82 protein-coding genes and 2 pseudogenes (2 of these 84 running past the window's edge) are annotated in these 115,343 nt (G+C 73.3%); 55 read left to right on the top strand and 29 right to left on the bottom strand.

The features are described 5' to 3' along the window. Nucleotides 1–573, top strand: partial view of an HdeD family acid-resistance protein gene (locus ACIQUT_RS21515; protein ID WP_403564704.1) — the 3' portion only. It extends 39 nt beyond the left edge of the window; 573 of the gene's 612 nt are visible here — the last part of the coding sequence; its start codon lies off the left edge, out of view; it ends in the stop codon at nt 571–573. A gap of 16 nt (nt 574–589) precedes the next feature. On the opposite strand, the gene ACIQUT_RS21510 is transcribed toward ACIQUT_RS21515, so the two are convergent. Further along, on the bottom strand, nt 590–3,175 hold the full coding sequence (locus ACIQUT_RS21510) for a SpoIIE family protein phosphatase (RefSeq protein ID WP_403564702.1): 2,586 nt from the start codon (nt 3,173–3,175) through the stop codon (nt 590–592). 166 nt (nt 3,176–3,341) lie between these two features. Between ACIQUT_RS21510 and ACIQUT_RS21505 the strand changes: the two genes are divergently transcribed. The 8 genes from ACIQUT_RS21505 (at nt 3,342) to ACIQUT_RS21470 (ending at nt 17,455) form a co-directional block, all read left to right on the top strand. Next, nucleotides 3,342–8,954: a HAMP domain-containing protein gene (locus tag ACIQUT_RS21505; protein WP_403564700.1), complete on the top strand. Its 5,613-nt coding sequence runs from the start codon at nt 3,342–3,344 to the stop codon at nt 8,952–8,954. Nucleotides 8,955–9,228: 274 nt separating this feature from the next. After that, a complete protein-coding gene (locus tag ACIQUT_RS21500) occupies nt 9,229–9,909 on the top strand; it encodes a two-component system response regulator (RefSeq protein WP_179175515.1) in 681 nt (226 codons plus the stop codon). Between the two features lie 224 nt (nt 9,910–10,133). Beyond that, a complete protein-coding gene (locus tag ACIQUT_RS21495) occupies nt 10,134–12,986 on the top strand; it encodes a DNA translocase FtsK (RefSeq protein WP_403564698.1) in 2,853 nt (950 codons plus the stop codon). Nucleotides 12,987–13,208: 222 nt separating this feature from the next. Then, entirely contained in the window at nt 13,209–14,117 is a 909-nt protein-coding gene (locus ACIQUT_RS21490; RefSeq protein ID WP_403564716.1) for a RodZ domain-containing protein, read from the top strand. Between the two features lie 114 nt (nt 14,118–14,231). Further along, nucleotides 14,232–15,725: a 30S ribosomal protein S12 methylthiotransferase RimO gene (rimO, locus tag ACIQUT_RS21485; protein ID WP_403564696.1), complete on the top strand. Its 1,494-nt coding sequence runs from the start codon at nt 14,232–14,234 to the stop codon at nt 15,723–15,725. After that, nucleotides 15,722–16,378, top strand: coding sequence for a CDP-diacylglycerol--glycerol-3-phosphate 3-phosphatidyltransferase (gene pgsA, locus ACIQUT_RS21480; RefSeq protein ID WP_403564694.1), 657 nt, complete (start codon nt 15,722–15,724; stop codon nt 16,376–16,378). The genes rimO and pgsA overlap by 4 nt, the downstream gene beginning before the upstream one ends. Before the next feature lie 38 nt (nt 16,379–16,416). Continuing rightward, nucleotides 16,417–16,965: a CinA family protein gene (locus ACIQUT_RS21475; protein ID WP_403564714.1), complete on the top strand. Its 549-nt coding sequence runs from the start codon at nt 16,417–16,419 to the stop codon at nt 16,963–16,965. A gap of 109 nt (nt 16,966–17,074) precedes the next feature. Beyond that, a complete protein-coding gene (locus tag ACIQUT_RS21470; protein ID WP_179175511.1) occupies nt 17,075–17,455 on the top strand; it encodes a helix-turn-helix domain-containing protein in 381 nt (126 codons plus the stop codon). 341 nt (nt 17,456–17,796) lie between these two features. Here ACIQUT_RS21470 and ACIQUT_RS21465 read toward each other — a convergent pair whose 3' ends face one another. From ACIQUT_RS21465 to ACIQUT_RS21450, 4 genes are all read right to left on the bottom strand, one after another. After that, nucleotides 17,797–18,579 carry an SDR family NAD(P)-dependent oxidoreductase gene (locus ACIQUT_RS21465; protein ID WP_403564692.1) on the bottom strand — a complete coding sequence of 261 codons (783 nt, stop codon included), beginning with the start codon at nt 18,577–18,579 and terminating at the stop codon, nt 17,797–17,799. A 36-nt stretch (nt 18,580–18,615) separates the two neighbouring features. Next, nucleotides 18,616–19,428 (bottom strand): Fpg/Nei family DNA glycosylase, encoded by an 813-nt coding sequence (locus ACIQUT_RS21460; protein WP_403564690.1) that lies wholly within the window; start codon nt 19,426–19,428, stop codon nt 18,616–18,618. A gap of 430 nt (nt 19,429–19,858) precedes the next feature. Then, a complete protein-coding gene (locus ACIQUT_RS21455) occupies nt 19,859–20,542 on the bottom strand; it encodes a hypothetical protein (RefSeq protein ID WP_403564688.1) in 684 nt (227 codons plus the stop codon). Between the two features lie 236 nt (nt 20,543–20,778). Beyond that, entirely contained in the window at nt 20,779–25,368 is a 4,590-nt protein-coding gene (locus ACIQUT_RS21450; RefSeq protein ID WP_403564686.1) for an ATP-dependent helicase, read from the bottom strand. A 123-nt stretch (nt 25,369–25,491) separates the two neighbouring features. Between ACIQUT_RS21450 and ACIQUT_RS21445 the strand changes: the two genes are divergently transcribed. The 5 genes from ACIQUT_RS21445 to ACIQUT_RS21425 all read left to right on the top strand — a co-directional run bounded on the left by ACIQUT_RS21445 (nt 25,492) and on the right by ACIQUT_RS21425 (nt 29,182). Then, on the top strand, nt 25,492–26,328 hold the full coding sequence (locus ACIQUT_RS21445) for an AraC family transcriptional regulator (RefSeq protein WP_403564684.1): 837 nt from the start codon (nt 25,492–25,494) through the stop codon (nt 26,326–26,328). A 231-nt stretch (nt 26,329–26,559) separates the two neighbouring features. Beyond that, complete coding sequence (locus ACIQUT_RS21440; RefSeq protein WP_403564712.1) at nt 26,560–27,261, top strand: AzlC family ABC transporter permease; 702 nt, start codon at nt 26,560–26,562, stop codon at nt 27,259–27,261. Next, entirely contained in the window at nt 27,258–27,566 is a 309-nt protein-coding gene (locus ACIQUT_RS21435; RefSeq protein WP_179176984.1) for an AzlD domain-containing protein, read from the top strand. The genes ACIQUT_RS21440 and ACIQUT_RS21435 overlap by 4 nt, the downstream gene beginning before the upstream one ends. Nucleotides 27,567–27,610: 44 nt before the next feature. Then, entirely contained in the window at nt 27,611–27,805 is a 195-nt protein-coding gene (locus tag ACIQUT_RS21430; RefSeq protein WP_403564682.1) for a DUF3046 domain-containing protein, read from the top strand. Between the two features lie 282 nt (nt 27,806–28,087). Beyond that, nucleotides 28,088–29,182, top strand: coding sequence for an AI-2E family transporter (locus tag ACIQUT_RS21425; RefSeq protein WP_403564710.1), 1,095 nt, complete (start codon nt 28,088–28,090; stop codon nt 29,180–29,182). Here the strand turns inward: ACIQUT_RS21425 and ACIQUT_RS21420 are convergent. Next, nucleotides 29,130–29,900: a Clp protease N-terminal domain-containing protein gene (locus ACIQUT_RS21420; RefSeq protein WP_403564680.1), complete on the bottom strand. Its 771-nt coding sequence runs from the start codon at nt 29,898–29,900 to the stop codon at nt 29,130–29,132. The genes ACIQUT_RS21425 and ACIQUT_RS21420 overlap by 53 nt on opposite strands. A gap of 438 nt (nt 29,901–30,338) precedes the next feature. Here ACIQUT_RS21420 and ACIQUT_RS21415 point away from each other — a divergent pair, with 438 nt between their 5' ends. The 4 genes and pseudogenes from ACIQUT_RS21415 (at nt 30,339) to ACIQUT_RS21400 (ending at nt 35,779) form a co-directional block, all read left to right on the top strand. Further along, a complete protein-coding gene (locus ACIQUT_RS21415; protein ID WP_403564678.1) occupies nt 30,339–31,088 on the top strand; it encodes a hypothetical protein in 750 nt (249 codons plus the stop codon). 251 nt (nt 31,089–31,339) lie between these two features. Next, nucleotides 31,340–32,458, top strand: a complete 1,119-nt coding sequence (recA, locus tag ACIQUT_RS21410; protein WP_403564676.1) for a recombinase RecA — start codon at nt 31,340–31,342, stop codon at nt 32,456–32,458. Beyond that, nucleotides 32,361–33,029 (top strand): annotated as a pseudogene (gene recX / locus ACIQUT_RS21405) (recombination regulator RecX); the annotation flags it as partial. The gene recA and the pseudogene recX, both read left to right, overlap by 98 nt. A 155-nt stretch (nt 33,030–33,184) precedes the next feature. Next, nucleotides 33,185–35,779, top strand: a complete 2,595-nt coding sequence (locus ACIQUT_RS21400; RefSeq protein ID WP_403564674.1) for an FtsX-like permease family protein — start codon at nt 33,185–33,187, stop codon at nt 35,777–35,779. A gap of 287 nt (nt 35,780–36,066) precedes the next feature. On the opposite strand, the gene ACIQUT_RS21395 is transcribed toward ACIQUT_RS21400, so the two are convergent. From ACIQUT_RS21395 to ACIQUT_RS21360, 8 genes are all read right to left on the bottom strand, one after another. Then, the gene (locus ACIQUT_RS21395) at nt 36,067–36,498 is read right to left on the bottom strand and encodes a rhodanese-like domain-containing protein (protein WP_403564671.1); all 432 of its coding nucleotides are present in this window, start codon (nt 36,496–36,498) and stop codon (nt 36,067–36,069) included. Further along, nucleotides 36,495–37,028 carry a cysteine dioxygenase gene (locus ACIQUT_RS21390; protein WP_403564669.1) on the bottom strand — a complete coding sequence of 178 codons (534 nt, stop codon included), beginning with the start codon at nt 37,026–37,028 and terminating at the stop codon, nt 36,495–36,497. Before ACIQUT_RS21390 ends, ACIQUT_RS21395 begins: the two co-directional genes overlap by 4 nt. A gap of 64 nt (nt 37,029–37,092) precedes the next feature. Beyond that, complete coding sequence (locus ACIQUT_RS21385) at nt 37,093–37,140, bottom strand: hypothetical protein (protein WP_360629470.1); 48 nt, start codon at nt 37,138–37,140, stop codon at nt 37,093–37,095. 71 nt (nt 37,141–37,211) lie between these two features. Continuing rightward, on the bottom strand, nt 37,212–38,786 hold the full coding sequence (locus ACIQUT_RS21380; RefSeq protein ID WP_403564667.1) for an FAD-dependent monooxygenase: 1,575 nt from the start codon (nt 38,784–38,786) through the stop codon (nt 37,212–37,214). Nucleotides 38,787–38,938: 152 nt separating this feature from the next. Beyond that, a complete protein-coding gene (locus ACIQUT_RS21375) occupies nt 38,939–39,832 on the bottom strand; it encodes an amino acid ABC transporter permease (protein ID WP_403564665.1) in 894 nt (297 codons plus the stop codon). Next, complete coding sequence (locus ACIQUT_RS21370; protein WP_403564663.1) at nt 39,829–40,503, bottom strand: amino acid ABC transporter permease; 675 nt, start codon at nt 40,501–40,503, stop codon at nt 39,829–39,831. Before ACIQUT_RS21370 ends, ACIQUT_RS21375 begins: the two co-directional genes overlap by 4 nt. Before the next feature lie 83 nt (nt 40,504–40,586). After that, the gene (locus ACIQUT_RS21365; RefSeq protein ID WP_403564661.1) at nt 40,587–41,432 is read right to left on the bottom strand and encodes a glutamate ABC transporter substrate-binding protein; all 846 of its coding nucleotides are present in this window, start codon (nt 41,430–41,432) and stop codon (nt 40,587–40,589) included. 95 nt (nt 41,433–41,527) lie between these two features. Further along, nucleotides 41,528–42,313, bottom strand: a complete 786-nt coding sequence (locus ACIQUT_RS21360; RefSeq protein WP_403564659.1) for an amino acid ABC transporter ATP-binding protein — start codon at nt 42,311–42,313, stop codon at nt 41,528–41,530. A 291-nt stretch (nt 42,314–42,604) separates the two neighbouring features. On the opposite strand from ACIQUT_RS21360, the gene ACIQUT_RS21355 reads away from it, so the two are divergent. After that, nucleotides 42,605–43,321 carry a response regulator transcription factor gene (locus tag ACIQUT_RS21355; RefSeq protein ID WP_403564657.1) on the top strand — a complete coding sequence of 239 codons (717 nt, stop codon included), beginning with the start codon at nt 42,605–42,607 and terminating at the stop codon, nt 43,319–43,321. A 12-nt stretch (nt 43,322–43,333) separates the two neighbouring features. Beyond that, a complete protein-coding gene (locus ACIQUT_RS21350) occupies nt 43,334–44,776 on the top strand; it encodes an ATP-binding protein (protein WP_403564655.1) in 1,443 nt (480 codons plus the stop codon). Between the two features lie 33 nt (nt 44,777–44,809). On the opposite strand, the gene ACIQUT_RS21345 is transcribed toward ACIQUT_RS21350, so the two are convergent. Both ACIQUT_RS21345 and ACIQUT_RS21340 read right to left on the bottom strand, forming a co-directional pair. Next, nucleotides 44,810–47,080 carry an endo-beta-N-acetylglucosaminidase gene (locus tag ACIQUT_RS21345; protein ID WP_403564653.1) on the bottom strand — a complete coding sequence of 757 codons (2,271 nt, stop codon included), beginning with the start codon at nt 47,078–47,080 and terminating at the stop codon, nt 44,810–44,812. Between the two features lie 94 nt (nt 47,081–47,174). Beyond that, nucleotides 47,175–48,452 carry a glycosyl hydrolase gene (locus ACIQUT_RS21340; RefSeq protein WP_403564651.1) on the bottom strand — a complete coding sequence of 426 codons (1,278 nt, stop codon included), beginning with the start codon at nt 48,450–48,452 and terminating at the stop codon, nt 47,175–47,177. 279 nt (nt 48,453–48,731) lie between these two features. Here ACIQUT_RS21340 and ACIQUT_RS21335 point away from each other — a divergent pair, with 279 nt between their 5' ends. Both ACIQUT_RS21335 and ACIQUT_RS21330 read left to right on the top strand, forming a co-directional pair. Further along, entirely contained in the window at nt 48,732–49,763 is a 1,032-nt protein-coding gene (locus ACIQUT_RS21335) for a LacI family DNA-binding transcriptional regulator (RefSeq protein WP_403564649.1), read from the top strand. 122 nt (nt 49,764–49,885) lie between these two features. Further along, nucleotides 49,886–50,833: an ROK family protein gene (locus ACIQUT_RS21330; protein ID WP_403564708.1), complete on the top strand. Its 948-nt coding sequence runs from the start codon at nt 49,886–49,888 to the stop codon at nt 50,831–50,833. A 90-nt stretch (nt 50,834–50,923) separates the two neighbouring features. Here the strand turns inward: ACIQUT_RS21330 and ACIQUT_RS21325 are convergent, their stop codons facing one another. After that, nucleotides 50,924–51,919: a TAXI family TRAP transporter solute-binding subunit gene (locus ACIQUT_RS21325; protein ID WP_403564647.1), complete on the bottom strand. Its 996-nt coding sequence runs from the start codon at nt 51,917–51,919 to the stop codon at nt 50,924–50,926. A gap of 185 nt (nt 51,920–52,104) precedes the next feature. Between ACIQUT_RS21325 and miaB the strand changes: the two genes are divergently transcribed. Together miaB and ACIQUT_RS21315 are read left to right on the top strand one after the other, a co-directional pair. Then, complete coding sequence (gene miaB / locus ACIQUT_RS21320) at nt 52,105–53,625, top strand: tRNA (N6-isopentenyl adenosine(37)-C2)-methylthiotransferase MiaB (protein ID WP_403564645.1); 1,521 nt, start codon at nt 52,105–52,107, stop codon at nt 53,623–53,625. A 177-nt stretch (nt 53,626–53,802) separates the two neighbouring features. Beyond that, nucleotides 53,803–54,546, top strand: a complete 744-nt coding sequence (locus ACIQUT_RS21315; RefSeq protein ID WP_403564643.1) for a hypothetical protein — start codon at nt 53,803–53,805, stop codon at nt 54,544–54,546. Nucleotides 54,547–54,620: 74 nt separating this feature from the next. On the opposite strand, the gene ACIQUT_RS21310 is transcribed toward ACIQUT_RS21315, so the two are convergent. Further along, on the bottom strand, nt 54,621–54,866 hold the full coding sequence (locus ACIQUT_RS21310; RefSeq protein WP_403564641.1) for an antitoxin: 246 nt from the start codon (nt 54,864–54,866) through the stop codon (nt 54,621–54,623). 328 nt (nt 54,867–55,194) lie between these two features. Here ACIQUT_RS21310 and miaA point away from each other — a divergent pair, with 328 nt between their 5' ends. The 6 genes from miaA to hflX all read left to right on the top strand — a co-directional run bounded on the left by miaA (nt 55,195) and on the right by hflX (nt 63,427). Then, nucleotides 55,195–56,133 (top strand): tRNA (adenosine(37)-N6)-dimethylallyltransferase MiaA, encoded by a 939-nt coding sequence (gene miaA / locus ACIQUT_RS21305; protein ID WP_403564639.1) that lies wholly within the window; start codon nt 55,195–55,197, stop codon nt 56,131–56,133. A 125-nt stretch (nt 56,134–56,258) separates the two neighbouring features. Then, on the top strand, nt 56,259–56,795 hold the full coding sequence (locus ACIQUT_RS21300; RefSeq protein ID WP_403564637.1) for a hypothetical protein: 537 nt from the start codon (nt 56,259–56,261) through the stop codon (nt 56,793–56,795). A 122-nt stretch (nt 56,796–56,917) separates the two neighbouring features. Then, nucleotides 56,918–57,793 (top strand): diaminopimelate epimerase, encoded by an 876-nt coding sequence (gene dapF, locus ACIQUT_RS21295; protein WP_403564635.1) that lies wholly within the window; start codon nt 56,918–56,920, stop codon nt 57,791–57,793. Nucleotides 57,794–57,933: 140 nt separating this feature from the next. Next, the gene (locus ACIQUT_RS21290) at nt 57,934–60,009 is read left to right on the top strand and encodes a RelA/SpoT family protein (RefSeq protein WP_403564633.1); all 2,076 of its coding nucleotides are present in this window, start codon (nt 57,934–57,936) and stop codon (nt 60,007–60,009) included. A 258-nt stretch (nt 60,010–60,267) separates the two neighbouring features. Further along, on the top strand, nt 60,268–61,713 hold the full coding sequence (locus tag ACIQUT_RS21285; protein ID WP_403564630.1) for a M1 family metallopeptidase: 1,446 nt from the start codon (nt 60,268–60,270) through the stop codon (nt 61,711–61,713). 205 nt (nt 61,714–61,918) lie between these two features. Further along, nucleotides 61,919–63,427: a GTPase HflX gene (gene hflX / locus ACIQUT_RS21280; RefSeq protein WP_403564628.1), complete on the top strand. Its 1,509-nt coding sequence runs from the start codon at nt 61,919–61,921 to the stop codon at nt 63,425–63,427. A 185-nt stretch (nt 63,428–63,612) separates the two neighbouring features. Here the strand turns inward: hflX and ACIQUT_RS21275 are convergent, their stop codons facing one another. Beyond that, complete coding sequence (locus tag ACIQUT_RS21275; protein WP_403564627.1) at nt 63,613–64,788, bottom strand: trypsin-like serine peptidase; 1,176 nt, start codon at nt 64,786–64,788, stop codon at nt 63,613–63,615. Between the two features lie 353 nt (nt 64,789–65,141). On the opposite strand from ACIQUT_RS21275, the gene ACIQUT_RS21270 reads away from it, so the two are divergent. The 4 genes from ACIQUT_RS21270 to ACIQUT_RS21255 all read left to right on the top strand — a co-directional run bounded on the left by ACIQUT_RS21270 (nt 65,142) and on the right by ACIQUT_RS21255 (nt 72,351). Continuing rightward, the gene (locus tag ACIQUT_RS21270) at nt 65,142–66,539 is read left to right on the top strand and encodes a diaminobutyrate--2-oxoglutarate transaminase family protein (RefSeq protein WP_403564625.1); all 1,398 of its coding nucleotides are present in this window, start codon (nt 65,142–65,144) and stop codon (nt 66,537–66,539) included. Nucleotides 66,540–67,613: 1,074 nt separating this feature from the next. Beyond that, nucleotides 67,614–69,437 carry an IucA/IucC family protein gene (locus ACIQUT_RS21265; RefSeq protein WP_403564624.1) on the top strand — a complete coding sequence of 608 codons (1,824 nt, stop codon included), beginning with the start codon at nt 67,614–67,616 and terminating at the stop codon, nt 69,435–69,437. A 5-nt stretch (nt 69,438–69,442) separates the two neighbouring features. Next, nucleotides 69,443–70,120: a GNAT family N-acetyltransferase gene (locus ACIQUT_RS21260; protein ID WP_403564622.1), complete on the top strand. Its 678-nt coding sequence runs from the start codon at nt 69,443–69,445 to the stop codon at nt 70,118–70,120. Between the two features lie 260 nt (nt 70,121–70,380). Next, nucleotides 70,381–72,351 (top strand): ATP-dependent DNA helicase, encoded by a 1,971-nt coding sequence (locus ACIQUT_RS21255; protein WP_403564621.1) that lies wholly within the window; start codon nt 70,381–70,383, stop codon nt 72,349–72,351. 205 nt (nt 72,352–72,556) lie between these two features. On the opposite strand, the gene lexA is transcribed toward ACIQUT_RS21255, so the two are convergent. After that, nucleotides 72,557–73,348: a transcriptional repressor LexA gene (gene lexA, locus ACIQUT_RS21250; RefSeq protein ID WP_403564620.1), complete on the bottom strand. Its 792-nt coding sequence runs from the start codon at nt 73,346–73,348 to the stop codon at nt 72,557–72,559. Between the two features lie 487 nt (nt 73,349–73,835). Between lexA and nrdR the strand changes: the two genes are divergently transcribed. Further along, the gene (gene nrdR / locus ACIQUT_RS21245) at nt 73,836–74,348 is read left to right on the top strand and encodes a transcriptional regulator NrdR (protein ID WP_403564618.1); all 513 of its coding nucleotides are present in this window, start codon (nt 73,836–73,838) and stop codon (nt 74,346–74,348) included. A gap of 194 nt (nt 74,349–74,542) precedes the next feature. Beyond that, a complete protein-coding gene (locus tag ACIQUT_RS21240; protein WP_403564616.1) occupies nt 74,543–77,428 on the top strand; it encodes a vitamin B12-dependent ribonucleotide reductase in 2,886 nt (961 codons plus the stop codon). 155 nt (nt 77,429–77,583) lie between these two features. On the opposite strand, the gene ACIQUT_RS21235 is transcribed toward ACIQUT_RS21240, so the two are convergent. Next, nucleotides 77,584–78,543: a DUF1152 domain-containing protein gene (locus ACIQUT_RS21235; protein WP_403564615.1), complete on the bottom strand. Its 960-nt coding sequence runs from the start codon at nt 78,541–78,543 to the stop codon at nt 77,584–77,586. Nucleotides 78,544–78,619: 76 nt separating this feature from the next. Between ACIQUT_RS21235 and ACIQUT_RS21230 the strand changes: the two genes are divergently transcribed. From ACIQUT_RS21230 to ACIQUT_RS21200, 7 genes are all read left to right on the top strand, one after another. After that, nucleotides 78,620–79,459, top strand: coding sequence for an arylamine N-acetyltransferase (locus ACIQUT_RS21230; protein WP_403564614.1), 840 nt, complete (start codon nt 78,620–78,622; stop codon nt 79,457–79,459). 32 nt (nt 79,460–79,491) lie between these two features. Then, nucleotides 79,492–80,097, top strand: coding sequence for a YdbC family protein (locus tag ACIQUT_RS21225; RefSeq protein ID WP_403564612.1), 606 nt, complete (start codon nt 79,492–79,494; stop codon nt 80,095–80,097). 73 nt (nt 80,098–80,170) lie between these two features. Then, on the top strand, nt 80,171–80,830 hold the full coding sequence (locus tag ACIQUT_RS21220; protein ID WP_403564611.1) for a histidine phosphatase family protein: 660 nt from the start codon (nt 80,171–80,173) through the stop codon (nt 80,828–80,830). An 11-nt stretch (nt 80,831–80,841) separates the two neighbouring features. Further along, nucleotides 80,842–81,759, top strand: coding sequence for an ADP-ribosylglycohydrolase family protein (locus ACIQUT_RS21215; protein ID WP_403564609.1), 918 nt, complete (start codon nt 80,842–80,844; stop codon nt 81,757–81,759). 267 nt (nt 81,760–82,026) lie between these two features. Beyond that, nucleotides 82,027–83,895 carry a DUF4153 domain-containing protein gene (locus ACIQUT_RS21210; RefSeq protein ID WP_403564607.1) on the top strand — a complete coding sequence of 623 codons (1,869 nt, stop codon included), beginning with the start codon at nt 82,027–82,029 and terminating at the stop codon, nt 83,893–83,895. Nucleotides 83,896–84,324: 429 nt separating this feature from the next. Continuing rightward, entirely contained in the window at nt 84,325–85,035 is a 711-nt protein-coding gene (locus ACIQUT_RS21205) for a ribonuclease HII (protein ID WP_403564606.1), read from the top strand. Between the two features lie 59 nt (nt 85,036–85,094). Continuing rightward, on the top strand, nt 85,095–85,712 hold the full coding sequence (locus ACIQUT_RS21200; RefSeq protein ID WP_403564604.1) for a hypothetical protein: 618 nt from the start codon (nt 85,095–85,097) through the stop codon (nt 85,710–85,712). A 188-nt stretch (nt 85,713–85,900) separates the two neighbouring features. On the opposite strand, the gene ACIQUT_RS21195 is transcribed toward ACIQUT_RS21200, so the two are convergent. Then, on the bottom strand, nt 85,901–86,530 hold the full coding sequence (locus ACIQUT_RS21195; protein ID WP_403564603.1) for a hypothetical protein: 630 nt from the start codon (nt 86,528–86,530) through the stop codon (nt 85,901–85,903). Nucleotides 86,531–86,741: 211 nt separating this feature from the next. Next, entirely contained in the window at nt 86,742–88,901 is a 2,160-nt protein-coding gene (locus ACIQUT_RS21190; RefSeq protein WP_403564601.1) for a RecQ family ATP-dependent DNA helicase, read from the bottom strand. Between the two features lie 123 nt (nt 88,902–89,024). Here ACIQUT_RS21190 and ACIQUT_RS21185 point away from each other — a divergent pair, with 123 nt between their 5' ends. From ACIQUT_RS21185 to ACIQUT_RS21155, 7 genes and pseudogenes are all read left to right on the top strand, one after another. Further along, the gene (locus tag ACIQUT_RS21185) at nt 89,025–90,287 is read left to right on the top strand and encodes a DUF4192 domain-containing protein (protein WP_403564599.1); all 1,263 of its coding nucleotides are present in this window, start codon (nt 89,025–89,027) and stop codon (nt 90,285–90,287) included. 235 nt (nt 90,288–90,522) lie between these two features. Further along, nucleotides 90,523–92,490: a glycogen debranching N-terminal domain-containing protein gene (locus ACIQUT_RS21180; protein WP_403564597.1), complete on the top strand. Its 1,968-nt coding sequence runs from the start codon at nt 90,523–90,525 to the stop codon at nt 92,488–92,490. 69 nt (nt 92,491–92,559) lie between these two features. Further along, on the top strand, nt 92,560–93,306 hold the full coding sequence (locus ACIQUT_RS21175; protein ID WP_403564595.1) for an NUDIX domain-containing protein: 747 nt from the start codon (nt 92,560–92,562) through the stop codon (nt 93,304–93,306). A 155-nt stretch (nt 93,307–93,461) separates the two neighbouring features. Further along, nucleotides 93,462–95,300, top strand: a complete 1,839-nt coding sequence (locus ACIQUT_RS21170; RefSeq protein WP_403564593.1) for an ATP-binding cassette domain-containing protein — start codon at nt 93,462–93,464, stop codon at nt 95,298–95,300. 137 nt (nt 95,301–95,437) lie between these two features. After that, entirely contained in the window at nt 95,438–96,379 is a 942-nt protein-coding gene (locus ACIQUT_RS21165) for a FadR/GntR family transcriptional regulator (RefSeq protein ID WP_403564592.1), read from the top strand. Between the two features lie 463 nt (nt 96,380–96,842). Then, a complete protein-coding gene (locus ACIQUT_RS21160; protein WP_403564590.1) occupies nt 96,843–98,420 on the top strand; it encodes an RNA polymerase sigma factor in 1,578 nt (525 codons plus the stop codon). Between the two features lie 177 nt (nt 98,421–98,597). Continuing rightward, nucleotides 98,598–99,404, top strand: a pseudogene (locus ACIQUT_RS21155) (S1 family peptidase); the annotation flags it as partial. Nucleotides 99,405–99,761: 357 nt separating this feature from the next. Here ACIQUT_RS21155 and ACIQUT_RS21150 read toward each other — a convergent pair. Continuing rightward, the gene (locus tag ACIQUT_RS21150; protein ID WP_114054552.1) at nt 99,762–99,995 is read right to left on the bottom strand and encodes a hypothetical protein; all 234 of its coding nucleotides are present in this window, start codon (nt 99,993–99,995) and stop codon (nt 99,762–99,764) included. A 459-nt stretch (nt 99,996–100,454) separates the two neighbouring features. Between ACIQUT_RS21150 and ACIQUT_RS21145 the strand changes: the two genes are divergently transcribed. The 3 genes from ACIQUT_RS21145 to ACIQUT_RS21135 all read left to right on the top strand — a co-directional run bounded on the left by ACIQUT_RS21145 (nt 100,455) and on the right by ACIQUT_RS21135 (nt 104,902). Continuing rightward, nucleotides 100,455–102,575, top strand: coding sequence for a type IIA DNA topoisomerase subunit B (locus ACIQUT_RS21145; protein WP_403564589.1), 2,121 nt, complete (start codon nt 100,455–100,457; stop codon nt 102,573–102,575). A gap of 231 nt (nt 102,576–102,806) precedes the next feature. Then, on the top strand, nt 102,807–103,313 hold the full coding sequence (locus ACIQUT_RS21140) for a DUF485 domain-containing protein (protein WP_403564587.1): 507 nt from the start codon (nt 102,807–102,809) through the stop codon (nt 103,311–103,313). Further along, a complete protein-coding gene (locus tag ACIQUT_RS21135; RefSeq protein WP_403564586.1) occupies nt 103,310–104,902 on the top strand; it encodes a cation acetate symporter in 1,593 nt (530 codons plus the stop codon). Before ACIQUT_RS21140 ends, ACIQUT_RS21135 begins: the two co-directional genes overlap by 4 nt. Nucleotides 104,903–104,934: 32 nt before the next feature. Here the strand turns inward: ACIQUT_RS21135 and ACIQUT_RS21130 are convergent, their stop codons facing one another. The 3 genes from ACIQUT_RS21130 to ACIQUT_RS21120 all read right to left on the bottom strand — a co-directional run bounded on the left by ACIQUT_RS21130 (nt 104,935) and on the right by ACIQUT_RS21120 (nt 108,643). Then, nucleotides 104,935–105,633, bottom strand: a complete 699-nt coding sequence (locus ACIQUT_RS21130) for a response regulator (protein ID WP_403564584.1) — start codon at nt 105,631–105,633, stop codon at nt 104,935–104,937. Further along, entirely contained in the window at nt 105,630–107,246 is a 1,617-nt protein-coding gene (locus tag ACIQUT_RS21125; RefSeq protein WP_403564583.1) for an ATP-binding protein, read from the bottom strand. Before ACIQUT_RS21125 ends, ACIQUT_RS21130 begins: the two co-directional genes overlap by 4 nt. A 116-nt stretch (nt 107,247–107,362) precedes the next feature. Continuing rightward, nucleotides 107,363–108,643, bottom strand: a complete 1,281-nt coding sequence (locus ACIQUT_RS21120) for a citrate synthase (protein ID WP_403564582.1) — start codon at nt 108,641–108,643, stop codon at nt 107,363–107,365. A 70-nt stretch (nt 108,644–108,713) separates the two neighbouring features. Between ACIQUT_RS21120 and ACIQUT_RS21115 the strand changes: the two genes are divergently transcribed. Then, on the top strand, nt 108,714–109,883 hold the full coding sequence (locus ACIQUT_RS21115; RefSeq protein WP_403564580.1) for a citrate synthase: 1,170 nt from the start codon (nt 108,714–108,716) through the stop codon (nt 109,881–109,883). Beyond that, the gene (locus ACIQUT_RS21110; RefSeq protein WP_403564579.1) at nt 109,880–111,187 is read left to right on the top strand and encodes a CobW family GTP-binding protein; all 1,308 of its coding nucleotides are present in this window, start codon (nt 109,880–109,882) and stop codon (nt 111,185–111,187) included. The genes ACIQUT_RS21115 and ACIQUT_RS21110 overlap by 4 nt, the downstream gene beginning before the upstream one ends. Before the next feature lie 43 nt (nt 111,188–111,230). Here the strand turns inward: ACIQUT_RS21110 and ACIQUT_RS21105 are convergent, their stop codons facing one another. Both ACIQUT_RS21105 and ACIQUT_RS21100 read right to left on the bottom strand, forming a co-directional pair. Then, a complete protein-coding gene (locus ACIQUT_RS21105) occupies nt 111,231–113,360 on the bottom strand; it encodes a restriction endonuclease (RefSeq protein ID WP_403564577.1) in 2,130 nt (709 codons plus the stop codon). Nucleotides 113,361–113,460: 100 nt separating this feature from the next. Further along, a protein-coding gene (locus ACIQUT_RS21100; RefSeq protein WP_403564575.1) for a DNA topoisomerase (ATP-hydrolyzing) subunit A crosses the window boundary here: on the bottom strand, nt 113,461–115,343 show its 3' portion. 574 nt of this gene lie beyond the right edge of the window; only the last 1,883 of its 2,457 coding nucleotides appear in the window; its start codon lies beyond the right edge, outside the window — the gene reads right to left on this strand; the stop codon is at nt 113,461–113,463.

The raw sequence follows: 115,343 nt of genomic DNA, 5'->3' as shown, positions 1-115,343 counted from the left end.
CGCGACCCCGAAGACGTTCTCCGACAACTCGGCGGCTCGTGGCACTGGGCGCTCGGCTTGGCGCTCGCGACACTGATTCCGGGCATCCTGATCCTCGTCTGGCCCGATGAGACGCTGCACATCCTGGCCGTCATCATCGGTCTGCAGCTCCTCGTGGCAGGCGGCTTCCGTTTCGTCAGCGCCTTCTCGCACAGCAGCGACGGGGGCAGCAGACTGGCGAGCGTACTGGTGGCCCTCCTGTCGTTCCTGGCGGGCGTCCTGGTCCTGCGGCACCCGATGCAGACGATCGGTGCGCTGTCCCTGATCGTCGGAGTGTTCTGGCTGCTGACCGGAGTGCTGACGGCATACACCGCCATCGCCGACCGCTCGCTCCTGCACCGGGGCCTGCTCTTCGGCCTGGGCGCCCTCGGCGCCGTCGCCGGAATCGTCGTGCTGTGCTTCCCGGTGGAATCCGCGGTCGCCCTGACGAGGCTGCTGGGGCTGTGGCTCGTCCTGCTCGGCGTGTTCGAACTCGTGATGGCCTTCGCACTGCGGTCCTCCACCCGTCGAGCCCTGTCCACGGGCCCGCGGTGAGGAGACCACGCTCCGGCTAGTCTCCCGTGCGCTGCTCCGGGACGCGGAAGGCCAGGATGGCCATGTCGTCCGACGCCGGCTCGGCCGCGAAACGCTCCACGGCGCGCAGGACCCGGGCCGCGACCGCGCCGGCGGTCAGACCCGTGCAGCCCGTCAGGACCTCCGTCAGGCCGTCGTCGCCGAGCATGCGGCTGCCCTCGCGGCGCTCGGTCACCCCGTCGGTGACGCACAGCAGGACATCGCCCGGATCGAGGGTGAGCGTCTGCTCGTACAGGTCCAGGTCGTCCAGGACGCCCAGCAGCGGCTGAGGGTCCGCGGCGGGCACGACCCGGCCGTCCGGGCGCAGGCGCAGCGGAAGCGGGTGGCCGGCGCAGACGACCTTCATCAGGGCGCCGCCGTCCTGCCGGGGGTGGAGCTCGCCGTACAGGAGGGTGAGGAAGCGGCTGCGGGCGCCCTCGTCGAGGATGGCCGCGTTGAGGCGCTCCAGCACCGCGGGGCCGCCGAGGCCCTCGCGGGCCAGGAGCCGCAAGGCGTGCCGGGCCAGGCCGGTGACGGCGGCGGCCTCGGGGCCGGTGCCGCACACATCGCCGATCGCGAAGCCGTACGCGCCGTCGCGGATCGGGAAGACGTCGTAGAAGTCGCCGCCCACCTCGTTGCCCTCGCCCGCGGCCCGGTAGATCACCTCGACCTCCATGCCGGGGATCGCGGGGGAACCGGGCGGGAGCAGGCTGCGCTGCAGGGAACGGCTGATCGCGGTGCGCTCGGAGTACAGGCGCGCGTTGTCCAGGGCGAGGGCGGCGCGGCGGGAGAGGTCCTCGGCCAGTTCGAGGATCTCCTGGCGGAAGTGCTCCTCGGAAGGCCTGCCGAGGGTCAGCATGCCGATCACCCGGTTGCGGGCCAGCAGGGGCAGGACCACGGTCTCGCCGCCGACGGCGGAGGACGCCTCCTGCCAGGTGCGGGCGCCGGCCTCGCGGACCGGCTCGGGCGGGCTCACCCGGGAAAGGAGGGCCTTGAGGCCGTCGATGCGGTCCTCGTCCTCATGCAGCACGTACGAGAGGTACGGGTCGGAGGACTGGTCGGCGATCGTGTACACGGCGCACCAGGTGGCCAGCGTCGGCACGGTCATCTGGGCCATGAGCGCCAGGGTCTGGTCCCGGTCGAGGGTGCCGGCGAGCAGGTCGGAGGCCTCCACGAGGAAGGAGAGGGAGCCGCGGCGCAGCCGCTCCAGCTCGCCGAGGCGGGCCGACTCGACGGCCAGGGCGATCCGGTCCGCGGCGAACTGCAGGCGCAGCGCCTCCGCGTTCGAGTAGCGGCCCGGGATCTCGGCGGCCACACCGAGGGAGCCGGTGAGGCGGCCCTCGACCTTGAGGGGGACCGTGACCACCGAGCGCATGCCGGTGGCGTCCAGCAGGGGGACGGCGCCGGGGACGGCGGTCAGGTCGTCGTGGACGGCGGGCATGCGGGCCGAGCCGTAGCGGTTGGTGCCGGCCTCGACGGGGACGCGGGCGAACCGCTGGCGGGTGGAGGCCAGTCCGGTGGTGGCGCGGACCTCCAGCTCCGTCTCGTCGTCGGTGGCGAGCAGCAGGAAGGCGGCATCGGCGTCGAGCATGTCGCGGGCGCGTTCGACGGTCCGCTGGAGGAGGCTGTCGAGGTCGTCGGGGGCGGGGGAGCCGATGAACACCTCGAAGGGGTCCACGGGGCGGGCCTCGGTCAGCGGGAAGCCGTCGGCGGCCGGTGTCCGGACGGGGGTCTGCAGGAGGGCGCGCTCGTCGTCGTGGACCAGGAGGCAGACGATGGACGGCTCGCCGTGCGCATCGCGGACCCGCAGGTGGGAGGCGTACACGGGGATGACGCGGCCGTCGGAGCCGCGGATGCCGTAGCTGCCCTCCCAGCGGGACAGGCGCAGGGCCTCGGCGATCCCGGTGCCGGTGCCGGGGGTTTGCGGCCAGGCGGCGAGCTCGGCGAGCGGGCGCCCGAGGGCCTTGCCGGCGGGGTGGCCGAAGATGTGCTCGGCGTCCTCGTTCCAGGCGGAGACGCAGTCCGCGGCGTCGATCTGGACGACGGCGACCCGGACGCGGCTGTCGGCGAGGGGCAGCAGGCGGTCGGGGACGACGGGCCCGGCGGAGCGGGTGCCGACCGGGCGGTCCGGCAGGTCGAGGCGGAACCACACGTGCTTGTGCGTGGCCGTGTACTCGACGCCCCAGCGGGTGGCGAGGGCGGCGCAGAGCATGAGGCCGCGGCCGTTCTCGCGGTCGGGGTCGGCGTACGGGCGCTCGCCCGGGTATCCCAGCGGGAGTTCGCGCTCGGGGTAGCGGTCGGCGACCTCGACGCGTGCGCCGTCCTCGGTGCGCAGGCAGAGGACCTCGGCCCGGGTGCCGGCGTGGACCACGGCGTTCGTGACGAGTTCGCTGGTGAGCACCACGGCGTCGTCGACGATGTCGGCGAAGCCCCAGCCCTGCAGGGTGTCGCGGACGAACGCCCGGGCGGCGGCGACCGAGCGCCCTTGGGGGTCGAAGCTGGCAGCCGCCCGAGCCGTGATCACAAGTCTCCTTCGACGCGGTGGTACATCGGATGCCAGGTTACTTACCTTCGCGCCCGTCATGGTGCCGTCGTCGGGGATTCCACCCGCGGAGTGCGGGCGGTGTGCGATGGTGCCGAAGTGTTATGGCCTGGTTCAGCCGGGGTGAAACACTGGGCAGGATCGGGTAGCCGGGCGGGTGACGCGCCGGTGCCGGTGGAACAGGGTCGACCCTTTCGGGAGGGACACGGTGGAGTCTGGCGCAGCGGTGCGGCGTACGGGTACGCGGGCCTGGGGGTCCCCCCGGACGGAGTCTGGGGGAGGGCGTCCGCGCCGGGGCGGAACGACGGAGGTCGATACCGCCGCGCTGAACCGGCTGCTCACGGCCCTGGTGTCGATGCGGGACGGGAACTTCCGCAAGCGGTTGACGGTGTCGGGCGACGGGGTGATGGCGGAGATCGCCGCCGTCTACAACGAGGTCGCCGACCGCAACCTGCACCTGACGGGGGAGCTGTCCCGGGTCCGGCGGACGGTGGGCCGCGAGGGGAAGCTGAGCGAACGGCTGGAAACGGGTGCCTGTGAAGGCTCCTGGGCGGCCGCGATCGACGCCTCGAACCAGCTGGTGGACGATCTCGCCCGGCCGGTGTCCGAGGTGGGCCGGGTGCTGTCCGCGGTCGCCGAGGGCGACCTGGACCAGCGCATGGACCTGCGGACGCTGTCGGCCGACGGGACGGGGCATCCGCTGCGCGGGGAGTTCCTGAAGGTCGGGCGCACCGTCAACAACCTGGTCGACCAGCTGTCCGCGTTCACGGACGAAGTGACGCGCGTGGCGCTGGAGGTGGGCACCGAGGGGAAGCTCGGCGGTCAGGCCCAGGTGCGCGGAATGTCGGGTTCGTGGAAGGATCTGACCGACTCCGTCAACACCATGGCGTACCGGCTCACCGCTCAGGTGCGTGACATCGCGCTGGTGACCACGGCGGTGGCGAAGGGCGATCTGTCGCGCAAGGTCACGGTGCACGTGGCCGGCGAGATGCTCCAGCTGAAGAACACCGTCAACACGATGGTGGACCAGCTGTCGTCGTTCTCCTCGGAGGTGACGAGGGTCGCCCGCGAGGTGGGTACCGAGGGCGAGCTCGGCGGCCAGGCGAAGGTGCCCGGGGTCGCGGGCGTGTGGAAGGACCTGACCGACTCCGTCAACACGATGGCGGGCAACCTGACGGCCCAGGTGCGGGGAATCGCGCAGGTCACGACGGCCGTCGCGAACGGCGACCTGTCGCAGAAGGTGCGGGTCAGCGCGCGCGGCGAGGTGGCGCAGCTGGCCGAAACGATCAATCAGATGACCGAGACCCTGCGGACGTTCGCGGACGAGGTCACGCGGGTGGCCAGCGAGGTCGGCGCCAAGGGCCTGCTGGGCGGTCAGGCGCAGGTGCCGGGGGCGGCGGGGACGTGGAAGGACCTCACCGACTCGGTGAACACGGTCTTCCGCAACCTGACCACGCAGGTGCGCGACATCGCGCAGGTGACGACGGCGGTGGCCAACGGCGACCTGTCGCAGAAGGTCACGGTCGACGTGGCCGGCGAGATGCTGGAGCTGAAGAACACCGTCAACACGATGGTGGACCAGCTGCAGTCCTTCGGCTCGGAAGTGACCCGGGTGGCCCGCGAGGTGGGCGTCGAGGGCGAGTTGGGCGGTCAGGCGCAGGTGCCGGGGGCGGCGGGGACGTGGAAGGACCTCACCGACTCCGTGAACACCGCGTTCCGCAACCTGACGGGCCAGGTCCGCAACATCGCGCAGGTGACGACGGCGGTGGCCAACGGCGACCTGTCGCAGAAGGTCACCGTGGACGTCTCCGGCGAGATGCTCCAGCTGAAGAACACCGTCAACACGATGGTGGACCAGCTGTCCTCGTTCGCCGACCAGGTCACGCGGATGGCGCGGGACGTGGGCACGGAGGGCCGGCTCGGCGGCCAGGCACGCGTGGAGGGGGTGTCCGGCACCTGGAAGGAGCTCACCGACTCGGTCAACTTCATGGCCGGGAACCTGACCTCGCAGGTGCGCCAGATCGCGCAGGTGACGACGGCGGTGGCGCGCGGCGACCTGTCGCAGAAGATCGACGTGGACGCCCGGGGCGAGATCCTGGAGCTGAAGAACACCATCAACACGATGGTCGACCAGCTGTCGGCCTTCGCGGAGCAGGTGACCCGGGTGGCCCGGGACGTGGGCACGGAGGGCCGGCTCGGCGGCCAGGCGCAGGTGCCGGGCGTGGCCGGCGTGTGGCGTGACCTCACGGACTCGGTGAACGGCATGGCCGGGAACCTGACCTCGCAGGTCCGCAACATCGCGCAGGTCGCGACGGCGGTGGCGCGCGGCGACCTGTCGCAGAAGATCGACGTGGACGCCCGGGGCGAGATCCTGGAGCTGAAGAACACCCTCAACACGATGGTCGACCAGCTGTCGAACTTCGCGGAGCAGGTGACGCGGGTGGCCCGCGAGGTGGGCACCGAGGGCATCCTGGGCGGGCAGGCGGAGGTGAAGGGTGTCTCCGGCACCTGGAAGGACCTCACGCAGTCCGTCAACTTCATGGCGAACAACCTCACCTCGCAGGTGCGCAACATCGCCGAGGTGACCACCGCGGTCGCGATGGGCGATCTCTCCAAGAAGATCACCGTGGACGCCAAGGGCGAGATCCTGGAGCTGGTCACGACCGTCAACACGATGGTCGACCAGCTGTCGTCGTTCGCGGAGCAGGTGACGCGGGTGGCGCGCGAGGTGGGCTCCGAGGGCATCCTCGGCGGTCAGGCCCGGGTGCGCGGCGTGACGGGCATCTGGAAGGACCTCACCGACAACGTCAACCTGATGGCGAACAACCTGACGTCGCAGGTGCGCAACATCTCCCAGGTCTCTGCGGCGGTCGCCAACGGCGACCTGACCAAGAAGGTGACGGTGGAGGCGCGCGGCGAGGTCGCGCAGCTCGCCGACACGGTCAACACGATGGTGAAGACGCTGTCCTCGTTCGCCGACGAGGTGACCCGGGTGGCCCGCGAGGTGGGCACGGAGGGCCGGCTGGGGGGCCAGGCCCATGTGCCGGGCGTGTCCGGGACGTGGAAGGACCTCACCGACTCGGTGAACTTCATGGCGTCCAACCTGACCGGCCAGGTGCGGCAGATCGCCATGGTGACGACGGCCATCGCCAAGGGCGACATGACCAAGAAGATCGACATCGATGCGCGCGGCGAGATCCTGGAGCTGAAGACCACGATCAACACGATGGTCGACCAGCTGTCGTCGTTCGCCGACCAGGTCACGCGGGTGGCCCGCGAGGTGGGCACCGAGGGCATCCTGGGCGGCCAGGCCCGGGTGCGGGACGTCGATGGCACGTGGCGCGACCTCACCGAGTCGGTGAACGAGATGGCCGGGAACCTGACCCGGCAGGTGCGCGCGATCGCCGCGGTGGCCACGGCGGTGACCCGCGGCGATCTCAACCTGAAGATCGACGTGGACGCGGCGGGCGAGATCCAGGTCCTCCAGGACAACATCAACACGATGATCGCGAACCTGCGCGACACCACCCTGGCCAACAAGGAGCAGGACTGGCTCAAGAGCAACCTGGCCCGGATCTCGGCGCTGATGCAGGGCCGCCGGGACCTGGACGACGTGGCCTCGCTGATCATGAGCGAGCTGACCCCGGTCGTCTCGGCGCAGCACGGGGCGTTCTTCCTGGCGGTGCCGTCCGGCGGGATCACCGAGATCGGGACGGACGGGGGTCCCGACGGTTCGTACGAGCTGCGGATGCGCGGGAGTTACGGGTACGCGGGCGGCCGGATGCCGACCATGTTCCGGCCCGGCGAGGGGCTCATCGGGACCGTCGCGGAGGAGAAGCGGACGATCCTGGTCGAGGACACCCCGCCCGGCTACCTGAAGATCTCCTCGGGGCTCGGGGAGGCGCCGCCGGCGCAGGTGATCGTGCTGCCGGTGCTGTTCGAGGGGAAGGTGCTCGGCGTCATCGAGCTGGCGTCCTTCCAGCCGTTCACGCAGATCCGGAAGGACTTCCTCAGCCAGATCGCCGAGATGATCGGTACGAGCGTCAACACCATCAGCGTCAACTCCAAGACGGAGATGCTGCTCAAGCAGTCGCAGGAGATGACCGAGCAGCTGCGGGAGCGCTCCGACGAGCTGGAGAACCGGCAGAAGGCGCTCCAGGCGGCCAATGCGGAGCTGGAGGAGAAGGCGGAGCTGCTGGCCCAGCAGAACCGGGACATCGAGGTGAAGAACACCGAGATCGAGGAGGCCCGGCAGGTCCTGGAGGAGCGTGCCGAGCAACTGGCGGTCTCGATGCGCTACAAGAGCGAGTTCCTGGCGAACATGTCGCACGAGCTGCGCACCCCGCTGAACTCGCTGCTGATCCTGGCCAAGCTGCTCGCCGACAACGCGGACGAGAACCTGTCGCCGAAGCAGGTGGAGTTCGCCGAGACCATCCACGGGGCCGGCTCGGACCTACTGCAGCTGATCAACGACATCCTGGACCTGTCGAAGGTCGAGGCCGGGAAGATGGACGTCTCCCCGACGCGGATCGCGCTGGTGCAGCTGGTCGACTACGTGGAGGCCACCTTCCGGCCGCTGACCGCGGAGAAGGGCCTGGACTTCTCGGTGCGGGTGTCCCCGGAGCTGCCGGCCACCCTGCACACCGACGAGCAGCGGCTGCTGCAGGTGCTGCGGAACCTGCTGTCGAACGCGGTGAAGTTCACCGACACGGGGGCGGTGGAGCTGGTGATCCGCCCGGCCGGGGCCGATGTGCCGGCGGCGATCCGGGAGCAGCTGCTGGAGGCGGGTTCGCTGCGGGAGGCGGACGCGGACCTGATCGCTTTCTCGGTGACGGACACCGGCATCGGGATCGCGGCGAGCAAGATGCTGGTGATCTTCGAGGCGTTCAAGCAGGCGGACGGGACCACGAGCCGGAAGTACGGCGGCACGGGGCTCGGGCTGTCCATCAGCCGGGAGATCGCCCGGCTGCTGGGCGGGGAGATCCACGCGGCCAGCGAGCCGGGCCGCGGGTCCACCTTCACCCTGTACCTGCCGCTGCACCCGAGCGAGCTGCCGCCGCAGGGCTACGCGTCGCCGCAGCCGGGCGGTGGCCGGGCGGACGGCTACCACCGGGCGGCCGACGGGGTGGTGCCGGCGCTGCCGATGCCGCCGGTGCCGGTGGCCGCCCTGGCGCCGGCCGCGGGGCACGCGCCGGTGGTGCAGGGCCTGCAGGGCGGCCAGGTGCAGCAGTCGCAGCCGCACGCGGGGCGGTCCGGGCAGCCGGGCGCCGGGTCGGCCGGCCCGGCGCAGGGCGGCGGCGCCGCGCTGTTCCGGCGGCGCCGCAAGGCGCCGGTCGACCCGGAGCCGCGCACGGCGGTGCCGGGGCAGCCGAACGCGGTGGGGCCGGTGGACGGCTGGGGCAGCCCGGAGGAGGAGCTTCCGGCGGTGCCGCGGACGTACGACTTCCACGGCGAGCGGGTGCTCATCGTCGACGACGACGTGCGCAACGTCTTCGCGCTGACCAGCGTGCTGGAGCAGCACGGGCTGGCGGTGCTGTACGCGGAGAACGGCCGGGAGGGCATCGAGGTGCTGGAGCAGCACGACGACGTGGCGGTCGTGCTGATGGACATCATGATGCCGGAGATGGACGGGTACGCGACGACGGCGGCGATCCGGCGGATGCCGCAGTTCGCGGGGCTGCCGATCATCGCGCTGACGGCGAAGGCGATGAAGGGGGACCGGGAGAAGGCGATCGACTCCGGTGCGTCCGATTACGTCACCAAGCCGGTCGACCCGGACTACCTTCTCTCGGTGATGGAGCAGTGGATGCGCGCCGAGTGACCGGCGGCCGACCGTTCCGGTACCAATTGCTGACCGACTGTGGCGAAACGGGTGTGGGAGGGTGCGGGACGGGGAACCTTCAGCTCTCCCGCACCGTTTCCGCTTCGTGCACAGTGACATCTTGGTGACAGGGTGTGGCGATCTCCGGACTGGGGCTACGATGACCGGCACAAGGACGGGCGGCGCAAGGATGCCGTCCTCTGGGGCGGGGCCCGGCGCACAGGCCGGTGCCAGGAGCCGGGGAGGCCCCATGCCGGGGCGAGGAGGACAGGGCATGGTGCAGAAGGCCAAGATCCTCCTGGTCGACGACCGGCCGGAGAATCTGCTGGCGTTGGAGGCCATCCTCTCCGCGCTCGATCAGACACTGGTCCGGGCGTCGTCGGGGGAGGAAGCGCTCAAGGCGCTGCTGACGGACGATTTCGCGGTCATCCTGCTGGATGTGCAGATGCCCGGGATGGACGGGTTCGAGACGGCCGCGCACATCAAGCGGCGGGAGCGGACCCGGGACATCCCGATCATCTTCCTCACCGCGATCAACCACGGTCCGCACCACACCTTCCGGGGCTATGCGGCGGGCGCGGTGGACTACATCTCCAAGCCCTTCGACCCGTGGGTGCTGCGGGCCAAGGTCTCGGTGTTCGTGGAGCTGTACACCAAGAACTGCAAGCTGCGGGAGCAGGCCGCACTGCTGCGCCTCCAGCTGGAGGGCGGCGGTGTGGGCGGCGACACCACCAAGGAGACGGCCGGGCTGCTGGCCGAGCTCTCCGCGCGGCTGGCGGCCGTCGAGGAGCAGGCCGAGGCCCTGTCGAAGCAACTCGGCGAGGAGGCCGCCGATCCGGCGGTCGTGGCGACCGCCGCCCATCTGGAGCGCAAGCTCACCGGGCTGCGGCGGGCGCTGGACGCGCTGGAGCCCGGGGCCGGCGGGGCTGCGCCGGTGCTGCCCGCGCAGAACTGAGCAGGGCCGGCCGCCCGCGCAGGACCGGGCAGGGTCGGCCGCCCGCGCAGAACCGGGCGGGACCGGGCTGATCCGGTCGGGCCGTCTGCGGGCCCCTGCCCGGGCCCGCCTGGCGGTGTGTCAGGTCTGGCGGTGCGTCAAGCAGCCGAAGGTACGGCCGACACGAACGGGTGAAGGGGTGGGCACGCGTGTCCACCGGCGCGCGCACCGGTAACCTCGGCCCCATGGCCTCACGTACGTCCGGCAAGGGTTCCCCGAGCAACGCGGGCACCGCGAAGGGCCGTACCGGCCGTACGGCGGCGCCGGCCAAGAAGGCGGCTCCCGCGCGGGGGCCCGCCGCCAAGAAGACGGCGGCGAAGCGGCCTCCCGCCCGGAAGGCGCCGGCCAAGCCCGCGCCCTCCCCGACCGGAGGCGTGGTGCGGCTGGTGCGCGCCCTGTGGCTGGGCTGCGCGCACGCGGTCGGCGCGGTGTTCCGCGGGATCGGCCAGGGGGCCAGGAACCTCGACCCCGCGCACCGCAAGGACGGCGTCGCGCTGCTGCTGCTCGCCCTCGCGCTGATCGTGGCGGCCGGCACCTGGTCCAACCTGAGCGGTCCCGTCGGGGACCTGGTCACCATGCTGGTCACCGGGGCCGTCGGCCGTCTCGACCTGCTCGTGCCGATCATCCTCGGCGTCATGGCGGTACGTTTCATCCGCCACCCCGACGAGCCCGACGCCAACGGCCGCATCGGCGTCGGCCTGTCCGCGCTCGCCGTCGGGGTGCTCGGCCTCGTGCACATCGCCTGCGGGGCTCCCGGCCGGGACGAGGGCACCACCGCCATGCAGAACGCGGGCGGGCTCGTCGGCTGGGCCGCGTCCAAGCCGCTGATCTTCACCATGGGCGCGCCGCTGGCCGTGCCGATGCTGGTGCTGCTCACGCTCTTCGGGCTGCTCGTGGTCACGGCGACCCCGGTCAACGCCATCCCGCGGCGGCTGCGGCGGCTCGGCATCCGGCTCGGGATCATCGAGCCGAACGCGTACGACGAGGGGTACGGCGAGGACGCCGAGGACGCGGAGTTCGGGCCGGAGGGCGCCGCCGGCCGGCCGGGCCGGCACGACCCCGAGCAGTGGCGGGCCCGCGGCGGCCGGGCCGCCGACCCCGTGGACACCGCCGAGGAGGAGGCGCTCACCCGCCGGCGCCGGCCGCGCAGGACCCCGGTCCGGCCCGCCGAGGAGCGGGAGATGGACGCCGTCGACGTGGCCGCGGCCGCCGCCGCCTCGTTCGAGGGCGTCGTGCTGGGCGGGATGCCGCCCTCCCCGCTGGTCGCCGACCTCACCCGGGGCATCTCCGGCGCGCACGAGGGTGCGGAGACCACCACCCCGGTGCCGCCGGCCCGCTCCGGGCGGTCCGCGGACGCCGGCCCGGACGGCAACCCGCCGGCCGGCCGCCGGACCCCCGCGGCGGCCGCCGCTGCCGGGGCCGCTTCCGCCGCGGAGCCGGCCGGGTCCCCGCACGACACCACCGCCGCGGCCTCGGGGACCCTGTCGGTGCCGGACCTGACCAAGGCGGCGCCGGAGCACCGGCCGCTGCCGCCGCGCGCGGAGCAGCTCCAGCTGCGCGGGGACATCACGTACGGCCTGCCCTCGCTGGACCTGCTGGAGCGCGGCGGCCCGGGCAAGACGCGCAGCGCCGCCAACGACGCGGTCGTCGACTCGCTGCGCAACGTCTTCACCGAGTTCAAGGTCGACGCGGACGTCACCGGCTTCACCCGCGGCCCGACGGTCACCCGGTACGAGGTCACCCTCGGTGCGGCGGTCAAGGTCGAGCGGATCATCGCGCTGACCAAGAACATCGCGTACGCCGTGGCCAGCCCGGACGTCCGGATCATCAGCCCGATCCCGGGCAAGTCGGCGGTCGGCATCGAGATCCCGAACACCGACCGCGAGATGGTGAACCTGGGCGACGTCCTGCGGCTGGCGGACTCCGCCGGGGACGACCACCCGATGCTGGTGGCCCTCGGCAAGGACGTCGAAGGCGGCTACGTCATGGCCAACCTCGCGAAGATGCCGCACGTGCTGGTCGCCGGCGCCACCGGCTCCGGAAAGTCCTCCTGCATCAACTGCCTGATCACCTCGATCATGGTCCGGGCCACCCCGGAGGACGTCCGGATGGTGCTCGTGGACCCCAAGCGGGTGGAGCTGACGGCGTACGAGGGCATCCCGCACCTGATCACGCCGATCATCACCAACCCCAAGCGGGCCGCCGAGGCCCTGCAGTGGGTCGTCCGCGAGATGGACCTGCGCTACGACGACCTGGCGGCCTTCGGCTACCGGCACATCGACGACTTCAACCGGGCCATCCGGGACGGCAAGATCAAACTGCCGCCGGGCAGCGAGCGGGAGCTCAGCCCGTACCCGTACCTGCTGGTGATCGTCGACGAGCTCGCCGACCTGATGATGGTCGCCCCGCGCGACGTGGAGGACTCCATCGTCCGGATCACGCAGCTGGCCCGTGCGGCCGGCATCCACCTGGTGCTCGCCACGCAGCGGCCCTCGGTGGACGTGGTCACCGGGCTGATCAAGGCGAACGTGCCCTCGCGGCTCGCGTTCGCCACGTCCTCGCTCGCCGACAGCCGGGTCATCCTCGACCAGCCGGGCGCCGAGAAGCTCATCGGCAAGGGCGACGGCCTGTTCCTGCCGATGGGCGCCAACAAGCCGGTCCGCCTCCAGGGCGCCTTCGTCACCGAGGAGGAGGTCGCCAAGGTCGTCCAGCACTGCAAGGACCAGATGGCGCCCGTCTTCCGGGACGACGTCACCGTCGGGCAGGCGCAGAAGAAGGAGATCGACGAGGAGATCGGCGACGACCTGGACCTGCTGTGCCAGGCGGCGGAGCTGGTGGTCTCCACCCAGTTCGGGTCGACCTCGATGCTCCAGCGGAAGCTGCGGGTGGGCTTCGCCAAGGCCGGCCGGCTCATGGACCTCATGGAGTCGCGGGGAATCGTCGGCCCGAGCGAGGGTTCGAAGGCGCGCGACGTGCTGGTGAAGGCCGATGAGCTGGATGGAGCCCTCGCCCTCATCCGGGGGGAGGCCCAACCGTGATGATTCGGCGGGCAACCGTTTCCCTTGGGCCCACGTCTAGTTGAGGGAGATGGCGGAGCCGCACCCGAAGCCGCGTCACGGGGCCGGCCCGCCGCTGCACCGCCGGACTCCGAAAGACCATTCGGATGGCGTACGGACTCCACCCCTCCGGTTGCTCCTCCCTTTCACCGCCGCCCTAGACTGGACGTCCAGCAGGTGGCTACACGTTCGAAAGGCGCCCTCGTGTCCATCGGCAACTCCAACTCCCCCGAAGATGAGCGGGCTTCGACCGGCGACGGGTCCGAGGACCGCATCATCGACCGTACTCCCGAGGAGCCGTCCATCGGGACGGCGCTGAAGAAAGCCCGGATCGCCGCCGGGCTCACCGTCGACGAGGTCAGTTCCACCACCCGCGTGCGCATCCCGATCGTGCACGCGATCGAAGCTGACGATTTCACGCGCTGCGGCGGCGACGTCTACGCCCGCGGCCACATCCGCACGCTCGCGCGCGCCGTCCGCATCGACCCGGAACCCCTGGTCGAGGCGTACGACGCGGCCCACGGCGGCCGCCCGGCCCCCACGCCGGCCGCGCCGATGTTCGAGGCCGAGCGCATCCGACCCGAGCGGCAGCGGCCCAACTGGACCGCCGCCATGGTCGCCGCCATCGTCGCCGTGATCGGCTTCGTCGGGTTCACCGCCTTCGGCGGCGGCGACGCCAAGGACTCCCGCCCGCTGGCGGAGGGCTCCGCAGCCCCGAAGCCGGCGCCCAAGCAGTCCGCCGGCACGCCGGCCGCAGAGCCCCGGCAGACCACCCCGGCCAGCCCGGCCGCGCCGAAGCCGGAGCCCTCGGACAGCGCCATCGCGGCCGCGCCCAAGGACCTCGTCACGGTCGCGATCACGGCCAACGACGGCGAGAGCTGGATCTCGGCCAAGGACCACAGCGGCCGGCTGCTCTTCGACGGGACACTGGCCCCGGGTGAGTCCAAGACCTTCACCGACAAGGAATCCATCGATCTCGTCCTCGGCGACGCCGGGGTCGTGACGCTGTTCGTGAACGGCAAGGAGATCAAGGAAGAATTCCGGTCAGGTCAGGTGGAACGTCTCACATACACCAAGGACGATCCCCGTTCGGGGGCGGCCCAGGCGGGCTGAGCAGCGCAGAATGCAAAATTCCGGATCCCCGGGGTGCCGTCTCGCACCCTGGGGATCTTGGTTTACCGGGACTTGGGGCGGGGGTCGGCGTTTGGACAAAGTAGTCTTGAGTCCATGCCCGAACGCCGTACCGTCGCCCTTGTCACTCTTGGCTGCGCCCGTAACGAGGTGGACTCGGAGGAGCTCGCAGGCCGCTTGGCGGCGGATGGCTGGGAGCTCGTCGAGGACGCCGCCGATGCGGACGTCGCCGTCGTCAACACCTGCGGCTTCGTCGAAGCCGCGAAGAAGGACTCCGTAGACGCCCTGCTGGAGGCCAACGATCTCAAGGATCACGGCCGCACCCAGGCTGTCGTGGCCGTCGGCTGCATGGCCGAGCGCTACGGCAAGGAGCTCGCCGAGGCTCTCCCCGAGGCCGACGGCGTGCTCGGCTTCGACGACTACGCCGACATCTCCGACCGCCTCCAGACCATCCTCAGCGGAGGCGTCCACGCCTCCCACACCCCGCGCGACCGCCGCAAGCTGCTCCCGATCAGCCCGGCCGAACGCCAGCAGGCCGACGTGGCCCTGCCCGGCCACGCCCAGGCGCCGGCCGCCGAGCCCGCCGAGGCCCCCGCCGACCTGCCCGACGGAGTGGCCCCGGCTTCCGGGCCGCGCGCGCCGCTGCGCCGCCGCCTGGACAGGAGCCCCGTCGCCTCGGTCAAGCTGGCCTCCGGCTGCGACCGCCGTTGCTCCTTCTGCGCCATCCCGTCGTTCCGCGGCTCCTTCATCTCCCGCCGCCCCTCCGACGTGCTGGGCGAGACGCGCTGGCTCGCGGAGCAGGGCGTCAAGGAGGTCATGCTGGTCTCCGAGAACAACACCTCGTACGGCAAGGACCTCGGCGACATCCGCCTGCTGGAGACGCTGCTGCCCGAGCTGGCGGACGTGGACGGCATCGAGCGCATCCGCGTCAGCTACCTCCAGCCCGCCGAGATGCGGCCCGGCCTGATCGACGTACTGACCTCGACCCCCAAGGTCGTGCCGTACTTCGACCTGTCCTTCCAGCACTCGGCCCCCGACGTGCTGCGCGCCATGCGCCGCTTCGGCGACACCGACCGCTTCCTGGAGCTGCTGGACACCATCCGCGGCAAGGCCCCGCAGGCCGGCGTCCGGTCCAACTTCATCGTCGGCTTCCCCGGCGAGACCGAGGCCGACTTCGCCGAGCTGGAGCGCTTCCTGAGCCACGCGCGGCTCGACGCCATCGGCGTCTTCGGCTACTCCGACGAGGAGGGCACCGAGGCCGTCACGTACGACCACAAGCTCGACGAGGACACGATCGCCGAGCGCCTCGCCCACATGCAGCGGCTCGCCGAGGAGCTCACCTCGCAGCGCGCCGAGGAGCGCCTCGGCGAGACCCTCGAAGTCCTCGTCGAGTCCGTCGAGGCGGTCGACGAGGACGGCGACGGCGCCTACGGCCGCGCCGCGCACCAAGCCCCCGAGACCGACGGCCAGGTCGTCTTCACCGACAGCACGGGCCTGGTTCCCGGCCGCATGGTGACGGCGAAGGTCGTCGGCACGCTGGGCGTCGACCTGGTGGCCGAGCCCCTGGGCCTTGAGGAGGCGGCGGGATGACAGGAGTCCCGGCATCTGCGGCGGGCGGGACCGGCCGCCGGCCCGTTCCCGGCACGAAGCTGGGCGCTGCGGCGGTCGATCAGGCCAGCCTGTGGAACATCGCCAACATCCTGACGATGATCCGGCTCGTCCTGGTGCCGGGATTCGTTCTCCTGCTCCTCGCCGACGGCGGGTACGACCCGGTGTGGCGGGCGCTGGCCTGGGCCGCGTTCGCCGTCGCCATGATCACGGACATCTTCGACGGGCACCTGGCCCGTACGTACAACCTGGTCACGGACTTCGGGAAGATCGCCGACCCCATCGCCGACAAGGCGATCATGGGGTCGGCGCTGGTCTGTCTTTCCTGGCTGGGGGACCTGCCCTGGCTGGTGACCGGGGTGATCCTCGGGCGCGAGCTCGGGATCACGCTGATGCGGTTCTGGGTGATCCGCTACGGGGTGATCCCGGCCAGCCGCGGCGGGAAGATGAAGACCCTGTTCCAGGGCACGGCGGTCGGCATGTACGTGCTGGCGCTGACCGGGCCGCTCGCCACCCTGCGCTTCTGGGTGATGGCGGCCGCCGTGCTGCTGACCGTGGTCACCGGTTTGGACTACGTACGCCAGGCCGTGGTGCTGCGGCGCAGGGGGCTGGCCGAGGAGCGGGCCGCGAGGTGACAGAAGCGGTGGGGGGATCCGCAGGGGACCGGAGCGCGGTGCGCGCCGGGGCGGAGGCCGTCGCCGGCGGCGGCGGGACCGGGGATGCCGCGGCCGAGGCACTGCGCCTGCTTGCGGAGAGTGACCAGACGGTTGCGGTCGCGGAATCGCTGACCGGGGGGATGGTGGCCGCGGAGCTGACGGCCGTACCTGGTGCATCCCGGTCGTTCCGCGGATCGGTCACGGCGTACGCGACCGAGCTGAAGCACCGGGTGCTGGGAGTGGACGCCGCGCTGCTGGCGGCCGAAGGCGCGGTGAACGGGCAGGTCGCGGCCCAGATGGCGGCGGGGGTACGGCGCGTGCTGGGGGCTTCGTGGGGGATTGCGACCACCGGGGTGGCCGGTCCCGACCCGCAGGACGGGCAGTCGGTGGGCACGGTTTTCGTCGCCGTGGCCGGACCGGCGGACGAGAAAACCGTGGCACTGAGGTTGAACGGCTCCCGGGAGGAAATCCGTAGGGAGAGTGCACGGACAGTGCTCGAACTTCTCGTGAGCGAACTCCGCGAGAATGTGCGGGGGCAGGATACGGAACAGAACGGGGGGATTTGATGTTTGCAGCCCTGAGTGAACACGACATCGCTCCCCGCACGGCCGCGGCGCGAGGCGGTACGGTGGGGCGTGAAGGATGCGGCTACACGGTCAGAGGAGGGAGCCACCGATGATTCTGCTCCGTCGCCTGCTGGGTGACGTGCTGCGTCGGCAGCGCCAGCGCCAGGGCCGTACTCTGCGCGAAGTCTCCTCGTCCGCCCGAGTTTCTCTCGGCTATCTTTCCGAGGTGGAGCGGGGGCAGAAGGAGGCGTCCTCCGAGCTGCTCTCCGCGATCTGCGACGCGTTGGACGTACGGATGTCCGAGCTGATGCGCGAGGTCAGCGACGAACTGTCGCTGGCGGAACTGGCGCAGTCGGCCGCGGCGAGCGAACCGGTGACGGTGCCGGTCCGCCCGATGCTCGGTACGGTCTCCGTGACCTCGGTCGCGGGTGGTCCGGAGCGGGTGACCATCAAGGCACCTGCGGAAGCGGTGAACGTCGTAGCCGCATGAGCGCGAGTGCGCGAGCCGTGAAGGCATGAGCGTGGCCGGAGCCCCGGCCGGTGCGAGGAGCACCGGCCGGGGCTCCGGGCCGTTCCGGGTGCGGGGGCGGCGGGCTTGCGGGAGGATGGTCCGAGCCCGTATCGCGGCCACATCCCGGGAGGCAGCCGTGCGGCGATTACTCGTGCCCCTCGTCCTGGCGGCGGGCCTGCTGTGGTGCTGGGCGCTGCTGCGGCTGGCGTTGGTGCCGGAGGAGTCCGGTCCGCTGGAGGGGGCTGCGGCCGTGGGCGGCTGGGGGCTGGGCCTGTTGCCGGTGCACTGCACGCCGGAGCCCTCCCGGGCGGCTACCAGGGCTACCAGGGCATCGACACCCCGCCGTTCGGACGCAGGATCTGGCCCGTCATGAACGAGGAGGCGTCCGAGGCCAGGTAGAGCACGGCCCGGGCGATGTCCTCGGGTTCGCCGACCCGGCCGAGCGGGGACATCCGGACCATCGCCGCCTCGGTCCGCTCCTGGACCTCGGGTCCGTGACGGGCGGTCATGGGGGTGCGGATCCAGCCCGGGGCAACGGCGTTGACGCGGATGCCGTGCGGGCCGGCCTCGGTGGCGAGGGTCCTGGTGAGCTGGACGACCGCGGCCTTGGCGGCGCTGTAGCAGAGCAGCCCGGGCCGGGCGGCGTCGACGGCGCCGGAGGCCATGGTGACGATGGAACCGGGGCGGCCTGCGGCGATCATGGCGCGGGCGGCCTCCTGGCAGGTGCGCCAGACACCCTTGAAGTTGACGTCCAGGACGTGGTCCAGGTCCTCGTCGGACGTGTCCAGGACGCTGCCGGTGTGCATGATCCCGGCGATCGCGGCGACGGTGTCGAGCCGGCCCGCGGCGGCCACGGCCGCCCTCAGCGCGGCGCGGTCGGTGACGTCGAGGGTGTGGGTGACGGCCCGTCCGCCGGCCTCGGCGATCAGCTCGGCCGTCCCGGCGAGGCCCGCGGGATCGCGGTCGGCGCAGTGCACGGCCGCGCCCGCCGCGGCCAGGAGCAGGGCGGTGGCCCGGCCGATGCCGCCCGCGGCGCCGGTGACGAGGGCGGTGCGTCCGGTGAGGTCGTACGCGGCCAGGGGCGCTTCGGTGGGTGAGGGCATGCGGGGACCGTACGACCGGATCTGACGGGGCGTCAACTATGGGGTGGGGCCGGATTGGCAGCGCGGGCACCAGTAGGTCGGACGCCCGTCCTGCGGGGCCTCGCGGACGGGGGTGCCGCAGCGCAGGCACGGGCGGTGGGCGCGGCCGTAGACGAACAGCTCCTGCCCGGGGCGGCGGATGCCGGTGGTGTTGCGGCCCCCCGTGTTGCGGCCCCCGTGCGCGCCGGTGTTGGCGGCGAGCAGGCGGCGGGCGGCCTCGGCGAGGCGGACGGCGGTGGCCGCGGGGTCGGGGAGGTCGCCGACCGGGGTCCAGGGGGTGACCCGGGCCAGGAAGCAGAGCTCGGCCTTGTACACGTTGCCGATGCCGGCCAGGTTGCGCTGGTCGAGCAGGGCCTCGCCGAGGGGCCGCTCGGGGGCGGCGAGCAGATTGGCGGCGGCCCGGGGCGGGTCCCAGTCGGGGCCGAGGAGGTCGGGGCCCAGATGGCCGACGACCCGGTCCTCGTCGGAGGTGCGGAGCAGTTCGACGACCGGGAGGCGGTAGCCGACGGCGGTGTGGCCGGCGGTGCCGAGCACGGCGCGGATCTCGTGGGCGGGGCCGCCGTGCCAGGGCCGGCCGGCGGTGAAGACGTGCCAGGCGCCGTCCATGCGCAGGTGGGCGTGGAGGGTGAGGCCGCCCTCGAACCGGGCCAGGAGGTGCTTGCCGCGCGGCACGACCTCCAGGGTGGTGCGCCCGGTGAGATCGGTGGTGGCCAGGCGGGGGACGCGCAGGTCCCAGCGGGTGAGCGCATGGCCGGCCAGGGCGGTGTGCAGCCGGTCGGCCGCCCGCCAGACGCTGTCTCCTTCGGGCATGGCCCCATTGTGGCCCCGCAGGGCGGGCGGGCCGGGGGAGGGGGACGAGCGGGGAGCGGGGAGCGGGGCGGGCTGGGCGGCGGGGCGGGGAACAGGGCGGGCCGGGGAAACAGGGCGGGCCGGGGAACGGGGCGAGCCCCTGCGACGGGTGTCGTCGCAGGGGCTCGGGTATGGCTCTTGGCGCTGGCCGTCGTCACCATGGCGCTCCGCCGCCGCGGTCAACACGATGGTGAGGACGCCGTCCTCGTTCGCGGACGACCGCGTCCGCAGCGGATCCGCCTTCGGCAGATGCCCGCGGACCGCCGCCGGCACGTCGGCCCCGGCCGGGCGGGACGGGGCCGGTGGCCTGCCCGCCGCCTCAGGGCCGCGGGGGCCGCGGGGGCCGGTGGTGCCGGTGGTGCCGGTGGGCCGCCCGCCGCCTCGTGGGCGCTTACTTCCAGACGAGGCCCTTGCCCTTGCTCAGGGAGTTGTACGGGTCGCCCCAGTACTCGGCTCCGGAGACCTTGGTCTCGGCCGACGGGGCCAGCGCGACCGCACAGCCGGTCTGGGTCTGGCCGTTGGTGAAGCCCTTCGGCAGGGACTCGGCCGGGCACTTGTCGAACTTGCCGATGACGGAGAGCTTGCCGGCCTCGGAGCCGTCGCCGAGCAGGCCCTTCATGTGGCCGACGGAGGCGAAGGAGAGGTCGGTGTTGCCGACGTTCTTCACGGTGTAGCGGATGTAGTAGGGAACCTTGCCCTTGACCTGGTCGCCGAGCTTGAAGGCGTCCAGGTCGGCCGGGTTACCCTGCTCGATCGCGGTGACGGTGAGGGCGATGGTGCCCTTCGTGCTGCTGGTGTAGTTGAACGGGACGGTCGCCGTCTCGCCCAGCTTGAAGGTCTGGCCCGACTTGGCCATGCCCGCTGCGTCGGCGCCGCCGCCGGCCGGCGCGCTGGAGCCGTAGCCCGACGGCGAGCTCGGGGCCGCGCTGCCGGGCTGCTCCGCCGGGGAGGCGGGCGCGGACGAGGCCGGGGCGGACGGCGCCGCGGGGATCTCCTCGTTGCCGTTCTTGCAACCCGTCAGGCTCAGGGTGCCGGCGACCGCCAGACCGATGACGCCCGTGGTGGTCCGTCGCATGGTGCTCATTCTTTGTCCCCCATGTAGGTGCTTCTTCGACGTGGCACCGTCACGAACGATGCCTGCGTGGATCTTGATAGTGCAGAAACGATCAGCCATGCCAGCTGGAACGGGCCCCGTGACAGGCTCAAGACATAAGCGCGACGTAAGCGCAATGGTCGATACAGCTCCGCAGCCTTACGCCCGCCTCACCCGGTACGGGTCTCGGCGCGGCTCCGAGCCGTCTCGGCACCGCCTCAGTGCCGCAGCCGCAGCCCCCGCGGAGTGGCATGGAAGCCCGCCGTCTCCAGGACCCCGCCCAGCACGGACGTCAGCGCCGGCGCCGCATTGATCCGCTCCACCGTGAGCGCCGGCAGCGTGCCCGCACGGGACGCCTCCGTCAGCGCGGCCGTCGCCGCCGCCAGCCGCGGATCCTCCGGCGCAGGCCACGCCAGCAGGGTCTTGCCCCCGCGCTCCAGGTACAGCACCAGCTCGCCGTCGACCAGGACCACCAGGGAGCCCGCCTTCCGGCCCGGCTTGTGCCCGGCCCCCGCCGGGGGCTCCGGCCACGGCAGGGCCGCCCCGTACGCATTCGCCGGGTCGGCGGCCGCCAGCACCACCGCCGCCAGCGGCGGAGGGGTCCGCTCGGCCGACCGCAACCGGTCCACCGCGCCGTCCATCGCGAACTGGGCCGCGCCCAGCCCCTCCACCACATAGCCGCGGCGGGCCTGGCCGCTGTCCTCGAACGCCGACAGCACCCGGTACACCGCGCTGAAGCCGCCCTCCACGCCCTCGGCGGCCACCGCGCCCCGGGTGACCACCCCGTGCCGGTCCAGCAGGGTGCGGGCCAGCGCGTGCGCCCGGTGCGTGGGGTCGGCGGCCCGGCCGGGCAGCAGCGACCAGCGCCCCGACACCGTCGGCGGCCCCGGCCGGGAGGCCTGCGCGCCGAGCGTCCCGTACCGCCCGCGCGGCACCGTGCGCCGGGCCCGGTGCGCGGTCGCCCCGGCGGTGCGGCCCGAGCCCAGCAGGGAGCGCAGCGGGGCCAGGGTGTCGTTCGTCAGCCGGCCCGACCAGGCCAGGTCCCAGACGGCCTCGGACAGTTCGAGGTCGGTGGCCTCCGGGTGCTGCGCGCGGACCGACTGCGCCAGCTGACGGAAGAACAGGCCGTACCCGCCCGACAGCGCCTCCAGGACCCCCTGGTGCAGGGGCGTCAGCTCCAGCGGGTGCGGCTCGGGCAGCAACAGCGGTGCCGCGTCCGCCAGGTAGAGCGACACCCAGCCGTCTTTCCCCGGCAGCGCCCCGGCCCCCGCCCAGACCACCTCCCCGGTCGTGGTCAGCTCGTCCAGCAGGGTCGGCGCGTACCCCGCCACCCGCGACGGCAGGACCAGCCGCTCCAGCGCCGAGGCCGGCACCGGCGCGCCCTGCAACTGCTCGACCGCCCGGGCCAGGCCGTCGATGCCCCGCAGGCCCCCGCCCAGGTGCTGCCACTGCGGCAGGAACGTCGCCAGCGAGGCCGGCGGCACCGGCTCCAGCTCCTGGCGCAGCGCGGCCAGCGAACGCCGGCGCAGCCTGCGCAGGACGGCCGCGTCGCACCACTCCTGGCCGATGCCCGCCGGATGGAACTCGCCCTGCACCACCCGGCCGGCCGCCGCCAGCCGCTGCAGCGCGCCCTCGGTGACTGCCGCGCCCAGCCCGAAGCGGGCCGCGGCCGCCGCCGTGGTGAACGGGCCGTGCGTGCGCGCGTACCGGGCCAGGAGGTCGCCGAGCGGGTCCTTGACCGGCTCGGTGAACGCCTCCGGCACCCCGACCGGCAGCGCCGTGCCCAGCGCGTCCCGCAGCCGGCCCGCGTCCTCGACCGCCGCCCAGTGCTCCGCCCCGCCGATCCGCACCCGGATGGCCCGCCGGGCGTCCGCGAGCTCTTGCGGCCAGGCCGGGTCGGCGCCCCGCTCGGCCAGCTCGGACCCCGTCAGCGGGCCCAGCAGCCGCAGCAGGTCGGCCACCGACTCCGTGTCCTTGGCCCGCCGGTCCTCGGTGAGCCACTGCAGCTCCCGCTCCAGCTCCGCCAGCACCTCGGCGTCCAGCAGCTCGCGCAGCTCCGCCTGGCCGAGCAGCTCCGCCAGCAGCCGCGAGTCCAGGGACAGCGCGGCCGCCCTCCGCTCGGCGAGCGGCGAGTCCCCCTCGTACAGGAACTGGGCGACGTACCCGAACAGCAGCGACCGGGCGAACGGGGACGGCTCGGGCGTGGTCACCTCGACCAGGCGGACCCGGCGGGCCTCGATGTCCCCCATCAGCTCCGCCAGGCCCGGCACGTCGAAGACGTCCTGCAGACACTCCCGTACGGCCTCCAGCACGATCGGGAACGATCCGAACTCCGAGGCCACCTGCAGCAGTTGCGAGGCGCGCTGGCGCTGCTGCCACAACGGCGTGCGCCGGCCGGGACTGCGGCGCGGCAGCAGCAGCGCCCGCGCCGCGCACTCCCGGAACCGGGACGCGAACAGGGCCGAACCGCCGACCTGGTCGGTGACGATCCCGCCGACCTCGCCGTGGTCGAAGACCACGTCCGCCGCGCCCAGCGGGGCCTGCCCCTCGTCGAACTCGAACGAGCGGACGGCGGCCGGATCGTGGTCCAGCAGGTCCATCGACAGCAGGTCCGCGTCCGGCAGCCGCAGCACGATGCCGTCGTCCGCATGCATGACCTGGGCGTCCATGCCGTACCGCTCGGCGAGCCGGGCCCCGAGCGCCAGCGCCCACGGGGCGTGCACCTGCGCCCCGAACGGGGAGTGCACGACGACCCGCCAGTCGCCCAGCTCGTCGCGGAACCGCTCGACCACGACCGTCCGGTCGTCCGGCACGTGCCCGCAGGCCTCCCGCTGCTCCGCCAGGTACGCCAGCACGTTCTCCGCGGCCCAGCCGTCCAGCCCGGCCGCCAGCAGCCGCAGCCGCGCGTCCTCCGCGGGCAGCGCCCCCAGTTCGCGCAGGAACGCGCCCACCGCACGGCCCAGTTCGAGGGGGCGGCCCAGCTGGTCGCCCTTCCAGAACGGCAGCCGGCCCGGAACCCCGGGCGCGGGGGAGACCAGCACCCGGTCGCGGGTGATGTCCTCGATCCGCCACGAGCTGGTGCCCAGGGTGAACACGTCGCCCACCCGCGACTCGTACACCATCTCCTCGTCGAGCTCGCCGACCCGGCCGCCGCCCTTCTTCGGGTCGGCCCCGGCGAGGAAGACGCCGAACAGCCCGCGGTCGGGGATGGTGCCGCCCGAGGTGACCGCCAGGCGCTGCGCCCCCGGCCGGCCCGTGACCGTGCCCGCGACCCGGTCCCACACCACCCGCGGCCGGAGCTCGGCGAACGCGTCCGACGGGTAGCGGCCCGCCAGCATGTCCAGCACCCCGGTGAACGCCGACTCCGGCAGCGCCGCGAACGGCGCCGCCCGCCGCACCAGGGCCAGCAGCTCGTCCAGCTGCCAGGAGTCCATCGCGGTCATCGCCACCAGCTGCTGCGCGAGCACGTCCAGCGGGTTCGACGGGATGCGCAGCGACTCGATGGCCCCCGTGCGCATCCGCTCCGTGACCACCGCAGCCTGCACCAGGTCACCGCGGTACTTGGGGAAGACGACCCCCGTGGAGACCGCGCCCACCTGGTGCCCGGCCCGGCCCACCCGCTGCAGCCCCGAGGCCACCGACGGCGGGGACTCCACCTGCACCACCAGGTCCACGGCGCCCATGTCGATGCCCAGCTCCAGACTGGACGTGGCGACCACGGCGGGCAGCCGGCCCGCCTTCAGGTCCTCCTCCACCAGCGCCCGCTGCTCCTTGGACACCGAGCCGTGGTGCGCGCGGGCCAGCAGCGGCGGAGCCCCCCGCGCGGCACCCGACTGGGCCATGATCTGGGCCGGCGGCGGGCCTTCGGGCACCTGCTCGCCCGTCGCACGCTCGTACGCGATCTCGTTGAGCCGGTTGCACAGCCGCTCCGCGAGGCGGCGGGAGTTGGCGAACACGATCGTGGAGCGGTGCGCCTGGACCAGGTCGGCGATCCGCTCCTCCACCTGCGGCCAGATCGACGGCTTGTCGCCGCCCTCCCGGTCCTCCACGGCCGGCGAACCGCCCAGCACACCCATGTCCTCGACCGGGACGACCACCGACAGGTCGAACTCCTTGGCCGAGGGCGGCTGCACGATCTCCACCCGGCCGCGCGGCGCCAGGTAGCGGGCCACCTCCTCCACCGGCCGGACCGTCGCCGACAGCCCGATCCGGCGCGCCGGGCGCGGCAGCAGCTCGTCCAGCCGCTCCAGCGACAGCGCCAGGTGCGCCCCGCGCTTGGTCCCCGCCACCGCGTGCACCTCGTCCAGGATCACCGTCTCGACGCCGGACAGCGCCTCCCGCGTCGCCGACGTCAGCATCAGGAACAGCGACTCGGGCGTGGTGATCAGGATGTCCGGCGGCCGGTTCGCCAGCCCCCGCCGCTCGGCGGCCGGGGTGTCGCCCGAGCGGATCCCGACCCGGACGTCCGGCTCGGGCAGGCCCAGGCGCACCGACTCCTGCCGGATCCCGGTCAGCGGGCTGCGCAGGTTCCGCTCCACATCGACCGCGAGGGCCTTCAACGGGGACACGTACAGCACGCGGCAGCGCTTCTTCGGCTCGGCCGGCAGCGGCTCGGCCGCCAGCCGGTCCAGGGCGGCGAGGAAGGCGGCCAGCGTCTTGCCGGAGCCGGTGGGCGCCACGACCAGGACGTCCGAACCCTCCCCGATGGCCCGCCAGGCTCCCTCCTGCGCGGCGGTGGGAGCACGGAAGGCCCCCGAGAACCAGGAACGGGTCGCGGGGGAGAACGAGTCGAGCGCAGAGCCGGCCATGCCCCCATCGTGCACCCCGGCACTGACAACGGCCCCGGACCAGGGCGGATGCGCCGGACAGGCCCCGGGAGGGCGTGCGGAGGCGGCGCGCGGGCCCGTCCCGGCGGGGCGCAGAATGGGGGAATGGCGGACGGCGGCGGGGACAGGGAGTGGGCGCGGCACTGGCAGTACGCGGAACTGCCCGGACTCGACCTGCTGCGCGCCCACTACATCCGCCACGCCTTCCCGCGCCACGCGCACGACGGATACGTGATCGCCGCCGTCACCGGCGGCATCGAGGAGGTCGGCCTGCCCGGCGGCACCGTACACGCCGGACCCGGCAGCGTCGTCCTGATCAACCCCGAGGTGCCGCACACCGCCCGCGCCGGGGTCCCCGAGGGCTGGGCGTACGCCACGCTCTACCCCTCCCGGGAGCTGATCGCCGACGTGGCCGCCGAGATCGCCGGGCTGCGCGGCACCCCCGGCTTCACCGTCGACTCGGTCGCCGACCCGCAGACCACGCACGCCATCACCGAGATCCACCGGGCCGCCGAGGAGGGCAACGCGCTCGCCGCCGACACCCTGCTGCGCACCGCCGTCGCGCGGATCCTGACCCGGCACGCCGGGCCGCTGCCCGCCCGCACCGCGAAGAGCGCCGGAGCCTCGGACGCGGCACGGGCCCGCGCGGTGCTCCAGGAGCGCATGGCGGACCCGCCGTCGCTGGAGCAGCTCGCCGCGGAGCTCGGGACCAGCCCGTTCGCCCTGCTGCGGGCCTTCCGGCAGCGGTACGGGATGCCGCCGCACACCTGGCTGACCGACGCCCGGGTCAGGGGGGCGCGCCGGCTGCTGGACGCGGGGACCGCCCCGGCCGAGGCGGCGGCCGCCGTCGGCTTCACGGACCAGCCGCACCTCAACCGGCATTTCACCCGCATCGTGGGGGTGACGCCGGGGGCCTACCGGCGGGAGCGGCGGGCCGGGTAGCGTACGGGGCCGTCCGGCGGGGCGAGGGGCGGGGCTGCCGTCCGTGTCTGTCGCGGGGCCGGGCTTCCGTCTGGGCGCGGGGCTGGGCTTCTGCCGTCCCTGTCGGGGGCTGGGCCGCCGTCCGTGTCGGGGCCGGGCCCGCGTCCTGCGGGGGCGTCGCCTGCAAGAACGTACAAGACCGGGGCGGGCCGTCCTGCGTACGGTCGCGGCGTGGGAGAACGTCAGACAGTCATACGAGAGACACGGGAGACCCCCGAGGAGGCCGCCGGACGGCCGCGCTCCGCCGTCGTGCGGGACGCACTCGGGGTCGGGGTGGCGGTCGGCCTGTCCGGCTTCGCGTTCGGCGTGACCGCCGCGGGGGCCGGGCTCAGCGCCCTGCAGGCCGGCGCCCTGAGCCTGCTGGTGTTCACCGGCGCCTCGCAGTTCGCGCTGGTCGGGGCGCTGGCAGCGGGCGGGAACCCGTTCACGGCCGCCGCCGGGGCCTTCTTCCTCGGCACCCGGAACGCCTTCTACGGGCTGCGGCTGTCGCAGCTGCTCGCCCTGCCCCGGGCCGCGAAGCCGTTCGCCGCCCACTGGGTGATCGACGAGACCACCGCCGTGTCCCTGGCGCAGCCGGACCGCAGGTCGGCGCGGCTCGGGTTCACCGTGACCGGGCTGGCCCTCTTCGTCCTGTGGAACCTCACCACCCTGCTGGGCGCGCTCGGCGCCGAGGCCATCGGGGACACGGCCGCCTGGGGGCTGGACGCCGCCGGGCCCGCCGTCTTCCTCGCCCTGCTCGCGCCCATGCTGAAGAGCACCACCGAGCGGGCCGCCGCCGCGCTCGCCCTCGTCCTCGGGCTGGGCCTGCTGCCCTTCCTGCCCGCCGGACTGCCCGTGCTCGTCGCCGCGCTCGCCGCTCCCGCGGTCCTCTGGCTGAAGGGACGACGCCCGTGAACGTGTGGATCGCCATCGCGCTGACCGCCGTCGGCTGCTACGCCGTCAAGCTGGCCGGGCTGCTCGTGCCCGCCGGCGCACTGGAGCGGCCGCTCGTGCGCCGGCTCGCCGAGCTGCTGCCGGTCGCCCTGCTGGCCGCCCTCACCGCCCAGCAGACCTTCGCCACCGGGCAGGAGCTCGTGCTCGACGCGCGGGCCGCCGGGCTCGTCGCCGCGGGGCTGGCGCTGGTCCTGCGGGCACCCTTCCTCGTGGTGGTCGGGGCCGCCGTCGCGGTCACCGCGGCCGTGCGGGCCCTGGGCGGGTAGCGCCGTCCGGGACGGAGCCCCCGGCCGGCCTGGATACTGGGTGCATGCGGTTGACGATTTTCTGGGAGCGGATGGCCGATCACTTCGGCGCGGGCTACGCGGACTCCTTCGCACGGGACCACGTCATGTCGGAGCTCGGCGGACGCACCGTCCACCAGGCGCTGGAGGCCGGCTGGGAGGCCAAGGACGTGTGGCGCGCCGTGTGCGCGGCGATGGACGTCCCGGCCTCGCTGCGCTGACGGCGGGCGCACCCGTTTCCCCGTACGCGTGCCGGGTGGGACAGACTGGGCGGCGTGGCAGCCACCGATGAGACGACCGAGAACACCCAGCCGGCCGACCGCGCGGCGGACGCCGAGCGGGCCGGGGTGCCCGCCGCGGCCGCACCCGTCGACCGGGTCGGACCTGCCGACGACGCAGTCCGTCCCTCTGCGGACCGGGCGGGCTCCGCTGCCGGGCCGGCGGGTTCCGCGGGGGATCGGGTGGGTTCCGCGGGGGACCGTGCGGGTGCCGCAGCTGACCGCATGCCGCGGTGGCTGCCCCGCGCCGTCCTCCTCGTCCTGGGGCTGGTCGCCTGCTACCAGCTCGGCAGCTGGGCCTTCCACCAGCTGATCGGGCTGCTGGTCAACGTCCTGATCGCGTTCTTCCTGGCCCTCGCGATCGAACCCGCCGTATCGCGGATGGCGGCCCGCGGCATGCGCCGCGGGCTCGCCACCTTCCTGGTGTTCCTCGGGGTGTTCGTCACGTCCGTCGGCTTCGTCGTCCTGCTCGGCTCGATGCTCGCCGGGCAGATCGTCGACATGGTGGAGGGCTTCCCCCGCTATCTCGACTCCGTGATCAACACGATCAACGCGACCTTCCACACCGAGCTGTCCCGGCTGGAGATCCAGGACAGCCTGCTGCGCTCGGACTGGCTGCAGAAGTACGTACAGGACAGCGCGAGCGGCGTGCTCGACGTGTCCGCCACCCTGCTCGGCGGACTCTTCCGACTGCTGACCGTCGGCCTGTTCTCGTTCTACTTCGCCGCGGACGGTCCGCGGCTGCGGCGCGCGCTGTGCTCCGTACTGCCCCCCGCGAAGCAGTCGGAGGTGCTGCGCGCGTGGGAGATCGCCGTGGCCAAGACGGGCGGCTACCTCTACTCGCGCGGGCTGATGGCCCTGGTGTCCGGGATCGCGCACTACGTGCTCTTCGCGGTGCTGGGCGTGCCGTACGCGCCCGCGCTCGCGGTGTGGGTGGGCCTGGTCTCCCAGTTCATCCCCACCATCGGTACGTACCTGGCGGGCGCACTGCCCACGCTGATCGCCTTCACCGTCAACCCCTGGTACGCGCTGTACGTCCTCGGGTTCGTCGTGGTCTACCAGCAGTTCGAGAACTACGTGCTGCAGCCCAAGCTGACCTCGCGGAGCGTGGACATCCACCCGGCGGTGGCCTTCGGGTCGGTCATCGCGGGGACCGCCCTGCTGGGCGCGGTCGGCGCGCTCATCGCGATCCCGGCCGTCGCCACCCTGCAGGCCTTCCTCGGCGTGTACGTCAAGCGGTACGAGCTGACGGAGGAGGCGGACTCCGCTACTCCTGTTTCCCGCCGGCCGGGCCGAGTGCGGCTGCCAGGGCTTCGCTGAGGGCCCCCTCCACGGCGGTCTTCTCCAGGCCGAGGCCGCTGAGCACGCCCTTGCCGTGCTCCAGTTCGAGGAGCGCGAGCAGGATGTGCTCGGTCCCGACGTAGTCGTGGCCCAGCCGGAGGGCCTCGCGGAAGGTCAGCTCCAGGGCCTTCTTGGCGGAGGCGTCGAAGGGGACCAGGTCGGGGACGGCGGTGCCTTCGGCCGGGGCGGGCAGTTCGGCGGTCGCCGCTGCGCGCACGGCGTCCGGTGCCACGTCCTGGGAGCGCATGGCGAGGACCGCGAGGCCCTGCTCCTCGGCCAGCAGGCCGAGGACGAGGTGCTCGGTGCGGATCTCGGTGTTGCCCGCGGCGCGGGCCTCGTTCTGCGCGGACACCACGACGTTGCGGGCGCGCGGGGTGAACCGGCCGAAGCCCTGGGCGGACTGGACGTCGCCGCCCTCGCCCTCCTTGTCGGCCTTCGGCACGAAGCGCTTCTGGGCCGCCTGGCGGGTGACGCCCATGCTGCGGCCGATGTCGGTCCAGGAGGCGCCGGAGCGGCGGGCCTGGTCGACGAAGTGGCCGATGAGGTGGTCGGCCACGTCGCCGAGGTGCTCGGCGGCGACGACGGCACCGCTGAGCTGGTCGAGGGCGTCGTTGTGGGACTGCTTGATGGCCTCGATCAGGTCGTCGAGGCGTACCGGGTTGGTCATGCGAACGGGTTCCTCTGAAGGGTTCGTCATGAGTGCAACCGTAGGTTGACAGTCGGAGGAGTGTCAACCGTTGGTTGTCACTCGGGGCGGCGGCAGGGGCGCCCCGGCTGCCCGGCCGATATAGAGGGGGCCCGTGCGCGACGGCCGCGCCCGATTCGCGGACGCGGGTCGAGGCGGCGCTCCCTGGATGGAGCCGCGCTGCACGACGGTGGCGTGGGGCCTGCCTGCGCCGGGCACTCCGGCCGGGGCAAGGGGCGTTCGCCGACCGTGCACGTCATGTGAGTCCGGGCTGCCGGTGTGCGCTGTTGCGGGTGGCCCACCGGCATGCCGACGCGGTGACGGAGCCCCGCCGTCGGGAAATGCTGCTTGCCGCCCCGGCGATGCCCCGAGAATCGAATGCGCTCACGCCGCTTCCGGCGGGCGTGCGGGCGGATGTGGCATATCCGGAACGGGCGGGGAGGCGTCGGCGTGGCGAGCGGGAGTGACATCCAAGGGGCCGCGGGCGACGGGCAGCCGTTGCCGACACGCGCGCTGGCCCGGGAGTCCGGGCGGGCCCGGCGGCTCCTCGCCGCCGGGGAGTGGCGTCCCGCCCGGGCGGACGCCGAGACGGCGGCCGCCGTCCTGGTCCGCCTTGCCGCCCCGCTTCCGGCCCGGCGGGCCGCGACGGCGCGGGTGCGGGCCGCGGACCGGGACCGGCAACTCCAGCGCATCCTGCGTACCGTCCTCCACCACCTCGACGCGGGTGCCGTCAGCCCGCCCGCCGCAGCCCTCCTGGCCGGTGTCGCGCGCGCCTTCCTGCCCTGGCACGCCGTCCCGAACCCGCCGGCCGCGGCGGCCGCCCCGGGGTACGGGCCTGTGCCGGGGGAGCCGGCCGGCGCGGTGGCCCCTCCGGCCGGGGCGGGCGAGGCCCTGCTCCCCGGGCTGGTCGAGCTGTTCGCCGACCTGGCCGCGGCGGGCCCGTCCGGTGCGGGTCCGCTCACGCCGCCGGTCGAGCCGTGGCAGGTCGCGTACGCGGGCCGGTTCCGGCGCCATGGCAGGCCCGCCCCCGGTGTGTGGACGGCCGAGACCGTCCGCTGTCCGGGATGCGGGGACGTGGACGGCCCGTGGACGGTGGTCTGCGACTGGCGCCGGGTCGTCCTGGGCTGCTCCTGCGGGGTGGTGAACCGCAGCCACGGCCTCGCCCTCTCCGAGGCCTGGCTCCTGCTGCCGGATGTGTGACCGGGCACAGCCGTCGGCCCGTCACGGGCGGCCGCGGCGCTCCGCACGGCCCGCTCGCGCGCTCACCGGGTGACCGAAATGCCTGGTCACGGAGGTGTCTGCCGGGGAGGGTGAGTCCGGCTTGACAGGGAAATCGAACATCCATTCTGATTGGTTATCCACAGGCGAACCGGCGCGGCAGCGCATTGTCAGTGGCAGGCGTTAGCGTCAATGGCGTGAAGCGATCGACTCAAGCAAACCGGGTGGAACCCATGGCAGGCACCGACCGCGAGAAGGCTCTCGACGCCGCTCTCGCACAGATTGAACGGCAATTCGGCAAGGGTGCGGTCATGCGCCTCGGCGACCGGCCGAACGAGCCCATCGAGGTCATCCCCACCGGGTCGACCGCCCTCGACATCGCCCTCGGCGTCGGCGGCCTGCCGCGCGGCCGCGTCGTCGAGATCTACGGTCCGGAGTCCTCCGGTAAGACGACCCTGACCCTGCACGCCGTGGCCAACGCGCAGAAGGCCGGCGGCACCGTGGCCTTCGTGGACGCCGAGCACGCGCTCGACCCGGAGTACGCGCGGGCCCTCGGCGTCGACACCGACAACCTGATCCTGTCCCAGCCGGACACCGGCGAGCAGGCCCTGGAGATCGTGGACATGCTGGTCCGCTCCGGCGCCCTAGACCTCATCGTCATCGACTCCGTCGCCGCCCTCGTGCCGCGCGCGGAGATCGAGGGCGAGATGGGCGACTCGCACGTCGGCCTCCAGGCCCGTCTGATGAGCCAGGCCCTCCGCAAGATCACCAGCGCGCTCAACCAGTCCAAGACCACCGCGATCTTCATCAACCAGCTCCGCGAGAAGATCGGCGTCATGTTCGGCTCCCCGGAGACCACCACCGGTGGCCGGGCGCTGAAGTTCTACGCCTCGGTGCGCATCGACATCCGCCGCATCGAGACCCTGAAGGACGGCACGGAGGCGGTCGGCAACCGCACCCGCTGCAAGGTCGTCAAGAACAAGGTCGCGCCGCCGTTCAAGCAGGCCGAGTTCGACATCCTCTACGGCCAGGGCATCAGCCGCGAGGGCGGCCTGATCGACATGGGCGTGGAGCACGGCTTCATCCGCAAGGCCGGCGCCTGGTACACGTACGAGGGCGACCAGCTCGGCCAGGGCAAGGAGAACGCCCGCAACTTCCTGAAGGACAACCCGGACCTCGCCAACGAGATCGAGCGGAAGATCAAGGAGAAGCTCGGCGTCGGTGTCCGCAAGGGCGCCCAGCCCGGCGAGACCCCGGCGGAGGAGACGGCCGCCGGCGACGGCGAGGCCAAGAGCGTTCCCGCCCCGGCGGCGAAGGCGAAGGCGGCCAAGACCGCCGCCGCCAAGAGCTGACCCGATGCGGGAACACGAAGGGGACGGCGGCTCCGGCGCGACGAGGGCCGAGCCGGAGCTGCCGCCCCAGAGTCCCGAGGAGCAGGCGCGGGCGATCTGCCTGCGCCTGCTCACCGGGATGCCGCGGACCCGGCGCCAGCTCGCGGACGCCCTGGCCAAACGCGGTGTCGCCGAGGAGGTGGCGGAGGAGGTCCTCTCCAGGTTCGAGGAGGTGGGCCTGATCGACGACGCCGCCTTCGCGGGCGCCTGGGTCGAGTCCCGCCACCGCGGCCGTGGCCTGGCCCGCCGGGCCCTCGCGCAGGAGCTGCGGACCAAGGGGGTGCAGGCCTCCCTCGTCCAGGAAGCCCTGGAGCAGCTGGATTCCGAGCAGGAGGAGCAGACCGCCCGCGAACTCGTCGAGCGGAAGCTCCGCGCCACCCGGGGCCTGGACCGGGACAAGCGGATCCGCCGCCTGGCCGGGATGCTCGCCCGCAAGGGATACCCGGAGGGCATGGCCCTGCGCGTGGTGCGCCGCGCCCTGGAGGCCGAGGGCGAGGACATCGACGAGGAGCTGCACTACCCGGGCAGCTGACCGCGCCCGTCCGCCGTCCGCACGTCCACGCGCCCGCCCGCCCGTTCGCCCGTTCGCGCGGGCTGGGGCTGGGGCTGGGGGTGGGGGTAGCCCCCGGGTCGGGACGCCTGGGCGCTCCACTGCCAACACCCGGTCGCGGCGGCAGAGTTGAGCGCATGATGCTGCGTTACGCCCTCCAGACCGTCAGGGACCGCAAAGCCGGCTTCCTCGGCGCCTTCACCGCACTGCTGTGCGCGGCGGCCCTCATCACCGCCTGCGGCACGCTCCTGGAGACCGGACTCCGCGGAAGGATCGCCACCGAGCGCTACGCGGCCACCCCGGTCCTCGTCTCCGCCGACCAGAACGTGCATCAGACCACGGTCAAGGAGAAGAAGGGCAAGACCAAGACGAAGCACAAGGCCAAGCCCGTGGCCGAGCGGGCCTGGCTCCCCGCGCACACCGTCGAGACGGTGCGCGCCGTCCCCGGCGTCGAACAGGCCGTCCCCGAGCTCACCTTCCAGGCCGTCCCGCTGGTACGGCCCGCCGCTGACGGTGGCGTCGCCGCCCGGCCGGCCGCCCCGTACGGGCACGCCTGGAGCTCCGCCGCGCTCACCCCCTTCACCCTCGCCGAGGGCCGCGCGCCCCAGGGCGGCGGTGAGGTCGTCGTCGACCGGGAACTGGCCGCCCGCGCCGGACTGGAGCCCGGCAGCCGGCTCACCGTCCAGGCCACCGGCGTACCCAAGGAGTACGAGGTCAGCGGTATTGCCCGGGCGGACGGCGGCCGGCTCGCCCGGCAGAGCGCCCTGTTCTTCGCCGACGCCGAGGCCGGGCGGCTCGCAGCCCGCGACGGGCAGGTCACCGCGATCGGCGTCCTACCCGCACCCGGGGTCGACCCCGGGGCGCTGGCCCAGCGGATCCGCCAGGCACTGGCAGGCCCCGGCTCCGGCTCCGGTTCCGGCGCCAGTGACGGCGTCGGAGTCCAGGTCAGCGTGGGTGACGAGCGCGGGCCCGTCGAATTCCTCGACGCCGCCGGCGCCCGGATCAAACTGGTCTCCATGGGCGGTGCCATGGGCGGCACCGCCCTGCTCGTCGCCATCCTCGTCGTCGTCGGGACCTTCGCCCTGTCCGTCCAGCAGCGGCACCGCGAACTCGCCCTGCTCCGCGCCATCGCCGCCACCCCCCGCCAGCTGCGCCGCATGATCGGCCGGGAAGCGCTGCTCGTCGGACTGGCCGCCGGGGTCGCCGGTGCGTTCGCCGGGCTGCCGCTCGCCGCCTGGCTGCACGGGCGGTTCGTCGACGGCGGGATCGTCCCCGCCACCCTGGAGCGCACCGCCGGGATCTTCCCGATGTTCGCCGCCGTCGGCGCGAGCCTGCTCGGCGCGTGGGCCGCCGCCCGGATCACCGCCCGGCGCATCGCCCGCATCCGCCCCGCCGAGGCGCTCGCCGAAGCGGCCGTCGAGCGGGCCCGTCCCGCGTGGATCCGGATCGCGATCGGGCTGCTGGTGCTGGCCGCCGGGATCGTGCTGGTCGCCGTGCTGGGCTCGCTGCGCACCGAGCCGGCGTCCACCCCGGTGACCTTCCTCGCCGTGATCGTCCTTGCCGCGGCCGTCGCCCTGCTCGGCCCGCTGCTCGTACGGGGTGCGGCCGCACTGCTCGCCGGCCCGCTGCGGCTGGCCGGCGCCGGCGGACACCTCGCCACCGCGAACCTGCGGAGCAACGCGACCCGGATGGCCTCCGCCGTCACCCCGCTCACCCTGCTGATCGGCATGACCTGCACCGTCCTGTTCATCGCGCCGACGCTGGGCCACGCCGTCCGGGAGCAGGCCCGCGACGGGGTCCGCGCCGGGTGGGTGCTGGCCGCGCAGGGCCCCGGCGTCCCGGCCGAGGCCGCCGACGCGGTCCGCCGGACCCCCGGGGTCACGGCCGCCACCGAGATCGTCCGCACGTCGGTACGGGTCGGGCTGACCAAGTACAGCGCCCAAGGCGTCACCCCCGACGGGCTGGCCCGGACCTGGGACCCCGCGGTGACCGCCGGCAGCCTCGACGGCTTCGGCGAGCGCAGCGCCGCCGTCAGCGAACTCGCCGCCGAACAGCTCGGGCTGAAGCCCGGCAGCACACTGCAACTGGCCCTGGGCGACGGCACCCCCGCCACCCTGACCGTGGCCGCCGTATACGCGCGGGGCCTGGGCTTCGGAGACCTGACCCTGCCGCACGGGCTCGTCGCGGCGCACGTCGACAACCCGCTGGCGGGCGGCGTACTGGTGACCGCCGAGCCGGGGACCGGACGGGAACGGCTGGCCGCGGCGGTGGCCCGGTTCCCGGGAGTGGGCGTGCTGTCGGCGCAGGACGCCGACCAGGCGCGCGCGGAGCGGCAGCAGGACGGGGCCGAGCTCAACCTGCTGGCGATGGGGCTGGTGCTCGCGTTCACCGCGATCGCCGTCGTCAACACGCTCGCCATGTCCACGGCGGAGCGGTTCCGGGAGTTCGCGATGCTGCGGCTCGCCGGGGCGAAGCGGCGTCAGGTGCTGCGGATGCTGCGGGTGGAGGCGCTGGCCGTGCTGCTGATGGGGGCGGTGCTGGGGTCCGGGATCTCGCTGGCCGTGCTGACCGCCTTCAGCGTGGGGATGACGGGGGTGGCCGCGCCGGTGGTGCTGCCGGTGGTGTACGTGGGGGTGGTGGGGGTTGCGGGGCTGCTGGCGGTGGCCGCCACTGCCGTCCCGGGACGCGGTGTCCTCCGGATCCGCCCGGTCGAGGCAACCACGTCCAGGTGACCCGGCCCGGCCACACCCCGGCTCAGCGGCCGGACCCCGCTTCCGGCCGCCCGGATGCCGTGGTCCGGCGCTGCTCCCGGCCCCGGCCGCGGGCGACCCCCCAGGCCCCTGCCGCAGCCGGGCCGCGGCGGGGTGCCGCTGCGCGGGGCCTGCCCCTCCCCGCCCTTCCACCGTTCCCTGGGGCTCCGCCCCAGACCCCGCGCCTCAAACGCCGGCGGGGCTGGATGGTGCGGGCGTGGTGGGGCGGGTGCGGGTCCGGTGGGGGCGTCCCGCTCCCGAGCCGCGCCTCAGAGGCGGGCGGGGCTGGATGGCGCGGGCTCAGAGGTGGGCGGGTGGGTGGTGGGGAGGCCTGTGGTTTTCCAGGATTGGAAGCCGCCGGTCAGGTCCGTGGCGTGGCGCAGGCCCAGCGTGTGGAGGGATGCCACCGCGAGGGAGGAGGCGTAGCCCTCGTTGCAGAACACGATCACCCGCAGCTCGTGCGAGGCGGCTTCGGGGATGCGGTGGGAGCCCTGGGGGTCGAGCCGCCACTCCAGTTCGTTGCGCTCGATCACCAGCGCGCCCGGGATCAGCCCGTCCCGCTCGCGCAGCGCCTGGTAGCGGATGTCCACCAGGAGGGCGCCGTCGAGGAACGCCGCGTGCGCCTCCTCCGGAGTGACGCGGGTGTACGTGGAGCGGATCCGGTACAGCAGCGTGTCGATGCCGATGGGGGTGTCGCTCACTGCCAGTCCTCCGGGCGTTCGATGTGCTCCAGGGTCAGGACGCTCCCCGTGCGGCTGTAGCGGCGGATGAGGGGGAGGGGAGGGTAGTACGCGTGGACGGAGATGGCGGGCTCGTCGGGGGAGGCGTTGAGGACCTCGTGGACGTGGTGTTCCCCGAAGGCCCGGCCGGAGCCCGGCCCCAGGCTCCGGCTGCGGTCCACGCCGGGCGCGACTTCCAGGCTGCGCCAGCCTTCCGAGGGGATCCGGGCGGCCAGTGAGTTCTCGGTGAGCCGGCCCCGTGCGGTGGCGAAGGCGCCGCGTGATGCGGCGTGGTCGTGCCAGCCGGTGCCGGTGCCCGGCGGCCAGCCGATGACCCAGGCCTCGCTGCCGGCCGGCCCGTCCAGCCGGATCCAGGTGCGGCCCGCCGGGTCGAGCGGCAGGGAGTCGATGACGGCCGGGTCGGCGGCCGTGCGCAGGGCGAAGTCGAGGAGTTCGGCGGCTGTTACGGCAGGGGCGTGGGCGTGCGTGGGCACGGCTGCGGAGGCAGACATGGTGGGTGTGACCGTCCTGGGTTCGCGGCATGGCGCGCCGGAGGGCGCGGTGGGAGGAGGCGAATCAGCAGGAACGGCGACACACGCAGCCCGCGTAGCGGACCAGGTCCATGTGGACCCTCCGCCACAGGCGTACGTCGCTGCCGGTCATGGCGGGGAGTCAAGCACGGGGACGGCCCGCGGTCAATCGATCGCGGGGGTGGGGGTCGGTGTCGAGGGTGACATGCGGGTCGGGGCGCCCATGCGGACTGCGTCCGCGGCCTCGTACAGCTCCGCCGGCGCCACCCCCGCGAAGGTGGCTGCCAGGTGCCCGTCCGGCCGGACCAGCAGGACGGTGTGCGCCGCGGCCCCCGGGTAGTCGTCCGCGACGAGCAGTTCCGCGCGGACCGGAAGCGCGGCCACGGCTGCCGCCAGCCGCGGCATCAGCCCGGCGCCGAGCCAGTGCCGCCGGTCCCAGACCCCGGTTCCGGGGGCGACGAGCACCACCAGCAGGCGGCCCCGGCCCAGCAGGTCCCGCAGCGGCACGGTCGACCCGTCGGGGGCGGACACGGCGACATTCGCGACGGGCCCGCCCGGCCCGGTCGCCGTCGGCACCTCCCGTACGGCGACGGGCGGGGCGTACGAGGGCTGCGCGCCCAGCGGCCCCCGGCCCAGGTGGCTGTCGGTGAGCAGGGCCTCGGCGCGCGCCGAGCCGGGCAGCAGGGTCCGCAGCCCGCTCCCGCCGCGCACGGCCGGCATGGCCTGGTCGGCGGCGCGCAGCCGGGCCGCGACCGCGGTGCGCCGCTCGTCCTCGTAGCTGTCGAGCAGGGCTTCGGAGGCCCCCTGGTGCCAGGCGAGGGACAGTTTCCAGGCCAGGTTCTCGGCGTCCCGGAGCCCTTCCTCGACGCCCTGGGTGCCGAGCGCGCCCAGCAGGTGGGCGGCGTCCCCGGCGAGGAAGGCGCGGCGGTCGCGCCACCTGCGGGCGAGCCGGTGGTGCAGGGTGTGGACGCCGGTGTCGAGGAGGTCATACGCGGGTGTGGTGCCCCCGCACCAGACGCCGAGGGTGTCCCGGATGAGGGTGACCAGCGCGTCGGGGGTGACGAGTTCGCCGCGGGCCGGCAGCAGCCAGTCCAGCCGCCACACCCCGTCGGCCAGTGGTCGGGCGGTGGTCTCCTGCGGCGGGTCGCGGTGCAGCAGGGCCTCGCCGGGCCAGGGGAGTTCGATGCGCAGCGCGGCCACGGCGTGCCGCTCGACGGCGGTGCGCCCGGGGAAGCGGATGCCGAGGAGCTTGCGCACGGTGGAGCGGGCCCCGTCGCAGCCGACCAGGAAACTCCCGCGCCACCAGGTGGTTTCCGCACCCCGGGTGTGGGCGGTGACCCCGCGTTCGTCCTGCTCCAGGGCGTCCAGCTTGCTCTCGGGGACGAGCTGGACCAGCGGGTGGGCCGCGGCGGCCGCGCGCAGCCCGCGGCTGAGGGCGTGCTGCGGCACGTGCAGCGGGGCCGGGTCCTGATCGTCCTCGAACGTGATGCGGCCGGTGTCGCGGCTGCGCCGCATGGTGCGCCAGGCCGCGTAGTACGCGCCTTCGTCGCGCAGTGTCGTACAGCCCAGCCGCTCGGCCATGGCGGCGGTGTCGGAGTGCAGGACGACGCTGCGGGCGGGGCGGGGGAGATCCTTGCCGGGACCCTCGTCGAGCACGACCGAGGGCACGCCCTGGCCGGCCAGGGCGAGGGACAGGGACAGTCCGACGGGCCCCGCGCCGACGACGATCACCGGGTCCACGAGGCGGCTCCCGATGTCCGGTATGTGATCACAGAACGTATGCAACCCACTGGAGGTGCCTGCGTCAAGTGACCCAGGACCCGGGCATGCGTGTGGTGCGGCGGATGAGATCCGCCGCACCACATGTGCCACGCCAGTGTACTGACCGGGTGTCAGGGGGCCTTGCCCACTCCGGCCGCGCCGCCCGCGTCGACCTCGGCCACCTCGGCCTCGACGACGGCGCCGGTGCCCTTCTTCGACTGCCGCAGCCGCTTCTCCAGGAAGGAGGCCAGGCCCGTCAGGGCGAAGTTCACCGCGATGTAGATCAGGGCGATCACGACCATGGTCGCGATGGTGTTGCTGTAGTTGGCGGAGATCTGCCGGTTCATCGACATCAGGTCGGCGAAGCCGAGGACGGCGCCGCCGAGCGCGGTGTCCTTGAGGATCACCACGAGCTGGCTGACCAGCGCGGGCAGCATCGCCGTGACGGCCTGCGGGACCAGGACGTAGACCATGGTCTGGCCCTTGCGCATGCCGATCGCCTTGGCCGCGTCGGTCTGGCCGCGCGGCAGCGTCAGGATGCCGGCCCGGACGATCTCGGCGATGACCGAGGCGTTGTACAGGACGAGGCCGGTGACCACTGCGTACAGCGGTCGCAGATCCGAGCTGACGGTGCCGAGCATCACGTACAGCGCCGAGCTGAAGATCATCAGCATCAGGACCGGGATGGCGCGGAAGAACTCCACGACCGCGCCGACCGGGACACGCACCCAAGCGTGGTCCGAGAGCCGGGCGATGCCGAGGAGCGCGCCCAGCGGCAGCGCGATCACCATGGCGATCAGGCCGGCCTTGAGGGTCTCGCCGAGGCCGGGCAGCAGGAACGTCGTCCAGATCTGGCTGTCCGTGACGAACGGGAGCCACTTGTCGGCGTCAAGCTGGTTCTGCGCGGCCATGCGGTCGAGGATCCACCACAGGGCCAGCGCGAGGACCACCAGAAAGACGCCGGTGTAGATCCAGTTGCGGGCCTTGGCCTTGGGGCCGGGGGTGTCGTACAGAACGGAGCTCATCGCTTCACCGCCACTCGCTTGGCCACCCAGCCCAGCAGCAGGCCGGTGGGCAGGGTCAGCAGGACGAAGCCGAGAGCGAAGATCGCGAAGACCGCGAAGAGTGCCTGCGCCTCGTTCTCCAGCATTTCCTTCATCAGCAGGGCCGCTTCGGCCACGCCGATGGTCGCCGCCACCGTGGTGTTCTTGGTGAGGGCGATCAATACGTTGGTGAGCGGTGCGACGACCGCACGGAAGGCCTGGGGGAGCACGATCAGGGTGAGCACCTGGAAGAAGCTCAGGCCCAGCGCACGGGCGGCCTCGGCCTGCCCCACGGGCACGGTGTTGATGCCCGCGCGCAGAGCTTCACAGACGAACGTGCCGGTGTAGGCGATCAGGCCCAGGACCGCGAGGCGGAAGCCGATCTCCTTGAAGCCCTCGCCGCCGAGCGTGATCTTCAACGTCTGGCTGAGGCCCAGCGAGCAGCCGAGGATCAGCAGGGTCAGCGGCGTGTTGCGCACGACGTTGACGTACGCGGTGCCGAAGGACCGCATGATCGGGACCGGACTGACCCGCATCCCGGCCAGGATCGTGCCCCAGATCAGGGATCCGACCGCGGAGTAGAGGGTGAGCTGCACCGTCACCCAGAAGGCTCCGAGCACGTCGTACTGCCCGGAAGTAAGAAAGTCGAACACGTTGCCCTGCGCTCTCCCCAGGATGGCCGGTGAGGCGCGCCGCCGCCCGTGATGGGCGGTCGGCGGCGCGCCTCACCGATGAATCAGCTGCCTTCGGTGATCTGCGGGGCCGGCTCGGCCTTGTAGCCGGCGGGACCGAGGTTCGCGTCCACCGCCTTCTGCCAGGAGCCGTCCTCGACCATCTTCTTGAGCGCGGCGTTGACCTTGGTCTGCAGGTCCTTGTCGCCCTTCTTCAGGCCGATGCCGTAGGGCTCGTCGCTGAGCTTCAGGCCGACCAGCTTGAACTTGCCCTTGTTCTTCTCCTGCGCGGCGAAGCCGGCGAGGATCGAGTTGTCCGTGGTCAGAGCGTCGACGGAACCGTTCTCCAGGCCGGTGAGGCACTCGGAGTAGCCGGCCTGCTCCAGCAGGTTCGCCTCGGGCGCCAGCTTGGTCTTGACGTTCTGCGCCGAGGTGGAGCCGGCGACCGAGCAGAGGTTCTTCTTGTTGAGGTCCTCGGCCTTGGTGATCGAGGTGTCGTCGGCGCGGACCAGCAGGTCCTGGTGGGCCAGGAAGTACGGGCCGGCGAAGTCGACCTTCGCCTTGCGCTTGTCGTTGATCGTGTAGGTGGCGACCACGAGCTTGACGTCACCGTTCGAGATCAGGTTCTCGCGCTCGGCGCTGACGGCCTGCTTGAACTCGATCTGGTCGGGCTGGTAGCCGAGCTCCTTGGCGACGTAGGTCGCCACGTCGACGTCGAAGCCCGTGAACTTGCCGTCCGGGTTCTTCAGGCCCAGACCCGGCTGGTCGAACTTGATGCCAATGACGATCTTGTCCTTGCCGCCATCGGTGCTGCCGCTGCCGGCCTTGTCACCGCCGCTGCCACACGCGGTCGCGGTCAGGGAGAGGACGACGGCCACGGCTGCGGCCGCGCCGGCCTTGAAAACCTTCATGGTGAACTTCCCTCGGATGAGACGTGGTTGGACGACGAGCGACGACACGAGCGCCGGGCCGCCAGGGGATCACTACCAGACGGAACGCCCGTGCGTCAGTGGTGCAGGATCTTCGAAAGGAAGTCCTTGGCGCGGTCACTGCGCGGGTTGCTGAAGAACTGCTCGGGCTCGGCCTCTTCGACGATCTTGCCGTCGGCCATGAAGACGACCCGGTTGGCGGCGGAGCGGGCGAAGCCCATCTCGTGCGTGACGACGACCATCGTCATGCCTTCGGCGGCGAGCTGCTGCATGACCTCCAGCACCTCGTTGATCATCTCCGGGTCGAGGGCCGAGGTCGGCTCGTCGAAGAGGATCACCTTCGGGTCCATGGCCAGCGCGCGGGCGATCGCCACACGCTGCTGCTGGCCGCCGGAGAGCTGCGCCGGGTACTTGTCGGCCTGTGTTCCGACGCCCACCCGGTCCAGCAGCGCCCGCGCCTTCTTCTCGGCGCTCGCCTGGTCCGTCTTGCGGACCTTCATCTGGCCCAGCATCACGTTCTGCAGCACCGTCTTGTGCGCGAAGAGGTTGAAAGACTGGAAGACCATACCGACGTCGGCACGGAGCCTTGCCAGCTCCCGCCCCTCCGAGGGCAGTTCCTTGCCGTCGATCGTGATCGTTCCGGAGTCGATCGTCTCCAGGCGGTTGATGGTCCTGCACAGCGTCGACTTGCCCGATCCCGAAGGACCGATCACCACGACAACCTCGCCGCGGGCAATGCTCAGATCGATGTCCTGAAGCACGTGCAGCGCGCCGAAGTGCTTGTTGACGTTGCTCAGTACGACCAGGTCGTCAGCGGCTCCGGCCGCGTCCTTCGCATCCTTGGTCACTGATACTCCGCTCATCGGCTTCTTGCTCCGTCCTCCTCGGTTGGCAGGACAGTAGTGAGGCCGTACGCACACCGTCATCACATCTGAGGGAGAATTGAGGATAACGAAACGGCCTCGAATCGATACGCTCCGTACGTACCGCTGTGGCTCGCACCGCAGGGCTCGTACCGGGTACATAACGGAAACCGCGCCGGACCGGAACCCCCTTGACGTGGGGCCCCGCATCGGCGTGGATGCTCTCTGGCCCCTTGACCACGGGTCGCGCTCGGCACAACAGGAAACAGGAACGCAGGAAAGGGGGACGCAATGAGACTGCTGCTCGTCGAGGACGATGACCACGTCGCCGCCGCCCTGTCCGCGATCCTCGCCCGACACGGCTTCCAGGTGACCCACGCCCGCAACGGCGAGGAGGCCCTGCAGGCACTGCTGCCCGCAGGAACCACACCCCACGCGTCTCCCTACGGGGTGATCCTCCTGGACCTGGGCCTCCCCGATCAGGACGGCTACGAGGTTTGCGGCAAGATCCGCAAGCGCACCTCGATCCCCGTGATCATGGTGACGGCCCGCTCGGACGTGCGTTCCCGCATCCACGGTCTCAACATGGGCGCCGACGACTACGTGGTCAAGCCGTACGACACCGGCGAGCTCCTCGCCCGGATCCACGCCGTCGCCCGGCGCAGCGGCGCCTCCGAGGAGGCCTCGGCCGCCGTCACGGGAGCCCCCGCCGTGGTCCGGGTCGGGCCCGTCAGCATCGAGCTGCCCACTCGCCGGGTCAGTGTCGACGGCTCGGACGTGCCGCTCACCCGCAAGGAATTCGACCTGCTGGCCCTGCTCGCGCAGCGCCCCGGCGTCGTCTTCCGCCGCGAGCAGATCATCAGCGAGGTGTGGCGCACCAGCTGGGAGGGGACCGGGCGGACCCTGGAGGTGCACGTGGCCTCGCTGCGCTCCAAACTGCGCATGCCCGCCCTGATCGAGACCGTCCGCGGGGTGGGCTACCGGCTCGTCCCGCCGGCCGCCCCCTAGCGGGGGCCCGCCGTGCGCGCCCGCCTGCTCCCGCTGCTCGTCGTCCTGATGGCGGGTGTGCTGCTCGCCCTCGGGTTCCCGCTCGCCGTCAGCCTGGCCGCCGGCCAGCAGCAGAAGGTGGTGGTGGACCGGATCGACGACAGCGCCCGCTTCGCCGCCCTCGCCCAGTTCCTCATCGACGCGGAGAGCTCCGGCAGCAGCGGCGGCGCCGAGCGCCGGGAGACGCTCCAGCTGGAGCTGGCCCGCTACCAGGAGCTGTACGGCATCCGGGTGGGCATCTTCTTCCGCGACGACAACGCCCTGGTCCGGGCCCCCGGCTGGTGGCAGCTTCCCGCGGAGGGCGAGGGCCGGCGGGCCTTCGCGGAGGCCCTCGCCGGCCGGCGCAGCCACGACCCGGCCCAGGTGTGGCCCTGGCAGACGCACGGGAAGCTCCTCGTCGCCTCCCCGGTCGTCCTGGACGGCGACGTCGTCGCGGTCGTGGTCACCGAGTCGCCCACCGACCAGATGCGGGCGCGGATCCTGCGGGGCTGGCTGCTGATCATCACCGGTCTGGCCGCCGCGATGCTCCTCGCGTTCGGGGCCGCCCTGCAGCTCACCCACTGGGTCCTCAAGCCCGTCCGGACGCTCGACGCGGCCGCCCACGGCATCGCCACCGGGCGGATGAACTCCCGGGTCGCGGCCGCGAGCGGGCCTCCGGAACTCCGACGCCTGGCCCGCTCGTTCAACGAGATGGCCGACAACGTGGAAGAGGTACTGGAGCAGCAGCGGGCGTTCGTCGCCGACGCCTCCCACCAGCTGCGCAACCCGCTCGCCGCGCTGCTCCTGCGGATCGAGCTGCTCGCCCTCGAACTGCCCGAGGGGAACGAGGAGATCGCCTCCGTGCGCGCCGAGGGCAAGCGCCTGGCCCAGGTCCTGGACGACCTGCTGGACCTGGCGCTGGCCGAGCACGCCTCCGCCGAGCTCGGCCTCACCGACATCGGGGCCCTCGCCGCCGAGAGGGTCGCCTCCTGGCGGCCGTACGCCGAGGAGAAGGGCGTACGCCTCGCCGAGACGGGCCGCACCGCGGTCACCGGGTGGGCCGACCCGATCGCGCTGTCCAGCGCCCTCGACGCCGTCATCGACAACGCCCTCAAGTTCACTCCGGCCGGGGAGGAGGTCACGGTGTCCGTCGCCCCGGCCGGCCCGTCCGTGCACGTCGTCGTCGCCGACCGCGGCCCCGGCCTCACCGAGGACGAGCTGCTCCGCGTCGGCGACCGGTTCTGGCGCAGCGGCCGCCACCAGAACGTCAAGGGCTCCGGGCTCGGCCTGTCCATCTCCCGGGCCCTGCTCGCCGCGGGCGGCGGATCCCTCTCGTACGCGAAGAACGAACCGCACGGGCTGCGGGTGACCGTCGCCGTCCCGCGCAGCGCCCCGCACAACGGGGCCGACGGCAACGGGGTCCACGGCAACGACTGACCCCGCGAGCCGCCCGGCGTCCCGGCGCATGCGTCAGCGGGCCCAGGCCAGGGCGGTGCGGGCCGGGGCGGAGACGGCGTACAGCTCGTCGACGGCCCGCACCTCGAACACCGCCGCCCGCTCCCGGCCGGCCCGGACGACCGCCGGCAGGTACAGGGCGGTGCCGCAGGTGCCGCCGAGGAAGCGGCGGGTGCCGTCCGGGAGCAGGCGGTGCAGCTCGTAGTGGCGGACCGGGCCGGGCGCCCGCCGCCAGGACAGCCGCACCGCGGCCGTGCCGTGCTGTTCCGCCGCGGCGTCCACGGCCGGCGTATGCGGAGCGGCCGGGCGCGGGCGGGCGGTGGCATCGCGTACCGACAGGGCGCCGACCCGCCAGGACACCGCTCCCTCTCCCCGCGCCGTGACCCGTACCGCCAGCCCGTACGCGGTACGGCCCGCCAGGGACGACAGCCCGACCCGCGCCGTACGCCAGCCCGCGCCCGGGACCGCGGTGCCCGCCGCGAACCAGGCGTAGGGGGCGGGCTCGCCCGGAGCGGCCGGCTCGCGCACCGCCACCCCGACCTCCACCACGGCCGGCGCGGAACCCGGATCGGCCGAGTGCACCAGCTCCAGCACGCCGGCCCGGGGCAGCGCCAGCCGGGTGCCGTGCAGCCCGACCGCGGCGGGCGCGGCGAGCCGGCCCGCCACGAGGAGGCTGGACCCGCCCCGCCAGGCCCGGGCGAAGTCCAGGGTGACCGAGGGGCGCGGGCCGGCGGTGTCCACGACCCAGCGGCGGCCCGGCAGCCGGTCCTGGAGGCCGAGGTGGCTCCACGGGGTGTCGGAGACGGCCTCGCCGCGCTCGTACCAGCGCTCGCCGTGCCCGGTGTTGAACGAGCAGGCGAACGGCAGCGCGGCCACCGTGGACCGGTCCGCGACGACGGTGGCCGGCGCCCGCCAGCCCCTGCCGTCGGGTGCGGGGCGGGCCGGGTCCAGGGACTCGCCCGTCCAGAACCGGTCGTCGGCGCGGTGGAAGGCGCCGGGGGAGCGGTCGGTGAGGTGGTTGCGGGTCCACTCGGGCCGGTAGAAGCCGTAGCTGACGACATGGTCGCGGCCGCGCGGAACGATCGCCTCCCAGTCGACGGCGGAATCCCAGCCGCGGGACTCCGTGTCCACTGCCGCCCACAGCTCGTGGCGGCTGCGGCCCAGGCGTTCGGCGAGCCCCGCGGAGTCGGCCAGGCTCCGCGCGCTCCACCGGAAGTCGACGAACACGGTGTCGGCGACCCGGCCCGCCCGGTCCTCGAAGAACTCCTGGTTGAGCGGGTTGAGCGCGCCCTGCCAGCCGACCCGGCCGGTGCTGTTCATCGCGTCATACCAGGTGATCCGCAGGCCGTGGGCTGCGCCGGCCGCCCGCAGGGCGCGCAGGAACTCCCGCATCCGGGTCGCGAGCGCGCTGTCCCCGCCGTCGGTCTCGGCGTTCACGAACCAGCCGTCGAATCCGTACGCGACCGCCACCCGCACGAGCTGCTCGGCGATCGGGAACCGGCCGAGGGCGTCGCGCTGCACGAGGTCGCGGGTCCACTGCAGGTCGCCGCCGTACGCGACGGGCGGCAGGAACACGTTGCCCAGCACCGGGACGCCGTTGCGGTGGGCGGCGTCGACGACGGGCGCGTTCGGCGCGAGGACGATCCCTTCGCCGGCGGAGCCGCCCCAGAACACCAGCTCGTCGATGTACGCCCAATGGGTGAGGGCGTACGTGTCGGCGGTGGATACCCCCTGGGAGGGGTTCTGCGAGGTGGGGCCGAAGGAGACGAGGGAGGCGATCCGGGCCTGCCCGGCCCGGACGGCCGGGTGCGGGGGCACCGGCGTGAAGCGGGCGGCGAGCGGCACGGTGGCCGTGTTGTGGGCGAGGTCAGGGTCCGACTCCGGGGTCCACTCCTTGAGCGAGCGCCACACGATGCCGGGGCCCGGGGCGCCGTGGGGGAGGGAGTCGGGGAACCAGTACGAGGCGTACGGGGCGGCCGCGGCCGCCGGACCGGCACCGCCGCCCGGCCGGGGGTCGGCGGGCGGCACGGGAGCGGGCACGGCTCCCGGTACGGCTTCCGGTACGGCGGCGTGCGCCGGGAGGGGAGCGCCCAGCAGGGCGGCGGCTCCGGCGCCGGCGGCGAGGACCCGGCGCCGGGTGGGCGGCGGCGGTACCGGGTCGGGGGACGGGGCGGCGGAGCCGTGGGGGGAGCCGTCGGCGGAGGGGGAGGCGGAGGGGGAACGCAAGAAGGCGACGGAACGTAAGAAGGAGGTACGAGGGTGTGCGCCGTTGCCGGACTCGGACATGCGGGCTCCTCGGGGGCGGGGGCGGGGCGGGGCGGGGGCGGATAGGGGGAGCGGGGACGTGGGACAGGGCGAGGACGGGGGACGGCAGGGTGCGTCAGCGGACGTCTGCGACGTGCAGCACCTCCGTGATGCCGCGCGCGGACAGGTGGGCGGGATCCTCCGCCAGCTCCGCCAGCACCACCGCAGGCCGGACCCCGTCGGCCGCCAGCGCCGCCCACGCTTCGAAGAAGGCGCCGCCGGGCGCGCACACGGACCGCCCCGGCGCGGTCTCCGCCCCGCCGGCGTCCACGGCCAGCGCGGTGGAGCGGACGGCGGGGCGGTGTTCCCGGCCCCGCCACTCCGCGGCGATCCGGGCGACCGCGGCACCGGCCGGCTTGGTCCGGCGGTCGTTGGTGAGCAGGCCGAGCCCGTACTCCAGCTCGGGGAAGTCCGCGAGCTCCCGGGACACGTCGTGCGAGCACCACCAGGTCACACCCCACAGGTCCGGACAGTCCAGGGCAGCGGCGAGCGTGGCCCCGGTGAAGGCGGCCGCGTGCTCCGGCGGGATCAGCGGTGCGGGCGCCCCGACCTCTTGGAGCCAGACCGGCCGGTGCGGGTCCGCGGCCCAGGCCTTGGACAGCTCGATCAGGTAGGCGGCGTGCTGCCCGGTCGCCGCCCCGGTGCGGCCGTGCCGCTGCGCGGTGCCGTTGAACACCCAGGAGTGCACGGCCGTGGCCGCGCCGAGCCGGGCCGCCTGGGCCGGAGTGAACGGGTGCCCGTCCCGGTACCAGGCCGCGTCGTACTCGGCGTGCACGTGGAATCGTCCCGGCGCGCCCTGCTCACAGGCGGCGAGCATCCGCTCCAGCCACCGCTCCGCCTGATCCGGGGTGATCCGGTCGGGGTCGGGGTGCGGGGCGTCGGAGAACTGGTTGATCTCGTTGCCGACGGTCATGCCGAGGAACCGGGGCCGGTCGGCGAGGGCGGCGGCCAGCGTGCGCAGGTACTCCTCCTGCCCGGCGACCACGTCCGGGTCGGCGAAGATGTTCCGCCGGTGCCAGGTCCCGGTCCACGCGGGCAGGAAGTCGAAGCTCGACAGGTGCCCCTGCAGCCCGTCCACCGCGACGTCGAGGCCGCGGTCGGCCGCCGCGTCCGCGAGCGCGACCAGCTGCTCGACGGCCCGCGGCCGGATCAGCGCCCGGTTGGGCTGGAAGAGCGGCCACAGCGGGAAGACCCGTACGTGGTCCAGGCCGAGCGCGGCGACCGAGTCGAGGTCGGCCGCGACCTCGTCGAGGTCGAAGTCGAGCCAGTGGTGGAACCAGCCGCGCGACGGCGTGTAGTTGGCGCCGAAGCGGAGGGTTCGGGCGGGCGGGGGAACGGGGGTGCCGTCACGCATGAAGGATCCCGGAAGTCGCGGGGAATTCTCCGGACGCCCACAACGTCCCGCGCCCGGCGGGAGAAAGTCAACAGGGCCTTCACGGCCAACTGGAAATGATGCACTTATGCGCTTCAGGCCCGTTGACAGAAGGGCGGAACGCCTCTCAAGCTGAGGCGGCTAATGCGGTTTAGTTCCATGCGGCCAATGGCCTCACGCAGGGAAGTGCGCAGAAATGGACAGCGGTATTTCGGTCACGGCGGTCACCACTCCCGCAGCACCCGAGGGATGAGGCAGGCCATGGCCCGCAGACCCACCATCAAGGACATCGCCCGCCGGGCCGGGGTGTCCGAGAGCGCGGTCTCCTTCGCTCTCAACGACCGGCCGGGCGTGTCCGAGGACACCCGCGCCCGGGTCCGGCGCGTCGCCGAGGAGCTCGGCTGGCAGCCCAACAGCGCCGCCCGCGCCCTGTCCGGCGAACGCGCCGGCGCCGTCGGGCTGGTCCTGGCCCGGCCCGCCCACACCCTCGGCGTCGAGTCGTTCTTCCTCCAGCTGGTCTCCGGTATCCAGGAGGTGCTCTCCGCCGGCCGGACCGCCCTGCTCTTCCAGGTGGTCGACGGCATCGACGCCGAATGCGCCCTGTACCGCCGCTGGTGGGCCGAGCGGCGCGTCGACGGCGTCCTCGTCGTCGACCCGCGCACGCAGGACCCGCGCCCGGAGCTCCTCGCCCGCCTCGGCCTGCCCGCCGTCACCGTCGGCGGTACGGGCGCCCCCGGACCGCTGTCCTCGGTCTGGGCGGACGACGCCCGGGCGATGGCCCGGGTCGTGGACCACCTCCACGGGCTGGGCCACCGCCGGATCACCCACATCGCCGGGCTGCCCGGCCTGGCCCACACCGCCCGCCGCATCGCCTCGCTGCGCGCCGAGGCCGCGGCGCGCGGGCTGGGCCCGCGGGAGGTGCGCTCGGTGGCGACCGACTACTCCGACGCCGAGGGGGCGGCCGCCACCCGGCAGGTCCTCGCCGAGCCCGAGCCGCCCACCGCCCTCGTCTACGACAACGACGTGATGGCGGTGGCCGGCAGCGCCGTCGCCGCCGAGCTCGGCATCGCCGTCCCCGGCCGGCTCTCGATCGTCGCCTGGGACGACTCCGCCCTGTGCCGGGTCACCCACCCCCGGCTCACCGCCCTCGTCCGCGACACCGCCGGGTTCGGCCGGCTGGCTGCCGAGGAGCTGCTCAGCGTGCTCGCCGGGGGCCCGCCCCGGGCCCGCGAGGGTGAGCAGCCGCGCCTGGAGCCCCGCGAGAGTACGGCACCGCCCCCGGCCGCATACTGAATCCCGACCCCGTTCTGGAGCGCCCCGTGACCTCACCCAGCCCCTCGTTCCCCGCCCCCGGCGCCCCTGCCCCCGGCAACCCCGGCGCCCCCGGCGATCCCGGTGCGGCCGCAGGCCCGACGGTGGCGATCGACATCGGCGGCACGAAGATCGCCGGTGCTCTGGTGCTCCCCGACGGCACGATGACGGCCACGACCCGCCGCCCGACCCCGCGGGACACGGACGCCGACGGGGTGTTCGCCGCCGTCGCGGAGGTCGTCGCCGAGCTGGCCCGCTCGCCCCTGTGGCCGGCGGCGGTCCGCTGCGGCATCGGCAGCGCGGGCCCCGTCGACGCCTCGCGCGGCACGGTGAGCCCGGTGAACATCGGCGCCTGGCGCGGTTTCCCCGTCCAGGCCCGGGTCGCCGCGGAACTGGCCCGGCACGGCGCCCCGCTGCCCACCGTGCTGGTCGGCGACGGCGTGGCCATGACCGCGGCCGAGCACTGGCTGGGCGCGGCCTGCGGCCACGCGAACGCGCTGTGCATGGTGGTCTCCACCGGCGTAGGCGGCGGCCTGATCCTGAACAACCGGCTCCACCCCGGCCCCACCGGCAACGCGGGCCACATCGGGCACATCAGCGTCGCGTTCGACGGCCCGCGGTGCGTCTGCGGGAGCCGCGGCTGCGTGGAGTCGATCGCCTCGGGCACCGCCATCGCCCGGTGGGCCGCGGAGCAGGGCTGGACCCCCGCCGGGGGCGCCGCAGGCGACGCCACGGCGGCGGGCGTCGCCGCGGCCGCCGAGGCCGGGGACCCCCTCGCGCTCGCCGCGTTCGACCGCGCGGGCCGCGCCCTGGCCGCCGCCATCGCGGCGAGCGCCACCCTCGTGGAGACCGGCATCACCGTGATCGGCGGGGGCGTCGCCGCCTCCGGGGACACCCTGTTCGGGCCGATCCGCGCCCACCTCGCGGACTACGCCACGCTCTCGTACGTCGGCGGCCTGGAGGTGGTCCCGGCGGCCCTGGGCACTCATGCGGGACTGATCGGCGCGGCCGCCGCGGCGGCGATGCTCCTGCCGGAGACGGCCGGACACTGAGGCCCGGCGGTCAGCGGGGCCGTGGCTGCGCGGTCAGCGGGCCGTGGGCCTGAGGCCGGGGTCAGCGGGCCGTCGGTCCGGGGCCCGGGGTCAGGGCTTCACCGAGCGGTAGTACCGCCCGGCGCCCTCGTGCAGGTCCAGCGGATCCGTGTAGATCGCCGTCCGCAGGTCCACCAGCTGCGCCGCGTGCACCTCGTGCCCGATCCGGTCACGGCTGTTGATCACCGTCCGCGTGAACTGCTCGGTGAGCCCCGGAGCGGTCTTCTCGGTGGTCACCAGCAGGTTCGGCACGGCCAGGGTCGCCACCGCCGAGGTGTTGCGCGCCCGTGCGTACGCGTCCTGCGGCATCACCGCCGCCCGGTAGTAGCGTGCCGGGCTCCCGCTGCCCTGCAGCGTCTCCACCAGGTCGCCGAGCTGCACGAGCCGGATGTCGAACCGCTCCGACAGCTCCAGCACCGCGGTCGTGGGCAGGCCGCCGGACCAGAAGAACGCGTCGATCCGCCCGGCCTCCAGCTCCGCCGGCATGGTGTCGATGCCGATCGAGACCGGGGTGATGTCCCGCGCCGGGTCCAGCTTGGCCGCCTTCAGCAGCCGCTCCGAGACCAGGCGCACACCCGATCCGGGCTGGCCGATCGCCACCCGCTTGCCGCGCAGGTCCCGCGCCGACTGCACCGGCGACCCGGCCGGCACCACCAGCTGCACGTAGTCGTCGTACAGTCGCGCGACCCCGCGCAGCGCGTCCGCGCCCGGCTTCCCGTCGGCCCGGTACTTCGAGACCGCGTCCGCCGTCGCGATGGTGAAATCGGCCTGCCCCGTCGCCACCCGCGCCAGGTTCTCCTGCGACCCCTGGCTGGTCTCCAGCCGGACCCGGACCCCGGGGACGTCCTGCGCCAGCGCCTGCTCCAGCAGCTGGCCGTACCGGTCGTAGACGCCCGTGCGCACGCCCGTGCTGAAGGTCAGCTCGCCCTTCAGTTCGGGCTCCCCGAAGGGGCGCAGCCACCACACCAGCAGCCCGAGGACGGCGAACACGGCCACCAGCCCCCACAGGGCGGTGCGCCTGCCGAAACGGGGCGGAACATGAGCCATGGCCGCGATCCTGCCACCAGTCGCGCCGACCTGTCACGGGGCTCCCGTCCCCGCGGCCGGACCGAGGCCGCAGCAGGGACCGGACCGAGGCCGGACCGAGGCCGGACCGAGGCCGGGCCGAGGCCGGGCCGAGGCCGGAGCGAGGCCGGACCGGAGGCTGTCCCGGCAGCACCTACCCTTGTTGCATGACCAGCAGCAGCGACCGGAGCACGGCAGTGGACGTCAAGGGAACATACGAGGTGCGCACCTACGGGTGCCAGATGAACGTGCACGACTCCGAGCGACTCTCCGGACTGCTGGAGGAAGCGGGCTACACCCGGGCCCCGGAGGGCTCGGACGGCGACGCCGACGTCGTGGTGTTCAACACGTGCGCCGTGCGCGAGAACGCCGACAACAAGCTGTACGGCAACCTCGGCCGGCTCGCCCCGATGAAGACCAAGCGCCCCGGCATGCAGATCGCCGTGGGCGGCTGCCTGGCGCAGAAGGACCGCGACACGATCGTCAAGAAGGCCCCGTGGGTCGACGTCGTCTTCGGTACGCACAACATCGGCAAGCTGCCCGTCCTGCTGGAGCGCGCCCGCATCCAGGAAGAGGCGCAGATCGAGATCGCCGAGTCGCTGGAGGCCTTCCCCTCCACGCTGCCGACCCGCCGCGAGTCCGCGTACGCCGCCTGGGTCTCGATCTCCGTCGGCTGCAACAACACCTGCACCTTCTGCATCGTCCCGGCCCTGCGCGGCAAGGAGGAGGACCGCCGTCCCGGCGACATCCTCGCCGAGATCGAGGCCCTGGTCGCCGAAGGCGTCTCCGAGATCACCCTGCTCGGCCAGAACGTCAACGCGTACGGCTCCGACCTCGGCGACCGCGAGGCCTTCTCCAAGCTGCTGCGCGCCTGCGGGCAGATCGAGGGCCTGGAGCGGGTCCGCTTCACCTCCCCGCACCCCCGCGACTTCACGGACGACGTGATCGCGGCCATGGCCGAGACCCCGAACGTGATGCCGCAGCTGCACATGCCGCTCCAGTCCGGCTCGGACCCGATCCTGAAGGCCATGCGCCGTTCGTACCGCCAGGAGCGCTTCCTCGGCATCATCGAGAAGGTCCGCGCGGCCATCCCGCACGCCGCGATCTCCACCGACATCATCGTGGGCTTCCCCGGCGAGACCGAGGAGGACTTCGAGCAGACGATGCACGTGGTCCGCGAGGCCCGCTTCGCCAGCGCCTTCACCTTCCAGTACTCCAAGCGCCCCGGGACCCCGGCCGCCGACATGGAGGGCCAGATCCCCAAGGAGGTCGTCCAGGACCGCTACATGCGCCTGGTCGCCCTCCAGGAGGAGATCTCCTGGGAGGAGAACAAGAAGCAGGTCGGCCGCACCCTGGAGGTCATGGTCGCGGAGGGCGAGGGCCGCAAGGACGGCGCCACGCACCGCCTGTCCGGCCGCGCCGCCGACAACCGCCTGGTCCACTTCACGAAGCCGGACGAGGACGTCCGCCCCGGCGACGTGGTGACCGTGGAGATCACCTACGCGGCCCCGCACCACCTCCTCGCCGAGGGCCCCACGCTGTCCGTGCGGCGCACCCGGGCGGGCGACGCCTGGGAGAAGCGCAACGCCGCCCCGGCGCAGCCGCAGGGCGTCATGCTCGGCATCCCCACGCTGGGCGTCCCGGCCCCGCTCCCGGAGTCGGCCCCGTCCTGCGGCATCACCGGCTGAGGCCCGGCCGCCCGTACGGGAGCCGGCGGTTCGGCAGCGCCCCGAAGGGGCGCGGGGAACTGCGCGATCAGCCACAACCGGGCCGCAGACGACCTCCCCCAGCCTCCGGCCGGGGGACCCCCACCTCGCTTCGCTCGCCCGTCGCGGCACTCCCGCGGAGCGCTTAGGCTGCGGATCATGCTCGTAGCCGCCGCAGTCTGCCCCGCCCCGCCGCTCCTCGTGCCCGAGGTGGCCGCGGGGGCCGCCGCCGAACTCGGCGACGCCCGTACCGCCTGCTCCGACGCCCTCGCGGTGCTCGCCGCCTCCCGCCCCGACCTGCTCGTCGTGGTGGGCGCCGCCGAGGAGGGGGAATCCGGGCCCTACCCCCAGGGTGCCGACGGCAGCTTCCGCCGCTTCGGCGTCGGGGTCGACGTACGCCTGGGAGACAGGGACAAGAACAGGGACGGGGACGGGGACGGGGACGGCGGCGCGGGCGCGCGTCCGCTGCCGCCGTCGCTGGCCGTCGGGGCCTGGCTCCTCGACCACGCCCGCTGGGGCGCCGCCCCCCTGGAGGCGCTCGCGGTGCCCGAGGCGCTCGACACCGACCGCTGCCTCCGGACGGGCCGTGAACTCGCCGCGCGCGCCGCGCGCGTCGCCCTCCTCGTCATGGGCGACGGCAGCGCCTGCCGGACCGTGAAGGCCCCCGGCTACCTCGACGAGCGCGCCGCCCCCTTCGACGCCGCCGCAGCGCTCGCCCTCGCCGACGCCGACACCGCCGCGCTCGCCGCCCTCGACGCCGGCCTCGCCCGCGAGCTCCAGGCCGCCGGCCGGGCCCCTTGGCAGGTGCTGGCCGGCGCCGCCGAGGGCGCCGGCCTGGGCGGACGCCTGCTGTACGAGGACGCGCCCTACGGCGTCGGCTACTTCGTCGCCGCCTGGTCCTAGCTCCGCTCAGCCGGCCCCCGACACGGGGAAGGGGCGCGGAGCCCGTCGGCCCCGCGCCCCTTCCGGGACCGCGGTCAGGAGGCGGCCGGCGGCGTCGGTCCGCCGGGGGCGTCCTTGTGCGCGATCTTGCCCAGGGCGTCCTTCGCCTTGCCCGTTCCGGACGTGATCCTGTCGCTGTACTTGCCGTGCGTCTTGGAGTCCACGGCCTTCGCGACCTTCTCCAGACCCTCGCCGATCCTGCCCTCGTTCTTGTGTGCGACGGCGCCGATCTTCTCCTTCGCCGGAGCGAGCTTGGCCTTCAGTGTGTCCAGCAGGCCCATGGGTCACCTTCCCGTGGCGGTGGCTGCCTGCGGGCGCCCACGCCGGCTCCGCGCCGTCCGCCGCGGCCTGCACCCGGACACGCCCTCCGCCGTCACGTCCTGCATCGCGACGTCATCGGCCGCCTCGCCGCCCTGCAGCGAAGAACCGGTCAAAAGCGCCCATCTCTACTGCCCCCTCACGTTACTCGTGCGGGTGAAGTTCCGCCCGGCCCGCCCGCGCCCGCGCCGGGCGCACGCCCGGCGGGACCACGTCAGGGCAACGACCGCGCCCCCGCACCGTCACGTAACCCGATCGGGTACATGCCGGATGGTTTGCGAGACTGGGGCAGTGAGCAAAGCAGCCCCCGCCCCGCGGGTCATCGCCGTCGTCGGCCCCACCGCAGCCGGAAAGTCCGACCTGGGCGTGGCCCTGGCCCGCCATTTCGACGGCGAAGTCGTCAACGCCGACTCCATGCAGCTCTACCGCGGAATGGACATCGGCACCGCCAAACTGACGGAAGAAGAACGCGGCGGGGTCCCGCACCACCTCCTCGACATCTGGGACGTGACCGAGACGGCCAGCGTCGCCGAGTACCAGCGCCTGGCCCGCGCCGAGATCGACAAGCTGCTCGCCCAGGGCCGTACGCCCGTCCTCGTCGGCGGATCCGGCCTGTACGTCCGCGGCGCCCTCGACGCCATGGAGTTCCCCGGCACCGACCCCGGCGTCCGGGCCCGGCTGGAGGAGGAGCTCGCCGAACACGGCCCCGGCGCGCTGCACGCCCGGCTCGCCGCCGCCGACCCGGCCGCGGCGCAGGCGATCCTGCCCGGCAACGGCCGCCGCATCGTCCGCGCCCTGGAGGTCATCGAGATCACCGGGAAGCCGTTCACCGCCAACCTGCCCGGTCACGAGTCCGTGTACGACACCGTCCAGATCGGCGTCGACGTGGCCCGGCCGGAGCTTGACGAGCGGATCGCGCGGCGCGTGGACCGGATGTGGGAGGACGGGCTCGTGGACGAGGTCCGGGCCCTGGAGGCCCGCGGCCTGCGCGACGGAATCACCGCCTCCAGGGCGTTGGGCTACCAGCAGGTGCTGGCAGCCCTGGCCGGGGAGTGCACCGAGGACGAGGCCAGGGCCGAGACGGTCCGGGCCACCAAGCGGTTCGCCCGCCGCCAGGACTCCTGGTTCCGCCGCGACCCCCGCGTGCACTGGCTCAGCGGAGCCGCCGCGGACCGCCGGGAACTCCCCGGACTCGCGCAGTCGTTGGTCGAACGAGCGGTTACAGCCTGATCACGTGATGGCATCGGGACGCCCCGCGCGCGCGTTCGGGGCCCCGGACCGTGCCATCATCAAATTCCGCGGGTGTGGTCACCGGCGGTGAACGGCAGCGTGCGAAGTCCGAGTGGGGAGGGCGCGTGGCGATGGAGGCCGGCCCTCGTGACACCGGGCGGGACGGGACGCGGGGGACGACGGACCCGGCGGTCCTCGGCGATTCCGCCGAGCCAGCCGTGCCCGCCGTCCCCGACGAGCTCGGACTGCCCGCCGACCCTGCCCGGCTGACCTCCGACGGCCCGGACGCCGCAGGCTCCGGCGAGGGCGAGGAACCGGGAGGCCCCGAGTACGAGGTCGAGCTGCGCCCGCAGCGCCGCCTGCGCATCTGGCAGATCGCCCCGATCGTGATGCTGGCCGCCGCCGGCTCCCTGATGTTCGCCTTCCCCCTCGCCTTCGAGTTCGGCGACGGCGGAGCCGTGGTCGCCATGCTCGGCTTCCTGATCAGCTGCTGCGCGGCGGGCTGGGGCATGATGGCCGCGCGCCGCGTCGGCTACACCTGGCCCGGGCTCCCGCCCCGGGGCAGCGGCCGCCGCCCCGACTGGCGCATGGCCGCGCTGTACGCCCTGGTCGTGCTGGCCGTCGTAGGCCTCGCGGTCTACCGGGTGGCCCGCCTCCGGTAGCGCCCCTGCTCCGGTAGCGCACGCCTCCAGTGGCGCCTGCTCCGGCCGCGCACGCCTCCGGCAGCGCACGCTCCGGCCGTGCCCGGCGCCCCGGGGGAAACCTCCCTCGGTACGATGGGCCCGTGACGCAGACCAGCCTCTCCTTCCTCAAGGGCCACGGCACCGAGAACGACTTCGTGATCGTCCCGGACCCGGACAACGCCGTCGACCTGCCCGCCGCCGCCGTCGTCAGGCTCTGCGACCGGCGCGCCGGCATCGGCGCGGACGGAGTGCTGCACGTCGTCCGGTCCGCCGCCCACCCCGAGGCCGCGCACATGGCCGACGAGGCCGAGTGGTTCATGGACTACCGCAACAGCGACGGCTCCGTCGCCGAGATGTGCGGCAACGGCGTCCGCGTCTTCGCCCGCTACCTCCAGTACGCCGGGCACGTCGAGCCCGGCGACCTCGCCGTCGCCACCCGCGGCGGCGTGAAGCGGGTGCACCTCGACAAGGCCGGCGACGTCACCGTCTCCATGGGCCGCGCCGCCCTCCCGGACGAGCAGGTCACGGTCGTCGTCGGCGACCGCGCGTGGCCCGCCCGCAACGTGAACATGGGCAACCCGCACGCCGTCGCCTTCGTCGACAGCCTCGACCACGCCGGAAAGCTCCTCGACCCGCCTCAGTACAGCCCCGCCGAGGTCTACCCGGCCGGCGTCAACGTGGAGTTCGTCATCGACCGCGGCCCCCGGCACGTCGCCATGCGCGTCCACGAGCGCGGCTCCGGCGAGACCCGCTCCTGCGGCACCGGCGCCTGCGCCGTCGCCGTGGCCGCCATCCGCCGCGACGGCGCCGACCCGGCCGTCACCGGCCAGCCCGTCACGTACACGGTGGACCTCCTCGGTGGAACCCTCCTCATCACCGAACACCCCGACGGCCGGATCGACATGACCGGACCGGCCGTGATCGTGGCGGCGGGGGAGCTCGACCCCTCCTGGCTCACCGAAACGGTCTTCGCCTGAAGATTCCCTCTCATGGGTGATCCGTTTCACGCTCAGCGAGAGGCGGACTGCGCCACGTGGTGGGGCCGGTAGCATCAGACACCGGCCCTGAGGGCTCACCCCATGCCCGCCGCAGCCGGTCGAAGCCGCCGGAGGTGCCCATGAGTGCAGAGGCCACGAACCCCGAAGCGCGACCCGACGTGCGCCCCGAGCTCCGCAGACGGGGCCGGACCCGCATTGACCTGCGCCGACTCGGGCGCGCGGCCCTCCTCGGGCCCACGCCCCGGGACCGGCTGCCCGACGCCATCGGCCATGTGGCCGAGGCACACCGCGCCCACCACCCCGACGCGGACCTGTCCCTCCTGCGCCGCGCGTACGTCCTCGCGGAGTCCTCGCACCGCGGCCAGATGCGCAAAAGCGGTGAGCCGTACATCACACACCCGCTCGCCGTCACCCTGATCCTCGCCGAACTCGGCGCCGAGACCACCACGTTGACGGCCTCCCTCCTCCACGACACCGTCGAGGACACCGACGTGACCCTCGATCAGGTCCGCGCCGAGTTCGGGGACGAGGTCTGCTTCATCGTCGACGGAGTCACCAAGGTCGAGAAGATCGACTACGGGGCGGCCGCCGAGCCCGAGACCTTCCGCAAGATGCTCGTCGCCACCGGCAACGACGTCCGCGTCATGTCCATCAAACTCGCCGACCGGCTGCACAACATGCGCACCCTCGGCGTCATGCGCCCCGAGAAACAGGCCCGCATCGCCAAGGTCACCCGGGACGTGCTCATCCCGCTCGCCGAACGGCTCGGCGTACAGGCCCTGAAGACCGAGCTGGAAGACCTCGTCTTCGCGATCCTGCACCCCGAGGAGTACGAGCGCACCCGCGCCCTCATCGCGGCCCACGCCGGAGAGGCCGACCCGCTGCCCGCCATCGCCGACTCCGTACGGGCCGTCCTGCGCGACGCCGGCATCGCCGCCGAGGTCCAGGTACGGCCCCGGCACTTCGTCTCCGTGCACCGCGTCGCCCGCAAACGCGGCGAGCTGCGCGGCTCCGACTTCGGCCGCATCCTCGTCCTCGTCGGCGAGAACGCCGACTGCTACGGGGTGCTGGGGGAGCTCCACACCTGCTTCACCCCCGTCGTGTCGGAGTTCAAGGACTTCATCGCCGCCCCGAAGTTCAACCTCTACCAGTCCCTGCACACCGCCGTCGCCACCCCCGACGGGTACGTCGCCGAGGTCATCGTCCGCACCCGGCAGATGCACCGCGTCGCCGAAGCCGGCGTGGTCGCGCTCGGCAACCCGTACGCCACCGGCGCCGCCGCGGCCGACGGCGACGAGGAGCGGGTCGACCCCACCCGGCCCGGCTGGCTGGCGCGGCTGCTCGACTGGCAGCGCTCCGCACCCGACCCCGACGCCTTCTGGAGCGGGCTGCGCGCCGAACTCGCCCAGGACCGGGAGATCACCGTCTTCCGCGTCGACGGGGGCAGGCTCGGCCTGCCCGCCGGGGCCACCTGCATCGACGCCGCGTACGCCCAGTACGGGGAGACCGCCCACGGCTGTATCGGCGCCCGGGTCAACGGGCGTCTCGCCTCCCTGGGCACCCGGCTGTCCGACGGGGACACCGTGCAGCCGCTGCTCGCCCAGGACTCCTCCTCCGGGCCCGCCGCCGAATGGCTGGAACACGCCAAGACCCAGGCCGCCCGGATCGCCATCAGCAGCTGGCTCCGGGACCACCCCGACGGCGCCACCCCCACCACCACGCCCGCCCGGGCCCCCCTGTCGGTGGTCGGGGCCCGGGGCGGCGGCGGCAACGCCGTGGCCGACCTCCCCGACGCCACCGTGCGGCTGGCCGGCTGCTGCACGCCCGTGCCGCCCGACGAGGTCGCCGGGTTCGTGGTCCGGGGCGGGGCCGTCACCGTCCACCGCGTCGAGTGCGCCTCCGTGGCCCAGATGCGCTCGCTGGGGCGCACCTCCGTCGCGGTGCACTGGCGGGCGACCGCGGACTGCCGGGTCACCCTGACCGCGGAATCGTTCGGCCGCGCGCACCTGCTGGCCGACCTCACCGAGGCCATCGCCCGCCAGGGGGTCGAGGTCGTCTCGGCGACCGTGGAACCGCCCGTCGAGCAGCGGGTCCGGCACACCTACACCCTCCAGCTGCCGGACGCGTCCGTCCTGCCGGCGCTGATGCGGGCGATGCGGGACGTGCCCGGGGTCTACGACGTGGCCCGGGCGTAAGGGCCCGGGCGTAGGGCGTAAGGGGTAGGGGGTAGGGCGGGCGCGGGCCGCCGGGACGGGTCCGGCCGGAGCCTGAGCCTGCCGGGACGAGGACGCGGGGGAGAACGGGACGCGGGGGAGGGGCGGGGAAGGGGAAGGGGGCCGCCGGGGCGGGGAATCAGCCGCACGGCGGCCGGGCCGGCGCCGGAAGGTCCCGTTCGAGTGGACCCGTCGCGCGCCGTACCCGGGCACCCGGCGGCCGCTGGTATGCGGTGGGGGATGCAGCTCACCTCCCCGCGCCTGCGCGCAGCCCTGCTCGCCGCGGCCTCCCTCACCCTCACCGCCGCCGCGCTGCCCCCGCCGACGCCGCTGGGCATCGGCGACACGCTCTTCCCGCAGCTGGGCAACCCCGGGTACGACGTCCTCGCGTACGACCTGTCCCTCACCTACCGGGACAACACGACCCCCCTCGACGCGGTCACCCGGATCGACGCACGCGCCAAGGAGCCGCTGGACCGGATCAACCTCGACTTCACCCACGGCACCGTCGCCTCCGCCCAGGTCAACGGGGCACCGGCACGCTTCGAGAACGCCGGGGAGGACCTCGTGCTCACCCCCGCGAGCCCCGTGGTCCCGGGCGCCCCCCTGCACATCACGATCAAGCACACCAGCGATCCCCGCGGCATCGCCGACGGCGGCTGGGTGCCCACCGAGGACGGCCTCGCCATGGCCAACCAGGCCGACGCCGCCCACCGCGTCTTCCCCTGCAACGACCACCCCGCCGACAAGGCGTACTTCACCTTCCGGATCACCACCCCCGCCGGGCTCACCGCCGTCGCCAACGGCCTGCCCGGCGCCCTTCCGGCCCGCACCGCGACGGGCGCGACCACGTGGACGTACCGCACCCTGCACCCCATGGCCACCGAGCTCGCCCAGGTCTCCATCGGCGACTCGGCCGTCGTCGAGCGCACCGGACCACACGGGCTGCCCCTGCGCGACGTCGTCCCGGCCGCCGACCGCGAGCGGCTCGAACCCTGGCTGAAGAAGACCCCGGGACACATCGAATGGATGGAGCAGCGGGTCGGACGCTACCCCTTCGAGACCTACGGGGTACTGATCGCCAAGGCAAAGACCGGCTTCGAGCTGGAGACGCAGACCCTCTCGCTCTTCGAGAGCGGCATCTTCTCCGGCGAGGGCTACCCCGAGTGGTACGTCGAGGCCGTCATGGTCCACGAGCTCGCCCACCAGTGGTTCGGCAACAGCGTCACCCCGCGCACCTGGTCCGACCTGTGGCTCAACGAGGGACACGCCACCTGGTACGAGGCCCTGTACGCCGACGGCCTCGGCACGTACTCCCTGGAACGGCGCATGCGCGAGGCGTACCAGCGCTCCGACCAGTGGCGCGCCGCCGGCGGCCCCCCGGCGGCACCGAAACCGGCCGCCCCCGGCGAGAAGATCGGCCTCTTCCGGCCCGTGGTCTACGACGGGGCCGCCCTGATCCTGTACGCGCTGCGGCAGGAGATCGGCGCCGCCGCCTTCGACCGGCTGGAGCGGCGCTGGGTCACCGAGCACCGGGACTCCGTCGCCGGCACCCAGGACTTCGTCCGCATGGCCTCCGACGTGGCCGGACGGGACCTGAAACCCTTCCTGGAGCCGTGGCTCTACGGAAAGACGACCCCGGCGATGCCCGGACACCCCGAATGGAACGGCGCGAAAAGCGTGTGACCCGGCGGGAACGGGCATGTCACCATCGACAGGGCCGCTCACCGGAGGGAATCTTCCGGTGACCTGACCCGTTGACCGTGACAGTACTGTGTCGCCTGTGGCATACGCGGTCAGCGGAGCTGCGGCCAGGAGTGACGCCCCGGCCGCGCACTGCGGGCCCGCGGCCACCCGATGCGGGCCGATTCGACACCGACGTAAGGATCCCATGACCTCCTCTTCTTCCCCTTCCCAGGACGCGCGGGGCGCACAGGACGACGTGCGCGCCTCGCAGAGCTTCACCGAGAGCCTTCGGGCCGACGCCCTGATGGAAGAGGACGTCGCCTGGAGCCACGAGATCGACGGAGACCGCGACGGCGACCAGTTCGACCGCTCCGAGCGCGCCGCACTGCGCCGCGTCGCCGGCCTCTCCACCGAACTCGAAGACGTCACCGAGGTCGAGTACCGACAGCTGCGCCTGGAGCGCGTCGTGCTCGTCGGCGTGTGGACCTCCGGCACGGTGCAGGACGCCGACAACTCCCTCGCGGAGCTCGCCGCCCTCGCCGAGACCGCCGGCGCCCTCGTGCTCGACGGCGTGATCCAGCGCCGCGACAAGCCGGACCCGGCCACCTTCATCGGCTCGGGCAAGGCCCAGGAGCTGCGCGACATCGTGATGGAGAGCGGCGCCGACACCGTCGTCTGCGACGGCGAGCTCAGCCCCGGCCAGCTCATCGCCCTCGAAGACGTCGTCAAGGTCAAGGTCGTCGACCGGACCGCCCTGATCCTCGACATCTTCGCCCAGCACGCCAAGTCCCGAGAGGGCAAGGCGCAGGTCGCCCTCGCGCAGATGCAGTACATGCTTCCGCGCCTGCGCGGCTGGGGCCAGTCGCTGTCCCGGCAGATGGGCGGCGGCGGCGGTGGCGGCATGGCCACCCGAGGCCCCGGTGAGACCAAGATCGAGACGGACCGGCGCCGGATCCGCGAGAAGATGGCGAAGATGCGCCGGGAGATCGCGGAGATGAAGACCGGCCGCGACATCAAGCGGCAGGAGCGCCGCCGCAACAAGGTGCCGTCCGTCGCCATCGCCGGCTACACCAACGCCGGCAAGTCCTCGCTGCTCAACCGCCTCACCGGCGCAGGCGTCCTCGTCGAGAACGCCCTGTTCGCCACCCTCGACCCGACCGTGCGCCGGGCCGAGACGCCGAGCGGCCGGGTCTACACCCTGGCCGACACCGTCGGCTTCGTCCGACACCTGCCCCACCACCTGGTCGAGGCGTTCCGCTCCACGATGGAGGAGGTCGGCGACTCCGACCTCATCCTGCACATCGTGGACGGCTCGCACCCGGCCCCGGAGGAGCAGCTGGCGGCCGTACGCGAGGTCATCCGCGACGTCGGTGCGACCGACGTGCCCGAGATCGTGGTGGTCAACAAGGCCGACGCCGCGGACCCGCTGGTCCTGCAGCGACTGCTGCGCATCGAACGGCACTCCATCGCCGTCTCGGCCCGCACCGGACTCGGCATCGACGAGCTCCTGCGGCTCATCGACGCCGAACTGCCGCGGCCCGCGGTCGAGGTGGAGGCCCTGGTGCCGTACACCCACGGCTCGCTGATCGCCAAGGCGCACGCCGAGGGCGAGGTGATCTCTGAGGAGCACACCCCGGAGGGCACCCTCATCAAGGCGCGCGTCCACGCGGAACTGGCGGCGGAGCTGTCCCCGTTCGTCCCCGCGAGCCGGTGACCGGCGCGCACGCGCACGCCCACGCGGCTGCGCACGCGCACTGAGGACAGACCGAGGCCCCCTGCACGAACAACGTCGTGCAGGGGGCCTCGGCCGTGAACCCGGCGTCCCGCCGTCCCGGCGTTCCGGCCGGCGTCCCGGCGTCCCGCGTCACGTCACCGGGACGCGGGACACGCGGCTCACTCTCACTTGAACTTGGCGCTCACCGCGTCGAAGATCCCCTTGGCCTCGGGGCCGAGCCGCGGCCCGGCCAGCCAGCCCGCCTTGGCCGGCCCGATCGAGGTGTTGGAGATCAGCACCGGCTTGCCGTCGCTGCCCGCCGCGATCCAGCCGCCACCGGAGGAACCGCCCGTCATCGTGCAGCCGATGCGGTACATCACCGGGTCGTTCGCCTTCAGCGACAGCCGGCCCGGCTTGTCCGTGCACTGGTAGGCCTTCTGCCCGTCGAACGGGGCCGCCGCCGGGTAGCCCGTCGCCGTCATGCCCGACACCTTCGGCACCGCCGGAGCGTTGAACTCCACCGGGAGCGCCCCGCCGACCGTCTCCTCCAGCGACTTGCCCGAGCCCTTCTCCGGGGCCACGTGCAGCACCGCGAAGTCGTACGGAGCACCCGCACCGCCCGTCGGACCGCCCTGCGCGATCCACTGGTCCGAGGTCTGCGCCCAGTCGCTCCACCACACGCCGTACGGGGCGACCTCCTGCCGCGGCGCGCCCTTGAGCTGCGCCGCCGGCTTGCCCGCGTTGTTGTACGACGGGACGAAGGCGATGTTGCGGTACCAGCCGCCCGCCTTGCCCGCGTGCACGCAGTGGCCCGCCGTCCACACCATGTTCGACTTGCCCGGGTGGGCCGGGTCCTTGACGACGGTCGCCGAGCACACCATCGAGCCCTCGGGGCCGTCGAAGAAGACCTTGCCGGAGTACGGGACGCTCGAGTGGTACGGCGTGGCGGCCGGCTTCGCCGCCACCGGGGCCGGGGTGGGGTCGGTGACGCCCTGGTCCTTGCCGGCGTCCGGGTCGATGGCCGGCGGCTGCGGGGTCTTGGCGGCCTCACGCATGCGGTCCGGATCCCACAGACCCTCGATGACCGGGTTGATGTAGTCGCCCGCCTCGCGCAGCCAGTCGTCCTTGTTCCAGTTCTTCCACTCACCTCCCCGCCACTTCTCCAGGTCTATGCCGTGCTGCTTGAGCTTGTCCTTGAGCTGGTCGGGGATCTTGATCCCGTCGGTTCCTGACGGGACGTCCGCCGCCACGGTCGGCTTGGCGTCTCCGCCGGCCTCACCGTCGCCGGGTCCGCAGGCGGCGGCGGTCATCGCGAGTGCCGCCGCGCACAGAATCGCGGTGACCGGTCGGTTCGGTCGCATGTCGTCAATCCCCCTGGTGGTTCCGGGCGTGGGCGGCGGCCGCGGTGGGGTGCGGGCCGCCGAAAGTGCAGCACCCCACTATGCCGCTGCTGTTGGGGACGGCACAGGCCGGGCCCACGGTTCCCGAAACCGCCCGCCCGGCACCGTGTGCCGCGCACGGCACACCCCGCACCGCACACCCCGCACCGCACCGTGCACGGCACACCGCGCACCGCGCACCGTAAGGATCTTGAGCCCGCCCGTGTTCAGCCGCCGTCACCGTCGTTGGTACGTACGGGGGATGGGGCGCCGCGTTCCTGTTCGAGGCGCAACCGGGTAGAGCAGTCCGGGCGGGAGGTCCGACACTCGTGGCGTTGACCGGGCATGACATGGCGTTGCAGGGCCAGGCGCAGGGGAGCCGGGCGGCGCCGGGGCACGGGGCAGCGGGGAACGGCGGTCCGGGGAGCGGTGCAACCGGGAGCGGCGGCGGTGCGGAGGCGGCGGAGGGCATCCTGCGGCGCCAGGCGGTCCGGGAGTCGGCCGCCCGCACGTACGCCCACTCCCTGCCGATCGTCCCGGTCCGCGCCCGCGGCCTCACCATCGAGGGCGCCGACGGCCGCCGCTACCTCGACTGCCTCTCCGGCGCGGGCAGCCTGGCCCTGGGCCACAACCACCCGGTGGTGCTCGAAGCCATCCGAGGCGTCCTCGACTCCGGTGCCCCCCTGCACGTCCTGGACCTGGCGTCTCCGGTCAAGGACGCCTTCACCACCGAGCTGTTCGCCACCCTGCCCGCCGAACTGGCCGCCGACGCCCGCATCCAGTTCTGCGGGCCCACCGCCGCGGACGCCGTCGAGGCCGCGGTCAAGCTGGTCCGCACCGCGACCGGGCGCTCCGGGCTGCTCGCGTTCACCGGCGCCGACCACGACGCGGCCCTCGACGTGGCCCTCGACGTACGGGTGACCCGGCTTCCGTATCCGCACGACCTCCGCTGCCCGTTCGGCGTCGGAGGCGCCGACGGGGCCCGGCTCGGGGCGCGCTGGACCGAGAGCCTCCTGGACGATCCGAAAGGCGGGGTGCCGGCCCCGGCCGGGATGCTCGTCGAACCGGTACAGGGCGAGGGCGGGGTCCTGCCGGCGCCGGACCCCTGGCTGCGCCGCATGCGCGAGATCACCGAGGCGCGCGGGATCCCGCTGATCGCGGACGAGGTGCAGACCGGTGTCGGCCGGACCGGTGCCTTCTGGGGCGTCGACCACGCGGGGGTGGTCCCGGACGTGATGGTCATGTCCAAGGCGATCGGCGGCAGCCTCCCGCTGGCGGTGCTCGTCTACCGCTCCGGCCTGGACGTCTGGGCCCCCGGTGCCCACGCCGGCACCTTCCGCGGCAACCAGCTGGCCATGGCCGCGGGCACCGCCACCCTTGCCTTCGTACGGCAGAACCGCCTGGCCGAGCGCGCCGGAGCCCTGGGCGCGCGGATGCTCACCGCCCTGAGCGGCCTGGCCGAGGTCCACCCCTGCATCGGGGACGTCCGCGGCCGCGGCCTGATGATCGGCGTCGAACTGGTCGACCCCGAAACCCGGGCCGCCGCCCCCGACCTCGCCGCGGCCGTCCGGCAGGAGTGCCTGAGGCGGGGCCTGATCGTCGACCTCGGCGGCCGCCACTCCAGCGTCGTCCGGCTCCTGCCCCCGCTGACCCTCACCGACGAGCAGGCCGGGGCCGTCCTCGACCGCCTCGCCGACGCCATCCCCGCCGCCGCGGCCCGCCGCCCCCACTGACCCACCTCGAGGACCCCCATGCCCGACCCCGCCCTCCCGCCCCCGTCCCCCACCACCCCGACCCCCGCTTCCCCCACCCAGCCCGCATCCCCGCCCCACCCCACAGGGCCAGTCCCCCCTACCCCGCCCAACCCGGCCCGGTCCGCCGCCCCGGGCAGCCCCGATCAGCCGCCCTCCACCCCGCCTCCCCGGCTCGCGGACCCGGGGAACCCCGGCGGCGCTCCCCGCCCGGCCGCCGGAACAGGGGACCGTGACCCTGCCGCCCGCCTGCCCAACCCACCCGTCGGGCAGGCGACCGCGCCCGCGACCACAGCCACACCGCAGCCCGCCCCGGCCAGGCCCGCCCGGCCGGAGGATCATGCCCGGCCCCCGCACGACCCACCAGCTGTCCGACCCGCCGAGCCACCCGTCGGTCAGGCTCCCGCTCCTGCAGCACCGCTCCTGCCCGCAGGCGTCCCGCAAACCGCCCCGACCAGGCCTGCCGGGCCGGTAGGCGCCCCGTCAGCTGCCGAGGCCGCCGGTTCGAGCCGTGGCCCGGAGGTTTCGCAGGCGACGGGTCGGCACGCCGACACGCCGTACCTCGCGCCCGCCGTTCCGCCGGCCGGTACCCCCGCGGCCCGAGGGGCGGAGCCGGGGCCTCCAGAGGCGGACCGGCACAGCGTGCAGGCCGACGACCCCAGGACCATCCAGGCCGAGCCGCCGGGCGCAGCTCGGCCGGCAGCCCCACCGGATTCCGGCGGCCCCGGGGCCCCGGATGCGGGCGGCACACCGGCACAGGGGCTTTCGCCCGCGGCTTCGCAGGCGTCGGCGCATGCTGCCACGCCCCCCGAGCCCCAGCGCCCGGCGGCGGCCGAAGCCCCGCAGGCCGTCGGGGGCGCCGGCGGCCCGACGGCGGACGCCGGGCCCGGTACCGGGAGCGCCGCCCCAGGGCCGGCCCCGCAGGCCCGTCCCGAGCAGGACCACGGCAGCCCTGACCGGCCGGGCGGACGCGCAGCCGATGGGGGTGAGCGCACCGGGGGAGGGGCCGACCCGTACCCGGCGCCCCCGCCGCTGCCCCCGGCTGCCGGGGCCCTGGTGCCCCGCCAGAACCACGGCGCGTTCCGCCCCCGCGTGGGCTCCGCGGGCCTGGTCGGCCCCGAACCCGCCATGCTGCCCGACCTGTTGGACCACCCCGACCCCGCCACCGCCGCCGAGGCCGCGACGGTGGAGAACCTCCTGCGGTGCTGGGTCCGCGAGAACGGCATCGGCCGTCCCGACGGGCCCGCCGGCACCCTGCTCCGTATCCCCCTCCCCGCGTCCGGCACCGCCCTGCTCATTGCCGTCCGCTACTGGTCCCCTTCCGGCTGGCACCGCTTCGCGCCCGCCCGGCTCGAAGGCGCCCCCGCCCATGCCCCGGCCTTGGACGCCGTCACCCTCGTCTCGCTCCTCGCCCGCGAGGGCAGCCCCGCCGGCCCCTTCGGCCGCGGCGGCACCGCCCTCGCCGGCCGGGTCGCCGACTCGGTACGGCGGACCGCCGAGTTCATCGCCGACCGGCGCGCACGGCCCACCCCGCCCGCCCCGATCGCCGGTGACCTCTTCCTCACCGCCGAACAGTCCCTCCTCCTCGGTCACCCCCTCCAACCTCATCCGAAGAGCCGCGAAGGGCTCTCAGCGATCGAAGCGCGCCGCTACTCACCCGAACTCCACGGCTCCTTCCCCCTGCACTGGCTGGCCGTCGCCCCTTCCGCCCTCGCCACCGACTCCGCCTGGACCGAGCGCGGCCGCCCGGTGGCCGCCGCCCGGCTCCTGGACCGGCTCGCCCCCGAACTCCCGCTGCCCGACGGCACAACCCCCCTTCCCGTCCACCCCTGGCAGGCCCGCGACCTGCTCCAGCGCCCATCCGTCGCCGCCCTCCTCGACGCCGGGCTCCTCCACGACCTCGGCCCGCACGGCGAGCCCTGGTACCCCACCTCCTCCGTCCGCACCGTCTACCGCCCCGGCACCCCCGCGATGCTCAAGCTCTCCCTCGACCTGCGCACCACCGGCTCCCGCCGGGAGAACCCCCGCAAGGAACTCCACCGCGGCGTCGAAGTGCACCGGCTGCTCCGCACCGGCCTCGTGGAACAGTGGCGGGCGGCCCACTCCGGCTTCGACATCGTGCGCGACCCCGCCTGGGCCGCCGTCGACGCGCCGGACGGCACCCCCGTCCCCGGACTCGGCGTCGTACTGCGCCACAACCCCTTCCGCTCCCACGACGACGCCCTGTGCGTCGCCGCCCTCACTGCGCCCCGCCCCTGGCCGGGCCGGACCACGATGCGCTCACGGCTCGCCGAGGCCGTCTCCCGGCTCGCCGCCGCCACCGGGCGGCCGACCTCCGCCGTCGCCGCCGAGTGGTTCCTGCGCTATCTCGACCACGTCGTCCTGCCCGTCCTCGCCTTCGACGCGCTCGCCGGCATCGCCCTCGAAGCCCACCAGCGGAACACGCTGGTCGTGCTCGACCGGGAAGGCTGGCCCGTCGGCGGCCGGTACCGAGGCAGCCGGGGCTACTGCTTCCGCGCGTCCCGCCGCGCAGAACTCGAACGCCGGCTCCCCGGCATCGGCAGCGCCGGCGACACCTTCGTCTCCGACGCCGTCACCGACGAACGCTTCACCTCCTTCCTGGGCATCGACAACGTGCTCGGCCTCATCGGGGCCTTCGGGTCCCAGCGGCTCGCCGACGAACGCGTCCTGCTCGCCGCCTTCCGCCGCTTCCTCGGCAAGGCCTCCGGCCTCGGCCCCCTGCCCGAGCGGCTGCTCGACTCACCCACCTTGCGCTGCAACGCGAACCTGCTCACCCGCCAGGGCGGCCTCGAGGAACACGTCGGCCCCCTCGACCCCCGGTCCGCCTACGTCACCATCGCCAACCCCCTCCACGATTGAGCCCGATGCCCTCCACCGAAATCGAAATCCCAGCCCCCTTGGCGGGGCGCCGTACCGCCCGCCCCGCCGCCTTCCGCTTCGCGGCCGGGCTGCTGCCCCTGCTCGCCGAAGCCGAGCTGCTCGACTCCCCGGCCGGATGGGGCAGCGTCACCACCGCGGCCGGGGCCTTCCGTCTGGAGCCCGTCCGCCTCGGCCGCGACCTGGAACTCCTCACCCGGTGGATGAACGACCCCGACGCGGCCGCGCACTGGGAACTCGCCGGTCCCGCCTCCGTCACCGCCGCACATCTGCGGTCCCAGCTCGACGGCGACGGCAGCAGCATTCCCTGCGTCGGCTACCTCGACGGCACTCCGATGAGCTACTGGGAGATCTACCGGGCCGACCTCCACCCGCTCGCCCGCCACTACCGGGCGCGCCCCCACGACGCCGGTATCCACCTGCTCATCGGAGACGGCACGCACCGCGGCCGCGGCCTGGGCACGACCCTGCTGCGCACCGTCGCCAACCTGGTGCTCGACAATCGCCCGCGCTGCACCCGCGTCATCGCCGAACCGGACATCCGCAACACCCCTTCCGTGTCGGCCTTCCTGGCCTCCGGCTTCCGCTGTTCCACCGAGATCGACCTCCCCGGGAAGCGCGCCGCCCTGATGATCCGGGAGCGGGCCCTGCGCAACCTCATCTGACGGCCGCCCCGCACCCCCGGATCCCGACGCCGCATGTCTCCTCCGCTTCCTCCGTGCTTCCCGACCTCCTCACGGTGGCCCTTTCATCTCCAAAAACTCTGTGCCGCGCAGCAAGGTTCCGGCCGACCGGAGGTTCACCCGGGAGAGTGAGGCCGCCGTCCGTCGGCCCTCGCCACCCGGGCTTCCGGTGCCCTTGTATCGGCCATGCATCCCCGCTGTGGCCGTCACTGTCGGTGGCGCCCCGTAGGGTGGTAGGTGCTATGACGAAGCCCTCCCTCACCGACCTGCTGCACGCAGCCGTCTCCGCCGTCGGCGGCACGGAGCGGCCCGGCCAGGTCGCCATGGCCGAAGCCGTCGCCGAAGCGATCGACGACAACACCCACCGGCTCATCCAGGCCGGCACCGGCACCGGCAAGTCCCTCGGCTACCTGGTGCCGGCCCTCGCGCACGGCGAGCGCGTGGTCGTCGCCACGGCGACGCTGGCGCTGCAGCGGCAGCTGGTCGAGCGCGACCTGCCGCGGACGGTGGAGGCGCTGCACCCGCAGCTGCGCCGCCGCCCGCAGTTCGCCATGCTCAAGGGCCGGTCCAACTACCTCTGCCTGCACCGGCTGCACGAGGGCGCGCCGCAGGACGAGGAGGAGGGCCTCTTCGACCAGTTCGAGGCGGCCGCCCCGACGAGCAAGCTCGGACAGGACCTGCTGCGCCTGAGGGACTGGGCCGACGAGACGGAGACGGGCGACCGGGACGATCTCACGCCCGGCGTCTCCGACCGCGCCTGGAGCCAGGTCTCGGTCTCCTCCCGCGAGTGCCTCGGCGCGTCGAAGTGCGCGTACGGTGCCGAGTGCTTCGCCGAGGCCGCCCGCGAGCGGGCCAAGCTCGCCGACGTGGTCGTCACCAACCACGCGCTGCTGGCCATCGACGCGATCGAGGGCGCCCCCGTCCTGCCCCAGCACGAGGTGCTGATCGTGGACGAGGCGCACGAGCTCGTGTCCCGCGTGACCGGGGCCGCCACCGGCGAGGTCACTCCCGGCCAGGTCAACCGCGCCGTGAAGCGCGCCGCGAAGCTGGTCGACGAGAAGACCGCCGATGCCCTGCAGACCGCCTCGGAGTCCTTCGAGCGGGTCATGGAGCTGGCCCTCCCCGGCCGGCTGGAGGAGATCCCGGAGGACCTCGGCTACGCGCTGACCGCGCTGCGGGACGCCGCGCGCAACGTCATCTCCGCGATCGGGGCGACCAGGGACAAGTCCGTCGCCGACGAGGACGCGGTCCGCAAGCAGGCACTCGCCTCCGTGGAGAACGTCCACGCGGTGGCGGAGCGGATCATTGCCGGATCCGAGTACGACGTCGTCTGGTACGAGCGCCACGACCGTTTCGGCGCCACCCTCCGCGTGGCCCCGCTGTCGGTGTCCGGGCTGCTGCGCGAGAAGCTGTTCGAGGACCGCTCCGTGGTCCTCACCTCGGCGACCCTCAAGCTGGGAGGGGACTTCAACGGGGTCGCGGCCTCGCTGGGACTGTCCCCTGAGGGCGTGGAAGCGGACGACGCACCGGCCTGGAAGGGCCTGGACGCCGGCTCGCCGTTCGACTACCCCAAGCAGGGCATCCTCTACGTCGCCAAGCACCTCGCCACGCCCGGCCGCGAGGGCACCCGCGGCGACATGATGGACGAGCTCGCCGAGCTGATCGAGGCGGCCGGCGGCCGGACCCTCGGCCTGTTCTCCTCCATGCGCGGCGCCAAGGCGGCCGCCGAGGAGCTCCGCGGCCGGCTCGACCACCCGATCCTGCTGCAGGGCGAGGAAACCCTGGGTGAGCTGATCAAGGCGTTCGCCGCCGACCCGAAGACCTGCCTGTTCGGGACGCTGTCCCTGTGGCAGGGCGTGGATGTGCCCGGACCGAGCTGCCAGCTCGTGATCATGGACCGGATCCCGTTCCCGCGTCCTGACGACCCGCTGATGAGCGCCCGCCAGAAGTCGGTCGAGGAGCACGGGGGCAACGGGTTCATGGCGGTCGCCGCCACGCACGCCGCACTGCTGATGGCCCAGGGTGCAGGCCGGCTCGTACGGGCATCGGGAGACCGGGGCATCGTCGCGGTCCTCGACCCCCGGCTGGCCACGGCCCGCTACGGGAGCTTCCTGAAGGCCTCGCTCCCGGACTTCTGGTACACCACGGACCGCAACCAGGTCCGCCGCTCCCTCGCCGCCATCGACGCGGCTGCCCAGGCGGACGGGAAGTAACGACGCCGAAGCGTCGGCGCGGAACACCCGGTGGGAAACACCCGGCGCAGCCGCAATGCCACACGACAAAGCCGTCGGCACCCGAAACCACAACCCGGGTGCCGACGGCCATGACTCGGCGGCTGCGGAGCTCTGCGCCGGCAAGGGATACAAGACAGCTCCGGGACCGGCGCAGTGAGTCCCGGAGCTGGACAGGGGCGCGGGCTCAGACCCGGCGCAGTACGGCGACGACCTTGCCGAGGATGGTGGCCTCGTCGCCGGGGATCGGCTGGTACGCCGCGTTGTGCGGGAGCAGCCAGACGTGGCCGTCCTCGCGCTTGAACCGCTTGACCGTTGCCTCGCCGTCGAGCATCGCGGCGACGATGTCGCCGTTCTCGGCGACCGGCTGGCGGCGGACGGTGACCCAGTCGCCGTCGCAGATCGCGGCTTCGATCATCGAGTCGCCGACGACCTTGAGGACGAAGAGCTCACCGTCGCCGACGAGCTGGCGCGGGAGCGGGAAGACGTCCTCCACCGACTCCTCGGCGAGGATCGGGCCGCCGGCCGCGATCCGTCCGACCAGGGGAACGTACGACGCGGCGGGCTTGCCGGTGGTGTCGGTGGGCTGCGAGCTGGGCTGGTCCGACGCGCGGACCTCGTACGCCCGGGGCCGGTGCGGGTCGCGGCGCAGGAACCCCTTGCGCTCCAGGGCCATCAGCTGGTGGGCGACGGACGAGGTGCTGGACAGGCCCACCGCCTGGCCGATCTCCCGCATCGACGGCGGGTAGCCCCGCCGCTGCACGGAGTCGCGGATGACCTCGATGACCCTCCGCTGCCGGTCCGTGAGCCCGGAGCTGTCGGCGCGGATGCCTGGAGGGCGCCCTGGCAGGGAGCGCGCGGGCCGGACGGAGTCCGCCTCCGGGTTCAGGCTTGCTTCATTCATGGCGTGCACCGGGTCGAGTCGGCTCTGGGAGCGGTTCTGGGCAGTGATGGCGGCACTGTCTGCGGTCGTGGTCACGTCGGCGGCCCCTCTCGAAATGTTCTCCCTAGCTGGACAACGGTAGTTGCTTTCGAAAGGTTGCGCCAAACACACGTTCGAGTGAAAAATCGCAGATCGTCCACCGTGATCACATCGAGAGGTGTATGGCAGATGTGCGTGGCGGCGCATGGTCCACCGAACGCAGGTTCGGTCCCGCGTCCGCTGTTTACGGTACCCTTCCCGCGCGGATCGGCGCCTTCCGGTCCCCGTGCCAGTGTGGCACCGCGCATGCCTTCCATCCGGTCATCGGGCCGCGACACGCGGTAGTGGAATCGAGCCGCCGCAACCCCATATCTAGTGGTTGGATGAGCGAGGTCACCCACAACTTGTGTTTCAGTGGGCTCACGAGGCCCTCGGAATCGCATATGCTTGTGGTGCTCCGCGAGCCCCCCACAGGGGCGAGCCCCTGTCTCCAGGGGTGGGCGGGGCGATTCAGTCGTGCCGAGAGGGAGGGTGAAGGAAACCCATGCACTGCCCCTTCTGCAGGCACCCCGACAGCCGGGTCGTCGACAGCCGCACCACCGACGACGGCACGTCGATCCGCAGACGCCGCCAGTGCCCGGACTGCTCCCGTCGCTTCACGACGGTGGAGACGGCCTCGCTGATGGTGATCAAGCGCAGCGGGGTCACCGAACCCTTCAGCCGCACCAAGGTCATCTCCGGCGTGCGCAAGGCGTGCCAGGGGCGGCCCGTCACCGAGGACGCCCTCGCCAAGCTCGGCCAGCGGGTCGAGGAGGCGGTGCGCGCCACCGGCAGCGCCGAGCTGACCACCCACGACGTGGGTCTGGCCATACTCGGCCCGCTCCAGGAGCTCGATCTCGTCGCGTACCTGCGGTTCGCGTCCGTGTACAAAGCGTTCGACACCCTTGAAGACTTCGAGACGGCCATCGCGGAACTGCGCGACCGGCGGCCTCACCCCGAAGAGTGCGAGTCCAGAGGGGCCGTTCAGGTCCCCGTGCCCGCCTCCGCCGCCGACTGACCGGGCGGCCGCGCGTCCCGCGCGGCCCGTCTGCTCGGCCTGGCGCCCCTCCCGGCGGTAGCCGGGGACTCCCGGTACATCCGGGGACTCCCGGTGTGCCCGGGGGAGACGAAACGTAACAAGACACAGCACTGTGCCGCGGAATATCGCTGGCACTTTAGGGCGTTTTTGCCCGCATATGGGAGGCAGGCGGCATGACAGAGACGGCGAGCAGCTCGGCACGTGGTTCCCGCACCAAGGGGACCAAGGCGGCCAAGGGCGGCCTGCGGATCGAGCGCATCCACACCACCCCGGGCGTGCACCCGTACGACGAGGTGAACTGGGAGCTCCGTGACGTCGTCATGACCAACTGGCGCGACGGCTCGGTCAACTTCGAGCAGCGCGGCGTCGAGTTCCCCGACTTCTGGTCGGTGAACGCGGTCAACATCGTCACCAGCAAGTACTTCCGCGGCGCCGTCGGCACCCCGCAGCGCGAGACCGGCCTGAAGCAGCTCATCGACCGCATCGTGAAGACGTACACGAAGGCCGGCGAGGACTACGGCTACTTCGCGTCCCCCGCCGACGCGGAGATCTTCGAGCACGAGCTGACCTACGCCCTCCTGCACCAGATCTTCAGCTTCAACTCCCCGGTGTGGTTCAACGTCGGCACGCCCCAGCCGCAGCAGGTCTCCGCCTGCTTCATCCTGTCCGTCGACGACTCCATGGAGTCGATCCTCGACTGGTACAAGGAAGAGGGCATGATCTTCAAGGGCGGCTCCGGCGCCGGCCTGAACCTCTCCCGCATCCGCTCCTCCAAGGAGCTCCTCTCCTCCGGCGGCAACGCCTCCGGCCCGGTCTCCTTCATGCGCGGCGCCGACGCGTCCGCCGGAACGATCAAGTCGGGCGGTGCCACCCGCCGCGCGGCCAAGATGGTCGTGCTCGACGTGGACCACCCGGACGTCGAGGACTTCATCGCCACCAAGGTGAAGGAAGAGGAGAAGATCCGCGCCCTGCGCGACGCGGGCTTCGACATGGACCTGGGCGGCGACGACATCACGTCCGTCCAGTACCAGAACGCCAACAACTCCGTCCGCGTGAACGACGAGTTCATGACGGCCGTCGAGAACGGCACCGGCTTCGGCCTGCGCGCCCGCATGACCGGCGAGGTCATCGAGGAGGTCGACGCCAAGGCGCTGTTCCGCAAGCTCGCCGAGGCCGCATGGGCCTGCGCCGACCCGGGCATCCAGTACGACGGTGTGATCAACCGCTGGCACACCTGCCCCGAGTCCGGCCGCATCACCGCGTCCAACCCGTGCAGCGAGTACATGCACCTGGACAACACGTCCTGCAACCTCGCCTCGCTGAACCTGATGAAGTTCCTCGACGACGACGGCAAGGGCAACCAGTCCTTCGACGCCGCCCGCTTCGCCAAGGTCGTCGAGCTCGTCATCACCGCGATGGACATCTCCATCTGCTTCGCGGACTTCCCGACGCAGAAGATCGGCGAGAACACCCGCGCCTACCGCCAGCTCGGCATCGGCTACGCCAACCTCGGCGCCCTGCTGATGGCGACCGGCCACGCGTACGACTCGGACGGCGGCCGCACGCTCGCCGCCTCCATCACCTCGCTGATGACCGGCACCGCGTACAAGCGCTCCGCCGAGCTGGCCGCCATCGTCGGCCCCTACGACGGCTACGCCCGCAACGCCGACGCCCACAAGCGCGTCATGAAGCAGCACGCGGACGCCAACGGTTCCGCGCCCCGCACCGAGGACCTGGACAACACGATCTGGGCCGCGGCCACCGAGGCCTGGCAGGACGTCCTGCGCCTCGGCGAGAAGAACGGCTTCCGCAACTCCCAGGCCTCCGTCCTCGCGCCGACCGGCACCATCGGTCTCGCGATGTCCTGCGACACCACCGGTGTCGAGCCGGACCTGGCCCTGGTCAAGTTCAAGAAGCTCGTCGGCGGCGGCTCGATGCAGATCGTCAACGGCACCGTCCCGCAGGCCCTGCGCCGCCTGGGCTACCACGAGGAGCAGATCGAGGCGATCGTCGCCCACATCGCCGAGCACGGCAACGTGATCGACGCCCCCGGCCTGAAGACCGAGCACTACGAGGTCTTCGACTGCGCCATGGGCGAGCGCTCCATCTCCCCGATGGGCCACGTCCGCATGATGGCCGCGATCCAGCCGTGGATCTCCGGCGCCATCTCCAAGACGGTCAACATGCCGGAGTCGGCGACCGTCGAGGAGGTCGAGGAGATCTACTTCGAGGCCTGGAAGCTCGGCGTCAAGGCCCTCGCGATCTACCGCGACAACTGCAAGGTCGGCCAGCCCCTCTCCGCCAAGAAGAAGGAGCAGGAGAAGGCCGAGGTCACCGAGAAGGCCGAGGAGACCATCCGCGCGGCGGTCGAGAAGGTCATCGAGTACCGCCCGGTCCGCAAGCGCCTGCCCAAGGGCCGCCCGGGGATCACCACCTCCTTCACGGTCGGTGGCGCCGAGGGCTACATGACCGCCAACTCCTACCCGGACGACGGCCTGGGCGAGGTCTTCCTGAAGATGTCCAAGCAGGGCTCCACCCTCGCCGGCATGATGGACGCCTTCTCCATCGCCGTGTCGGTCGGCCTCCAGTACGGCGTCCCGCTGGAGACCTACGTCTCGAAGTTCACCAACATGCGCTTCGAGCCCGCCGGCATGACGGACGACCCGGACGTGCGGATGGCGCAGTCGATCGTCGACTACATCTTCCGCCGCCTGGCCCTGGACTTCCTGCCGTTCGAGACCCGCTCCGCCCTCGGCATCCACACCGCCGAGGAGCGCCAGCGCCACCTCGACACCGGCTCCTACGAGCCGCTCGAGGACGAGGTCGACACGGAGTCCCTGGCCCAGTCCGCCCCGCTGGCCTCCGTACCCGCGGCCCCGAAGGCGCAGGCCGTGACCGTCCCGGCGCCGAAGACCGCGCACTCCAGCGCGGAACTGGTCGAGATGCAGCTCGGCGTCTCCGCCGACGCCCCGCTCTGCTTCTCCTGCGGTACGAAGATGCAGCGCGCCGGCTCCTGCTACATCTGCGAGGGCTGCGGCTCCACCAGCGGCTGCAGCTGATCCGCGGCGTCGCGGCCCGGGCGGGGTGATCCGCCCGGGCCCGCCCGGCAGCACACGAAGGGGACCGGCCACCGGCCGGTCCCCTTCGTGTGCCCGCCCCGGTCCCCTCGTCGTGTCCGCCCCGGTCCCGGGCACCGTCTTCGCGGGGCGCTCCGTCAGTGGGGGATGCGGCGGGCGGGGCGGGTCGCGATCTCGTCGCGGAACTCCGCGATGCGCGAGCTGACCTGCCGGATCAGGTGGGTGTCCTCGATCCGGTCCAGGTAGAGGCAGCGAGCCGCCAGGCCCGGCAGATCGAAGACGAAGCACAGGGACATCAGCGGATTGACGAAGAGCTCGCTGTTCCGTGTCCGGTCCGTGAAGCGCACGTCGCCGAAGTCGCCGCGGACGGCTGCCGCGATCGACCCGTTCACGATGCTCGGGCGGTCGGGAGTCCGGTCGTGGGCGTGTGCCACCGCGTCCAGGTAGAGGGCGCCCTCCCGGGTGGCCCGCGGGATCGAGAACGCGCCCAGATACGCTCCCTCGCGGTCCAGCGCCGCGATGTTCTCCAGGACCAGGGCGTGGCTCACCCCGTGGTAGGCGTCCACCCCGAAACCGACCGAGACCACGAGGCGTTCCGCGACGTCGTCCAGGGCGGCCAGCGCCGCGACGCTGGCCAGGTCCTCCTCCGGGGTGCCCAGTCCGGCCTCGTCCCCCCGCATCAGGATGTCCGTGCCGCCGTCGACGAGGACGACCGCGTCGATGCCGAGCCGGTCGATCAGTGCCCGGTAGGCGGCGCGCAGGGGCTGTACCCCGAGCCGGGGGAAGGCGTGGACCGTGGACGGATAGCGGTGCAGTTTCAGCCACCGGGCCAGTGTCCGCTCCGGGAAGTACGCCTGGTGGGGCGCGGTGTCCGGGGTGACCGCCGCGACGTCCGGCGCGACCCAGTCATCGGCGGGCAGGCCGGCGAGCGCGCTGAAGGACAGGTTGGCCAGATGGACGCGCTTGCCCTGGTGGAGGAGCGAGAGGGCGACCGGGAGTCCGGCATAGACGTCGAAGCCTCCGCCGGCGCCGGCGACCAGGATGGTCTCGGCATCGGCGAGGCGGGCGAAGAGAGGGTTGGTGTGCAGGGCCGTCATGCTGATCATTGTGCGAGCGCGGCGGACAGACGCCACGGACTTTTCACGGGCCGCGAGGCCGGAACGGGGGAGCGTCATGTGGAGTGGTGACCAGCTGGATCTAGGCGCCTACCTCGCGCGGATCGGATACGACGGACCCGTCGGGGACGACGGGGAACTCCGGCCGGACCTCGCGACGTTGTACGCAGTGCACCGGGCCCACACCGGTGCCATAGCCTTCGAGAGCCTGGACGTACTGCTCGGCCGCCCCGTCGCGCTGGACGTCAAGGCCATCGAGGACAAGCTCGTGCACGGCCGCCGCGGCGGCTACTGCTACGAGCAGAACTCGCTGCTGGCCGCTGCCCTGGAGCGGATCGGCTTCGAGGTGTCCGGGCGCGGTGCCCGCAACCGTACCCGGGGCGACACGCTCCTCCCGGTGACGCATGCCGTCCTCGTCGTCACCGTCGAGGGCCAACCCTTGCTGTGCGACGCCGGTTTCGGCCACCAGGGCCCGCTCGAACCCGTCCCGCTGGCCCGCCCCGGAGCCGAAGTGGCGCAAGGGGACTGGACCTACGCCGTCCGCGAGGAGGAGGACGGCATCCTCGCCCTGTCCCTGCTGCGCGGGGACACCTGGCGCGACCTCTACGCCTTCTCCCCGCAGCGCTACCACCCCGTCGACTACGTCCTGCTGAACCACTACAGCTCCACCCACCCCCGGTCCGCGTTCATCGGGCAGGTCATCGTGCAGAAGCCGGGCCGCGCCGTCCGCACCGCCCTCGTCGGCCGGGAACTCACCCGCCTGTACCCCGACGGGCGCAGCGAGCGCCGGTCCGTCACCCGCGGCGAACTGCCCGCCGTACTCGACCGCGAGTTCGGTCTTCGCCTCTCCGAGCGGGATGCGGAGCAACTGGACCGGGTGAACCTCGCCGAGGACTGACCCGGGCCGCGCCGGGCCCGTACCATGACGCCGTGCTGGTCAAGTGGATTCGCTGCACGGTGACGGACCGACGCGGGTTCGAGCGCGGGCAGCGCAAATGGGCGGGGCTGCCGGGGGAGCCGGGATTCCGGGGACAGGGCGGCGGTTGGAGCCGGGGGAGGCAGGGGGTCGCGCATGTCTTTGCGTTCTGGGAGAGCCGTTCCTTCTACGACTCGTTCATGGCCCGCTCGCACGACCGGCTGGCCGCGGCCCAGGCCGGCACGTACACCAACGCGCGGGTCAGCCTCTTCGACCACCGCTTCGACGTGAAGACCGGCTTCGAGCCGCGCTTCACCGATGCCGACGTCGTCCGCGTGGCCCACACCCGGGTACGGGAGGGCCGCGTGGACCACTTCGCGCTCATGCAGGAGAAGGTGTGGAATCCGGCCATGGCCGGGTCCCCCGGAATGGTCCGCGGCCTGTTCGGCGAGGCCCCCGGCCGGGAATTCCTGGTCCTGTCGATGTGGCACGCGGCCGCCGAGCACGGCAAGTACCGCCAGGAGCGGGTCGAGCGGCTCTCCCTGCGCGCCCAGACCGAGGCCGACATCGAGGCGCTCACCGGAGACGTCGTCGACCTGGAAGCCTCCTGGACGGTATGACCGTACGAAGATCGGCCGGCTTGACCGGCGTGCCCGGGTGCCGGGCACGCCGAAGGCCGCATAGGGTCGAAGAATGGCACGACCACGGCGCATCGTCCTCGTCCGGCACGGGGAATCCGAGGGCAACGTCGACGACACCGTGTACGAGCGGGAGCCCGACCACGCCCTGCGGATGACCGCGCTGGGCCACCGGCAGGCCGACGAGGCCGGCGCACGGCTCCGCGAGCTCTTCGGCGACGAGCATGTCAGCGCGTACGTGTCCCCGTACCGCCGGACCCTGCAGACCTTCCGGGACCTGAGGCTGGATCCGGCGCGGGTCCGGGTGCGCGAGGAGCCGCGGCTGCGCGAGCAGGACTGGGGAAACTGGCAGGACCGGGAGGACGTCCGCCTGCAGAAGGCCTACCGGGACACCTACGGGCACTTCTTCTACCGCTTCGCGCAAGGCGAGTCCGGAGCGGACGTCTACGACCGCGTCGGCTCCTTCCTGGAAAGCCTCCACCGCAGCTTCGAAGCCGATGACCACCCGCCGAACGTGCTGCTCGTGACACACGGGCTGACGATGAGGCTGTTCTGCATGCGCTGGTTCCACTGGTCGGTGGCCGAATTCGAATGCCTCTCCAACCCCGGGAACGGCGAGTACCGGGTGCTCATGCTGGGCCCCGGCGGCCGCTACCGCCTGGACCGCCCGTTTGAGCGGTGGACCACACCCGAGCCTTATGACCTGGACGGCTAGAGTGACGCGCAATGACCGCTGATTCCGCTTCCGAACGGCGCTTCGCACGCGCCATGGCCAGCCTCCGCGGGCTGGCCCTGGGAGACGCCCTCGGCTCCCAGTACTTCGTCCCCGTCAACTACCCCCTGCTCAAGCGCCGCGAACTGCCCGTCGGCACCGACACCTGGCAGTGGACCGACGACACCGAGATGGCCTGCTCGGTCCTCGCCGTCCTCGCCGAACACGGCCGCATCGACCAGGACGCCCTCGCCAACTCCTTCGCCCACCACCACGACTTCGACCGCGGCTACGGTCCCGCGGTGAACCGGATGCTGCGCCTGGTCCGGGAGGGCGAGGACTGGCGGACCCTTGCCGCCGAACTGTTCAACGGGCAGGGCTCGTGGGGCAACGGCGCGGCCATGCGCATCGCGCCCCTGGGCGCCTGGTACGCCGACGACCCCGAGCAGGCGATCCACCAGGCGGAGATCTCCGCCTACACCACCCACCAGCACCGCGAGGCGGTGTGCGGGGCGATGGCCGTCGCCGCGGCGGCCGCCCTGGCGGCGGATCCGCTGGGCCCGCCGACCTCCACCGACCTGCTGGACAACGTCATCGCGCTGGTGCCGCGCAGCGCCGTGGGCGCGGGCCTGCGGCGGGCCCGGGACATGCTGGACTACGGCGACGCGACCACGGTGGCGGCGGTCTTGGGCTGCGGGCGCCGCACCAGCGCGCACGACACCGTGCCGTTCGCCCTCTGGTCGGCGGCCCGCTCGCTGAACGACTACGCGCAGGCGTTCTGGACCACCGCGCAGGTGGGCGGGGACGTCGACACGACCTGCGCGATCGTCGGCGGCGTGCTGGGCGGGCGCGGGGAGGAGGTGCTGCCTGCCGCATGGCTGGCGCGCACCGAAGCCCTCCCCGCGTGGCTTCCCCAGACGCCGAAGCACTAGCCCGCGCCCGGGTGGAGCGCTGCCCGCGCGACGGCCCGGGAGGAAACGGGGCCGTTTCCTCCCGGGCCGGCGGAGGGTACGTGCCGGAGCACCTGGCCGGAGCATCCGCCGCGGTGCCCGCGCCCGCTCCCGCTCCCGCGCTCGGATTTGTCACGGTCCTGCCACAGGCGCCTGTCAATCCCGGTAAAGCCGCACGTCACAGGCCTAACCTGTGCCCTTTGCCGACTCCGCGGCACAGCGGGGGCGGCTGACAGGGAGGGGAGCCCGATGGCAGAGAATGCCGACCCGGCCGAAACGGGGGCAGCATCCGCAGACAGCAACGCGGAAGCAGCGTCCGAGGGCGCGAACCCGCCCGCAGGGTCCGGGGGTGTGACTGCGCCTGCAGGGTCCGGGGGTGTGACCGCGCCCGTAGGGTCGGACGGTGTGAGCGCGCCTGCAGGGTCCGGGGGTGTGACCGCGCCCGTAGGGTTCGGCGGCGCCAACCCGCCGGCGCAGATGCCGAGTCCGGCGGCGGGCAGGCCCGGCGTCGCAGCCGCGGGCGTGCCCCCGCAGGCCTTCGCCGGGCCGCCGCCGGGCTGGGACCCCACGGCCTGGCAGAGGTACCAGGCCCGGCAGGAGCGCAAACGCAGCGGCGCCTGGTCCATCGCCCCGCTCTCCTGGGCCGTGGCTGCCCAGCCTGCCCAGCCGGCGCCCGTCTCCACCGCGGTCCTGGCCTCCGCCCTCGCCACCGGCATCGCCGCCGCCCTGTTCCTGGGCGACGGACTGGGGCTCAGCCTGCTGCTCGTCGCCCTGCCGGCGATGGTCGCCGCGTACGCCGCCGCCCGCACAGCCGGCCGTACCGTCCGCCCGTGGACCGTGGTCTGGGCGCTCGGCTGCGTGGCCCTGCTGGCCGTCCCCGCGCTGCGCGACTCCGGCTGGCCCACCACGCTCGCGCTGCTCGGCGCCCTCCTCGCGGGCGCGCTCGCCCTGCACGGCAGCCGCACCTGGCACGGCACGCTGCTCAGCCCGCTCGGCCTCGTCGACGGGACCGTGACCGGGATCCGCTGGACCTGGGCCGGGCTGCGCTCGCGGAGCAGCGGTGTCGACCGGGGCCGCTGGATGCCCGTGGTCAAGGCGGCCGGTGTCGCGGTGGTCCTGCTGGTGCTCTTCGGTGCCCTGTTCGCCTCCGCAGACGCGGCGTTCGCGGACCTGCTGGGCGAGCTCATCCCCGACGTCTCGATCGGCGACGGCCCGGTGCGGCTGCTGCTCTTCCTGCTGGCGGCCGTCATCGCCCTCGGCCTCGCCCGCACCGCCGCGGCGCCGTCGCGCTGGGACCGGATCGAGATATCCGCCGGCAAGCCCCGCTCCCGCGTAGAATGGGCGCTCCCGCTCATCGTGCTGAACCTGCTCTTCGCCGGCTTCAACGCCGTCCAACTCGCCGTCCTCTTCGGTGGATACGACAAGGTCCTGCGCAGCACGGGGCTCACCTACTCCGAGTACGCCCGCCAGGGCTTCTGGCAGCTGCTCTGGGCGACCCTGCTCACCCTCGCCGTGATCGCGCTCGCCCTGCGCTGGGCCCCGCGCTCCGGCACCGCCGACCGGCGGCTCGTCCGCACCGTCCTCGGCACGCTGTGCGCGCTGACCCTGGTGGTGGTCGCCTCCGCGCTGCGCCGCATGGACCTGTACGTGGACGCGTACGGCCTGACCCGGCTGCGGGTGTCGGTGGCCGCGATGGAGCTCTGGCTCGGCCTGGTCATCGTGCTGATCATGGCCGTCGGGGTGTTCGGCGCCCGCTGGCTGCCGCGTGCCGTCGTCGGAAGTGCCGCGGCCGCCACGCTCGCGTTCGGGCTGATGTCCCCGGATGCCGTGATCGCCGAGCAGAACGCCGTCCGCTTCACCGAGACCGGCAAGATCGACCTGGCGTACTTCCGGTTCCTGTCGGCGGACGCGGTGCCCGCCCTGGACCGGCTGCCCGAACCCCAGCGCTCCTGCGCCCTGCGCGGGATCAACGACGAGCTCGCGCGCGCCGGCCAGGTGCCGTGGTACGCGATGAGCCTCGACGGGTACCGGGCCCGGAAGATCCTCGACGAGCGTCCGGTGACCGTCCCGTACCAGGTCTGCCACCGCCTCGGCGCGTTCGGGAGCCGCTCCGAGTAGGGGACGCTCCGCACGGTACGAGGGCCCGGGCCCGGGACGAGATCCCGCACCCGGGCCCTCGTGCTGTCGGCGGCCACGGTGCTTCACGAATGCGATGTGCCGTGTGTGGACCGGCCCCACGGGCAGGTCCGGGCGGGTCGGACGTGCCGGGGCCGCCGCTGATCAGGGATCCTTCACCGCAGGGGATGGTGTGGGATTGAAGGTCGGTGGATGCGCCGGTTCCGTTTTGTCTGCGGTGTCGGATCGCCGCTTCCGGAGTGCCGGACGGAAGTGTGCAGGAGTGAACGGGTCGGATCCGGGGGTCGGGGAAACCGCCGCTCGTCCGGCCCCTCCGCGGCCGGTGCCCGGGCCGTCGGGCGGGCCGCCGCGCGGACTCCGCCCGGGCCGGGGTGTGCAGGCGGCTCGGGGCGGCGTAATCTTGCTGGCGCCATGGCCTACGAAGCACCCACTCACACCGTCGAACGCTCCCTCCGTGCAACCACCGGCGCCAAGGTCATCGCCGGGGTCGACGAAGTCGGACGAGGGGCCTGGGCCGGTCCGGTCACCGTGTGCGCAGCCATCACCGGACTGCGCCGGCCGCCCGAAGGGCTCACCGATTCCAAGCTCCTCACGCACAAGCGGCGCGACGCCCTCCTCGAGGTCCTGGAGGCGTGGGTCACCTCGTACGCCCTGGGGCACGCCTCCCCGGAGGAGATAGACGAACTCGGGATGACGGCCGCGTTGAGGCTGGCCGCGGAGCGCGCCCTCGAGGCGCTGCCCGTACGGCCCGATGCGGTGATCCTCGACGGCAAACACGACTACCTCGGAGCCCCCTGGCAGGTCCGTACCGTGATCAAGGGTGACCAGTCCTGCGTCGCCGTTGCCGCGGCCTCGGTGATAGCCAAGGTCAGGCGCGACCGGATGATGGCCGAACTCGGCGGCCAGGGCGGCGGGTTCGAGGCCTACGCCTTCGGCGCCAACGCCGGATACCCTTCGCCCGTCCACCGGGCCGCGCTGGAGGAGCTGGGACCCACCCCGTACCACCGGCTCTCGTGGTCGTACCTCGACGCGCTGCCCCGGTGGCGCCACCTGAAGAAGGTGCGCCGCAGCGAGGAAGCGATGGAGCTGGAAAACGGAGGCCAACTCGGCTTCGATTTCTGATCGCACCCAAGTGCCCCCCGCCGGTACGTTTCGTACCGGTGTTTGATAGATATCAACTCATGCCTCTCATCCCCGAGGAGCCTCAGATTCACGAGAGTGCCCAGGGTCCCCGCGTCACGCCGGCCGCGAGCCGCACCGCGCAGACCCCCCGTCCCGTACCTGGTCCGCGTCCCGCCGCCGTCCCGCGGCCCGGACGTCCCGGTCCCGCCACCCGGCCCGCACCGCAGGCCGCACCCGCTGCCGGGCCCGTTTCCCCCGCCGCCACCGCACCGTCCGTCTCGACGGCGGTGCCGCAGATCCAGCTGATCCCGGCCTCCGCCGAGGGCGCGCTGGACGCGGCCGAAGAGGCCGTCGACCTGCTGCTCGACACCGGGCGCGCGCCCGGTGACATCCTGGTGCTCACCACCGGCGAGCTGCACCCGTGGGCCGCGCACGAACTGTCCTTCGGCGAGGCCGCCTACTGGGCCCTGCACGATGCCGCGGACGACGTGTTCTATGCGGACGCGACGCAGGTCAAGCGCGCCGCCGCCCGTCCCGTCGTGGTCTTCGCGGCCAACGGCGGACCCGAGGAGGCCGCTGCCGCCAACCTGCCGGTCGCGCTCGCGCGGGCCGGTGCGCTGCTGATCGTGTGCGGTGAACCGCAGCGGATCAACTCCGTTCTGGGCGCGGGCGTCTGACGCCCCGCACCCCGGTGCGGGCGAGGGGCGGGGCTGGCCGGGGCCGGCCCCGCTGAAGCCCGCAGCCCGAACCGCCGTACGCCCGCTCAGGGTGTACGGCCGCAAGGGCTGTCCGTACGCCGTTGCGCGGGCGCGGCCGCGTGTGCCGGGATGTGGCAGCAGGCCAGGTCGCGGACAGGCAGGGCGCGTCAGCGTGCGGCAGTGCGGCGCAGGGCCTCGGCCGCGCCGCCACCGGTGCTCAGGTTCAGCGCGGGGAACTCGGCAACGGCGTCGCCGAGCCGCTCCGGCCGCGAGTCCGAGCTGGGGCGCCGGCCTCCCCGGCCTTCACCGAGCACCTGCCAGCCGGTGCGGGTCAGCGTGATGTACGCGCCGCAGCGCAGCCCGTGCAGAGTGCAGGCGTCGCGCAGCCCCCACATCCATGCGCCGTCCTCCTCGGTCCACCGCTCGTCGCCCTCCCGGCAGTACATCAGCACCGCCGTGCGCACCGGGGTGCGCAGGCGCAGGTCGTGGGGGATGACCCGGCGCAGGGCGGCCAGGAGCGCGTTGCGGTAATCCCAGCCGTCGGCCGACGCGGACCGCTGGACGAACGACGCGCTCGCCACGAGCCGTTCCTCGGAGTCGAGGACGGCTATGACCGCGGTCGACGGCACGGGGCTGTGCCGGGAATGCAGTCCGCTGACGACCTCGCGGGGGTTGCGCAGCAGGGGGATGCCCGCCGCCGTCCACTCCCCGGGTTCCAGCAGTCTTCCGTGCCGACTGCCACCGCGGGTCGCGTTCGCCAGTGACGATGTGGAAGGCGGGGCGAATCCGAAGGTCACGGTCCTCCCTTCGGGTACACGCCCGCGGACGGGCACAACTGGAGTGCGGGCGCGCCGCGGCACGGCCCAGTGTGTGCCGTCGAACGCGGGAGCTCTCCAATTCTCGCGTGGTGCGCGAGCGCGCGGCAATGAGCAATTGACGCCGCCGACCGGAATTCGCCTGTATGCCGCTCATATCCTTGCCCCGCCGCGCCGACGGCGCCCCATCCGGCTACGGCTGAACCGCGAGCACCAGCGGAAACACCTCCTTCGCGCCTTCCTGACGGAGCAGCCGGGCGGCCACCGCGAGGGTCCAGCCGGTCTCCGCCCGGTCGTCGACGAGCAGTACGGGGCCCGCCGCCGCGGACAGTGCCGCGGCCAGCTCCGGAGGCACGGCCAGGGCCCGGTGGAGTCCGCGCACCCGCTGGGCGCTGTTGGACGAGGGCAGGCCGAATTCCGGGACCTGGTCGGTGTAGGCCAGCGCTCCGAGCAGGGGGAGCCGGCCGACCTCCGCGATGCGCGCGGCCAGCGAGCCGACCAGCCGGGGGCGGCTGCGCGAGGGCAGGGACACCACTCCCACCGGCCGGGCGGGCGCGTCCGGGGCGCCCGATGCCCAGCCGCCCGGGCCCCGTGCCCAGTCGGCGAGAACCGCGACCACGGCCTGCGCCACATCGTCCGGGACGGTCTCGTCCGGGGCCCCCGTGCTCAGCATCGGACGGAGCCGGTTGCCCCAGCCGATGTCGGAGAGCCGGCCGAGCGCCCGCCCCGGCGCGGCCTGCTCCCCGGCGGGGATACGGCCCTTGAGGTCGACGCCGACGGCCGCGAGTCCGGTCGGCCACATCCGCCGCGGCTCCAACTCCACGCCGGGACGGCCGAGCTCGCCCCGCGCGGTGTCCAGGGCGGTGCCGGAGACGTCCGCGGTGAACCGGGCCCCGGCACAGTTGTCGCAGCGGCCGCACGGCTCCGCCTCCCCGTCGTCCAACTGCCGGCGCAGGAACTCCATCCGGCACCCCGTGGCCGCGGCATAGTCCCGCATGGCCTGCTGCTCGGCGGCCCGCTGGCGGGCCACCCAGGCGTAGCGCTCGGCGTCGTACACCCACGGTTCGCCCGTCGCGGTCCAGCCGCCCTTGACGCGGTGCACCGCGCCGTCCACGTCGAGGACCTTGAGCATCGCCTCCAGCCGGGTGCGCCGCAGGTCCACCAGCGGTTCCAGGGCGGGCAGCGACAGCGGTCTGTCCGCCTGGGCCAGCACGTCCAGGGTGCGGCGCACCTGCTCCTCCGGCGGGAAGGCCACCGAGGCGAAGTACTGCCAGATGGCCTCGTCCTCGCGGCCCGGCAGCAGCAGCACCTCCGCGTGCTCCACACCGCGTCCGGCGCGGCCGACCTGCTGGTAGTACGCGATGGGCGAGGACGGCGAGCCCAGGTGCACGACGAAGCCCAGGTCGGGCTTGTCGAAGCCCATGCCGAGGGCCGACGTCGCGACGAGGGCCTTGACCCGGTTGGCCTGGAGGTCGTCCTCTGCCTGCTGGCGGTCGGCGTTCTCCGTCTTGCCGGTGTACGAGGCCACCGTGTGACCGCGGTGGCGCAGGTACGCGGTGACTTCCTCGGCCGCGGCCACGGTCAGCGTGTAGATGATCCCGGATCCGGGCAGTTCGCCCAGGTGGTCGGCGAGCCAGGCCAGCCGGTGCGCGGCGTCGGGCAGGGTGAGCACGGCCAGGCTCAGGCTCTCCCGGTCCAGCGGGCCGCGCAGCACGAGCGCGTCGCTCCCGGCCCCCGTACCCAGTTGCTCGGCGACGTCGGCGGTCACCCGGGCATTGGCCGTGGCGGTCGTCGCCAGCACCGGGACACCGGGCGGCAGGTCGGCCAGCATCGTGCGCAGCCGCCGGTAGTCGGGGCGGAAGTCGTGCCCCCAGTCGGAGATGCAGTGGGCCTCGTCCACCACGAGCAGTCCGGTTGCGGCGGCGAGCTTGGGCAGGACCTGGTCGCGGAAGTCGGGGTTGTTGAGCCGCTCGGGGCTCACGAGCAGGACGTCCACCTCGCCCGCCGCCACCTCGGCCTGGATCCCCTCCCACTCCTCAGGGTTGGCGGAGTTGATGGTGCGGGCGTGGATGCCGGCGCGGGCCGCGGCCTCGACCTGATTGCGCATCAGTGCGAGCAGTGGGGAGACGATGACGGTGGGTCCGGCGCCGGCGGCCCGCAGCAGCGAGGTGGCGACGAAGTACACCGCGGACTTGCCCCAGCCGGTGCGCTGCACCACCAGGGCGCGCCGCTTGTGCGCCACCAGTGCCTCGATCGCGAGCCATTGGTCCTCGCGCAGGCGGGCGGTGCCCGTGGTGTCGCCCACGAGACGGGCCAGTACGGAGTCGGCCGAGGACCTCAGGTCTGCGTTCATGCCCCCATGCAACCCGATGCCTCCGACATCGCGCCAACCGCGACCCGAACCTGTGGATGTTGAAAAATTGACGAGTTATCCACAGGGCTTTCGGGATCGGATCCTGCGCGGGACCGTCGGGGCATGACGAACGAGCACGCATCGCCCACCCCGTCCGGTCGGCCCTCCATCAACCCGTCCGGATCTCCCACCGACCCGCAGATCACCCTGCGCAGCCCCGCCGAGCTGGCCGACGCGCTGCCCTACCTGCTCGGGTTCCACCCCACCGACTCCCTCGTCATGGTCGCCGTGCACGGCGAGGGCGGGCGCTTCGGAGGCCGGCTCCGGCTCGGCATCCCCGCCGCGCCCGCAGAGTGGGAGGACACCGCCCGGCTCGTCGCCGAAAGCCTGATCCAGGGCAGCGAGCGGCGCGCCGCCAAGCCCGACGGCATCATCCTGTTCCTGTACCAGGACCCGCGCGCCGGCGAGAGCGGCCAGCGGGTGATGACCCGGCTGCGGCCCCTGGCCCAGCGGATCAGGCTGGCCTGCGGCGCGCTCGACGTGCCCGTCCTGGAGGCCCTGTGCATCTCCGGCGGCCGGTACTGGTCCTACTGCTGTCCCGACGAGCGCTGCTGCCCGGCCGAGGGCAGCGTCCTGGCGGCCCCCGGCACCTCGGTGGCAGCGGCCGCCGCCACCTTCGCGGGCCTGCGGATCCGCGGCTCCCTGCGGGAGATCGAGGGGCGCCTCGCGCCGCTGAACGGGGCGACCGCGCGGGAGATGGAGTGCGCCCTCGACCAAGCCGCCGCCACCCTCGTCCCGAGGATCCTCGACGGGGCGAGCCGGAAGGACATCGGCGCCGAGACCATCACGCTGGCCCGCACCCTCATGCAGCGGCTGACCCTCGCCCCGCCCGTCGAGGGCGGGCCCGGCGCCGACGACTGGGACGACGCCCTGCTCGGGCACGACGAGGCCGCGACCCTGATCCTCGGCCTCCAGGACCGCGAGACACGGGACATCGCAGCCGAATGGATGGAGGATGAGGAGGCCGCCGCCGCGCTGCGCCTGTGGCGGGCCCTGGCCAGGCGTTGCGTCGGCGCCTACGGCGAGCACGCGGCGGCGCCGCTCACCCTCGCCGGCTGGGTCTCGTGGTCCACCGGGGACGAGCCGACCGCCCGCATCGTCCTGGGGCTCGCCCTGCGGGCCGACGCCGACTACCGCTTCGCCCAACTGCTCCACCAGGCCTGCAACGAGGGCATCGACCCGGAGGGGCTGCGGGCCTGCCTGCGGGCCGAGCGGCGGCGCAGGGAACCCCGCCGCAAGCGCATTGCGGCCCTCAAGCGCCCGCCGGGCCGCAAGGACCGGGGAGTCCGCCGCGAGGGCCGCCGCACCACCGGGAGCGACCGATGAGCCGGGGCCTGTTCCGGGGGCGCACCGGGGCCCGTGAGCCGCGGGATCGCGCAGTGCGGACCGCCACGGACGCCGCGGCGGCGAAGCGGGGGATCGGCCGTTGTTCCGGCCCGAGCCGCCGCCGGGGCCCGTGACCCGCGCGGGGGCGGGGGCGTTCCCCAGGAGGGTGACGGGGGCCCGGCCCCGCCGCCCGGCGGAACCGACCGGAGCGCAGCGCGCCCAGACAAGGCGGACCATGGCCCACTCTGTAATCCCAGCCCCCAGACCCGAGCTGCCGCCCGTGCACGGGGCCGTCATCTGCGTATCGGCGCCCTGCCTGGTCATCTCGCCCGAGCATGGTCAGCTCACCGGCCGCGGGATCGACGGGATCTACCGGTCCGGGCGGCGGCTCCTGTCCCGCTGCGTGCTCAGGGTCGGCGGCCGGGAGCCGGTCGCGGTCCAGGGGCGCAGCCTCGGCGCCGACCGGGCCTCGTTCACCGCGGCCGTCCGCACGGGCGGCGAAGCCGGGCCCGATCCCGACGTCGGCGTCGATCGGGTGCGGTACGCGGACGGCACCGAGCGGATCACCCTGCGCAGCTTCACCGCCCGCCCGGTGCGCCTGCCCGTGGAGATCCTGCTCGGCACGGACCTCGCCGAGCTTGCCGCGGTGGCCGCCGGCCGGGCCGGGCCGGAACTGCCCGCGGGGGTGCATGCCGCCGGGCTGCGCTGGAGCACGGGCGAGGCACAGGCCGTCACTGTGGCCGAACCGGCGCCGGACGACGTGCTCGCCTCCGCGGGGCTGCTGCGCTGGCAGCTCGATCTGGGGCCGGGGGAGTCCCGCACCATCGAGCTGCGGACCACGCACGCCCGTACCTCCAGGGCGCCGGCCGGGCAGGTGGCCAACCCGCTGTCCGACGCCAGGGCCGAGTGCGACGATCCGCGGGCCGAGGCCTGGTTCCGGACCAGCGTCGAGGACCTCGGCGCGCTGCTCCTGCGGGACCACGAGCAGCCGGCCGACGCCTTCGCCGCCGCCGGCGTGCCGTGGCGGCTCGGGCTGGCCCCCGCGGAGTCCCTGTGGGCCGCCAGGATGGCACTGCCGCTCGGGACCGGGCTCGCCGCGGCCACCCTGCGCACCCTGGCCCGGACCCAGGCGGGCGGCCGCGGCCCCGATGCCGGGAAGATCCCCGGTCCGCTGCGCGGCGCCGGCCCGCAGCTCCCGCCGGGGTGCACCGGCACCGAGGCCACGCTCGCCTTCCCGGCGGTACTCGCCGAAGCACGGCGGTGGGGGATGCCCGAAGGGGACGTGGCCCGGCTGCTCCCGGCCGCCGAGCAGTGCCTGGACTGGCTCCGCGGGGCCCTGGGCGAGGACGGGTTCCTCGCCGACCCGGATCCGGGGCCGCGCCGCTGCGAGACCCAGGCCCACGCCCACCGGGCCGCACTGCTCGGCGCCGACCTGCTGGACGGGTGCGGGCGGCCCGGCGCGCAGGAGTGGCGCGACCGGGCGGAGGCACTGCGCGCCCGGTTCCGGGACCGGTTCTGGATCGACGGCCCCGACGGCGGGAGGCCGGCCGCCGCCCTGCACCCCGACGGGCGGCCGCTGCCCCGGCTCACCGGAGCCGCCGCCCACCTCCTCGACACCGGACTCCTCGGCGGCGGCCTGCCCGCCCCTGGCCTGCTGGACCGGGTCCGGACCGAACAGCTCGTCCGGCTCCTCGGGGCTCCGGCCATGGATTCCGGATGGGGGCTGCGGAGCATGGCCTCACGGGAGCCGGGGCACAACCCCTTCGGCCACCGTTCGGGCGCGGTGCGGGCGTACGAGAGCGCCGTTGCGGTCGCGGGCCTGGCCCAGGCCGGCTTCGCGGAGGAGGCCACCGCATTGCTGCGGGGTCTGCTGGACGCCGCGGAGTGCTTCGGGTTCCGGCTGCCGGAGATGTACGCCGCCGAGCAGCGCACCGCGGGCAGTGCGCCGCTCCCGCACCCGGCGGCCTGCCGTCCGGCCGCGGTGTCCGCGGCCGCCGGGGTCCATGTGCTGGCCGCGCTCGCCGGTATCCGCCCCGACGCCCCGGCGGGCACGGTCGCCCTCGTCCCGCTGCCCGGCGCCCCGCTCGGCGCGCTGCGGCTCTCCGGCCTGCGGGTGGCGGGCGAGCCGTTCGCCCTGCGGATCAGCCGGCTCGGCCTCGGCATGGTGGAGGAGGCCGCGCATGCGCTTCAACTGGGCGGGTAGGCTGCCCGTCGTCGTCTTCAGGATCACGAAAGCTCTGTTTATCGTCAGGAAGACGACTATGATCGCGGCATGTCTCCCTACGACCCGTCGGCCTATCCGCCGTTCGCCGTTACCGTCGACCTGGTCGTGCTCACCGTACGGCGCCACGCCCTCTGCGCACTCGTCGTCCGGCGCGGTGAGCAGCCGTTCCAGGGGCGGTGGGCCCTGCCCGGCGGCTTCGTGCGCGGGGACGAGGACCTGGCGGCGGCCGCGGCCCGGGAGCTCTCCGAGGAAACGGGGCTGTGCGCGCATGACCCCGCCGAGCCGGGCGCGGGCAACGGCGCCCACCTGGAGCAGCTCGCCACGTACGGGGACCCGAAGCGGGATCCGCGGATGCGCGTGGTCAGCGTGGCGCACCTCGTCCTCGCTCCGGACCTGCCCGCGCCCCGCGCCGGCGGAGACGCCAACAGCGCGCGCTGGGCCCCCGTCGACGAGCTCCTGGCGGCCGAGGGGGAAGCGTCCTCCGGACTCGCCTTCGACCATGCCCGGATCCTCGCCGACGGGGTGGAGCGGGCCCGTTCGAAGATCGAGTACTCCTCCCTGGCCACCGCCTTCTGCCCGACCGAGTTCACGGTCGGCGAGCTGCGCCGGGTCTACGAGGCGGTGTGGGGCGTGGCCCTCGACCCCCGCAATTTCCACCGCAAGGTCACCGGGACCCCCGGGTTCCTCGTGCCGGCCGGCGGGACGACGACCCGTCAGGGCGGGCGGCCCGCCCAGCTGTTCCGGGCCGGCGGTGCCACCCTGCTCAACCCGCCGATGCTGCGGCCGGAAGCCTGAGTTCTGGCCCCGGGGTCCGGAGGGTACGGCGCCGATACGGGGGCCGACACGGGGGCGCACGCAGCCAGAATGCGGCGAAAATCGGACATATCGCGTTATCTTGTATGGGGAATTGACCCTGCCGCAGAGCGGTCTCACCCCCCGCGAGGGAAGCGATGCTCCAGGCCATCGGACTCACCAGCACTCCCCGTCGAGACCTTCCGCCCCTCGTGGACGACCTCACCTTCGAGGCCCGCCAGGGCGCCGTCACCGCCCTTCTCGGCGAACCGGGTTCGGGCAAGACCACCGCCCTGCGGCTCATGCTGGAGCTCGAACCGGGCCGCGGTGTCGCCTACTTCCGCGGTCGCCCGCTGCACCGGATCCCGCAGCCCGGCCGTGAGGTCGGCGTACTGCTCGGCGACGTCCCCGGGAACCCCGCGCGGACGGTCCGGGGCCAGCTCCGGATGCTCTGCGCCGCAGCCGGGGTGCCCGCCTCCCGAGCTGACACCGTCCTGGAGCTCGTCGGCGTCGCGGGCCTGCGCGACCAGCGGCTCGGCTCGCTCTCGCTCGGCATGGAGCGCCGGGTGGCCCTGGCCGCCGCCCTGCTGGCCGACCCCTGCACCCTGCTCCTCGACGAGCCCGCCGCGGGACTCTCGCCCCGCGACCGCGGCTGGCTCCACGGCCTGCTGCGCAGCCATGCCGCCCTCGGCGGCGCGGTCCTGTTCACCACCGACGACGCGAAGGAGGCCGCACGCTGCGCGGACCGGGTCGTCAGTATCGCCGCCGGGCGGCTCGTCGCCGACCAGGACGCCGCCGCCTTCGCGCACACCCGGCTGCGGCCGCGGGTCGCCGTGCGCACCCCGCACGCCGCCCGGCTGGCCGACGTGCTGGGCCGGGAGGCCCGGGACGCGCAGCGCCCGGTGGAGATCGTCGAGGAGAGCGGCAACCACCTGTCCGTGTACGGGGCGAACTGCGCCGAGGTCGGCGAGGCGGCCTTCCGCCACGGCGTCCTGGTCCACCAGCTCGCCGACGAGACCGGTGACGCCCGGACGGTCATCGCGCCGGAGGAAGCCCCGGTCCCGCAGGCGCGCGCCGCGTCCTCCGGCACCGAAGGCACCGCCGAAGCGGTCGAAGCGGCCGGAACGGCTGCCCGCTCCTCCCCCGGGGCGTCGGGCCCGACCCCGGCCGGGGACGGGCGCCGGCGGTCCGCCGCCCGGGCGCCCGCCTCGCCGGTGCGCCGGGTGGGCGGCCCGCTGCGGCCGCTGCGCTACGAACTGCTGCGCGTCTTCGGAACCGCCGCGCCCGCTCTCACCGCCGCCCTGGTCGTCGCCGTCTCCGTCGTCACCGCCCTGGCGCTGGCGCGCTCCGGCCAGGCGTCGCAGGGCCGTGTGCTGGTCGCCTGGCCGGAGCTGCTGCCCCTGCCGCCCGCGGCGCTCGGGGCCGGCCTGCTCGGCGCCCTGGCCTTCGGCGAGGAATACCGCTACCCCGCGCTCGCCGCCCATCGCGGCACCGTCCCGCGCCGGATGGGCCTGCTCGCCGCCAAGCTCGCCGTCTGCGCCGCCCTCGCCCTGCTGCTCGGCGCGCTCGCCGTCGCCGCCGACGCCGCGGCCACGCAGCTCGTCTTCGGCAGCGGACCGCTGCGCAATCCCGACCGGTGGATCTCCCCGGTCGTGAGCTGGGCCGGCCTGCTCGTCGGCTGTGCCTGGGCCGGGGTGCTGGCCTCCGGCGTCTTCCGGTCGGCGGCCGCAGGGCTGGCCGCAGTGCTCGCCGTACCGGTCGCGGTGGTGCCGCTCGTGCGGCAGGTGCTGGAGGGCCCGTCTGCGCATCCGGTGACCGGGGTCGTGGCCCGGCTGCGCGGACTGTCCTGGGCGCAGTGGCCCCCGGAGGCCGACCGCCTGGTCCTCGGGGCCCTCCGGGTGATGGCCCAACCCGTGGGCACCGCACTCGTGTTGTCGCTGATGGTCCTGTTGTGCGCCTATGGGTTCACAGGACTGCGCAGTCGCGTCCGCTGGTGATCGATGCGGTCCCGTTCGCGGCCGCAGTGTGACCGGACGCGCTCGTATCGGGTGAACGGGACCGCAACTCCCCATGAAAAGCCCGGTTCTTTACGATAAGTCGTCAATTGCGCAGGTGACACCTATCACCCTTTCGTGTGCTTTTCACCAAAGACCTCAAGGCTCATGAAGGCGCGGCCGACAAAGGATTCGTGAGTACCCTTGCGCACACCATGATGACCGCCGCCCGCCATGCCGATTCCGGCCTCGCCGGCCCGGGCGAACTGGACCGCTATCCCTACACGGAGTCCTCCGGGACCGACCGCGTCGCAGCGCCCCACTGGGACGGCGCCGACGTCGAGTTGAGCCGGGTCGGCCGCCGCGCGGCGGGCAGCCGCGGCCGCGGGCTCCACGGCCAACTCGTCCAGCAGCTCGGCCAGATGATCGTCTCCGGCGACCTGGGCGCGGACCGCCCGCTGGTCCCCGAGGAGATCGGCCAGCGCTTCGAGGTCTCCCGCACGGTGGTCCGCGAATCGCTGCGCGTGCTGGAGGCCAAGGGCCTCGTCAGCGCCCGCCCCAACGTCGGCACCCGGGTCCGCCCCGTCGCCGACTGGAACCTCCTCGACCCCGACATCATCGAGTGGCGCGCCTTCGGCCCCCAGCGCGAGGACCAGCGCCGCGAGCTCAACGAGCTCCGCTGGACCATCGAGCCCCTCGCCGCCCGCCTCGCCGCGGGCCACGGCCGCGCGGACATCCAGCAGCGCCTCGCCGACATGGTCGAGATCATGGGCCACACCCTCGGGCAGGGGGACGCGATCACCTTCGCGCGCGCCGACAACGAGTTCCACGCCCTCCTCATCCAGGTCGCGGGCAACCGCATGCTGGAGCACCTCTCCGGCATCGTCTCCGCCGCGCTCCAGGTCTCCGGCAGCCCCACGACGACCTGCGACCGCCCCAGCGAAACCTGCGTCGCACACCACGCGCGGATCGTCGAGGCCCTCGCCGCGGGGGACGCGGCCGGCGCGGAGAGCGCGATGCGCCAGCTGCTGACGGTGCACCCCGAGGTCGAGCGCGTGGTACCCGCCCCGCGCGAGCACTGACGGAGCCGCCCGGACGGAAGGCGCGGAGGTACTCGCACATGTCGCCGGACCCGGCCGGGTCCGGCGACACCAGCGTGAGCGGTCCTTCGCCACCGGACTTCCGCAGCACCGCCGGACTTCCGCGGCGCGCGGATCCGGCCCCCACCGGGCCCTTTCCGGCCGTTTTGCGACCCTGCGCCGGCCGCCTGCAGATACCGTCCGACCTGCGCATATGCCCCTCCAGGCGGCCCATCCGACCCCCCGTTGTGACTTGGGCCACGAAGATTGGGGCGTAACGCTCTGCGAAGTCAAGCGATGACCTAGAGAGGTGATGGCCGACGGAGGGAAGACAGCAGCCCTTGCGGGTGCTGTACAGCTCCCCGGCCCCTGCCCGCGCCCCCGGCCCATCCCCAGTCGGTGGTCGTCGGCTCCGGTCCAGCACCACCCGGCCGGGGTCGGAAGCCGTTTCCATCGTTCCGAGAGGTTGTTCGTGTCGGCCAGCACATCCCGTACGCTCCCGCCGGAAATCGCCGATTCCGAGTCTGTGATGGCGCTCATCGAGCGGGGCAAGGCCGAGGGGCAGATCGCCGGCGATGACGTGCGTCGGGCCTTCGAGGCTGACCAGATTCCTGCGACCCAGTGGAAGAATGTTCTGCGCAGCCTCAACCAGATCCTCGAGGAAGAGGGTGTGACGCTGATGGTCAGTGCCGCGGAGTCGCCCAAGCGCACCACCCGCAAGAGCGTCGCAGCGAAGACCCCGGCCAAGCGGACGGCCACGAAGACCGCCGCGACGAAGACGACGGCTGCGCGGACCGCCGCGGCACCGGCGGCCGAAACGGCGGACCCGGAGCCGGCGGACGCGCTGGAGCAGGAGCCCGCAAGCGAGCCCGCCGCGAAGAAGGCGGCAGCGAAGAAGACGGCAGCGAAGAAGACGGCGGCCAAGAAGGCCGCGCCCGCCGCGAAGAAGACGGCCGCGAAGAAGGCGGCGGCGAAGAAGGACACCGACGAGATCGCCGAGGAGGAGCTCCTCGAAGAGGGCCCCGGCGAGGTCAAGGGCGACGCCGAAGAGGAGGAGGACGGCGGCGAGAGCAAGGGCTTCGTCATCTCCGACGACGAGGACGACGCCCCGGCCCAGCAGGTCGCCGTGGCCGGCGCCACCGCCGACCCGGTCAAGGACTACCTCAAGCAGATCGGCAAGGTCCCGCTCCTCAACGCCGAGCAGGAGGTCGAGCTCGCCAAGCGGATCGAGGCCGGCCTGTTCGCCGAGGACAAGCTGGCCGGCTCGGACAAGCTGGCCCCCAAGCTCAAGCGCGAGCTGGAGATCATCGCCGAGGACGGCCGCCGGGCCAAGAACCACCTGCTGGAGGCCAACCTCCGTCTCGTGGTGTCCCTCGCCAAGCGCTACACCGGCCGCGGCATGCTCTTCCTGGACCTGATCCAGGAGGGGAACCTGGGCCTGATCCGCGCGGTGGAGAAGTTCGACTACACCAAGGGCTACAAGTTCTCCACCTACGCGACCTGGTGGATCCGGCAGGCGATCACCCGTGCCATGGCCGACCAGGCCCGCACGATCCGCATCCCCGTCCACATGGTCGAGGTGATCAACAAGCTCGCCCGCGTGCAGCGGCAGATGCTCCAGGACCTGGGCCGCGAGCCCACCCCGGAGGAGCTGGCCAAGGAACTCGACATGACCCCCGAGAAGGTCATCGAGGTCCAGAAGTACGGCCGCGAGCCGATCTCCCTGCACACCCCGCTCGGCGAGGACGGCGACAGCGAGTTCGGCGACCTCATCGAGGACTCCGAGGCGGTCGTCCCGGCCGACGCGGTCAGCTTCACGCTCCTGCAGGAGCAGCTGCACTCGGTCCTCGACACCCTCAGCGAGCGCGAGGCCGGCGTCGTCTCCATGCGCTTCGGCCTCACCGACGGTCAGCCCAAGACCCTCGACGAGATCGGCAAGGTCTACGGCGTGACGCGCGAGCGCATCCGCCAGATCGAGTCGAAGACGATGTCGAAGCTGCGCCACCCGTCCCGCTCCCAGGTACTGCGCGACTACCTGGACTGACGGGCATCCGGTCCGACTGACGGGCATCCGGTCCGACTGCCCGGCCCTGCCCCGGCCGGCTCTGTCCGGCCCCGGCCGGGCAGGCCGAGCCGTCGGCGGGGGCCGCGCGCGGGTGCGCACGGCCCCCGGGCATCCCACTCTGGGTGGAGTCATCCACACGCAGAGTCAGGAGGCCCGATGCGTCGACCCTTTTCCCGTGCTCTGGCGGGTGCGCTGGCCCTGGCGGCGGGGGCGGCCGCGGCGCCGCTGGCCCGCGCGCCGCAGGCGGCCGCGGACAGTGTGGTGATCGGCGGCAGGCCGGTGAAGGTGGCCGATAGCCCCTGGGTGGTGGCCCTGGCCAGCCGTGACCGGTTCGGCGGTATCCGGGCCGGTCAGTTCTGCGGCGGCGTCCTCGTGAGCCCGACCCGGGTGGTCACCGCGGCCCACTGCCTGAGCCGCGAGGTGCTGGGCAGCCCGGTCGACGGCGTACCCGACCTCCGGGTGATCACCGGACGCACGGAGCTGAGGGCGGCCGAGGGCAGGGAGATCGCGGTGCGCGCGGCCCGGGTGAACCCGGACTACGACCCGCACAGCAACACCGGGGACCTGGCCGTCCTGGAACTCGACGAAGCCGTACCCGCACGCTCCGTGCTCCCGCCGGCCGGGGAGGGGCATCCCGGCTACGCCGAGGGCAGTGAGGCCGTCGTCTACGGATGGGGCGACACGAGCGGATTCGGCGACTACGCGTACGGGCTGCGTGCCGCGCGGGTGACGGTGCTGGAGGACGAGGTGTGCCTGCGCGCCTACCCCGGGGATGCGGACGGCCGGTACCGGCCGGAGTCCATGGTCTGCGCGGGCCACCGCAGCGGAGGCAGGGACGCCTGCCAGGGCGACAGCGGCGGTCCCCTCGTCGCGCAGGGGCGGCTCATCGGCGTGGTGTCCTGGGGGCGGGGCTGCGGCCGGGCGGACAGCCCGGGCGTCTACACGCGTATCGCGGCCTTCGCCGACTTCGTGACGGGCCCGGAGACGGCCCGGCAGCGCGCGGCCGACCAGGACACCACATGGGGAAGCGCAAGGCGCCACGCACCGGCTGCAAGCGCTCTTACAGGGCATCCGGCGGGGCGGGGGGCGGCTCACCGCACTGCTGCCTCACGCGCCGCTGTGGCCTCAGAGGCCCCGGCGGGAGCGCCGACGGTTCTCTCGGCAGCTGTTTTCGGCCACGCGCTCCCCGCGGACCGGCGGGCGCCCGGCGTGCCGGAAGGGCCGCAGACGTGAGGATGGGCGGCACTTCTGGATCTCAGAAGTGCCGCCCATCGACCGGCTTGGCCGGTCCTGGCTCGTCGGATGTGAGGTACAGGCTGGTCAGCGGTCCTCGGTGTCGGCGTGCGCCGCCGGAGCGGACGTCAGCCGCTCGGTCTCATCCTGTATTTCCGCGGCGATCTTCTTGAGTTCCGGCTCGAACTTACGTCCGTGGTGGGCGCAGAAGAGCAGTTCACCACCGCTCAGCAGGACGACGCGCAGATATGCCTGGGCGCCGCAACGGTCGCACCGGTCAGCGGCCGTCAGCGGGGTCGCGGGTGTCAGAACAGTAGTCACGTCGCCTCTTCTCTCAGCTCGACGAGCTGTCGTACCAGGGTCAACATCCAACCAGGCCGAAAACGTTCCCGCTCGCGGCTTTTCCTCGAAACTTCCTTCCGAAGCTGGCCGGCTGCTGCCGGTTGGCGGCGAAGGAGCCGTATTGCGTTGCTTTACGGTTTCGCGTTGTCAGTCGTTCGCTTGCAGCAGTTCGTCTGTCGCAGTTCGTCCTCCCCGGCGCGAGTGCCGGTTGTTCATGAGGACGTGCCCGAACCCTAAATGGTTCATGCCTGGATGGGAACGTGATGTTTGCTTCACCCCCTTGGGGGATCGAACACCCGTGCGGATCTGCACTACGCTGATCCTGGGCGAGGGTGGCGTTGCATCGGCTCTACCAGGCCTCGGTACCCTTCGACGGGCAACCGAGCCACCCTGCGCCCCGACGGGGCCAGAAGAGAAATTCAGCGAGGAGCGAACTGCGTGACCGCCGACACGTCCGTGCCTTCCAGCGCGCTGCTGTCCGGAGCAGACCGGGACGGCTCCAACTACACCGCGCGGCACCTGCTCGTCCTTGAAGGCCTCGAGGCCGTCCGCAAGCGCCCCGGCATGTACATCGGGTCCACCGACAGCCGCGGTCTCATGCACTGCCTGTGGGAGATCATCGACAACGCCGTCGACGAGGCCCTGGGCGGCTACTGCGACCACATCGAGGTGGTCCTCCACGACGACGCCTCCGTCGAGGTCCGTGACAACGGCCGCGGCATCCCCGTCGACGTCGAGCCCAAGACCGGGCTGTCCGGCGTCGAGGTCGTCATGACCAAGCTGCACGCCGGCGGCAAGTTCGGCGGTGGCTCGTACGCGGCCTCCGGCGGTCTGCACGGCGTCGGCGCCTCCGTGGTCAACGCGCTCTCCTCCCGCCTCGACGTCGAGGTCGACCGCGGCAGCTCCACGCACGCGATCAGCTTCCGCCGCGGCGTCCCCGGGGTCTTCGCCGAGCAGGGGCCGGACAGCACGTTCGACCCGGCCAACGGCCTGCGCAAGATCAAGCGCATTGCCAAGGGCAAGACCGGCACCCGGGTCCGCTACTGGGCCGACCGGCAGATCTTCCTCAAGGACGCCCGGCTCTCCCTGGAGACGCTCTACCAGCGCGCCCGCCAGACCGCCTTCCTCGTTCCCGGCCTGACCATCGTCGTCCGCGACGAGCGCGGCATCGACGGCGCCGGCAAGACCGAGGAGGTCTTCCGCTTCGACGGCGGCATCAGCGAGTTCTGCGACTACGTCGCCCAGGACAAGGCCGTCTGCGACGTGCTGCGCCTGACCGGCCAGGGCACCTTCAAGGAGACCGTCCCCGTCCTCGACGAGCGCGGCCACATGACCCCCACCGAGGTCACCCGCGAGCTGGGCGTGGACATCGCCCTGCGCTGGGGCACCGGCTACGAGACCAGCGTCAAGTCTTTCGTCAACATCATCGCCACGCCCAAGGGCGGCACGCACGTCAGCGGCTTCGAGCGCTCGATCACCAAGACCGTGAACGAGGTGCTGCGGTCCGCGAAGCTGCTGCGCGTCGCCGAGGACGACGTCGTCAAGGACGACGCCATGGAGGGCCTGACCGCGGTCGTCACCGTCCGGCTGGCCGAGCCGCAGTTCGAGGGCCAGACCAAGGAGGTGCTGGGCACCTCGGCGGCCACCAGGATCGTCGCCGCCGTCGTCGCCAAGGAGCTCAAGGCCTTCCTGACCTCCACCAAGCGCGACGACAAGCAGCAGGCGCGCGCTGTGATGGAGAAGATCGTCGCGGCGGCCCGGACCCGTATCGCGGCCCGCCAGCACAAGGAGGCGCAGCGGCGGAAGACGGCGCTGGAGACGTCCTCCCTGCCCGCCAAGCTGGCCGACTGCCGCAGCGACGACGTCGAGCGCAGCGAGCTCTTCATCGTCGAGGGCGACTCCGCCCTCGGCACCGCGAAGCTGGCCCGCAATTCCGAATTCCAGGCGCTGCTGCCGATCCGCGGCAAGATTCTGAACGTCCAGAAGTCGTCGGTCTCGGACATGCTGAAGAACGCGGAATGCGGCGCGATCATCCAGGTCATAGGGGCCGGTTCGGGCCGGACCTTCGACATCGACGCCGCGCGGTACGGGAAGATCGTCCTGCTCGTCGACGCCGATGTGGACGGCGCGCACATCCGCTGCCTGCTGCTGACGCTCTTCCAGCGGTACATGCGGCCGATGGTCGAGGCGGGCCGGGTCTTCGCGGCCGTTCCGCCGCTGCACCGGATCGAACTCGTCCAGCCCAAGAAGGGCCAGGACAAGTACGTCTACACGTATTCCGACAATGAACTGCGCCAGACCCTCCTCGAATTCCAGCGGAAGAACATCCGCTACAAGGATTCGATCCAGCGCTACAAGGGTCTGGGCGAGATGGACGCCGACCAGCTGGCCGAGACCACCATGGACCCCCGCCACCGCACCCTGCGCCGGATCAACATCGGCGACCTGGAGGCGGCCGAGCAGGTCTTCGACCTGCTGATGGGCAACGAGGTGGCCCCGCGCAAGGAGTTCATCACCAGCTCCGCCGCGACCCTGGACCGCTCGCGCATCGACGCCTGACCGCTCGACGCCTGACAGTCCTACGTTCGACAGCTCTACGTCTGACCGCCAGGGGCGGCTGCCGGCACCGAACCCGGGTGCCGGCAGCCGCCCCGTCGGCTTCCGGAGCCCCGGAATTCCCGGTTCATCACCTGTTGGAGTGAAGAGCACCGGTACACCAGTCCGGAAACCGCCCATTCCACTCATCCTTGTGCCCACGCCGCCAATGCGGCAGCGGACAAGGAGAGTTCGGTGGACAAGCACAAAGGTCCCGACGCCGGAACGATCCGGCTCGACGACCCCTGGTACGACGCGCTCGCCGTCGGCTGGGGCGAGGGCGAAGGCGGGTACGACGGCACACCGCCGCGGCAGCCCGCCGGCGCCGGCGGGCCCGAGCCCGAGGCGTCCGACAGCATCTACCTGGAAGTGCAGCGCAGCGCCGCCTTCCAGGAGGTCCGCAGCCGCTACCGGGGCTTCGTCGTCCCGGCGACCGCCGGATTCCTCCTCTGGTACGTCGCCTACGTGGTCGCGGCGACGGCAGCGCCCGGCCTCATGGCCCGGCCCGTCGCCGGCGCGGTCAACGTGGCCCTGCTGGCCGGCCTCGGGCAGTTCCTCAGCACCTTCCTGCTGACCTGGGCGTACGCCCGGCACGCACGCAGGCGCAGGGACCGGGCCGCGCTGGACCTGCGCTGGACGGTCTTCGAACAGAACCGGGACCAGGCGCGCGCCCGGAACCGGAGCCGGGGGGCCGGCCGGTGACCACCGAGCACCAGACCCTCGCGCTGATGCTGTTCAGCCTCTTCGTCGCGGTCACCCTGGGCATCACCACATGGGTCAGCCGCAACCGGCGCGGCTCGGCGGAGGAGTTCTACGCGGGCGGGCGGCTGTTCTCCCCGATGGAGAACGGTTTCGCCATCGCCGGCGACTACATGTCCGCCGCGTCCTTCCTCGGCATCTCCGGCCTCATCGCCCTGTTCGGATACGACGGCCTGCTGTACTCCGTGGGATTCCTCGTCGCCTGGCTCGTCGTCCTGTTCCTCGTCGCCGAACTGGTCCGCAACTGCGGGCGCTTCACCCTCGCCGACGTCGTCGCCGCGCGGATGCGCGAGCGGCCCGTCCGGATCGCCGCCGGCACCTCCTCGGTCACCGTCTCGGTGCTCTACCTCGTCGCGCAGATGGTCGGCGCGGGCAGCCTCGTGGGGCTGCTGCTCGGGGACTCGGGCACCGCCACCCGGACGCTCACCGTCATCGCGGTCGGGGCGCTCATGGTGGTGTACGTGTCCTTCGGCGGAATGCGGGCCACCACCTGGATCCAGATCGTGAAGGCCGTCCTGCTCATGGGCGGGGCCGTCACCCTCACCGTGCTCGTCCTGACCCGCTTCCACGGGAACGTCGACCTGCTGCTGACGAGGGCCGCCGAACGCAGCGGGCACGGGCTGCGGTTCCTCGGCCCGGGGCTCAAGTACGGCGGCGACTGGACCTCCCGCTTCGACTTCATGAGCCTCGGCCTGGCGCTGGTCCTCGGCACGGCCGGGCTCCCGCACATCCTGTCGCGCTTCTACACGGTGCCGACCGCGCGGGCGGCCCGCCGCTCGGTGGTGTGGGCGATCGCCCTGATCGGCGGCTTCTACCTGATGACCATCGTGCTCGGCTTCGGGGCGGCCGCGCTGGTCGGCCCGGACGAGGTGCGGGCCTCCAACGCCTCCGGGAACACGGCGGTGCCGCTGCTCGCGGCGTACCTGGGCGGCGGGGCCGACTCCACCGGGGGCGCGGTGCTGTTCGCGCTCGTGGCGGCGATCGCCTTCGCCACCATCCTGGCCGTCGTCGCCGGGATCACGCTCGCTTCCTCGGCCTCCGTCGCCCACGACCTGTACGCCTCGCTCAAGCGCCGCCACGCGCGCCAGCGCAGCGAGGTCGCGGTGGCCAAGACCGCGGCCGTCGGGATCGGGGCCGTGGCGATCGCCCTCGGACTGCTGGCCCAGGACCTGAACGTGGCGTTCCTGGTCGGGCTCGCCTTCGCGGTGGCGGCCTCGGCGAACCTGCCCGTGCTGCTGTACTCGCTGTTCTGGCGCGGCTTCACCACGCGCGGCGCCGTCTGGTCGGTGTACGGGGGCCTGGTCCCGGCGGTGCTGCTGGTGATCCTCTCGCCGGTGGTCTCCGGCAGCCCGGACTCCCTCTTCCCCGGGGTGGACTTCCAGCTCTTCCCGCTGCAGAACCCGGGCCTGGTCTCGATTCCGCTGGGCTTCCTCGCCGGCTGGGCGGGCACGGTCACCTCCGCCGAGGAGGCCGACGCGGCCCGGTACGCGGAGACGGAGGTCCGCGCCCTGACCGGCGCCGGGGCCGTCTGAGCGCCCCGCGGGGGCGGGGTGGGGCGGTGGGGCTACGTTCCGTCGGCCGGCAGCCAGGAGTAGAGGTGTTCCGGGCGGCCCGTCTCGCCGTAGCGCAGGGCCAGGGTGACCCGGCCCGTGCGGTCCAGGAGCTTGAGGTAGCGCTGGGCGGTCTGGCGGCTGATGCCGGCCCGGTCGGCGATCTGCTGCGTCGACAGGGGGCCTTCGGCGGAGCGGAGGACGCGGCGGACCAGTTCCGCGGTCGTGGGGGAGTGCCCCTTCGGCAGCTCGTTGGGGGAGCCTGCCGCGGCCAGGGCGCCGAAGAGCCGGTCGACCTCGGCCTGTTCGGCCTCGCCGCCGGTCTCCAGGGTGCGGCGCAGGGTCCCGTACGCCTCCAGCCGGGTTCGCAGCCCGGCGAAGGTGAACGGTTTGACCAGGTACTGGAGGGCGCCGAGGCGCATCGCGGCCTGCACGGTGGCCAGGTCGCGCGCGGCCGTGACCATGATCACGTCGGTGCGGTGGCCGAGCTGGCGCAGCCGACGGACCAGGTCCAGGCCGCTGCCGTCCGGGAGGTAGTGGTCCAGGAGGATCAGGTCCACCGGGTGGGAGGCGAGGAAGTCCAGCGCCTCGGCCGCCGAATGGACCCGGGCCGCGACGCGGAAGCCGGGAACCTTCGCCACGTACGCCGCGTTGATCAGGGCAACACGCATGTCGTCGTCGACGACCAATACGTGGATCGGGGACTCGCTCATCTCAGGGCCTCCGGGAGTACGACGGAGAACTCCGCCCCTCCGTCCGCTGCTTCCCCGGCCCGGGCCGTGCCGCCGTGCCGCTCCGCGAGGCGGCGTACCAGGGCCAGCCCCAGGCCGCGTTCGCGGTGGGCCGCGGGCTGCTTGGTCGACCAGCCCTCGGTGAAGATCTCCTCGCGGCGGGCGGCCGGGACGCCGGGTCCGCTGTCGCGCACGAGGAGGATCGCCGTCCGGCCCTCGCAGCGCAGCTCGACCTCCACCAGGGGCGCGGCCGACCCGGCCGCCGCGTCCAGGGCGTTGTCCACGAGGTTGCCGGTGATGGTGACGAGGCCGCCGGGGTCGACGAGGCGGTCCGGGAGGAACGTGGTGTCGGCGAGGCGCAGGGGGACGCCCCGCTCGGCCGCGACGGTCGCCTTGCCCACCAGGAGGGCGGCCAGCAGGGGGTCGCGGACCTTCTCGGTGACCTGTTCGGCGGTGCTGCGGTGGCCGCCGACGACCTCGGCCACGAATTCCACCGCCTCCTCCTGCAGGCCGAGCTCCAGCAGGCCGAGGAGGGTGTGGAGGCGGTTGGCGTGCTCGTGGTCCTGTGCGCGGAGGGCGTCGATCAGGCCCTGGGTGGAGTCGAGCTCGCGGCGCAGGTGCTCCAGCTCGGTGCGGTCGCGCAGGGTGGCCACGGCCCCGCCGTCCTCGGTGGGCATTCGGTTGGCGACGAGGACGCGGGAGCCCTGGACGGTGAGCAGGTCCCGGCCCGTGACGCGGCCGGTGAGGACGTCGGCGGTGCGGCCCTCGCCGATCACCTCGCCGAGGGGGCTGCCGGCGAGCGTGCCGGTGCTGTCCGGTGCGAGGCCCAGCAGGCGGGCGGCCTCGTCGTTGACCAGCCGGATCCGGCCGGCGCGGTCGAGGGCGATCACTCCTTCGCGGATGGAGTGCAGCATGGCCTCGCGTTCGGCGAGCAGTCCGGCGATATCGGAGAAGGCCAGGTCGCGGGTCTGGCGCTGGATCCGGCGGGACAGCAGGTAGGCGGCGAGGGCGCCCGCGGCCAGGGCGCCGCCCGCGTACGCCAGCAGGCCGGGGATGGCGCCGAGCAGCCGGTCGCGGACGCTGTCGTAGGCGATGCCGACGGAGACGGCGCCGACGATCTCGCCGTCGGCGGCGACGAGCGGGACCTTGCCGCGGGCGGTGCGGCCCAGGGTTCCGTCGTCGATCGCCATGACCTCGCGGCCGGCGAGGACGTCGCTCGGGTCGGTGGAGACGGGCAGGCCGATCCGGTCGGGGGAGGGGTGTGAGCGGCGGATCCCGTCGAGGTCCATGACGACCACGTACTCGGCACCGGTGGCCCGGCGGATCCGCTCGGCCCCGGCCTGCACCGGGCCGTCCGCGGTCGGCCCGGAGTCCAGCAGGCCGGCGGCCAGCGCCGGGTCGGCGGCGGCGCTCTGGGCGATGGCCAGGGCGCGGCGCATGGCCTGGTCGTCGAGCTGGGCGCCGAGCGGGGCCAGGAAGAGCCCCGTGGCCAGCACGGCGACACCGGCGGCGATGGCCAGCTGGGTGAGCAGGATCTGCGAGACGGCCCGTCTGGGCAGCCCGATGCGCCGAGCGCTCATGGAGAGGAACCGCATGACCAGCAACCGTAGGCCCGCTTCGGCACAAGCGGAATGGCTCCTCCTGCCCCGGGCGCCGGCTGTGGCCCACCCCACCCTGCCGCCCCTGTGCCGGATCCCGGGCTCCGGCCCCGTCAGGGCATCGGCTGGGGCGGGCGCGGGCCCTGGTACTGGCCGCTCGGCCGCATGCGCAGCGGCCGCTCCTCGTACTCCTCCAGGGCGTGCGCCATCCAGCCCGCGGTCCGGGCCACGGCGAACACGGTCTCCCCGGCCTCCGCCGGCATGCCGCAGGACACCGTCAGCACGGCCAGGGCCAGGTCCACATTGGCGTGCAGCCCGTCCTGCCGCGCGGCCGTCGTGGCGACCAGCTCCCGGGCGGCCGCCAGCGCCGGCCGGGCCGCCGGCACGCCCTCCAGCCGGGCGAACAGGGCCGTGGCCCGGGGGTCCTCGCCCGCGTACAGCCGGTGTCCGAGCCCGGGGACGCGCCGCCCCGCCCGCAGGTGGTCGGCGACGACGGGTGCGGCCGCGCCCCGTTCCAGGACCTCCGCCAGCGTCCGGTGGGCGAGCCGCCCGGCCGCGCCGTGCAGCGGCCCTTCGAGGACGCCCAGTCCTGCGGAGACCGCCGCGTACGGGTGGGCCCGCGCCGAGGCGGCGACCCGTACGGCCAGGGTGGAGGCGGCCAGGTCGTGGTCGATGAGCAGGGCGAGGGCCAGGTCGAGGGCGTCCAGGGCGGCCGCTTCCGGCTCCCGGGCGGTCAGCCGGGGCCACAGCCGCTCCGCCAGCAGCCCGCCTTCCGCAGTTCCGGTCCGCTCCCCGTCCGGCTGCCCGGACGGGGAGCCGGGCTCCCGCCCGACCTCCGGCAGGGCGCCGACCAGGGTCGGGATCAGGCAGCGGGCGGAGCCGAGCACGGCTTCCGCGGACAGGTCGAAGCGCAGCGGGTCCGCCACCGCGGCCGCGGCGGTGGCCACCCGCAGCCGGTCGATCGGCCCGGCGTGCTCGGGCAGGGCGGCCACGGCGTGCCGGGCGGCCGTGAGCTGCCCGTCGGGAGCCGTGAAGCGGGCCCCGCGCGGCAGGGCCCCTGTCCAGAGCCACTCCGCGACCTCCTCGTAGCAGTACCGCGAGGCGAGCCCGACGGCGTCCACGCCGCGGAACCAGTACCGGTCGGGCTCGATGAGGGTGAGCGAGGTCCGTACCGAGAGCTCCCCGGCCGCGGGGGCCGCGGCCTCGCGCCGGCTGCGCCGGGCCAGGGCCTCCACCTCGGCCGCGTCGAAGGTGCTGCCGCGGCCCACGGCGTCGCGGCGGCTGGTGAGCTGGCCGCGGCTGACGTACGCGTACACGGTCGCGGGTTTCACCCCGAGCAGCTCCGCCGCCTGGCGGGTGGTGAGCCGTCGTCCGCCGTGCGCCTGATCGTCCATGACAGGCAGGCTATCAATGTTGATTGAATCAACATTGACAAGGATTTGATCCATCATGGATGGTCGATCCATGGATACGACAGTTGATGTGCCCCGCGGACTCGCGGGCGTCGTGGTCACCGAGACCGGACTCGGCGACGTCCGAGGCCGCGAGGGCTTCTACCACTACCGCCAGTACTCGGCCGTCGAGCTCGCCGAGCACCGCAGCTTCGAAGACGTGTGGCACCTGATGTTCCGCGGCACCCTGCCGGCGGACGCCGCCGAGCAGGCCGCCTTCGCCGCCGAGATCGCCCCGCTGCGCCGGCTGCCCGCCGAGGTGCGCGACGCCCTGCCCGCGCTCGCCCGGGCCACCGCGCTCTCCGGCCCGCTCGCCGGACTGCGGACCGCGCTCTCCCTGCTGGGCGCCTCCGCGGGATTCCGGCCCGTGTACGACCTCGACCCCGAGCGGCGGGCCGCCGACGCGCTGGCCGCCTGCGCCGCCGTACCGACCCTGCTCACGGCCCTGCACCGGCTCGGGCAGGGGCTGGAGCCGGTCGAGCCGCGCGACGACCTCCCGTACGCCGCGAACTACCTGTACATGCTCACGGGCCGGGAGCCGGACCCGGTCGGGGCGCGGGCCGTCGAGCAGTACCTGATCTCCACCGTCGACCACGGCTTCAACGCCTCGACCTTCACCGCCCGCGTCATCGCCTCCACCGGCGCGGACGTCGCCGCCTGCCTCACCGGCGCGATCGGCGCGCTCTCCGGGCCGCTGCACGGCGGCGCCCCCAGCCGGGCCCTGGACACCCTGGACGCCATCGGGACGGCCGACCGGATCGACCCCTGGATCCGCGAGCGGGTGCTCGCCGGGGACCGGATCATGGGCTTCGGCCACCCGGTGTACCGCACCGAGGATCCGCGCTCGCGGATGCTGCGCGGCATCGCCCTGCGGTTTGGCGGGCCGCTCGTGGACTTCGCCGTGGAGGTCGAGCGGCAGGTGGAGGCGATCCTCGCCGAGCTCAAGCCGGGCCGGGAGCTGCACACGAACGTCGAGTTCTACGCGGGCGTGGTGATGGAGCTGTGCGGGCTGCCGCGCGAGATGTTCACCCCCACGTTCTGCGCGGCCCGCGTGGTCGGCTGGAGCGCGAACGTCCTGGAACAGGCAGCCGACTCGAAAATCATCCGTCCGGCCGCCCGCTACGTCGGGCCGCCGCCGCCCCAGCCGGTTCCGCTTCCGGCCTGGGTACGATCGGCCTGGTGAACAGCAGCGAGCCCGACCGGTCCGTCACGCCCATCCCCGTCGTCGTCCTCGCCGGATTCCTGGGATCCGGCAAGACGACCCTGCTCAACCACCTCCTGGCCAACCGCGGCGGCACCCGGATCGGCGTCGTCGTCAACGACTTCGGGTCCATCGAGATCGACGCGATGTCGGTGGCCGGCCAGGTCGGCGACTCGATGGTCTCCCTCGGCGGCGGCTGCCTGTGCTGCGCCGTCGACGGCAGCGAGCTCGACGCGTACCTGGAGAAGCTCTCCGCACCCGTCCACCGCATCGACGTGATCGTCATCGAGGCGAGCGGGCTGGCCGAGCCCCAGGAGATGATCCGGATGCTGGTGGCCAGCGAGAACCCGGCGATCCGGTACGGCGGCCTGGTGCAGGTCGTGGACGCCGCCGAGTTCGACGGGACCCGGTCCCGCCACCCGGAGACCGACCGCCACCTCGCCGCCGCGGACCTGGTGGTGCTGAACAAGACCGACCGCGTCGACGAGGCCGAGCGCGCCCGGATCGAGGCCGAACTGGCCGCCCTGTGCCCGGGCACCCCCGTCGCCGCCGCCGACCACGGCCGCATCGACCCCGAGCTGCTCTTCGACCGCCGCCCGTGGACCGAGACGCGGGGCCAGCTCTCCTTCGAGGACCTCATCGCCGAGGCCCGGGACGCCCGAGAGGGGGACACCGGTGACGGGGACACCGGTGACGCCGACGGAGCCGGCGGCTCCGACCACAGCGGGTGCGCGGGCCACTGCGGCCACGCCCACACGCTGTACGAGAGCACGGAGTTCGTCTCCGAGCAGGCCCTGAGCCCGCGGCGGTTCATCGACTTCCTCGACAGCCGCCCCGCCGGGCTCTACCGGATCAAGGGCTTCGTCCACTTCGGCGTCCCCGGCCACGAGGAGCGCTACGAGGTCCACGCCGTGGGCCGGTTCCTCCGCTTCGCCCCCGGCCCCTGGGGCCGGGACGAGCCGCGGCTGACCCGGCTCGTCCTGATCGGGTCCGGCACCGACGGCCCCGCCCTGCTGCGCGGGTTGGAGTCCTGCCGCGAGCCGTCGCCGCAGGACGCGGGCCCGGAGGCCATGTGGGGCGTCCTTCGGTACGTCGCCCGGCCCCCGCACACCGAGGACGGCGACGGGGACGGCGACGGCGACGGCGACGGGACCGCGGCCGGGGCAGCCGAGGGAGGGTTCGAGGACCTCGTAGGGGACCCGGACGGGACCGGCCGCGACGCGGAGGACGAGCCCGAGCCCGAGACCGAAGCTGGGTTCGGGTCTTCGCAGCCCGCGGAGGTCTGATCCCCGCGCGGACGCGCCCGGCGGAAGCCCCCGCCGACCCCGCTCAGGCGACCTCGACGCCGTGGTCGCCCAAGAGGTCCGTCAGGCCGCCGCGGTAGCCCTTGCCGCCGGCCACGAAGTCCCAGTCGCCGTTGGCGCGGCGCCGGAACGAGCCCAGGACCAGGGCGGTTTCGCCCGGCCGGCCGTCGGAGACGTCCAGCGTGCCGAGCTCGGTGCCGTCGGCGGCGAGCAGCCGGATCCGGGCATCGGTGAAGCCGGCCAGGTCGGCGTGCGGATCGGCCTCCGGGTCGACCGCGGCGACCAGGACCAGCCGGTCCGCGGGCTGCGGCAGCGCGTCGAAGGAGACCTCCAGCGCGGCCTTGTCGGGGGCCGCGTGCGCGCGGGCGCGCACGGAACCGTCCGGGGTCCTCGGGTTGTTGAAGAAGACGAAGTGGTCCTCGCTCAGCACCCGCCCGCCCTGGCAGACCAGCGCGCACACGTCCAGCGCGACCGAGCCGGTCCAGGACATGCCCAGCACGTTGTGGTCCGGGGCGGGGGCATCAGCGGCAGCGGCGGCACCGGTGGTGCCGGCGGCGGCGTTCCCGGGAGCGCGTCCGGCCGCCCTCCGGCCCGGTGCACCGGCCGCGGCGCCCCCGGCCGGGCCGAGCCGCCCCCGCAGCCCGTGCTGGTGCAGCAGGTCCACCAGGTCGGTCCCGGGAACCAGTTCCAGCGGCTTGCCGTTGGCAAAGGTGTACGACCCGGGCCCGAAGGACGCGGTGGTGACCAGCACCCCCTTGTTCGCCCCCTTGTCCTGGACCGTGCCGTACAGATCGCGCACAGCTGTCGGCGGCACCGTGTTCCGGTAGCGCTTGACCTGCACCACGATCCGCCCGCCCCGGATCGGCGCCGGGTCCAGCGCCTCCACGTCCACCCCGCCGTCACCGGACCGCTGCGTGGTCACCGCCTCCATGCCCATCGCCCGGAACAGCTCCGCGACCAGGTTCTCGAAGTCGATCGGGTCCATCGCGAACAGGTCCGGCTCGTCCTCGTCCGCGCCGTCCGCGTGCCCGCCGTGGCTGACGACGCCTCCGCCCACCTCGTCCGGCCGGCGCCCGGGGCGCACCGCCGTCCGCTGGTCGGGGCGCGCCGACAGCTGCCCGCCCAACCCCGACACCAGGCAATCCACCGCGCTGACCTGCTCCAGCCGCAGCCCCGCGAAAGCGCTGCGCGCCGCCGGCACCGTGGCGAGCACGAACCGCGCCTCCTGCCCCGTCGCCGGATCGTGGCAGTCCACGAAGCCGTTGACCAGGACGGAGTCCAGTACCCCGAACTCGTCCGCCGCGTACAGCTCGCGCACCACCAGCAGCATGCACTGCGCCACCAGGTCCCGGTACAGCGCCCGCCGCTCCGTGACCGGGCGGGGCTTCACCTTGTCCTGGTCCGTGCTCGGCATGTACTGCACGGCCCTGGCCTCCGGCACCACCGCGTACCCGGGCAGCTCCCAGTCCAGGACCAGCTGGCGCGCGGCGGGGTCGTACGCGGCCGCCACCTGCCTCGGCAGCGCCTCGGGCCAGGCCGTCGAGGCGTACAGGGCGGCCGAGAAGTACTCCACGGCCGCCTCGGCATCGCCCGAGCGCAGGGCGTCGGCCAGCTCGGCGAGCCCGCTGTTGTGCGCCCGGACTCCGGCGAGCTGCTCCGCCGCCCACCGGTCGTACTGCTGCCGGTACGCCGCCAGCTGCTGCTGCCGCTGGGCCTCCGCGGCGTTCGCGGCCTGCCAGGCCTGGGTGTACCGGGCGTGTGCCTCGCGCTCCGCCTGCGCCCGGTGGTTCGAGCCGAGCGTCCAGCCGCTGCTCCGGTGCTGGAAGTCCTCGATGCGGGGCAGCGGCACGGGCTGCGCCAGGGTCCCGGGGTTGAACGGCTCCGGTTGCTCGGACCGGACCAGGGAGGCCATGCGGAACGCCGGTGTCCGGCAGCCCGCGACCAGCAGGCCCTTGAGGGCGGCGACCTCGGCGTCGAGTTGCGCCGTGCGCCGCAGGGCCTCGGCCTCGCGGTACTGGCGGTGGCTCCGGTTCGCCTCCCGCTCGTGGGCGCGCTGCCGGCGCTCCGCCTCCCGATGCTGGATCAGCTGCGTCTGCTGCTGCCGGCGCTGGGCCTCGGCCCAGGTTCCGATCAATCCGCCCGACCGACGACTCATCAGCTGTGTACTCCCCCCGCCAACCCCTGGAGGGGAAACACTAGTCGGCATTCGGGTGGTACGTCCCCTCGGTCGTACCACCCGGACGCCGTCGTACGTCCTACAGCGCGGCTCCCGCCAGCACGGTGACCACCGCGGGCAGCGCGGTCCCCGAGCCGTCGCGGCGCGGGTCCACGGCCGGCAGTTCGGCCGGAGTCCCGTTGGCGGCGGCGGCGCGGGCCGGTGCGTTCCCGGCCCACGCCAGGGTCAGGAGCTCCTCGCCCTTCAGGAACCGCTGGCAGCGGACGCCGCCGGTGGCGCGGCCCTTGCGCGGGAACTGGTCGAACGGGGTCAGCTTCCCGGACTGCATCGATCCGTCCAGCGTGTCGTGCGCGCCGGCCACCGTGAGCACCAGGGCGTCCCGCGCCGGGTCCACCGCCGAGAAGTGGATCACCTTGGCGCCGGCGGAGAGCTTGATGCCCGCCATGCCGCCGGCCGGGCGGCCCTGCGGGCGCACCTGGCCCGCCGGGTAGCGCAGCAGCTGGGCGTCGTCGGTGATGAAGACCAGGTCCTCCTCGCCGGTGCGCAGCTCGACCGCGCCGACGATGCGGTCGCCGTCCTTGAGGGTGATGACCTCCAGCTCGTCCTTGTTGGCCGGGTAGTCGGGCACGACGCGCTTGACCACGCCCTGCTCGGTGCCGAGCGCCAGGCCCTGCGCGGACTCGTCGAGCGTGGTCAGGCAGACCACCTTCTCGTCGGGTGCCAGCCCGGAGAGGAACTCGGTCAGCGCGGCGCCGCCCGCCAGGTTCGGCGCGGCGTGCGTGTCCGGGAGCTGCGGCAGGTCGATCACCGGCAGCCGCAGCAGCCGCCCGTGGGAGGTGACCGCCCCGATGTCGCCGCGGGCCGTGGCCGCCACCTGCGAGACGATCAGGTCGTGCCTGGAGCGGGCGCCGCCCTCCTCCGCGACCACCGGGTCGCCGGTGGCCGTCCGCGCCAGCAGGCCCGTCGAGGACAGCAGGACGCGGCACGGGTCGTCCGCGACCTCCAGGGGGACCGCCGCGACGGCGGTGCCCGCCGACTCCAGCAGGACCGTACGCCGCTCGGTGCCGAACTTCTTCGCGACCGAGGCCAGTTCCGCGGAGACCAGCTTGCGCAGCTCGGCGTCGGACTCCAGGATCCGGGTCAGTTCCTCGATCTCGGTGGTCAGGCGGTCGCGCTCGGATTCCAGCTCGATGCGGTCGAAGCGGGTCAGGCGGCGCAGCGGGGTGTCCAGGATGTACTGGGTCTGGACCTCGCTCAGGGAGAAGCGCTCCATGAGCCGCTCCTTGGCCTGGGCCGAGTTGTCGCTGTCCCGGATGATCCGGATGACCTCGTCGATGTCGAGGAGGGCCACCAGCAGGCCCTCGACCAGGTGCAGCCGGTCGCGGCGCTTGCTGCGGCGGAACTCGCTGCGCCGGCGCACGACCTCGAAGCGGTGGTCGAGGTAGACCTCCAGCAGCTCCTTCAGGCCCAGCGTCAGCGGCTGGCCGTCGACCAGGGCGACGTTGTTGATGCCGAAGGACTCCTCCATCGGCGTCAGCTTGTAGAGCTGCTCCAGGACGGCCTCCGGGTGGAAGCCGTTCTTGATCTCGATGACCAGGCGCAGGCCGTGGGCGCGGTCGGTGAGGTCCTTGACGTCGGCGATGCCCTGCAGCTTCTTCGAGCCGACCAGGTCCTTGATCTTCGCGACGACCTTCTCGGGGCCGACGGTGAAGGGCAGTTCGGTGACGACCAGGCCCTTGCGGCGCGCGGAGACGTCCTCCACCGACACCGTCGCGCGGATCTTGAAGGTGCCGCGGCCCTTCTCGTAGGCGTCCTTGACCCCCGACAGGCCCACGATCTTGCCGCCGGTGGGCAGGTCCGGACCCGGCACGAAGCGCATCAGCGCCTCCAGGTCCGCGTGCGGGTAGCGGATCAGGTGGCGGGCGGCGGCGATGACCTCGCCCAGGTTGTGCGGGGGCATGT

It is taken from the genome of Streptomyces sp. NPDC090445 (assembly GCF_044769385.1).
Classification (GTDB): Bacteria; Actinomycetota; Actinomycetes; order Streptomycetales; family Streptomycetaceae; genus Streptomyces.
This window is presented reverse-complemented; position numbering and strand designations above follow the sequence as displayed.

What these genes read in the sequence shown, in the direction of transcription:
- ACIQUT_RS21510 (WP_403564702.1), bottom strand. Translation starts at nt 3,175, where the DNA reads ATGACGGGCGCGAAGGTAAGTAACCTGGCATCCGATGTACCACCGCGT.
- ACIQUT_RS21500 (WP_179175515.1), top strand. Translation starts at nt 9,229, where the DNA reads ATGGTGCAGAAGGCCAAGATCCTCCTGGTCGACGACCGGCCGGAGAAT.
- ACIQUT_RS21495 (WP_403564698.1), top strand. Translation starts at nt 10,134, where the DNA reads ATGGCCTCACGTACGTCCGGCAAGGGTTCCCCGAGCAACGCGGGCACC.
- rimO (WP_403564696.1), top strand. Translation starts at nt 14,232, where the DNA reads ATGCCCGAACGCCGTACCGTCGCCCTTGTCACTCTTGGCTGCGCCCGT.
- pgsA (WP_403564694.1), top strand. Translation starts at nt 15,722, where the DNA reads ATGACAGGAGTCCCGGCATCTGCGGCGGGCGGGACCGGCCGCCGGCCC.
- ACIQUT_RS21470 (WP_179175511.1), top strand. Translation starts at nt 17,075, where the DNA reads ATGATTCTGCTCCGTCGCCTGCTGGGTGACGTGCTGCGTCGGCAGCGC.
- ACIQUT_RS21465 (WP_403564692.1), bottom strand. Translation starts at nt 18,579, where the DNA reads ATGCCCTCACCCACCGAAGCGCCCCTGGCCGCGTACGACCTCACCGGA.
- ACIQUT_RS21460 (WP_403564690.1), bottom strand. Translation starts at nt 19,428, where the DNA reads ATGCCCGAAGGAGACAGCGTCTGGCGGGCGGCCGACCGGCTGCACACC.
- ACIQUT_RS21455 (WP_403564688.1), bottom strand. Translation starts at nt 20,542, where the DNA reads ATGCGACGGACCACCACGGGCGTCATCGGTCTGGCGGTCGCCGGCACC.
- ACIQUT_RS21450 (WP_403564686.1), bottom strand. Translation starts at nt 25,368, where the DNA reads ATGGCCGGCTCTGCGCTCGACTCGTTCTCCCCCGCGACCCGTTCCTGG.
- ACIQUT_RS21445 (WP_403564684.1), top strand. Translation starts at nt 25,492, where the DNA reads ATGGCGGACGGCGGCGGGGACAGGGAGTGGGCGCGGCACTGGCAGTAC.
- ACIQUT_RS21430 (WP_403564682.1), top strand. Translation starts at nt 27,611, where the DNA reads ATGCGGTTGACGATTTTCTGGGAGCGGATGGCCGATCACTTCGGCGCG.
- ACIQUT_RS21425 (WP_403564710.1), top strand. Translation starts at nt 28,088, where the DNA reads ATGCCGCGGTGGCTGCCCCGCGCCGTCCTCCTCGTCCTGGGGCTGGTC.
- ACIQUT_RS21420 (WP_403564680.1), bottom strand. Translation starts at nt 29,900, where the DNA reads ATGACGAACCCTTCAGAGGAACCCGTTCGCATGACCAACCCGGTACGC.
- recA (WP_403564676.1), top strand. Translation starts at nt 31,340, where the DNA reads ATGGCAGGCACCGACCGCGAGAAGGCTCTCGACGCCGCTCTCGCACAG.
- ACIQUT_RS21400 (WP_403564674.1), top strand. Translation starts at nt 33,185, where the DNA reads ATGATGCTGCGTTACGCCCTCCAGACCGTCAGGGACCGCAAAGCCGGC.
- ACIQUT_RS21390 (WP_403564669.1), bottom strand. Translation starts at nt 37,028, where the DNA reads ATGTCTGCCTCCGCAGCCGTGCCCACGCACGCCCACGCCCCTGCCGTA.
- ACIQUT_RS21375 (WP_403564665.1), bottom strand. Translation starts at nt 39,832, where the DNA reads ATGAGCTCCGTTCTGTACGACACCCCCGGCCCCAAGGCCAAGGCCCGC.
- ACIQUT_RS21365 (WP_403564661.1), bottom strand. Translation starts at nt 41,432, where the DNA reads ATGAAGGTTTTCAAGGCCGGCGCGGCCGCAGCCGTGGCCGTCGTCCTC.
- ACIQUT_RS21360 (WP_403564659.1), bottom strand. Translation starts at nt 42,313, where the DNA reads ATGAGCGGAGTATCAGTGACCAAGGATGCGAAGGACGCGGCCGGAGCC.
- ACIQUT_RS21355 (WP_403564657.1), top strand. Translation starts at nt 42,605, where the DNA reads ATGAGACTGCTGCTCGTCGAGGACGATGACCACGTCGCCGCCGCCCTG.
- ACIQUT_RS21345 (WP_403564653.1), bottom strand. Translation starts at nt 47,080, where the DNA reads ATGTCCGAGTCCGGCAACGGCGCACACCCTCGTACCTCCTTCTTACGT.
- ACIQUT_RS21340 (WP_403564651.1), bottom strand. Translation starts at nt 48,452, where the DNA reads ATGCGTGACGGCACCCCCGTTCCCCCGCCCGCCCGAACCCTCCGCTTC.
- ACIQUT_RS21335 (WP_403564649.1), top strand. Translation starts at nt 48,732, where the DNA reads ATGGCCCGCAGACCCACCATCAAGGACATCGCCCGCCGGGCCGGGGTG.
- ACIQUT_RS21325 (WP_403564647.1), bottom strand. Translation starts at nt 51,919, where the DNA reads ATGGCTCATGTTCCGCCCCGTTTCGGCAGGCGCACCGCCCTGTGGGGG.
- miaB (WP_403564645.1), top strand. Translation starts at nt 52,105, where the DNA reads ATGACCAGCAGCAGCGACCGGAGCACGGCAGTGGACGTCAAGGGAACA.
- ACIQUT_RS21315 (WP_403564643.1), top strand. Translation starts at nt 53,803, where the DNA reads ATGCTCGTAGCCGCCGCAGTCTGCCCCGCCCCGCCGCTCCTCGTGCCC.
- ACIQUT_RS21310 (WP_403564641.1), bottom strand. Translation starts at nt 54,866, where the DNA reads ATGGGCCTGCTGGACACACTGAAGGCCAAGCTCGCTCCGGCGAAGGAG.
- ACIQUT_RS21290 (WP_403564633.1), top strand. Translation starts at nt 57,934, where the DNA reads ATGAGTGCAGAGGCCACGAACCCCGAAGCGCGACCCGACGTGCGCCCC.
- ACIQUT_RS21285 (WP_403564630.1), top strand. Translation starts at nt 60,268, where the DNA reads ATGCAGCTCACCTCCCCGCGCCTGCGCGCAGCCCTGCTCGCCGCGGCC.
- hflX (WP_403564628.1), top strand. Translation starts at nt 61,919, where the DNA reads ATGACCTCCTCTTCTTCCCCTTCCCAGGACGCGCGGGGCGCACAGGAC.
- ACIQUT_RS21275 (WP_403564627.1), bottom strand. Translation starts at nt 64,788, where the DNA reads ATGCGACCGAACCGACCGGTCACCGCGATTCTGTGCGCGGCGGCACTC.
- ACIQUT_RS21260 (WP_403564622.1), top strand. Translation starts at nt 69,443, where the DNA reads ATGCCCTCCACCGAAATCGAAATCCCAGCCCCCTTGGCGGGGCGCCGT.
- ACIQUT_RS21255 (WP_403564621.1), top strand. Translation starts at nt 70,381, where the DNA reads ATGACGAAGCCCTCCCTCACCGACCTGCTGCACGCAGCCGTCTCCGCC.
- nrdR (WP_403564618.1), top strand. Translation starts at nt 73,836, where the DNA reads ATGCACTGCCCCTTCTGCAGGCACCCCGACAGCCGGGTCGTCGACAGC.
- ACIQUT_RS21240 (WP_403564616.1), top strand. Translation starts at nt 74,543, where the DNA reads ATGACAGAGACGGCGAGCAGCTCGGCACGTGGTTCCCGCACCAAGGGG.
- ACIQUT_RS21235 (WP_403564615.1), bottom strand. Translation starts at nt 78,543, where the DNA reads ATGACGGCCCTGCACACCAACCCTCTCTTCGCCCGCCTCGCCGATGCC.
- ACIQUT_RS21230 (WP_403564614.1), top strand. Translation starts at nt 78,620, where the DNA reads ATGTGGAGTGGTGACCAGCTGGATCTAGGCGCCTACCTCGCGCGGATC.
- ACIQUT_RS21220 (WP_403564611.1), top strand. Translation starts at nt 80,171, where the DNA reads ATGGCACGACCACGGCGCATCGTCCTCGTCCGGCACGGGGAATCCGAG.
- ACIQUT_RS21215 (WP_403564609.1), top strand. Translation starts at nt 80,842, where the DNA reads ATGACCGCTGATTCCGCTTCCGAACGGCGCTTCGCACGCGCCATGGCC.
- ACIQUT_RS21210 (WP_403564607.1), top strand. Translation starts at nt 82,027, where the DNA reads ATGGCAGAGAATGCCGACCCGGCCGAAACGGGGGCAGCATCCGCAGAC.
- ACIQUT_RS21205 (WP_403564606.1), top strand. Translation starts at nt 84,325, where the DNA reads ATGGCCTACGAAGCACCCACTCACACCGTCGAACGCTCCCTCCGTGCA.
- ACIQUT_RS21200 (WP_403564604.1), top strand. Translation starts at nt 85,095, where the DNA reads ATGCCTCTCATCCCCGAGGAGCCTCAGATTCACGAGAGTGCCCAGGGT.
- ACIQUT_RS21190 (WP_403564601.1), bottom strand. Translation starts at nt 88,901, where the DNA reads ATGAACGCAGACCTGAGGTCCTCGGCCGACTCCGTACTGGCCCGTCTC.
- ACIQUT_RS21185 (WP_403564599.1), top strand. Translation starts at nt 89,025, where the DNA reads ATGACGAACGAGCACGCATCGCCCACCCCGTCCGGTCGGCCCTCCATC.
- ACIQUT_RS21180 (WP_403564597.1), top strand. Translation starts at nt 90,523, where the DNA reads ATGGCCCACTCTGTAATCCCAGCCCCCAGACCCGAGCTGCCGCCCGTG.
- ACIQUT_RS21175 (WP_403564595.1), top strand. Translation starts at nt 92,560, where the DNA reads ATGTCTCCCTACGACCCGTCGGCCTATCCGCCGTTCGCCGTTACCGTC.
- ACIQUT_RS21170 (WP_403564593.1), top strand. Translation starts at nt 93,462, where the DNA reads ATGCTCCAGGCCATCGGACTCACCAGCACTCCCCGTCGAGACCTTCCG.
- ACIQUT_RS21130 (WP_403564584.1), bottom strand. Translation starts at nt 105,633, where the DNA reads ATGAGCGAGTCCCCGATCCACGTATTGGTCGTCGACGACGACATGCGT.
- ACIQUT_RS21125 (WP_403564583.1), bottom strand. Translation starts at nt 107,246, where the DNA reads ATGCGGTTCCTCTCCATGAGCGCTCGGCGCATCGGGCTGCCCAGACGG.
- ACIQUT_RS21120 (WP_403564582.1), bottom strand. Translation starts at nt 108,643, where the DNA reads ATGGACGATCAGGCGCACGGCGGACGACGGCTCACCACCCGCCAGGCG.
- ACIQUT_RS21115 (WP_403564580.1), top strand. Translation starts at nt 108,714, where the DNA reads ATGGATACGACAGTTGATGTGCCCCGCGGACTCGCGGGCGTCGTGGTC.
- ACIQUT_RS21105 (WP_403564577.1), bottom strand. Translation starts at nt 113,360, where the DNA reads ATGAGTCGTCGGTCGGGCGGATTGATCGGAACCTGGGCCGAGGCCCAG.